The 115,343-nt window shown below is 57.6% G+C and carries 88 protein-coding genes (1 of these 88 running past the window's edge); 44 read left to right on the top strand and 44 right to left on the bottom strand.

Features of this window, described 5'->3' with window-relative positions:
* Together RISK_RS14130 and RISK_RS14120 are read right to left on the bottom strand one after the other, a co-directional pair.
* Positions 1-1,847 carry the 5' portion of an MSCRAMM family protein gene (locus RISK_RS14130; RefSeq protein WP_160311450.1) on the bottom strand. 586 nt of this gene lie to the left of the window's left edge, so only the first 1,847 of its 2,433 coding nucleotides appear in the window; its start codon is at positions 1,845-1,847; its stop codon lies beyond the left edge, outside the window.
* A gap of 268 nt (positions 1,848-2,115) precedes the next feature.
* Positions 2,116-2,688 (bottom strand): helix-turn-helix domain-containing protein, encoded by a 573-nt coding sequence (locus RISK_RS14120; RefSeq protein ID WP_007329551.1) that lies wholly within the window; start codon positions 2,686-2,688, stop codon positions 2,116-2,118.
* A gap of 1,019 nt (positions 2,689-3,707) precedes the next feature.
* On the opposite strand from RISK_RS14120, the gene moaC reads away from it, so the two are divergent.
* Complete coding sequence (gene moaC, locus RISK_RS14115) at positions 3,708-4,262, top strand: cyclic pyranopterin monophosphate synthase MoaC (RefSeq protein WP_047814948.1); 555 nt, start codon at positions 3,708-3,710, stop codon at positions 4,260-4,262.
* A 285-nt stretch (positions 4,263-4,547) separates the two neighbouring features.
* The gene (locus RISK_RS14110; protein WP_047815063.1) at positions 4,548-5,528 is read left to right on the top strand and encodes a polyprenyl synthetase family protein; all 981 of its coding nucleotides are present in this window, start codon (positions 4,548-4,550) and stop codon (positions 5,526-5,528) included.
* A gap of 298 nt (positions 5,529-5,826) precedes the next feature.
* On the opposite strand, the gene RISK_RS14105 is transcribed toward RISK_RS14110, so the two are convergent.
* The 7 genes from RISK_RS14105 to RISK_RS14075 all read right to left on the bottom strand — a co-directional run bounded on the left by RISK_RS14105 (position 5,827) and on the right by RISK_RS14075 (position 12,342).
* On the bottom strand, positions 5,827-7,116 hold the full coding sequence (locus RISK_RS14105) for a beta-ketoacyl-[acyl-carrier-protein] synthase family protein (protein ID WP_047814947.1): 1,290 nt from the start codon (positions 7,114-7,116) through the stop codon (positions 5,827-5,829).
* A 6-nt stretch (positions 7,117-7,122) separates the two neighbouring features.
* Positions 7,123-7,629 carry a 3-hydroxyacyl-ACP dehydratase FabZ family protein gene (locus RISK_RS14100; protein ID WP_047814946.1) on the bottom strand — a complete coding sequence of 169 codons (507 nt, stop codon included), beginning with the start codon at positions 7,627-7,629 and terminating at the stop codon, positions 7,123-7,125.
* 31 nt (positions 7,630-7,660) lie between these two features.
* On the bottom strand, positions 7,661-8,050 hold the full coding sequence (locus RISK_RS14095) for an acyl carrier protein (RefSeq protein ID WP_047814945.1): 390 nt from the start codon (positions 8,048-8,050) through the stop codon (positions 7,661-7,663).
* Positions 8,051-8,076: 26 nt separating this feature from the next.
* Positions 8,077-8,610 (bottom strand): 3-hydroxyacyl-ACP dehydratase FabZ family protein, encoded by a 534-nt coding sequence (locus RISK_RS14090; protein ID WP_047814944.1) that lies wholly within the window; start codon positions 8,608-8,610, stop codon positions 8,077-8,079.
* A gap of 100 nt (positions 8,611-8,710) precedes the next feature.
* A complete protein-coding gene (locus RISK_RS14085) occupies positions 8,711-9,649 on the bottom strand; it encodes an ABC transporter ATP-binding protein (RefSeq protein ID WP_047814943.1) in 939 nt (312 codons plus the stop codon).
* Positions 9,650-9,694: 45 nt separating this feature from the next.
* The gene (locus RISK_RS14080) at positions 9,695-12,025 is read right to left on the bottom strand and encodes a hypothetical protein (RefSeq protein ID WP_047814942.1); all 2,331 of its coding nucleotides are present in this window, start codon (positions 12,023-12,025) and stop codon (positions 9,695-9,697) included.
* Entirely contained in the window at positions 12,022-12,342 is a 321-nt protein-coding gene (locus RISK_RS14075) for a MazG nucleotide pyrophosphohydrolase domain-containing protein (RefSeq protein ID WP_008663028.1), read from the bottom strand. Before RISK_RS14075 ends, RISK_RS14080 begins: the two co-directional genes overlap by 4 nt.
* A gap of 189 nt (positions 12,343-12,531) precedes the next feature.
* Here RISK_RS14075 and RISK_RS14070 point away from each other — a divergent pair, with 189 nt between their 5' ends.
* The 3 genes from RISK_RS14070 to RISK_RS14060 all read left to right on the top strand — a co-directional run bounded on the left by RISK_RS14070 (position 12,532) and on the right by RISK_RS14060 (position 16,423).
* Entirely contained in the window at positions 12,532-13,773 is a 1,242-nt protein-coding gene (locus RISK_RS14070) for a sulfotransferase family protein (protein ID WP_236696297.1), read from the top strand.
* Between the two features lie 32 nt (positions 13,774-13,805).
* Entirely contained in the window at positions 13,806-15,155 is a 1,350-nt protein-coding gene (locus tag RISK_RS14065; protein ID WP_047814940.1) for a 3-keto-disaccharide hydrolase, read from the top strand.
* Between the two features lie 65 nt (positions 15,156-15,220).
* Positions 15,221-16,423 carry a hypothetical protein gene (locus tag RISK_RS14060; protein ID WP_236696296.1) on the top strand — a complete coding sequence of 401 codons (1,203 nt, stop codon included), beginning with the start codon at positions 15,221-15,223 and terminating at the stop codon, positions 16,421-16,423.
* Between the two features lie 32 nt (positions 16,424-16,455).
* Here the strand turns inward: RISK_RS14060 and RISK_RS14055 are convergent, their stop codons facing one another.
* From RISK_RS14055 to RISK_RS14040, 4 genes are read right to left on the bottom strand one after another with little or no spacing between them, the layout of a single operon-like run.
* Positions 16,456-17,382: a hypothetical protein gene (locus tag RISK_RS14055; protein WP_047814939.1), complete on the bottom strand. Its 927-nt coding sequence runs from the start codon at positions 17,380-17,382 to the stop codon at positions 16,456-16,458.
* A gap of 2 nt (positions 17,383-17,384) precedes the next feature.
* On the bottom strand, positions 17,385-17,990 hold the full coding sequence (locus RISK_RS14050; protein ID WP_047814938.1) for a lysophospholipid acyltransferase family protein: 606 nt from the start codon (positions 17,988-17,990) through the stop codon (positions 17,385-17,387).
* A 13-nt stretch (positions 17,991-18,003) separates the two neighbouring features.
* Complete coding sequence (locus RISK_RS14045; protein ID WP_047815061.1) at positions 18,004-19,194, bottom strand: glycosyltransferase family 4 protein; 1,191 nt, start codon at positions 19,192-19,194, stop codon at positions 18,004-18,006.
* 38 nt (positions 19,195-19,232) lie between these two features.
* Complete coding sequence (locus tag RISK_RS14040) at positions 19,233-20,126, bottom strand: polysaccharide deacetylase family protein (RefSeq protein WP_047814937.1); 894 nt, start codon at positions 20,124-20,126, stop codon at positions 19,233-19,235.
* A gap of 300 nt (positions 20,127-20,426) precedes the next feature.
* Between RISK_RS14040 and RISK_RS14035 the strand changes: the two genes are divergently transcribed.
* Positions 20,427-22,235, top strand: a complete 1,809-nt coding sequence (locus RISK_RS14035) for a hypothetical protein (RefSeq protein ID WP_236696295.1) — start codon at positions 20,427-20,429, stop codon at positions 22,233-22,235.
* Positions 22,236-22,686: 451 nt separating this feature from the next.
* Here the strand turns inward: RISK_RS14035 and RISK_RS14030 are convergent, their stop codons facing one another.
* Both RISK_RS14030 and nagA read right to left on the bottom strand, forming a co-directional pair.
* Positions 22,687-23,868 (bottom strand): DUF3500 domain-containing protein, encoded by a 1,182-nt coding sequence (locus RISK_RS14030; RefSeq protein WP_047814936.1) that lies wholly within the window; start codon positions 23,866-23,868, stop codon positions 22,687-22,689.
* A 272-nt stretch (positions 23,869-24,140) separates the two neighbouring features.
* Positions 24,141-25,340, bottom strand: coding sequence for an N-acetylglucosamine-6-phosphate deacetylase (gene nagA / locus RISK_RS14025; protein WP_047814935.1), 1,200 nt, complete (start codon positions 25,338-25,340; stop codon positions 24,141-24,143).
* A 131-nt stretch (positions 25,341-25,471) separates the two neighbouring features.
* On the opposite strand from nagA, the gene RISK_RS14020 reads away from it, so the two are divergent.
* Complete coding sequence (locus RISK_RS14020) at positions 25,472-26,710, top strand: PQQ-binding-like beta-propeller repeat protein (protein ID WP_047814934.1); 1,239 nt, start codon at positions 25,472-25,474, stop codon at positions 26,708-26,710.
* Between the two features lie 147 nt (positions 26,711-26,857).
* Positions 26,858-28,147: a Gfo/Idh/MocA family protein gene (locus RISK_RS14015; protein ID WP_047815059.1), complete on the top strand. Its 1,290-nt coding sequence runs from the start codon at positions 26,858-26,860 to the stop codon at positions 28,145-28,147.
* 11 nt (positions 28,148-28,158) lie between these two features.
* Here the strand turns inward: RISK_RS14015 and RISK_RS14010 are convergent, their stop codons facing one another.
* The 4 genes from RISK_RS14010 to RISK_RS13995 all read right to left on the bottom strand — a co-directional run bounded on the left by RISK_RS14010 (position 28,159) and on the right by RISK_RS13995 (position 36,428).
* Positions 28,159-29,646, bottom strand: coding sequence for a DUF1501 domain-containing protein (locus RISK_RS14010; RefSeq protein ID WP_047814933.1), 1,488 nt, complete (start codon positions 29,644-29,646; stop codon positions 28,159-28,161).
* The gene (locus tag RISK_RS14005; protein WP_047814932.1) at positions 29,643-32,315 is read right to left on the bottom strand and encodes a DUF1553 domain-containing protein; all 2,673 of its coding nucleotides are present in this window, start codon (positions 32,313-32,315) and stop codon (positions 29,643-29,645) included. The genes RISK_RS14010 and RISK_RS14005 overlap by 4 nt, the downstream gene beginning before the upstream one ends.
* A gap of 480 nt (positions 32,316-32,795) precedes the next feature.
* Entirely contained in the window at positions 32,796-33,725 is a 930-nt protein-coding gene (locus RISK_RS14000) for a GGDEF domain-containing protein (RefSeq protein WP_236696294.1), read from the bottom strand.
* A 129-nt stretch (positions 33,726-33,854) separates the two neighbouring features.
* On the bottom strand, positions 33,855-36,428 hold the full coding sequence (locus tag RISK_RS13995; protein WP_047814930.1) for a serine/threonine-protein kinase: 2,574 nt from the start codon (positions 36,426-36,428) through the stop codon (positions 33,855-33,857).
* 306 nt (positions 36,429-36,734) lie between these two features.
* Here RISK_RS13995 and RISK_RS13990 point away from each other — a divergent pair, with 306 nt between their 5' ends.
* On the top strand, positions 36,735-37,298 hold the full coding sequence (locus RISK_RS13990) for an elongation factor P (protein ID WP_047814929.1): 564 nt from the start codon (positions 36,735-36,737) through the stop codon (positions 37,296-37,298).
* Between the two features lie 93 nt (positions 37,299-37,391).
* Here RISK_RS13990 and RISK_RS28145 read toward each other — a convergent pair whose 3' ends face one another.
* The 3 genes from RISK_RS28145 to RISK_RS13975 form a co-directional block, all read right to left on the bottom strand.
* Positions 37,392-37,736, bottom strand: coding sequence for a hypothetical protein (locus RISK_RS28145; RefSeq protein WP_236696293.1), 345 nt, complete (start codon positions 37,734-37,736; stop codon positions 37,392-37,394).
* Between the two features lie 84 nt (positions 37,737-37,820).
* Entirely contained in the window at positions 37,821-39,092 is a 1,272-nt protein-coding gene (locus tag RISK_RS13980; RefSeq protein WP_047814928.1) for a hypothetical protein, read from the bottom strand.
* A 109-nt stretch (positions 39,093-39,201) separates the two neighbouring features.
* Positions 39,202-40,491, bottom strand: a complete 1,290-nt coding sequence (locus RISK_RS13975; RefSeq protein WP_047814927.1) for a glycosyltransferase family 4 protein — start codon at positions 40,489-40,491, stop codon at positions 39,202-39,204.
* Positions 40,492-40,848: 357 nt separating this feature from the next.
* On the opposite strand from RISK_RS13975, the gene leuB reads away from it, so the two are divergent.
* From leuB to RISK_RS13960, 3 genes are read left to right on the top strand one after another with little or no spacing between them, the layout of a single operon-like run.
* Positions 40,849-41,928 (top strand): 3-isopropylmalate dehydrogenase, encoded by a 1,080-nt coding sequence (gene leuB / locus RISK_RS13970; protein WP_047814926.1) that lies wholly within the window; start codon positions 40,849-40,851, stop codon positions 41,926-41,928.
* A gap of 54 nt (positions 41,929-41,982) precedes the next feature.
* Positions 41,983-42,942 (top strand): phosphatidate cytidylyltransferase, encoded by a 960-nt coding sequence (locus RISK_RS13965; protein ID WP_047814925.1) that lies wholly within the window; start codon positions 41,983-41,985, stop codon positions 42,940-42,942.
* Between the two features lie 46 nt (positions 42,943-42,988).
* Positions 42,989-43,522, top strand: coding sequence for an NADPH-dependent FMN reductase (locus tag RISK_RS13960; protein ID WP_047814924.1), 534 nt, complete (start codon positions 42,989-42,991; stop codon positions 43,520-43,522).
* Between the two features lie 51 nt (positions 43,523-43,573).
* Here RISK_RS13960 and RISK_RS13955 read toward each other — a convergent pair whose 3' ends face one another.
* The 5 genes from RISK_RS13955 to RISK_RS13935 form a co-directional block, all read right to left on the bottom strand.
* On the bottom strand, positions 43,574-44,395 hold the full coding sequence (locus RISK_RS13955; RefSeq protein ID WP_047815057.1) for a WecB/TagA/CpsF family glycosyltransferase: 822 nt from the start codon (positions 44,393-44,395) through the stop codon (positions 43,574-43,576).
* A gap of 8 nt (positions 44,396-44,403) precedes the next feature.
* Positions 44,404-45,384: a polysaccharide deacetylase family protein gene (locus tag RISK_RS13950; RefSeq protein ID WP_047814923.1), complete on the bottom strand. Its 981-nt coding sequence runs from the start codon at positions 45,382-45,384 to the stop codon at positions 44,404-44,406.
* Complete coding sequence (locus RISK_RS13945; RefSeq protein ID WP_047814922.1) at positions 45,381-46,742, bottom strand: glycosyltransferase family 4 protein; 1,362 nt, start codon at positions 46,740-46,742, stop codon at positions 45,381-45,383. The genes RISK_RS13950 and RISK_RS13945 overlap by 4 nt, the downstream gene beginning before the upstream one ends.
* Positions 46,743-46,751: 9 nt before the next feature.
* Positions 46,752-47,996, bottom strand: a complete 1,245-nt coding sequence (locus RISK_RS13940) for a sugar transferase (RefSeq protein ID WP_047814921.1) — start codon at positions 47,994-47,996, stop codon at positions 46,752-46,754.
* A 104-nt stretch (positions 47,997-48,100) separates the two neighbouring features.
* Positions 48,101-49,912, bottom strand: coding sequence for a GumC family protein (locus RISK_RS13935; protein ID WP_047815056.1), 1,812 nt, complete (start codon positions 49,910-49,912; stop codon positions 48,101-48,103).
* 374 nt (positions 49,913-50,286) lie between these two features.
* Here RISK_RS13935 and RISK_RS13930 point away from each other — a divergent pair, with 374 nt between their 5' ends.
* The 10 genes from RISK_RS13930 to RISK_RS13880 all read left to right on the top strand — a co-directional run bounded on the left by RISK_RS13930 (position 50,287) and on the right by RISK_RS13880 (position 59,234).
* Positions 50,287-50,940 (top strand): class I SAM-dependent methyltransferase, encoded by a 654-nt coding sequence (locus RISK_RS13930; RefSeq protein WP_236696291.1) that lies wholly within the window; start codon positions 50,287-50,289, stop codon positions 50,938-50,940.
* A gap of 156 nt (positions 50,941-51,096) precedes the next feature.
* Positions 51,097-51,891, top strand: a complete 795-nt coding sequence (locus RISK_RS13925) for a thymidylate synthase (protein ID WP_047815055.1) — start codon at positions 51,097-51,099, stop codon at positions 51,889-51,891.
* Between the two features lie 157 nt (positions 51,892-52,048).
* Positions 52,049-52,606 (top strand): dihydrofolate reductase, encoded by a 558-nt coding sequence (locus RISK_RS13920; RefSeq protein ID WP_236696290.1) that lies wholly within the window; start codon positions 52,049-52,051, stop codon positions 52,604-52,606.
* Between the two features lie 390 nt (positions 52,607-52,996).
* Entirely contained in the window at positions 52,997-53,368 is a 372-nt protein-coding gene (rpsM, locus tag RISK_RS13910; RefSeq protein ID WP_007328402.1) for a 30S ribosomal protein S13, read from the top strand.
* A gap of 66 nt (positions 53,369-53,434) precedes the next feature.
* Positions 53,435-53,818 carry a 30S ribosomal protein S11 gene (gene rpsK / locus RISK_RS13905; RefSeq protein WP_047814917.1) on the top strand — a complete coding sequence of 128 codons (384 nt, stop codon included), beginning with the start codon at positions 53,435-53,437 and terminating at the stop codon, positions 53,816-53,818.
* A gap of 60 nt (positions 53,819-53,878) precedes the next feature.
* Positions 53,879-54,874: a DNA-directed RNA polymerase subunit alpha gene (locus RISK_RS13900; RefSeq protein WP_047814916.1), complete on the top strand. Its 996-nt coding sequence runs from the start codon at positions 53,879-53,881 to the stop codon at positions 54,872-54,874.
* Positions 54,875-54,960: 86 nt separating this feature from the next.
* Positions 54,961-55,593, top strand: a complete 633-nt coding sequence (locus RISK_RS13895) for a bL17 family ribosomal protein (protein WP_047814915.1) — start codon at positions 54,961-54,963, stop codon at positions 55,591-55,593.
* Between the two features lie 135 nt (positions 55,594-55,728).
* The gene (locus RISK_RS13890; RefSeq protein ID WP_236696289.1) at positions 55,729-56,796 is read left to right on the top strand and encodes a sialidase family protein; all 1,068 of its coding nucleotides are present in this window, start codon (positions 55,729-55,731) and stop codon (positions 56,794-56,796) included.
* Positions 56,797-56,927: 131 nt separating this feature from the next.
* Positions 56,928-58,286, top strand: a complete 1,359-nt coding sequence (locus RISK_RS13885; protein ID WP_047815054.1) for an amidohydrolase family protein — start codon at positions 56,928-56,930, stop codon at positions 58,284-58,286.
* An 18-nt stretch (positions 58,287-58,304) separates the two neighbouring features.
* A complete protein-coding gene (locus RISK_RS13880) occupies positions 58,305-59,234 on the top strand; it encodes a cupin-like domain-containing protein (RefSeq protein ID WP_047814913.1) in 930 nt (309 codons plus the stop codon).
* Between the two features lie 55 nt (positions 59,235-59,289).
* Here the strand turns inward: RISK_RS13880 and RISK_RS13875 are convergent, their stop codons facing one another.
* From RISK_RS13875 to RISK_RS13850, 6 genes are all read right to left on the bottom strand, one after another.
* Positions 59,290-59,748 carry a superoxide dismutase, Ni gene (locus tag RISK_RS13875; RefSeq protein ID WP_236696288.1) on the bottom strand — a complete coding sequence of 153 codons (459 nt, stop codon included), beginning with the start codon at positions 59,746-59,748 and terminating at the stop codon, positions 59,290-59,292.
* A 118-nt stretch (positions 59,749-59,866) separates the two neighbouring features.
* Positions 59,867-61,153, bottom strand: a complete 1,287-nt coding sequence (locus RISK_RS13870) for an ATP-grasp domain-containing protein (RefSeq protein WP_047814911.1) — start codon at positions 61,151-61,153, stop codon at positions 59,867-59,869.
* Positions 61,150-62,196 (bottom strand): ketopantoate reductase family protein, encoded by a 1,047-nt coding sequence (locus RISK_RS13865; protein WP_047814910.1) that lies wholly within the window; start codon positions 62,194-62,196, stop codon positions 61,150-61,152. The genes RISK_RS13870 and RISK_RS13865 overlap by 4 nt, the downstream gene beginning before the upstream one ends.
* Before the next feature lie 156 nt (positions 62,197-62,352).
* Positions 62,353-64,032: a GH3 auxin-responsive promoter family protein gene (locus RISK_RS13860; protein WP_047814909.1), complete on the bottom strand. Its 1,680-nt coding sequence runs from the start codon at positions 64,030-64,032 to the stop codon at positions 62,353-62,355.
* 345 nt (positions 64,033-64,377) lie between these two features.
* Complete coding sequence (locus tag RISK_RS13855) at positions 64,378-64,749, bottom strand: DUF3127 domain-containing protein (RefSeq protein ID WP_047814908.1); 372 nt, start codon at positions 64,747-64,749, stop codon at positions 64,378-64,380.
* 171 nt (positions 64,750-64,920) lie between these two features.
* On the bottom strand, positions 64,921-66,402 hold the full coding sequence (locus tag RISK_RS13850) for a sensor histidine kinase (RefSeq protein ID WP_083434973.1): 1,482 nt from the start codon (positions 66,400-66,402) through the stop codon (positions 64,921-64,923).
* 517 nt (positions 66,403-66,919) lie between these two features.
* On the opposite strand from RISK_RS13850, the gene glmS reads away from it, so the two are divergent.
* The 18 genes from glmS (at position 66,920) to RISK_RS13750 (ending at position 89,932) form a co-directional block, all read left to right on the top strand.
* On the top strand, positions 66,920-68,773 hold the full coding sequence (gene glmS, locus RISK_RS13840) for a glutamine--fructose-6-phosphate transaminase (isomerizing) (protein WP_047814907.1): 1,854 nt from the start codon (positions 66,920-66,922) through the stop codon (positions 68,771-68,773).
* 137 nt (positions 68,774-68,910) lie between these two features.
* Positions 68,911-69,108, top strand: a complete 198-nt coding sequence (locus RISK_RS13835) for a hypothetical protein (protein WP_047814906.1) — start codon at positions 68,911-68,913, stop codon at positions 69,106-69,108.
* Positions 69,109-69,291: 183 nt separating this feature from the next.
* Positions 69,292-70,749, top strand: a complete 1,458-nt coding sequence (leuC, locus tag RISK_RS13830) for a 3-isopropylmalate dehydratase large subunit (protein ID WP_047814905.1) — start codon at positions 69,292-69,294, stop codon at positions 70,747-70,749.
* A gap of 174 nt (positions 70,750-70,923) precedes the next feature.
* Positions 70,924-71,514 carry a 3-isopropylmalate dehydratase small subunit gene (leuD, locus tag RISK_RS13825; RefSeq protein ID WP_047814904.1) on the top strand — a complete coding sequence of 197 codons (591 nt, stop codon included), beginning with the start codon at positions 70,924-70,926 and terminating at the stop codon, positions 71,512-71,514.
* Between the two features lie 898 nt (positions 71,515-72,412).
* Positions 72,413-72,952 (top strand): hypothetical protein, encoded by a 540-nt coding sequence (locus RISK_RS13815; protein WP_236696287.1) that lies wholly within the window; start codon positions 72,413-72,415, stop codon positions 72,950-72,952.
* 109 nt (positions 72,953-73,061) lie between these two features.
* A complete protein-coding gene (pyrF, locus tag RISK_RS13810) occupies positions 73,062-73,967 on the top strand; it encodes an orotidine-5'-phosphate decarboxylase (RefSeq protein WP_047814901.1) in 906 nt (301 codons plus the stop codon).
* 353 nt (positions 73,968-74,320) lie between these two features.
* Positions 74,321-75,025 carry a cytochrome c3 family protein gene (locus RISK_RS13805; RefSeq protein ID WP_047814900.1) on the top strand — a complete coding sequence of 235 codons (705 nt, stop codon included), beginning with the start codon at positions 74,321-74,323 and terminating at the stop codon, positions 75,023-75,025.
* 70 nt (positions 75,026-75,095) lie between these two features.
* Positions 75,096-78,479: a TAT-variant-translocated molybdopterin oxidoreductase gene (locus RISK_RS13800; protein WP_047814899.1), complete on the top strand. Its 3,384-nt coding sequence runs from the start codon at positions 75,096-75,098 to the stop codon at positions 78,477-78,479.
* Positions 78,480-78,540: 61 nt separating this feature from the next.
* Positions 78,541-79,962 carry an NrfD/PsrC family molybdoenzyme membrane anchor subunit gene (gene nrfD / locus RISK_RS13795; RefSeq protein ID WP_047814898.1) on the top strand — a complete coding sequence of 474 codons (1,422 nt, stop codon included), beginning with the start codon at positions 78,541-78,543 and terminating at the stop codon, positions 79,960-79,962.
* A gap of 85 nt (positions 79,963-80,047) precedes the next feature.
* Positions 80,048-81,595 carry a quinol:electron acceptor oxidoreductase subunit ActD gene (locus RISK_RS13790; RefSeq protein WP_047814897.1) on the top strand — a complete coding sequence of 516 codons (1,548 nt, stop codon included), beginning with the start codon at positions 80,048-80,050 and terminating at the stop codon, positions 81,593-81,595.
* Between the two features lie 120 nt (positions 81,596-81,715).
* A complete protein-coding gene (locus tag RISK_RS13785; RefSeq protein ID WP_047814896.1) occupies positions 81,716-82,957 on the top strand; it encodes a hypothetical protein in 1,242 nt (413 codons plus the stop codon).
* A 72-nt stretch (positions 82,958-83,029) separates the two neighbouring features.
* A complete protein-coding gene (locus RISK_RS13780) occupies positions 83,030-83,326 on the top strand; it encodes a hypothetical protein (RefSeq protein ID WP_047814895.1) in 297 nt (98 codons plus the stop codon).
* Positions 83,327-83,367: 41 nt separating this feature from the next.
* Positions 83,368-84,384, top strand: a complete 1,017-nt coding sequence (locus RISK_RS13775) for an SCO family protein (RefSeq protein WP_047814894.1) — start codon at positions 83,368-83,370, stop codon at positions 84,382-84,384.
* A gap of 67 nt (positions 84,385-84,451) precedes the next feature.
* The gene (locus tag RISK_RS13770) at positions 84,452-85,633 is read left to right on the top strand and encodes a cytochrome c oxidase subunit II (protein WP_047814893.1); all 1,182 of its coding nucleotides are present in this window, start codon (positions 84,452-84,454) and stop codon (positions 85,631-85,633) included.
* Between the two features lie 99 nt (positions 85,634-85,732).
* Positions 85,733-87,475 carry a cytochrome c oxidase subunit I gene (locus RISK_RS13765; protein WP_047814892.1) on the top strand — a complete coding sequence of 581 codons (1,743 nt, stop codon included), beginning with the start codon at positions 85,733-85,735 and terminating at the stop codon, positions 87,473-87,475.
* Between the two features lie 134 nt (positions 87,476-87,609).
* Positions 87,610-88,881, top strand: coding sequence for a cytochrome c oxidase subunit 3 (locus RISK_RS13760; protein ID WP_047814891.1), 1,272 nt, complete (start codon positions 87,610-87,612; stop codon positions 88,879-88,881).
* Between the two features lie 62 nt (positions 88,882-88,943).
* Entirely contained in the window at positions 88,944-89,342 is a 399-nt protein-coding gene (locus RISK_RS13755; RefSeq protein ID WP_047814890.1) for a cytochrome C oxidase subunit IV family protein, read from the top strand.
* 269 nt (positions 89,343-89,611) lie between these two features.
* Positions 89,612-89,932, top strand: a complete 321-nt coding sequence (locus tag RISK_RS13750) for a hypothetical protein (protein WP_236696285.1) — start codon at positions 89,612-89,614, stop codon at positions 89,930-89,932.
* Between the two features lie 468 nt (positions 89,933-90,400).
* On the opposite strand, the gene kdsB is transcribed toward RISK_RS13750, so the two are convergent.
* Complete coding sequence (gene kdsB / locus RISK_RS13745; RefSeq protein WP_047814889.1) at positions 90,401-91,153, bottom strand: 3-deoxy-manno-octulosonate cytidylyltransferase; 753 nt, start codon at positions 91,151-91,153, stop codon at positions 90,401-90,403.
* 301 nt (positions 91,154-91,454) lie between these two features.
* Between kdsB and RISK_RS13740 the strand changes: the two genes are divergently transcribed.
* A complete protein-coding gene (locus RISK_RS13740) occupies positions 91,455-93,119 on the top strand; it encodes a hypothetical protein (RefSeq protein WP_047815051.1) in 1,665 nt (554 codons plus the stop codon).
* 20 nt (positions 93,120-93,139) lie between these two features.
* Here the strand turns inward: RISK_RS13740 and RISK_RS13735 are convergent, their stop codons facing one another.
* Positions 93,140-94,021: a serine/threonine protein kinase gene (locus RISK_RS13735; RefSeq protein WP_236696284.1), complete on the bottom strand. Its 882-nt coding sequence runs from the start codon at positions 94,019-94,021 to the stop codon at positions 93,140-93,142.
* Positions 94,022-94,429: 408 nt separating this feature from the next.
* Here RISK_RS13735 and RISK_RS13730 point away from each other — a divergent pair, with 408 nt between their 5' ends.
* Positions 94,430-99,544, top strand: a complete 5,115-nt coding sequence (locus RISK_RS13730) for an Ig-like domain-containing protein (protein WP_047814887.1) — start codon at positions 94,430-94,432, stop codon at positions 99,542-99,544.
* A 96-nt stretch (positions 99,545-99,640) separates the two neighbouring features.
* Here the strand turns inward: RISK_RS13730 and RISK_RS13725 are convergent, their stop codons facing one another.
* From RISK_RS13725 to RISK_RS13715, 3 genes are all read right to left on the bottom strand, one after another.
* Positions 99,641-101,032 (bottom strand): DUF11 domain-containing protein, encoded by a 1,392-nt coding sequence (locus tag RISK_RS13725; RefSeq protein WP_047814886.1) that lies wholly within the window; start codon positions 101,030-101,032, stop codon positions 99,641-99,643.
* Positions 101,029-101,814: a hypothetical protein gene (locus RISK_RS13720; protein ID WP_047815050.1), complete on the bottom strand. Its 786-nt coding sequence runs from the start codon at positions 101,812-101,814 to the stop codon at positions 101,029-101,031. Before RISK_RS13720 ends, RISK_RS13725 begins: the two co-directional genes overlap by 4 nt.
* Before the next feature lie 228 nt (positions 101,815-102,042).
* Positions 102,043-103,398 carry a hypothetical protein gene (locus tag RISK_RS13715; RefSeq protein ID WP_047815049.1) on the bottom strand — a complete coding sequence of 452 codons (1,356 nt, stop codon included), beginning with the start codon at positions 103,396-103,398 and terminating at the stop codon, positions 102,043-102,045.
* A 306-nt stretch (positions 103,399-103,704) separates the two neighbouring features.
* Here RISK_RS13715 and RISK_RS13710 point away from each other — a divergent pair, with 306 nt between their 5' ends.
* Together RISK_RS13710 and RISK_RS13705 are read left to right on the top strand one after the other, a co-directional pair.
* Positions 103,705-104,910, top strand: a complete 1,206-nt coding sequence (locus tag RISK_RS13710) for a hypothetical protein (RefSeq protein ID WP_047814885.1) — start codon at positions 103,705-103,707, stop codon at positions 104,908-104,910.
* Positions 104,910-105,977 (top strand): UbiA family prenyltransferase, encoded by a 1,068-nt coding sequence (locus RISK_RS13705; RefSeq protein WP_047814884.1) that lies wholly within the window; start codon positions 104,910-104,912, stop codon positions 105,975-105,977. Before RISK_RS13710 ends, RISK_RS13705 begins: the two co-directional genes overlap by 1 nt.
* 36 nt (positions 105,978-106,013) lie before the next feature.
* On the opposite strand, the gene RISK_RS13700 is transcribed toward RISK_RS13705, so the two are convergent.
* The 6 genes from RISK_RS13700 to RISK_RS13675 form a co-directional block, all read right to left on the bottom strand.
* Positions 106,014-106,610 carry a hypothetical protein gene (locus RISK_RS13700; protein WP_047814883.1) on the bottom strand — a complete coding sequence of 199 codons (597 nt, stop codon included), beginning with the start codon at positions 106,608-106,610 and terminating at the stop codon, positions 106,014-106,016.
* Between the two features lie 753 nt (positions 106,611-107,363).
* The gene (locus tag RISK_RS13695; protein WP_047814882.1) at positions 107,364-109,154 is read right to left on the bottom strand and encodes a DNA methyltransferase; all 1,791 of its coding nucleotides are present in this window, start codon (positions 109,152-109,154) and stop codon (positions 107,364-107,366) included.
* A gap of 35 nt (positions 109,155-109,189) precedes the next feature.
* Positions 109,190-111,190, bottom strand: a complete 2,001-nt coding sequence (locus tag RISK_RS13690) for a hypothetical protein (RefSeq protein WP_047814881.1) — start codon at positions 111,188-111,190, stop codon at positions 109,190-109,192.
* A complete protein-coding gene (locus tag RISK_RS13685; protein WP_047815048.1) occupies positions 111,187-111,708 on the bottom strand; it encodes a sigma-70 family RNA polymerase sigma factor in 522 nt (173 codons plus the stop codon). Before RISK_RS13685 ends, RISK_RS13690 begins: the two co-directional genes overlap by 4 nt.
* A gap of 19 nt (positions 111,709-111,727) precedes the next feature.
* Positions 111,728-112,996: a DUF1501 domain-containing protein gene (locus RISK_RS13680; protein ID WP_047814880.1), complete on the bottom strand. Its 1,269-nt coding sequence runs from the start codon at positions 112,994-112,996 to the stop codon at positions 111,728-111,730.
* A 146-nt stretch (positions 112,997-113,142) separates the two neighbouring features.
* Positions 113,143-114,750 (bottom strand): DUF1549 domain-containing protein, encoded by a 1,608-nt coding sequence (locus tag RISK_RS13675; RefSeq protein ID WP_047815047.1) that lies wholly within the window; start codon positions 114,748-114,750, stop codon positions 113,143-113,145.
* Between the last annotated feature and the right edge of the window lie 593 nt (positions 114,751-115,343).

Below are 115,343 nucleotides of genomic sequence, written 5' to 3'. Positions count from 1 at the left end.
CCGACCAACAATCGTACCGACGCGCCGGCGATCGGATTCCCTTCGGAGTCGAGCAGTTGGCCAGCGACGGCGTGATAATCTTCCGCCCGCAGGCGTTTCAGAGGCACGTCCAGCGTCTCGGCCCCTTCCGCCGATTGGACTTCGGCCCTATCCACGATCTTGGTTTCGTAGCCGTCCGCAGAAACGATCAGTTTGTACGGCGTGCCCGGCGTCTGACCGTTCAGGCGAAACTCCTTTTTGGTGCCCTGAATGTTTTCACCCTGACGTGTCAGACTCGACGAGATTCCGCCTGGACGAGGGTCGCCAGCTCGCCTGTCTTCGCAGAACCCGAGTTTGACATTGAAGCTGGTAATGGGAGCATTCGTGCTCGCGTCCACCGCGCGAGCGATCAGGACGCCAGCGGCTTGCAGTGGAAGTTCAAGCTCTTCGTCGATGACTTGCACGAGAAGTTTTCGAACGGGGGCATACTTCGATGGCGTTGAAAGGGTCAGCGTGGTTTGAGATTCCAGTCCGCGAATTTCGAACTTGCCCTCGGCGTCGGTTTCGACTCGGCCTCCCAGACCGTGGAAGGGGTTCTCGCCGCCATCGTAATAGACGGTCAGTTTGGGCGCTGGGGCACCGCTGGGAAGAATCACTTTGCCGCGAAGCGTCTTGCCAGGTTGAAGGCTGACCGTGAGTTGTGCCGGTGATTCGATGGTTCCCGGTTCGACGTCGTGCTGCACAGCGATGTAGCCATCTGCCTTGACCGTCACCTGGCACCCCGCGTAGCCAGTGTACAAATTTTGCAGCAGGCAGACCCCTTCATCATTGGTCTCGCCGGAAAGAACATCGGCGGTGCTGCTGCCTCGATTGGTCAGCTTTGCCTCCGGCAACGGTTCGCCATTCTCGTCGAGCACGGTGACTCGGACGTCCCCGCCATAGGGACGTTTCAGCATCACAAAGTCGGCTGGAGTCGATCCTTCCGCCGACGTCACCACGCATTCATGGTTGGCGCGGAGGTAACCGTCTTTGCTTGCGAAAAGTCGGAACGTTTTGTCGAGGGGCAAACCGTCGAACGAAAACTCGCCGGCTGCATTCGTGACAGTCGATCCGTAGCCGGGTTCCATCCCGCGTGATGTTGCGGTGATCGAAACCTTGGCATCGGCAATGGGTTGGTCGTTCCCGTCTCGCAAGATGCCGACCAGCTTGCCACCGCGGTCCAAGTCAAACCGAAGCGGGAGGATGGTTCCGAGTTCTTGCTTGGATGTCTTGAGGAACTTGGTGGCGTAGCCATCAGCTTTGGCGATGAAGTACCAATCTGACATCGCCAAGTTTCGTGGCTTCGCGATGCCATCGTCGTCGGTGGCGTATTCGCGAACGATGTCGGTCCAGCCAAACGAGATCCGTGCGTTGGGGATCGGTTGCTCCGTCTCGGCATCGTGCACGACCACGTCGTAACCACAGCCGGGATGCAGATTCAATTCGATGTCGCTGGGTTCGCTCGGCGGTTCTGCTTCGACGTGGATGATGGCGCCTCGCAGTTTCTCAGCCAGCGTCGTGAATTGATCCGTCTCTGCCCACAAGCGATGTCTGCCGACGGGGACGTTGTCGAACTGAAATGTTCCATCCGATTGGGTTTCCGTTCTCAACGGATGCGTGGGCAAACGAAATGAGCGCCCGTTGCTTTCCAACAGGAAGACGGTTGCTCCGCTGGATGGACTGCCGTCGGGCATCACGATGGTGCCGGTGACGGTGGGGCCACTGACATGCGGGGGCGCCTTCGCCGTTGTGTCCTGGGCTTGGATGGGCGGCCAGCAGATGCTCGCGAAGCAAGCGAGGAGGAACCAAGCACTTTTCGTGCAAGGCATTGTCTTTTCGTGGCGCATGGCTGACCTCGATGATTCCAATGGACGAACGCGAACGATCGTCCATGGTTTTATCGATCCCAGAGAGGGGACGCAAATTTGAGTCGCAAGAAAGTTGCGATGCGCCAGGTGTTCTGTTCACACAACCCATTCGCCGAGAAGGGAGATTGGTTGATGAGGGCAGGTGCCAACGAAAAAACGCCCTTCATGCGAGCGGGTTCGCATGAAGGGCGTCGAGGCGGGGTGGCACAGAGGCCCTTCAAAGTCGGTCTTAGACCAACTCCTTCTTTGCTCCGACGAGGGTTCGCAAACGTTCTGCCAACAAGTGGGCGTCGAACGGTTTTTTGAACGTCTCGTTGATGCTACTGCGATCGAAGCTCATTGGTTGACCATCATCTGGCAACAACGCAATCAACACGATATCGGTGAAATCGATGTTCTTTCGCAGGTTTTGACAAATCTGAACCGCTTCGATCTTGCCGATCGAGAAGTCCACGATGATGCAGTCTGGGTTGAAGCTTTCGGCTTGAATTCCCGCTTCAAATCCGCTGGCTGCAACAGCGACTTTGAACGATTTCTCGGGTGGCAATTCACGCTTCAGGTTCTCAATGAGAACTTGGTCCTGGGCGACGATCAGGCACTTTGCCATCGCTTCGTCTTCCAGGTCGCCCAAGGGCATACCATGCTCTTTCAAGAATTTAATCAAATACTCCCGCGGGATCCGGCGATCTTGCGATCCAGGAATGCGGTAGCCTTTCAAACGCCCCGAATCGAACCATTTACTAACAGTTCGTGGGGCAACTTTACAGATCTTAGCGACCTGTCCAGTTGTGAAGACCTTCATACTAGGTGCTCCAAAACGCCTCGTTGATTCTTCCCTTGGAACAATGGTGCGTCGGTAACCATTGCCCCTGTGGCCCTTCTTTCGCTCTCCGTTCTCATCCACACGCTCTCAACGAAAATCTCGTTGGGAACCAATCTGTTCACGGTGGGTCGTGCTTCGATTGATGATGGTTGAGGTTGTCAAACGCTGGGTCTGGGCCTGCCGGCTCGCGTCCTGCTGAACGCTTTCCGATTCGGGATTCTCGCGATGAAAATGTAATGAGTCTGGTCAAACGACCGCATGGGCATGCAATCGGCGGGAAGAACCATAGAAAGCCCGCAAGTGACACTCGGCCCAGCGTTCCGCAACATCGCACTCGTTTCATTCCCCCCAGCGTCATCCTGACGTTGGGTTCATGCAATACGATTTGTTGGTGCGGAACGATCGGCTGAGATCGCCCGTTGGCAGTGCTAGGAATCACCATTGCAATTGTGGACCGTCATCATGACGAACCCTTCCTGCGGCGGTGAGACACCGAAGCACCTTTTCCCAGAATTCCCCCCTGGGTGTCCGGGAGCGTTTCAGCCGAAGCCAAACTGCTCCCTTCCGAGACATAGTGTCGAGTAAATCCGGGTCAACTCTTTAATGTGATTCATCGCGAACAATCACTATCAGCGAATCGACTGCTGGAATCACGTGTTTTGCTTGTCAACATCAATCAACATTGCCAAAAAAACTTTCCCAAATCTTTTTGATTGGATGCCGGGGGTAACGGTTTGGTTCCCCACGCCCACCCGGCTTGGGTGATGCCGCCAGCCTTGTGTGACGGAATCATCGCTGGAATCGCCAGGATCGCTTCTCAGAGCCTGGCAGGCTCACCTGAGAGGGTTTGATTGAGGCCAGTGGATCTGAATGTGCATGCCGCTTTGGTTGTGCTCATGTGGGCGGCAGCTAAAGTTGCCTGGGCCCGAGCCTGGCGTGGTCAACGCGTGTCTTGACCGAGCCCGTTCTACAATTGTCTTCGCCGTTTTGATTCCGCCATGAAACCCGAACCACGCTCGACTCATTTTAATGCTGCCGGGGAAGTCCACATGGTCGACGTGACCAGCAAGGAGACCACGGTCCGCGAAGCGGTCGCGTCGGCGCTGATTCGGCTGTCAGCCGATGCCGCCGAATCAATTCGTCGTGGCGATGCCAAGAAGGGCGATGTCCTGGCAGTGGCGAGGTTGGCGGGAATCGCAGGGGCCAAGTGGACGTCCCACTTGATCCCGTTGTGTCACGCGATTCCGATCGAAGCGGTGTCCATCGACTTTGATTGGGTGACCGATTCCGAGCCGGGCGAGGTTGCTGGGGCTGCTCGCCAATCCCTGCGGTGCATCGCAACGGCTCGGACGACAGGCAAGACCGGAATTGAGATGGAAGCGATGACCGCGGCCACCACCGCGGCCCTGACCGTGTACGACATGCTGAAATCGGTGGATCGATCGATGGAGATTGATCAGGTGCGGTTGGAGTCGAAGTCCGGCGGCAAGAGCGGTGTGTTCCAGCGAACGCCTGATTCGGGAGAAGCAACCGCAGGGGATTCAGCCAATTGAAAAATCGCGAGGGAATTCGAGGTTGTCCTCCGAGCCGGTGTTCGGTTTAAGTCATACGGGGGTATTCATAAACGCCCTGTCGCCGGATGATTGGCGGTTTTCAATTCCCCTTTTTGTTTCTCTGGTCGCGTCATGGATCGGTCTGTGGTCCCTCCATCTTCAAAGTCCGCTGTTTCCAAGCGAGCGGACCGGTCCGATTCGTCCGCTCATGCGTCGGAAGGTGACATCGGTTCATCGTTGGACGCCGGCGATTCCAGTCCTCTGCGGTCGATTTACGCTCCGATTGTGGAGTCATTGGCGGCGGTGGATGCTCGCCTGCACCGTGAACTGCAATCCCGATATGAGGCATTGGTGCCAGTCTTGCGTCACGGGACCCAGCTCGGTGGAAAGCGTTTGCGACCCGCGTTGTTGCTGTTGTCGGGAGCCGCCACGCATGCCGACCGGACCGCCAAAAACCCACTGACAACCGAGGAATCTGCCACCACCGAAGATCATGTGGTGATGGCAACGGTGGTCGAAATGGTCCACACCGCGACACTGATTCACGATGACGTGCTGGACAAGGCCACGACTCGCCGTCACGTTCCAACCATCAATGCTCGGTGGAATGACGACACCAGTATTTTGCTGGGGGACTACCTGTTCGCGCAAAGTTTTTACCTCGCCGCAACGCTTCCATCGACGTTGGCGTGCCGTTTGGTTGGGCAGGCCGCTCAGAAGGTTTGTGAAGGCGAACTGCGTCAGGTGCTCGGCCGTGATTGGTTGGACATCGACGAGGAAACCTATCTCGACATCATTCGTGGCAAGACGGCAGAACTGACTCGCGTGTCCTGTCAGATCGGTGCGGATCTCAGTGGTGGCGATGAGCATCAAGTCGAAGCGTTCGCGCGGTTTGGCAATGATCTGGGGATCGCCTTTCAAATCGCAGATGACTTCCTTGATCTTTGGGGCGACGACGACGATGTCGGCAAAACATTGGGAACGGATCTTCAACAAGGCAAAATCACATTGCCGCTGATCCGGTTGCTTCGCAACGATGACCCAGCCGTCGCGGCGGCCGCATTGGATGCGTTGCGATTGCCGCCGGAGGATCGGTTGGGCGGCGTGATGCCACTGCTGCGGAAGAGCGATGCGGCGGATTACACGCGAAAGGTGGCGGAATCGTATCGCCTCAGTGCCATCGAAGCGATCAGTGGATTCGCACCTTCGTCGGCGCTTGAGTCGCTGAAGACGATTGCTGACTTCGCCGTTGATCGGAAGTTTTAGATCGGGCGTGATGCCGGACCGCGAGAGGTGCATGTCACCTCAGTCCTCAACGACGTTTCAACGCATGGAGGATGGGCACTTTTGCCCGTCAGCGTCGCGCAAGACCACCCATCACAACCCGACGCGTGAGCGAGGGACGCCCCCAACTCCCACGACGGCCCCATCCGGGGCGAAACCCAGACGCCAGCCACCATCTATATTTCGAACGTCCCGTTGGGGCGTGGTGCAGAACCGAAACCAACGCCGCGTTGCCTAGGGTGCGCCGTGTGAAAACGCGTTAAAAAACGGCACTGCCTGCTTAGCCGTCGAAACGGCTCAGGCACAGGGTCACGTTTTGGCCGCCGAAACCGAAGCTGTTGTTCAGCGCGTGTGTGATCTTGGCGGGGCGTGCTTCGTTGGGCACGTAGTCCAGATCGCAATCGGGGTCCGGTGTGTCTTGGTTGATCGTTGGTGGCAACACCGAATCGCGAATCGCCATCAGGCACACGATCATTTCGGTGACACCAGCGGCCGCAATCAAGTGACCCATCATGCTCTTGGTGCTGCTGACGGGGGTTTGATCCGCGTTGTCGCCGAACACTTCCCGGCACGCTTTGGTCTCGACGCGGTCGTTGACTTTGGTGCTGGTTCCGTGAGCGTTGACGTAACCGATGTCGGATGGATTCAGTCCCGCGTCGGCAATTGCCATTCGCATGGACGCGATCCCACCGTGGCCATCGGGTGGAATGTCAGTGATGCGGTAGGCGTCGGCGGTGGTGCCGTAGCCCGCAACTTCACCGTAGATTGTCGCGCCACGTTTCTTGGCAGATTCGAGTTCTTCGAGCACAACCATGGCGGAGCCTTCACCCAGTACAAAGCCGTTGCGGCCTGCGTCGAAGGGGCGGCTGGCTTTGGTGGGATCGTCGTTGCTCTCGCTCAGTGCGGTCAGCAAGTTGAATCCGGTCACGCCGAAGGGGTGAATCATGCTGTGAGTTCCGCCGGCCAGCATGGCATCGGCTTCGCCGCGGCGGATGATTTCGGTGGCTTCGCCGACCGCTTGGCTGCTGGCCGCACAGGCGGTCAAGCAGTTGAAGTTCGGGCCTTGGGCGTTGAAGCGAGCGGCCAGGTGAGCCGCCGGCATGTTGGGTTCTTGCTCCAGTTCTTTGGCTGGATCGAGCAAGCTCAAGCCGGCCGCGATGAACTTGGTTGGGTCGTAGGATCCGTCGGCCAGAGCCGCGACCATCATTTTACTGAACGTGTTGAAGTCCTGGTTGCCTTCACCACTGCCCAGGTAGACGCCCATCCGCGTGGGATCTTTCATCGCTGATAGAACACCGCTGTCGTTCATCGCTTGCGTGGCAGCGGCGATGGCAAACTGGGTATGACGACCGCGTTGGACGTGTTTCTTGCCGTCTTCCACGGCTTGGGTGATGTCCCAGTTCTTGATTTCCGCACTGATTTTCGTGGGGAAACCGCTGGCGTTGAACAGCGTCGTGGGCGCAACGCCGCTGCCGCCTGCTTGCAGACCAGACCAAACGGTGGCGACATCCCAACCCATGGGGTTGATCATGCCGATCCCGGTGACGACGACTCGGCGACGCAACGACATGGATGTTTACAGATTTTCGTGAAAGGGAATCGGTTCTCCGTCAGCCGTGACGGCGACGTGAAAGAAGTTCATCATTCGCATCATGGCCCGCAAATCGCCTGGATTGAAAAGCGGTCCATCGATCAGGTGGCCTTCTTCGAGGAAGGCAAACATCAGGTCGACTTCGGCTTGCAGCACACCATCGCAGTGGCTGGTGCCGGCGACGGTAGCGCCGCTGTCTTGGGTGCGTTCCAGTTTGACATGGTACTGAAGTGAGTCGCCAGGCCGCGCTGGTGCATAGTACTTCGCGCTGCCCACTTTGGCCAAAACGACCCGTTTGGTGAAGCCAAATTTCTCGTGCACCAGGATCCCGCCCAATTGAGCGAGACCCTCGATGATCAAGGTTGGCGGAAGCATCGTGTAGCCGAGGCAGTAATTGTCAACGACCTCTTCGTCCAGCGCGACGTTCTTCACGCCGGACGCATGAGATCCGCTCACAAATTCGGTGAAGCGATCCACCCAAAACCATCGCATGGCAGGCTGCCTTCGGTTGTTACGCGGATGCTTACTGGTTGACTTTACTGTTGACGTAATTGCACAAGTCGCCAACGGTCAGCAGGTTGCCGAAGTCTTGGACCCGTGGGTTTTCTTGGAACTTCGACAGGTCGGCCCAAGGCATCCGTTTCTTCAGTTCGGCCATTCCGTCGGCGGTGACAACACCGTCCTGGACGTATTGGCTGTTTGTCAGAATGTCTTCTGGTGACAGTTCTTCGCGAGGGATTTGGATGTCGAAAGCTTTTTCGAGCTTGAACACGATGTCCAGGAAGTCGATGGATTCGGCGCCGAGATCGCCCACCAAAGTGGCATCGCGAGTGGCTTCGTCGTCGTCGACACCCAAGGCGTCAACGAGAGCTTCTTGGACTTTGGTGAAAATTTCGTCTTCTGAGAGCGCCATCGTGCGTTCCTAATCCTAAGTGTGTTTCAAACAGAGTGAGGGGTCATGGTCGGCGAAATGTTCTCGCCGGGACGGCGCAGGGCCATCGCGGCGGGGGAGTCGCTGAACAGGGAAAAAAATTGCTCGCGAGAGAGTCGTTGAACGTCCGCGTCGGTACCAAGATGTTCCGGGTCGCCACTAGAGCAGCTCTCAAGGATCAAACGGGCTGAAACGGTCGTCCGGTCGCCTTTGCGAGCTTTGGCTTTGACAATCGTCAACGCTCCGTCGCGTTTGAATATCTCAGCTTCCACCGTCAGTGTCTCACCGGGTGACAGAAAATCACCAAATTTGACGCTCTTGGCTTCTCGTAGAAGCACCAAAGCGGAATCAAACTCGGGCGACATTCGGACCAACCACACGGCGGCTTGATGCAATGCTTCGAGCATCATCACGCCGGGCATGACGGGGAATCGGGGGAAATGGTCGGCGAGGTACTCTTCGTCTGCCGCCAAAGTTCGTTCACCGACCAAGCGTTGGCCGGGCGTCAGTTCGGTAATTCGGTCGATTTGGCGGTATTTCATGCCGCGTAACTTAGTACCCCGCCCAAAACGCCTCAACCACAGAATCGGTACAGAATGGCACTCAAACGCCCGATTCGGCCAAATTTGTCTGCTCGGACGCTCACATGCGGGTGCTGGTGCCCTTGGTGAGGGCCATGAAGGCGGATTCCAGGTCCAATTCTTCTTCGGCAAATCGCTTCAAACCGATGCCGTTGTCGATCAGCAACTTGGGCAATTCGGTGTAGTCGTCCGTGTCACTGTTCAAAATCACTCGCACGGCATCGTCGCCCGGCTGAGTCGACTGAACCAAGGGGTGCCCCTCGAAAAGCTCCGCGATCCGGGCCATTTGTTCGCGTTGACTGGGTTGGATGATCAGCACCGTGTGTTCGCGGACCATGCGAATCACCTCGGTCACCCGAGCGTTCTGTTTGAGTTCCCCGCGGTCGATGATTCCCACTTTGTTACACACGTCGGCCAGTTCCGGCAGAATGTGACTGCTGACGATCACCGTTTTGCCCATCTCACCGAGCCTGCGCAGCAGGTTCCGCATCTCAATCCGAGCCCGCGGGTCCAGTCCAGAAAGCGGCTCGTCGAGCAGCAAGACTTGGGGGTCATGCAGCAGTGTTCGCGCAAGTCCCAGACGCTGGGTTTGCCCGCGTGAGAGCGTGTTGGCATAGGCGTCGCGTTTGAAGTCCAGGTCAACAACTTCCAGCATTTCATTGACGCGTTTGCGACGGGCTTCTCCGCCGATCCGGTAAGCCGCGGCGAAAAACTCGAGGTACTCGACCACCGTCATGTCGTCGTACACGCCAAAGAAGTCGGGCATGTAGCCGACCAATCGCCGGATTTCCTTGGGCTGCGTGTGGACGCTGTGGCCGCACACGTAGGCCTCGCCCCAGCTGGGTTCCAACAGTGTGGCGATGATCCGCATCGTCGTCGTTTTGCCAGCCCCATTGGGGCCAATGAAACCGAACAAATCGCCCGCTTCCAGGTCCAAATCAATGGCGCGGATCGCGAACGCGTCGCCGTATTTTTTCGTCAGGTCAACTGTCTTGATCACGAGCCGGCACGATGCAGAACAAGGGAAACAAACGGGGGAATTCAATCAACGTCGGACTTCTTCGACCGGCAAAACCAAACGGACGTAGGAATTGGATTGCTCGGAAGTCGCCAGCGACGCCGCGGTTTGGGAGGTGCTGTCAGAATCGGCCGATTCGGGGGTCACCACCAATTCCGACCATGGCGATCGGCAGCGTCCCACCAAAATGCAGCGGTCCGCGGTCAGCAGTGAACTGAAGTCCAGGTGGCTGAGCACCTCATTGCGAAGCACGGTGTATCGCGGTCCGCCAACGGCGTCGTGGAACATCAACATTTCGGCCAATCGCCGCGGTTGGTCGACGGTGGTCACATCCCAGGATTCGCCTTCCGAATTGCTTTCCAAGGCGCGTTGCCGCGACAATTGCCAGCGGAAGTTCTTCTGGCGAAGCGAGTCAATTTCGTCGATTTGCGAACCGGCGGGGAGTCGTGTCGGAAGCAGGTAAACCCAGTTTTGATAGATCAGCATGCCGTCGAGCAAGTCGACTGGCAGCGTGTTGATGAGTTTGCCGTTGAGGAGTTCGCTGCCACGTCGTCGTTGGAGCGTCTGCTGCGGCATGTCCGTCGAGAACTGCGTCTGCAGTGCGATCGATTTGCTGCTTCGTGGTGCCAAATGCATGCCTGCGATTTGGCTGCTCAGGGGCGACGATGGATCGGTTTGATTCAGCAAAACGCTGCAGGATTTCCCGGAAGACTCAATTTGAATGCCTCCCATCGAGAGGCTCGGCGTTCCAAACGGCGCCAAGACTTGGTGATGGAACTTGTCCGCGACCGCTTGGGTTTCGGCGGTGGTTCGAGTCGCGATCCGAACGCGGCTGGATGGATGCGAGTAGACGAACGCCCAACGAAACAAGCGGCCAAATCCAGATTCGGCATCGATGTCCACGAACTCAATCGAGTTGGTCCGAAGCAACGCGTCGTCCACGGCAGCCGGAGCGGTCTCAGGCACATCTGTGGTGCCGGTTTCCGCAGCGATTCGCGGTTGAGCGGCCATCCAAAGGCCGATCGACAACGCCACCGAAACGACGGGGAATGTCAGCCAACCAATCCAGGCACGCTGGTTGAACTTTCGCATCAACAGGTAATCCAGCGGGCCGACCAAGGCGATCAACAATCCGATGATCACCGCCAGAACCGCAAAGCTGAATGGTCGTTTGAGCTCGAAACGATCCAGAGTGGCGCGAGTTTGACCGGCGAGGTCAGCGAATCCACTGAGCCGAATGCTTTCGCTGACGTTGTCTTCGTCCGCATGCCGAAGGGAGTCGCCAATCAGCAGCATGACCAAGTCCATCCGCTGCGGCCACTCGGCGAAAGCGGGGGACTCCAAGTCGGCGGCGAGCACCGTGATTCGGCCAAAGCCAGACACGTAACGAACCGCGAACGGGAGACTGACCCGGCGGCTGGTGCGGCCTGTGATGAGCATTTCGCCAACGCCATCGCGGCCAAACGTTTTGGGCAGTTGCAGGCCTTCGAATGGAGGCAGCCGAGTTTGGCTGCTGGTGAAAGTTTCCAGGCCAGATGGATCGAGGCGAATGGTTTCAGCGGTGGCCACGGAACTGGGGAGCAAGTCCGCCAACCAGTCAGCGGATTCCAACAGCGATTCGGCTTTCTCGCCCAATGTCAGCAGGACTTCGCCGCCGTTTTGGACCCATTGTGAGATCGCGGTACGCTGCGAGGGACTGAGTTCTTTCAGGATCGGAATTCCGGCCGCATTGACCACCAAGAGGTCGATCCCGTCGAGCGCCAAAGCATGGTCCGGGACCGCCGCGGGGTCTTGGATGCGGGTCACCGCGACGGAAGCTTCCCGACTGAGCAACTCATTCACGCCGACGGTGTCGATGCCCAGGGGGTCGCCAAAGACCATCACCCAGGGCATGCCCAAGGGGATCATCGAGGGGCCGTTGGCCGGGATACCCAATTCGGGCAACCGAGTCCGGGCCAGGATCTGATCGCCGGATCGAACGATGATCGGAGCCGCTTCGCTGCCGGGAATGACGAGTGCAAACGGCGAGTCCTCGGCAAGGCTGGGTTGTTCATAGGTGACCACCGCGCCGTCGCCGTCAACGGTTTCAATCAACAAGTCACTGAGTTGCTCGACCGGAATCGCCTTGCCAAAGGTTGACTCCGCTTCCGAGGGTTTCAAGCGAACCGCGGTCCACTGCCCGGGACGGTAATGCCCTTGGATGCCTGCCCAATTGGCCTGCGTGCTGGGGGAGACGGATTCCTGGGCGCTGCTGTTGGTCGCCAACACGCAGGGCACCAGGACCAGAACGAATGCCAGCAAAGTGGTGCTGGTGGGGCGAGTGGTTCGGGGATGAGACAGTGGATTGCCTTGGGTCATGGTTTTTCACTCAGGCTGCATTCGCACTGAAATCGGCCACAACCAGGGCATCCGTTGCCGTATTTCTTGGACAAGGCGTCTGCCAAGTCGATGTCAGCCACATTCGCGATCGTGAACAGCCAGGCGATGACGTCGGCAAACTCTTCGGCCAGGTTTTCTCGGTCGTCCCCCCGAAGGGCGGAGGCGAGTTCCCCGACCTCTTCCATCAGCCACATGAACGTGCCGTCCACACCGCGCGCGACATCTTTGTCGTAATACATGCGGTGGATGTGCTTTTGCAGATCCGCGATCGAGAGATCTTTGCTGGGAGACGTCATGAAGGAGGTCGGGCGGAGAAGGCGGAATTCGGCGGAGCCGAGCGGAAGATTGAATTCGAAATTGCGGATCAGGCGACTTGGAAGCTCGAAACACGCAAAAAATCTAGGTTCGATCCATTCAGATGATAGGCCAATTCGGCTGGGAGGCGTATTCTAGCGACCCGAATCGGAACCGCGAGGCACCTTGGCATGCCTCCTTCTTGTGTCACGCTGTCCCCTTCCGTTCCACCAAACTTCGGCACACTTGCAACCAGTCGCATGGAATCCAGTTCGAAACCCGAAGTCTCTCCAACGCCTTCCGCCCCCTCGGCGAACCCAAAACCGGCCAAGCTGAACTCGTACCCGTTCTACAGCCCCCGTTTTTGGCATGGGATGCGTCCCGCCGCATGGTGGCGTTTGTTGCGCAGTGGCAACTTCGAAATCAGTCCCTCGCGCGTTCCGATGGTGATCAGCGTTTCGCTGACAACATTCATCAACACGCTGTTGACGTGCCTGCAGAACGTTTTGTTCGCGCGACGGTTGCGAGAAGCGGAATTGCACGGGCCCCCGGTCTTCATCGTGGGGCATTGGCGAAGCGGCACCACGCTGCTGCACGAATTGATGGTTCGCGATGAACGATTCAGCAGCCCCTCGACATTCCAGTGCTTTGCGCCCTCGCACTTTTTGGTGACCCAGTGGTTCTTCCGGAAATTCGCGAGTTGGTTGCTGCCGGGCAAACGGCCGATGGACAACATGGACGCCGGTTGGGACCGTCCCCAAGAAGACGAGTTCGCGCTCATGAATTTGGGTGTCCCGTCACCTTACCGTCGGATCGCGTTTCCACGGCAACAGCAGGTCGACATGGAGTACTTAGACCTGAATGACATCACCGAGGAAGAACGCGAAAACTGGATGTCCACGCTGCGTTCGTTCTTGTTGCGAGTCAGCGTTTCAACGAATCGACCGCTGGTGATCAAGAGTCCCACCCACACTGGCCGCATCGGTCATCTGGCCCGCGCGTTCCCGCAAGCCAAGTTTGTTCATATCACTCGCGATCCCCGGGCGCTGTTTCCGAGCACCTGCCGGTTGTGGCGAAGCTTGGACGAAGTGCAGTCCTTGCAAACCAGCAAAGAAGAAGGCCTGGATGAGTACGTGCTGACTTGTTTGACCAAGATGTACGACTCCTTCCATGCCGATCGTCAAGAAATCGATGAGCATCACATCATCGACATTCGCTATGAGGATTTGATCGCGGAACCGGTCGGCACGCTGAGGAAAATTTACGAATCGTTGCGGCTGAGTGATTTCGATACGGTCAGCGAAGACATTCAAGATTGGGCCGAGAACGAACATCGTCAATACAAAACCAACACGCACCAGTTGGATCCCGAGCAAGAAAAACACTTGCTGGACCGCTGGAGCGATTACTTTGACCGGTACGGCTACCGCTGATCTCTCTTGGCATTCATTGAATCGTTTGGAAAATGATGAACCGAATTTTTGCACGCTCGTCTTGTGTCCTCCCGCTGACCGTTTGTTTGTTGGCAGGAATGATGTTTCCCGGATGCTCCTCGTCCAGGACGGATTCGACCGCCGATCAGGCGGAAGCTAACGAGGCTTCGTCAACGTCCGGCAATGGTGATGCCACGCAAGAGGCTTCCTCGGATTCCACCGAAGCCTCTTTTGAGCCGCCTGTGTTTGAAGCGGATGCAGAAAAGTTGTTGGCCAGTCGTCTGCCGATCGAGCGCACCCAACAGGGCTGGATTCGATTGTTCGATGGGCACACTTTGTTTGGTTGGGCGATTGGTGGCAAAGCCAACTTCCGAGTGGAAGATGAGACCATCGTGGCCGATCAAGGCGAGAACTGTTTGTTGACCACGTCGACGCAGTGGAGTGATTACGAATTGGAACTTCAGTTCCAGTGCGATGAAGACACGAACTCGGGCGTGTTTGTCCGCACGACGCTGGATCCACAAGACGTCACGGCGGATTGCTACGAAGTCAACATCGCACCGCCGTCGAACCCGTTTCCAACCGGTGGCGTGGTCGAGCGAGCAAAGGGCGAGACGTTTGACACCGACCCTGAAAAATGGCACACGATGAACATCTTGTGCGACGGGGCCACGCTCCGAGTCACGATCGACGGAACCGTGACTTGCGAAATCGATGACGCGACGCGGCCCACCACCGGTTACATCGGTTTGCAGCATCGCGACGGCAGAATCGCTTTCAAGAACATTCAGTTGCGTCCGTTGGGACTGAAGAATCTGCTGGCCGATGGCTTGGAAGGTTGGACCGTTCGGGAAGGCATGGAAGGTGAGTACCGAATCGACGACGACGGTCATTTGGTGGTCGATGGCGGCAAGCAACAGCTCGAGACAAACGCTGTGTTCGGTGACTTTGTGATGTTGGCTGAATACAAAATGGACGATCCAAAATCCAATTCGGGGTTGTTCTTTCGTGCCATTCCGGGAGACGAAATGATGGGGTACGAGTGCCAGGTCAGCAACGAGCTGATCGATGGCAACCCGTTGAAGCCCGCGGATTGTGGTGCCGGTGGGATCTTCCGTCGCCAGGACGCTCGCGTGGTTGCGGGGGAACCTGAGCGTTTGAATTCAATCCTGCTGGTCGCCGAAGGCAACCACTTCGCGACGTGGGTCAATGGAATTCAAGTGACCGATATCGTTGACACTCGCAAGGCGGATGAAAACCCACGTCGTGGACTTCGACTGGAGCCAGGATCGATCATCGTGCAAGGTCACGACAAGACGACGCAAGCGACTTATCGTCAGATCGCCGTTGCCGTGCAGACCGCCGCAGAAGGCAGTGAGTAGTGGTGACGACGAGGCGGACACGAGGCAGGTTTGAAGCGTTTTGGGCCATCGCGTTGCTCGCGTTGATGGCCGCAACATTTCGGTTGTGGTTGCCAGCGGGCTGGACGGGGGCGGGGGATTATCCCGCCGTGCCAATGTTCGATCTTGCGAACGTTGGCCTGGCTCAGCAAGCGACCGGCCTGATCTCAACGGTGATCACCGGTGTGATTGTGATCGCGTGTTGGGTCATCGTCGGGCTCGGTCGGGCGCGATGGGCGTGGCCGATCATTGCCGCGTCACTTGCGATCTCGGTGGTGTTGGACCAGCATCGATTGCAGCCTTGGGTTTACCAATCGTTTCTGTATGCGGTCTTGTTCACGCTTGCTCCGCGAAATGAATCGGGGCAGGCCTCGGAGCCAGCCTTTCGTTTGATTCGGTTGTTGACGATCAGCGTGTATGTGTTCAGCGCGGTCGGCAAGTTTGACTTTCAGTTCTTGCACACCGTGGGGCAAGACTTTCTGCGGGCTCCGCTGCAGTGGGTGGGCGTCGATGTCTCGACGTGGCCGGTGCGAACGCGTTTGTTTGCTGCGGCCAGCTTCCCCGCATTTGAGCTGTGTGTTGCGTTCGCTCTGTGCTGGTCCCGAACGCGAATGCTGGGGGTGTGGATGGCAACCGCGATGCACCTTGGTTTGCTCACGGTGTTGTCTCCGTTGGGGCTGGGGCACAGTCCCGGGGTGATGGTTTGGAATGTGGTGATGGCAATCCAGGCGTGGTGGTTGTTTGCTGGGCCGGCACTGGAACCCGACCGGGACGCTGAGTCGGGGCCACGCCCGGTGGGTTGGTTAGCGAGTTGGTTGGCTTGGGCGACCGTGGCGGTGGCTTTGTTGATGCCGGTGTTTGAACGCAGCGGCTACTGGGATCACTGGTTGGCCTGGGCGTTGTATTCACCCCACAGCAGCCGTGTGTCCCTGCAAGTGCATGAATCAGCGCTCGAACGATTGCCAGCAGCCTGGCAAGTAGCGGTTGGCGCTGACGAAGATGCGGATCGTTGGCACGACCTGCGTCTTGGTTCGTTGTCGCTCGCCATTCGCGGTGTGCCCGCGGTTCCGCAGGCCAGGTATCAATGGGCGCTCGCGAATCAACTGATCCAGCAGAGCGGCATCGAGAACCAGGTTCGGGGCAAAGTGCAGTCCGCGTCCGACCGCTGGACGGGCGAACGGGACGAGCAATGGTGGACACGACCGGATGAATTTCAGGCGGCCGGTGAGGCGTATTGGTTCGTCCCGTAGACCATTGGGATTGGCAACCGATTGACTTCCGGTCACTCGGTAACAGCGGCTTCTTCGGCTACGGTTTCTTCGGCAGCGGCTTCCGTTTTCGGGCTCTCGGTTTCAGCAGGTGATTCTTCGTCGTTGGAGTCTTCCGAATCGGTTGTTTCACTCTCGGGTTCTCGCAACTGCAGCACGATGGCATCGTCGACCACTTCGATTTTGTCGAACTTCCGCAGCAGCTCTGCGGTCTCGACATCGTCGTAAGCATCTTTGGCGAGGTTCTGCTGGGAGAATCCTTCCATGAAGGCTTCGGGAATGGGTTCGCCTTTGACGCTGGCGCTGGTCAGGCGAACGACCAACACGCCGTTGTTCATGGAGACTTCGAATTCGGCGTCGGCGTTGAAGAAGCGACCCTTGCCACCGGGGATTTGGTCGGTCGGCAGTGTGACTTGGCCATACAGTCGCCCATCTTCAATGCGAACGAATGCTTTGCCTCGGAGTTCTTCGTTGGACGAGATCAAAGCGTTGATTTCTTCGCTGGTCAGACGCAATTCTCGAGGGAGATCGGCGGGGACCGCTGATTCTTCGACTTCATTCGCGGCATCACCACCGCCGTCGGTTGCAGCCTCGCCATCGGGATCTGCGCCGCTGGAATCTTCCGGCGAGCCCGATTTGACTTGGTCGCTGAAGGCGTCGATCCGGGCCTGCAGTTCATCCAGGCGTGCCTCGTCCCAATCGACCACGGGAACATCGGCGGGGTGCGTGTCGGTGTACTTTTCGACTTGTCCGGTGACAAAGTAGTAGACACCGAACATGCTGGCGATCATCACGACGACCGCGACGGTCAGTGTTCCCAAGCATCCCCAAAGGAAGCATCCCCAACCGGATTTGTTGACGGGCTGCACCGCAGCGTTGGGATCGGCGTTCGGGTGAACTGGGGAGCCGGAATGAAACGGATCGTTGGGGTGTGTCGACATGGTCAGACTTCCTTGAGTTGAAGCACCGCTTGGCGAGCGCGGCGCAAAAAGTCGGCTTTGGGTTCACCGGTTTCCAAGAAGATAGGAGCACCGATCGTGATGCATGAGAGCAAGGGCACCGGCAGCACTTCACCACGCGGTAAGATTCGGTTCAAGTTTTCGATGTAGACGGGAACCAATTCGAGGTCCGGGCGTTTTTTGCCCAGGTAGTACAGGCCGCTTTTGAAGTCGCTCATCTCTTCACCCGCTGAGCGGCTGCCTTCGGGAAAGACGATCAGCGAATAGAGGTCGCCCATTTGCCGGATCATGATGTCGATCGGGCTTTTGTGGACCTTGATTTCCTTGCGGTCGATCAACAGTGCGTTGAAGCTGCGTGCGATGTGTTCTTTGAACCAACTTCCGGTCCAATAATCTTTCGCGGCGACGGGTCGGGTCAGCGAGCGGATTTCGTGCGGCAGCGCCGACCAGAGAACCACTGCATCGAGGTGGCTGGTGTGGTTGGCAAAGTAAATTCGTTGGCAGGTGTCCGGCTGGCAATCCACCCATCGAACGGTGAAGCCGCTGAACATCTTGGCGAGCAGAACGATGATGTGGCTGGTCAGTGTCATGCGACCAGTTTACTCAGCTAACCGGTACCCTCGAAGCACCCTTGATTGCAGCGGATGGAGTTCGAGGAGCGGCTTTGGCGACGAAGGCCGGTTGGCTGGCTCTCGATTTCTCGGCAAAAATTTCATGAATGAGCGTTTGGTAGCCATCGACCATCGATTGCAGCGAACCGGTGGCTTGGACCAATTCACGACCATTTCGGCCCAATTGCGAACGCAAGTCGTCTTTCGTGAGCAACCGGTCGATCGCGGCAACGAATGAATTCACATCCTCGCTGGGGACCAATTCGCCTGTCTTTCCAGGCAGAACGGTTTCGGAAATGGAGCCCACATCGGTCGCGACCACGGGGGTCTCGCAGGCCAGAGCTTCCAGAATCGAAACCGGGGAGGCTTCGTTGAGCGAACAGAGCGTGAACACATCCATCGCGGCGAGCAAGCGAGGCGTGTCGCTGCGGTTGCCCAGCAGATGGACTCGATCGGTGAGCCCGAGTTGTTCGATCAAAGGTTCGATCGTGTCTCGTTCGGGCCCTTCTCCGATGATCAGCGTGTGAAGATCGGGGTGTCGTTCCCGCAGTTTGGCTGCTGCTTGAATCAGCATCGAATGATTCTTTTCACTCCGCAGGGCTGCCACGATTCCGATCAACGGGGTTTCGGGGGCCAAGCCGAGTTCTTTCCGAACGTCGGGTGAAGTGCGGCATTCAGCGGAGGGATGAAAACGCTCGCAATCGATTCCGTTGCGAATGACGCGGACCTTGTTCGCGGGAAATTTTTCGAACGTGCGAAGGAATTCACCGTGTGATTCGGCAACCCCAATGAACGCGTCGGTGATCTGGGTGAGCAAGCGATTCAATCTTCCAACGCCGTCGGGCCAACCCGTGGAATGCAGCGCGGACGCGATCACAGGCACGCCAGCCAGCTTCGCAGCCAAGCGTCCCCAGAACATTTTGTCACCGGCACCCACGGTGATCACTGCGTCGGCGTTTCGCTTCCGCAGCAAGCGTGCCAATCGGGGCAGCACCGCGATGTCGTACTTGCCACCAATGAGGTCACTGTGAACGGGGAACTCGTTTGCAATTTCCGTTCCGAGTGGTCCAGGTTCCTTCAGGCAGATGACCTCCGGTTGGATCACGCTTGGATCCATTCGCCTCATCAAGTTCACCAGCAGCGTTTCGGCGCCGCCGACCGGCATGCTGGTGATGACAAACATGCATTTCAACGGTCGCTGAATGGGTTGAGAAAACGAATTCATGAGAAAGCAAGTTCGGGGTGGCGGATTTTGGCAGCGAGTTCGGGTTCGATGTTCAGCACATCTTGGTCTGGCAGAGTGGGCCGTCGACGATTCTTGCGTTCGTCATAGGTCAACCAATTGCGGAGACGATTGAATTGTGGGTCCCCGTGGAAGCGTCGGATGTGAAAGGAGTCATCGCCGATCAAGTTGTACGCACCGTAGGCACTGCAGATTCCTTTGAGACCGCATTGCCGGGCGGTCTCGATGACAGCTGGACGCATTTGTTGTGGCAAGCCGAATGGAACGGCGAGGTAGCGAACCGGTCGGTCAATCATCTCTTCCAAGTTGTTTTTCGCTTCGACAATTTCTTGGTTCAGCTCTTCGATTGTGTGAACCCGGTTGAAATCAACATGGTTGGCCGTGTGCAGTCCGATCTCGATGCCGCTGTCAGCGGCCGCTTTGATTTGTTCGACCGTGTTGATTGGCAACGGATGACCCAGGCGAAGGTCGTGCTCAAAGGGGTGTCCGTGACGGACGTTTTCAGTGGTCACAAAGTACGTGCAAGGGATCCGGTGCCGGATCATCAGCGGCAATGCGAATTCGCAGTTTTCGGAATAGCCATCGTCGAAGGTGAATGAAACCGCCGGCCGAGGCGAGTGGCCTGTGTCGAGTCGACGCTGCACTTCTTGCAGCGAGATCAATTCAAAATGCTCGCGGCAGTAGTCAACCTGGCGTTCAAAGTCCCGCTTTGAAATCGTCCACGGATTGATCGGTTCGTCGGCGACCCGGTGATAAAACAGCACCGAAATCGGGGCCTGACCCTGGTCTGACATTCGCTTCAATTGTCGACGTCGCCAAGGCGTTTGAATCGCCAGACGTGTGGAGATCGCGAGGGAGCGGAGCAATTGCATGGTGTCTTGGGCGGTGAGCGTGGGGAAGCTTTGGCAAACGCTACGATGCCATGGGGGGTGATGTGAAACCCATGGGAAACAGGATTCCAGGTTCTTCGCGTTCGTTGACCGAATGTTCGGGTTGTGTGGGTGGGACCGCCGTGTGGGGGAAGAACCATTCACCGCAACGCTTACCGAAACAGTCCAAATGCCGAAAGACTCCTGTCGACCTGCTTCGAACGGGTGAATGGCAGGGAGACAGGCCCGTTTGGTGGCGATTTGGCTTGTTCCCTGCGGTGCGGATTTGTTACGTCCAATCCAATGAATCACACTCGACGTCCGATCGAACGCCGCCGCAGGGTTCTCCTGACGACCGCCGGTGGCGACTCCGGGAACGTGACGGCCAAGCAGAAGGCAGTCCAGCAGCAATGGCGAGAAGCTCGCCGGCCTGCTGTCGCCTACGGGTCTCGCGTTCGCCGATGTTTGCGCGGACGTTGGTTCTCTTTGGTTCCCGTGCAGCGGTCCGCGCTGACAGGGGTGGTCGCGGTTGTCGTTTGCTTGGCGATGGCGTTGATCGGTTTGCACTACGCTTCGGTTGCCTGGCCCGCTCTGGCAGAGCGAACCTCGGTCACGGCCGTCACTCGAATTGATGCGGTGGGCAGTCTCGGCCGCTACTGCACCAGCATGTTGATGCTGGGGATCGCGGGCACGTCTTGGTTGATCTATCAACTTCGGCGATACCGCAACGATGACTTCCAGGGGCACTATCGTTTGTGGCGTCTGGTCACTGCGATGGGGGTGCTGGGCAGTGTTGCCACGATGGTTCCGCTGATCGATTTACTGGGCGGGGTCACCGAATGGGCGTTGGGAAAACGCGTGGCACTGTCCGGCAGTGATTGGGTCAAGCTGTTGTTGACCGTGGGTGGCGCGGTGGTGTTGTTGCGAACCACGGCCGAGATGTGGAAGCATCGAAGCGCAGCCGCATGGATGTTCGCCGGATGGTTGGCGGCATCGTTGCCCGTCGCCGAGAACTGGAATCTCTTCACGATTGACACACCGCTTCGTTGGACCGCGTTCACGTCAGCGATGTTGATTGCCGCTTCTTGCTGGTTTTGCGCGACGGTGATGTACTTGCGAACGTTGTACATGGACGTTCGCGGAATCCAGCGTCCTGCGACCTTGGCGGTCCGTTTTCGACAAGCGTTGGCGGAACAGGGGGACAGCATGCGGGAGTGGACCAAACGCGAACCCAAGCCACCCAAACAGGCCCCCGCAGCGAAAGCGGCCCCTGCCGCGAAGCAAGCTTCAGCACCCAAACCAGACCCGGTTTCCAAGTCAGCCCCAGTGTCGACAGCAGCCCCTGCGCGTCAAGCCGCAAAGCCACCGGAGCCGAAAGGCCCCGAGAAGGAAGCCGGTTCAGATACCAAGACGGCTCGCAAGCGACGGTTTTGGCAGCGTGCCGAAGCCGCTCCAACCAGCGATGTGTCCAAGAACACCAACGATCGATCCGCCCAGTCGGACGACGATCGAGGCAGCGATGCTTCTGCCCACGATGAAAACGGCAAGGAAGCGGAATCCAGCAAGCGATCTTCCAAGTGGAAGTTCTGGGGCCGCAAACGCAAATCAGCTGACTCAGAGGATGAGTCCGACGAGGTGGAACTGAACGAATCGTCTGAACCGGATGGCGACACCGAAGACACGGAGCCCAAGGCCAAACGCTCGTGGTTGCCCAAGTGGAAGCGAACGCCCAAAGCCGTTGCCGATGAGGAATCCGAGAACGAAGAGGAGCCCACTCGACCGGCTCCGTCCGCTTCGTCGGATGATGAAGATGTTGAAGAGGCACCCAAGAAGCGGCGATTTGGATTCAAGCTTCCGTCGCTTGGCCGCAAGGCAAAGAGCGATGCGTTGACAGACCCAACTGATTCCGATGATGAGTTCTCAAGTTCGGACTTGGAGGAAGTCGCTGATTCACGCTCGAATGCCCCGTCTTCGCCGAATCGGGATTCCGACGATGATTCCCAGCCCGACTACAGCGAGATGGATGAAGAGGACATCGATTGGTCCGGCATGAACAAAGCGGAACGCCGGCGGGTTCGCAAGCAACTCAAACGCGGTGGGCGGGCGGCTTAGCAATGCCTGGTCCACCACGGCAGCCTGACGCTACCAAGCATTGTCCAGTCCAGCGTTCGTCTGCCCTGCGAAATGTTTGCTATTGGCGTTCCGATCGCGAATGCAATTTTTCTTCCGGCTTCTGTCTTTCTTCATCCCGGTAGGGATTTCAGATGGTAGCCGGGGGTCGCTGCGTCGCAGCGTACCCCCGGAAAACGAGGTTCCATAAAACTCTCCATCCCGCCGTGGCCAATGGCCACGGCGGGATGGAGAGTGGCGGCGTGGGGGGCGTGTCCATCGGTGGCGCTATCGCTTACCGACGGCTACCATCTGAAATCCCTACCGGGATGAAAACTTGCGCAAACGCATGGCCGCCACAGCCCCCAAATTTAGCAGTCCAAGCTAATACTCAAACGGCATCCCTCGGTGATGCCGGATCATTCCTGCCGACTTGCTTCCGCGAATATCGCGTTCAATGGGAATGTGATTCGTAGTGTTGGCGTAGGATGTCTTTGCCGTAGTCGTTGCCGTTGGGAGTCCGGATGACGGTATGAATGTGATCACGCGTCGGTTCGGACGTTCGAAACGGAGCGACGCGGCGTTGGTGGTCGAACTCGATCAAGACGACCGGGCTGTGAACGCGATAGTAGTACACGCTTTGGTCAGTCGTTCCGCCGATCCAGGCAAAGTAGGTTTCGTCGAGGTGCTGCTTCACCTCGGACATTCGCACTTTTGCGTGTCCTTCTCGCATGTTGCCGACGTACTCTTCGATCAATTGCAGCAGAGCACCTTTCTGCGTTTCGTCGAGCTTTGAACCGACAATCCCCGCATAGTCCAGGACGACATTGTCCTTGTAGGCTTCCGTCAGATTGTTGTTGCCATCCTTGCGATTCATGATGATCGCTTCGGAACGCTGCCCTTCGCTCAGCAGCTTGATTAGATTCAAACCCTTGTCCTGTTCGTCTTGCATCACGATCGTTCCCGCGAATTTGCCTTGCTTGGCTTCGACGGGTTCGGAACCCATGAAGACGGGGCTCATCACGACTTGGTCGCCCAAGACGAAGTAATTGATGACGACGTGATGCCCATCGAGTTGCCATCCCCAGGGTTCCGTTTCGGATGGTTTCCCCATCACGGTGATCCAGTAAAGCCATTCGTTGTATTCTTGGGGCTTCTTCGCCAACTCACCGAGCGTGCCGTTCAGCTTCATGATGTCTTTGGTTTTCTTCAGCCCTTTGGCACTGAGGCTTTGCTGAAGCATTTCGAAGGCCAGCGTTCGTTGTGCTTCGGTCATCTCGTCGAAGCCGACTCCTTGGCGTTTGGGGCTGTGTCGGTTGTCCCACTTTCTCCATTCGGTGTCGTCGACCGGGAAGACGGTTCGCTCGCGTTGCTGATCGGTCAGCCCTGCCAGGAAGGCATCGGCTGCGACACGAACGGGTTCCGTGGTGACACCGGTGGACTCGATCGAAAACAGGTCTTTCTGCGGACCGTTCGACGTCGTGATGCCAACAAACGGTTCGTCGACCGTGGGAGCACCTCGTCGTCCGCCCGGTCTTTGAGCATGGACGTTCAAGAGGGCGGTTGAACAGCAAATTAAACCGGTGGCGACTGCGATCCAACGGGGGAGATGTGACGGTCGATTCATGTTTCTCAATTGCGATCGAGGATTCGGGGGACTGTGTTTTCTGAATTTTATACCCAACGCGTCCATCGGAGGGCCAAACACTTTGTAACAATGCGACGGAGCCGTTCCCTGAAGGCTCTGCGGCGGATCGGACTGACGATTCAGTGGGGTGAATCCAGAGTAGAACAGTTGTCCCCAACTGTTCCGTCAGGCAACCCTCAACGGCTAGGCCTCATTGCAACCGAGTCCGCCTTCAACCGCTTTCGTCACCCTGCTCAATGCGTCGGTTAACTCAGATTGTCTTAGCGACTCGGTGACCACCGTTCGCCGTTGATATGGACCTGTTTCACTTTCAAGGTTTTGCTCAGCAAGACGATGTCGGCTTGTTTGCCTGGGGTCAGGCTGCCGACTTGTTGATCGATTCCGGTTCGCTCGGCGGGAGTCAGGGATGCCATGCGAACGGCGTCTTGCAGGGGAACATTTCCGAGCTTGTGCATCGTGCGAACCATGTGGTCCATTCCCATCACGGAACTGGCCAAGGAACCGGGCGATGCCCAGCCGACTTGTCCGTCGCTGGTGAACCAAGAGCCGTCCGCTTCCGGGCCAAATCGATATTTCCCCGGCGGCATGTCGAGGGCTCGGTTGCAGTCGGTGACCAAGCACAAACGCTTGCTGCCTTTCATTCGCCAAGCAAAACTCAGGAGCTCCGGTGCCAGGTGCATCCCATCGGCGATGACCTCGGTGCTCATCTCTGGGTTGGACAACACGTACTCCAGCATGCTGCCTTGCATTGGAACCCCGAGTCGTTTGCGGACCGAGGACACATTGCTCATCGCACACCAAAAGTGGTCGACGTGTCGCATGCCACGTTTGAATCCAGCGTCCATCTCGTTCCAACTGGAATTGGAATGACCGCACGTCACCAAGCAGCCTCGTTTCGTCGCGTGTTGATAGAACGCCGCCGCTCCCGGAAGTTCCGCCGCGCAGGTTGCGATCCCGATGATGCCCGAGTCAAAGTAGCGGCGGTATTCGGCTGCCTTGGGAGCACGGCAAACGGACTCGTCGTGACAGCCTGTTTTTCCCTTGGCGAAGTACGGGCCGTATAGATGCACACCGCCGATCTTGCTTCCGCAATCGGTTTTCCCAGTGTCGCGGACTTCGCCGCAGGCTGCCAACATCGCGTGAATTTGATCGTCGGTTCCAGTGCTGGTGGTTGGGAAGATGGTTGTTGTTCCGTGGCGAGCATGGGACTGGCAAACGGTGTGGACCGCTTCTCGAGTGCCGTCCATCACATCGGCACCGCCGCCACCATGAATGTGGATGTCGACAAAGCCCGGGCAAATGTAGCCACCTTTGGCATCAATGATTTTCGCGGAGGCGGGAACGCGAGAGCGTGCGGTTCCGACGTACGTGATTCGTTCGTCTCGGCAGACGATGACCGCATCGGGAAGCAAGCGGTCGGGCAAGATCGCAGTGCCGTTGAGAAAGCAAAGATGGGACACAAATTGCAGTTGGGTTGGAGGACGGCCGGTGGGAACGAGAAGTATACCGTTGGTGAGATGTGCTCGAGGTGACCAATTGCGCTATCATGTTGGTCGGCTTTTCCTTTTGATCGCTCCGTCCGAGACACAGCATGCGAACCTTGATTCACCGAAGTCTCCACGTTTTGCTGGCAACGATCGTGGGCTGTTCTTGGACGCACGCCGATTGGCCTCAGTTTTTGGGTGAAAAACGTGATGGTGCGTCCAGCGAGACTGCGTTGCTCGACGCGTTTCCCGAAGAAGGCCCCGAGGTTGTTTGGCGAGTACCCGGTGGTGTGGGAATGTCAGCGGTCACGGTTGCGGATGGCTTGGCGATCACCACGATGAATGATTCGGGCAAGCAGTTGCTCGTTGCTTTCGATGCCAAAACCGGTGAGCGTGCTTGGCAAACCGGTTTGGCAGCGGAGTACAAGAACGGTCAAGGCGATGGGCCTCGTGCGACCGCGGCGGTATCGGGTGGCGTCGTCTATGCGTTCACGGGCGATGGTGTCTTGTGCGCGGTCGATCAGAAGACGGGCGAACTGATTTGGCGGACCGATGCCTTGCAGGCGTGCCGCGCCAGAGAATCCGAATACGGGATGTCGTCGTCCCCATTGGTGGTCGGGGATTCGGTCATCGTGCACGTGGGAGGCAGCGGCACGGCAGTGGCGGCGTTTGATATCGCCAACGGTCAACTCCAGTGGTCAGCAGGCAGCGGACCAGCGGGCTACTCATCGCCAACGTTGATGGAAGTCGCTGGTGAACAGCAGGTTGTCAGCTTGACGGGCGACAAAACGCTGGGGATCGACCCGAGCGACGGAGCGGTGTTGTGGACGTATGACTTTCCAACGCCCTACGCCTGCAACACTGCGAATCCGGTTTCGGTGGACGGCGACGTGTTCATCTCGGCTGGCGAGAACCATGGTTGCGTGTTCATTGACGTTGAGCAGGCCAGTGGGAAGTTTGAGGTCAAAGAGCACTGGGCCAGTGTTGATTCCAAGAGCGTGATGCGAAATGAATGGCAAACATCGGTGTTGGTCGATGGTTATCTCTACGGATTCGACAATGTGGGAGCAGCCGGGCCAACCACACACCTGACATGCATTGATGCGGGCACCGGCGAGACAGTTTGGCGGAAGACTCGGTTTGGCAAAGGCAACTTGGTTCTGGCCGACGGAAAGCTTTGGATCACCACGATGGACGGGGAGTTGGTGTTGGTGAAGGTCTCGCCGGATGGATACGAAGAATTGGGCAGATCCAAGCTGTTTGGCAGGACACGTCAATCCCTTTCAATCGCCAATGGTTTGGGATACATCCGCGACAACCAAGAAGTGCTGTGCATCAAGCTGTGATAGTGGCGGGAAGATCTTGACGCACTTGATGGCCATCGGTGTGTTCTCAGTCATTAGAATGAGAGACATGTTGCTGAGATGGCGACTCGTTCCACGATTGCAGTCTCGCTAGCAAATCCCTCCGGCTACGCCTTCCCCACCGAAATCATGACCGATCGACGCAGCTTTCTGTCCACCACACTGGCCGCTGGGGCGGCTCTCGCGACTCCCGCTTTCGTTTCCTCTCAGGCACTTGGGGCTGGCGATTCTGTCGCAGCGTCGGAACGGATCACGCTGGGGGTGATTGGGATCGGGCCTCGGTGCACCTACGATCTGAAAGCGATCTTGAAGCTCAAGGATGTGCAATGTGTCGCCATCGCTGACGTGCAACAGTCGCGGCGTGATGCGGGAAAGAAGTTGGTGGACGACCATTACGGCAATCAAGACTGCACGCTCTATCACGATTTTCGAGAATTGCTGGCGCGGGATGAGATCGATGCGGTCTTGATCGCAACCGGCGATCGTTGGCATGCCGCCGCATCGATCCTGGCCGCTGAGGCTGGCAAGGATGTCTACAGTGAAAAACCGTGTGGGATCACGATTCGTGATTGCCAGCTACTCGATGAGACGTTCCAGCGAACGGGTCGAATCTTCCAGGCGGGCACGCAGCGGCGGAGCGTGCCGAATTTCATTCAAGCCGTGCAAGTGGCTCAGTCTGGAAAGCTCGGCGAGCTAAAGGAATTGCAGGCCACCGCTTACTTGCCGACCTTGGACAACACTTGGTTGCCCGCTCAACCGACACCGGACGAAGCCGTTTGCGATTGGAACATGTGGTTGGGGCCTGCTCCATGGCGTCCATTCAACCAGAAGTACGTCGATGGTCGTTGGCGTGGTCAGTACGACTTTGACAGCGGTGCGCGTTTGCTGGATTGGGGAGCTCACACGCTGGATCTTTGCCAGTGGGCCGCGGGCGCCGATGACACGATGCCTGTGAAGTACGAGCCTTCGCAAACCGCGATCATGTGCACGTATGCCAACGGCGTTCAGTTGAAAGTGGACTTCTTGGAGGAGCCGTTTGGTGATCGCAGCCCGCGTTGGCTGACTCGTTTGGGGACCTGCCCGGTGCGGTTCATCGGTGAGGATGGCTCGATTGAAACGGGCGATGAAGGTGAGATTGTGGCGTCTTCACCTGCCCTGCAAAAAGAGCTTTCCAGCGCTGAGCGTGTGCGTGGTTTGGACGTCACCGCCCACGCACGGAACTTCTTCGATTGCATCAAGACTCGAGAACAGGCGACTTGCAATTCAACCGTGATGCGTCGGTCGCATGTTGCTTGTCACGCCGCCGCGCTGGCTTGGATTTTGAATCGCACGCTCACGATTGATCCCCAAACGGAAACGTTTGTGGACGACGATGAAGCGAACCGTTTGCGCAGCCGTGCGAAACGCGACTGGACTTAGACCGTTCGTTTTCAGGCGAGCACGTCGTGGATGACGTGACCGAAATCTTTTTCCAGTCGTTGTCGACCGGGGACGACCAACTCGTGCGGGTTCAGTCCCAGTTGGTGCAAAATCGTGGCGTGGATGTCGGTCACGTAGTGGCGGTCTTCAACGGCGTGAAATCCAATTTCATCCGTCGCACCGTGCGTCATTCCGCCCTTCACTCCGCCGCCGGCCATCCAAACGCTGAATCCGTAGGGATGATGGTCGCGACCGTTGGATGATTGAGCTCCGGGAGTTCGTCCGAATTCCGTTGCCCAAACGACCAGGGTTTCATCCAGCAGTCCGCGTTGTTTCAAGTCTTTCAACAAGGCACCGATTGGCTGGTCGGTTTGTTTGCACAATTTGCTGTGTCCCGCTTTGAGACCTTTGTGGTTGTCCCACTGCCCTGCCCCGCCGTTGCTGCCGTGGTAAACCTGGACGAACCGAACGCCCTGTTCGACCAATCGGCGAGCCGTCAGCATCTGACGTCCGAAGACTTTGGTCTCAGGTTGGTCCAACCCGTACTCTCGTTGAGTCAACGCGGTTTCGTCTTCCAGTCGGACCACGTCGGGGACCGCGGTCTGCATTCGAAACGCCAATTCGTAGGAGCGGACTCGGGCTCGCAGCGCTTCGTCGCTCGGGAATTGCTCCGACGAGATTTGGTTCAGTTGACGTAGCAGTTCAAACTCGCCGGCTTGTTCCTCTTGGTACACGCCACCGGGTGGTGCCGCGTAAGGGAGCGGGATGTCTGAATCAATGTCCAGCGGAATGCCGTCGAATTGCGGGCCCAAGTAATTTGCACGATGGCATTCACGGCCGCCGCAACAATCGGCGACAGGAGTTCCCATCACAACAAATTGAGGCAGGTTTTCGTTGAGTGAGCCCAGTCCATAGGTCGCCCAGGAGCCGATGGTGGGAAAGAAGCCGTCGACGCGATGGCGTCCGGTATGAAATTGCAGTTGAGCGCCGTGGTTGCTGTCCTCGGTCCACATTGACCGGATCACGCACAGGTCATCGGCACAGCTGCTGACGTGCGGGAACCAATCGCTGATTTCGATCCCGCTTTCGCCTCGCGGTGCGTAGCCGACTTGCAGGGGATAGATTTCGTTGCGAATGAATCCGTTGTTGGGGTCAAACGCGACCACGCGTTCGTTGGCCAAGTAGGGGGACTCGAGGACTTTGGCGTAGGGTGTTTCCTTGATCGTTTTACCAGCCAGTTGGTTCAGTTGTGGCTTCGGATCAAAGGTCTCCATGTGGCTGGCGCCGCCAATCATGAACAGCCAGATCACGCTCTTGGCTTTCGGGGCGATCTTCTTCAGTTCGCTTTCCGCGAGGGCGTCGCCGTGAGCGACCGAGTCACCCTGCAGCAGGCTGGACAGTGCAATGCTTCCAAATCCCAACCCGAGATCCTGCAGGAAGCCACGGCGGTGACGTTCGGAGAATGGATGGGGGCCTTTGTTTCCAAATTGCATGCTCATCGCACCGTTACAAAGTCGTTGTGGTTGAACAGAACGTGAACCAAGTTTTCACGTGCGCGAAGGTTCGCATCGGTCGCTGGCGGAACGGAGGTTTTGGCCGCACCGGTTGAAGGAGAAAGCTGATCAGGATCGGCCAGCAAGGTTGCTTGGTGGGTCAAGAACGATTCGCAGGCGGAGCGTTCACTGTCGGTGGGTTCGCGTCCCAGGATCGCGGCGTAGGCTTCCGAGACGAAGGCGAGGTCGTCCGTGACGTCGGCACTGAGTCGCGCCGCGGTCTGGCGAGATTGATCGACCGCCAGCGGACTGTTCGCGAGCGCCAGTGCTTGTTGGGGGACGATGCTTTCCGATCGTCGATAGCAATCGGTCGGGTTGGCTGCGTCGAAGATGACCAGCATCGGCATCTGTTTCTCGTAAGCATGGCGGAAATAGACGCTTCGTCGCGGCGTCGTTTCGCCCTTTTTGAAATCGATGTCGGGGCCGCCTCTGGATCGGTCCAGCGTCCCAGCAATCGAAAGCAGATTGTCGCGAACCAGTTCGGCCTCCAAGCGGCGCACGTTGGCTCGCCAAAGTTGCAGGTTGTCGGGATCGATCTCGCCGTTCTTGGCAAACGTGGTTTCTGAATCTTGCGACGCCGACGAAGCGAGTCGATAGGTGCGTGACTGGACAATCAGCCGATGGATGTGCTTCATGCTCCAGTCGTTTTCGACCAGTTCCACGGCCAACCAGTCCAGCAGTTCATGGTGGATGGGGTGTGGTGATCGGAGACCAAAGTCGTCGAGGTTGGAAACCAGCGGTTGGCCAAAGTAACGCGTCCAAATGTGGTTGATGGCAACGCGAGCGGTCAGCGGGTTTCTTGGATGGGTGATCCACTCTGCAAGTGCAGTGCGTCGCCCGCTACTGGTCGACGGGTAGCTCTTGCCCACCGGGGTGAACTTGCCGTCGTTGCCAACCAGTTGAACGGAAGCATCGACCAACTTCTTCTCGAGTTCGGCCAGTTTCTTGTTGGCCGAATCGAGGGCAGACTTCTTTTTGGTCTCGTCTGTTTCCTTGGAATCTTTAGCGGTCGCCACCGCGTTGCGCTGCTTCAGCACGTCGAGCAATGCTTGCTGGAAATGCAGCGTTCGTTCGGACTTGGCCGCTTGGACGGCGAGGGCTTCAGCGGGCGTCGGATCGGCAGCCGATTCGTCATGGTTTGAACTTGTGCCGGCGAACTTGGCTCTGGTTGCGGCCCAACGTTGTTGGATGGACTTCAGGTTTGCTTCGGCGACGGTGAGTTGTTGCCGTTTGATCGAGTCCTGTTTGTCATTGGACGATTGCAGTGATTTCTGGGCCGACTGAAGTTTCTGTTGTGCAGTGGCAATTTCCTCGGCTTCGATGTAGTCCCGCAGAAAAGGATTGGATGCGAGATTTGGCAGCGCGACCGGTTCAATCGCAAAGGGGAGTTCGACGATCTCCGGGACGGAGGGGGCGATCGGATGATCCTTGTCAGGATTCTTTTCGTTGCCCTGCACGTACAAGTAGGTCGGGACGTCCAGGTCCGCATCGTAGGCTCGCGGAAGCCCGAGTTTGGCTGTGTCGGGCTCTCCCGGCAAACGTTCGGTGCGGACTTGGTGCGGTTGGAAGATCGCTCGAAACGCGTAGTACTCTTGCTGCGAGATGGGGTCGTACTTGTGGTCATGGCATCGAGCGCAGGCGATCGTCATTCCCAGGAACGCTTTGGCGGTGTGTTCGACGGTTGCGTCCAACCAAATGTCGCGATTGCTTTTGTGGAAGTTCCGAACCAGGAACCCGGTGGCACGCAGCACGTCGAGGTCTTCGGGGGCGACCTCATCGCCGGCCACCATTTCGTGGATCATTTGGTCGTAGCCTTTGTCCACGTTCAGCGATTCGATGATCCAATCTCGCCAATGCCAGATGTGTCGCTGGCTACCACGGAGTTCGTTTCTGTAGCCATCCCAGTCGCTGTATCGCCACACATCCATCCAGTGCCGACCCCATTTTTCTCCATAGGCGGGATCGTCCAGCAATCGATCCACACGCTCTCGCCAAGCCTCGCTCGAAGAATCCGTTGCGAACTCAGTTTGGTCGGCTCGGGTCGGTGGCAATCCCGTCACGTCCAAGTGCAGGCGTCGCAAAGCAATCGCAGGGTCCGCTGGTGGAACGGGATCCAAACCGCTTTGTCGCCACTGGGCGAACATCAAGGTGTCGATGGGGTTCGCCGACCATGGTTCAGGAACGTCGGTCGCAAGCTTGGGTTGGGTGGGAGGCTGGTAGGCCCAGTGCTGGGACGGCGATTCCATGATCACTTCGTCCGGCGGGCTGGGGGCGCCGAGTTCGATCCAGCCGGTCAGTTGATGGATCTGTTGAGTCGACAGTGGCGTTCCTTCGCCTTCGGGCGGCATTCGCACATCGGGATCCGAAGAGGCGACTCGTCGAATCAGTTCGCTTTGGGAAGGGTGTTCCAAATCCAGCAGGCCGTTGGGATCGTGGTCCCCACGGATCAGGGACCCGGCATCGAGCCTGAGTCCGCCCTCTTGCTGGAGGACGCCGTGACAGGAACCGCATTTCTCTTGGAAGAGTGGTTTGATATCGGCGTCGTAATCCACATCAGCTCGCAGGTGGGAGCCAATGAGAACGATCGCCAGGACGGCAAGGATGGGGCGCGACATAGGTGGGACATCTGCTTCGCGGGAGGTGGGAGACCCACAGCGTAACCCCAACCGATGGCCCCAGTCCAGCTTTTTGTTTACTCAGGCAATCCAACAGCGGATGCAGTTTTTCTTCCGGCTTCTGCCTTTCTTCATCCCGGTAGGGATGTCAGATGGTAGCCGGGGGTCGCTGCGTAGCAGCACACCCCCGGAAACCGTGCCTCCCAAAAAACTCTCCATCCCGCCGTGGCCCATGGCCACGGCGGGATGGAGAGTGGCGACGCGGGCTACAGGTCCGTCGGTGGCGCGATCGCTTACCGACGGCTACTCTCTGACATCCCTGCCGGGATGAAAACTTGCGCAAACGAATGCGTTCCATAACACCAAACTTTTAGCAGTCCAGCGTTAGCGAGCAACAACGCTTGCCAAAACAGTTCGGATGCCGAAAGACTCCTGCCGACCTCTTTGGTCGGATTTGCAAAAGTTGGTGGCAGCAAGCCATCAGCCGCGAACTTGATTGCGACCTGAACGCTTTGCTTCGTAGAGTTGTTGGTCGGCTGACCCGATCAAATCTTTGACCGATTGAATTTGCTCGGGATCGAAAACAGAGACGCCAAAGCTGGCGGTGATCGGGAGTGGGCCAATTGAAGTTGCGAAGGGTGTGTCAGCGATCGTTGCTCGGCAGCGTTCGGCAATTTCCATCGCGTCTTTGCGACCTGTCGCGGCGAGCAGCAAGCAGAACTCTTCGCCGCCATAGCGAGCCAACATGTCGTCGGCTCGGCAGAGTGCTTGGATGCGTTGTCCAAAGGTTCGCAAGACATCGTCTCCCACCAAGTGCCCGTGCGTGTCGTTGACGGATTTGAAGTGGTCGATGTCCAACATGATGACGGCCATCTCAAGCTTGGCACGCGACGAACGTGACAGTTCTCGGTCCATGGCTTCGGTCAAAAACCGTTTGTTCATGGCGCCGGTGAGCGCGTCGCGGGTCAATGCGTTGTAGACCGTTTCGTGATACTGCGTCTCGACGCTGTCGGCAGAAAGAAACCGGAAGAGAAAGCTGCCGATGCGGACCGTGTCGCCACTTTCCAAGCTGCGATCGTCCTGGATCACGGTTTCGTTGATCAGGGTTCCGTTGGTGCTGCCTAGGTCGCGGATGAGGTAGCCGTCTTGCCCGCGAATCAGCATGGCGTGCTGGCGAGAAACACTGTTGTCAAAGAGTGGCAGATCGGAATCAGGGGATCGACCGATTTGAAACTCGTCTTGTTCCAAAAGCAGCATGCCTTCGATGACGTCCGGCGGATAGATTTGTACCAAGCAGCACTCGTTGTTCGATTCGCATGTTGGAACGGTTGGCTGTTGTCGCAGCGTCGCTTCTGAAGCATCGAGGCCAGTGGGGATGGTTTGGCTGGCTGGGTGGGCAACGGTTGTCATCTGACCTGCTCCATGCATATTTGAGGGGGACCCGTGGAACGACTGCACGGCGACGGTTGTCACCATTGTTTGGGCTTGCTTGCAACCATGGGTTACGGTGTTCTCATTTGGAACACAGCGTCACGGCATTCAGTCTGACTCGTCGGAATTTGTGTCAACCGCGACGGTGTTGTTGATCGTGCCGATCGGGGTGATCGTTGTGGTTGCGGCTTGAAGACGTCTCAAATCCAGTTGTGTTTGATGCAAACGCTGGGTTTGGTCGGGGGCCATTTCCGTCAGTCGCGAAGCCTTGGCGAGCATCTGGAGCGACGCTTTCAGATCAGCGACTGCTTCGGTTTGCTTGCCTAAACGAGCCCGGCAGTTGCCTCGCTGGTGCAAGGCACGGGCACGGGATTGTAGAAGATCGATGCGGTCCGGGGCCGAATCCAGCCATTCTTGTAGGTCACCAATCAACTGCGACCATCCCTGTTCAGCGAGCGTGAGGGAATCAGCATCCATCAGTTGGAGGCAGTGGTTCGTTTGGATGGTTTCCGATCGTCGGAGGTTTCCGACTGTTCCCTGAAGTTTGGCGAGTCGGCGAGCGACATCGATGGCGTGTTGGAAGCAGGCGGCATCCTTCAGTCCGGGATGGAGGGATGGATCCGACTGGATTTGAATTGCAAGTTCGAGTTGTGCGTAGATGGCTGCCGTTTTCGCCAGGGTCGGATCCATGCGACCCGAGTGTTCAGGTTCGGAGGAAGTGGCGAACGTGCCGAGGCGTTGGAGCAACCATTGTCGGGCCGCCAAGAGACGTTGGGTTGGAATCGAAGTCGATGATGAGTCTTGAAGGAGCAACTGCCCGGTCAATGAATGAATCCGTTCCAGTTCGAATTGAGTTTCGAGTGGATCTTGGCGAGCGGTCGTGGAGACGGGGGTGATCTGCAGTTGGTTGCCAAGATCGGGTTGATTGCTCAGCAGGGACTCCGCAACCGCATACTGCTGCTGTGCTTGCTCGGGGTGGCCAGTGATTCGGTGGAGGTCGGCCAATCGGAGTTGAGTTTTGACGTGTTGCAGCAACGTCAGACGCTCCGTTTGCCGGCTGGATTTCGACAGATCGAAATCGTCCAACTCACCGGTGGAGAGGGGCGAGGCTGAGCCGTTGAGGTTTTGGATTGCGATTTGATCGTATTGTTCAATCGCTCGATCGAGGAGGTTCGAACGGATCGCCGCCATGCCGGGATAAAATTGAAGGGACCCGCTGAGTTCATTCAGCCATGTGTCGGTCGCGTCGATCGCTTCGCCAAGATTGATGATCGCTTCGCGGTGAGCGCGTTGGGCATCCACACGGGCCAAGCGTTCAGTGCGATGAGATTGATGGATGACCAGACCGAAGATGATCGTCGCGATTAGCAACGCACTGGCTGCGACTGTGACGGTGGCGGCGATGCTTTGATGATACCGGCACCATCGCATTCCTTTTTCAATCATGCTTTCGCGGTGGACGGAAACGGAATCGCCGGCGATGAAACGGCGCACCTCACTTGCCAGTTCCTCGGCACTGTCGTAGCGGTCGTGTTGCGACGATGACATCGCTTGGCGAACAATCGCGAGCAGTGGTTTGGGAACCAACGGCTGAGCCGTTCGCAAGTCAGGGAAAGATGATCGGCGGACTTGTTCCAAGATTTGCTTGACAGGTTGGCCATGGTACGGATTTCGGCCAGCGATGATGGTGTAGAGAATCACGCCCAAGGAATACAGATCCGAAGAGGGATTGATCCGGTGGGACTCTCCACGGGCCTGTTCCGGTGACATGTACGCTGGGGTGCCCAGCACGGTACCGTGCGGTTCCAAGGGCAGCGAAAGATCAGCTTGCCGAGTGGGCTGGGATGATTTGGATCGGGCGGGTGCCGAGCCGGTTGGTGATGGGACGAATTGGGCCAATCCCCAATCGAGCACCACCGTCTCGCCGAAGCCACTGATCATCACGTTGCAGGGTTTTAGATCGCGATGAATGATTCCTCGCTGATGTGCGTAGGCGACGGCGTTGCAGATATCAACAAACCGTTGCAGCAACGGTTCGAGTGATTCGCCAAATTGGTGTTGGGTCTTTCGATTGCGGGTTTGATCGCTTTGGTGATGTTGTTGGATGAACTCACTGAGGGTGACGCCATCGAGCAACTTCATGACGTAGAACGCGTCATGCTGATCGCCCATTTCGTGGACGGGGACAATCCCTGGGTGCTGAAGTTGGCTGGTGACTTTGGCTTCGTTCAGAAAACGTTGTCGCTCTTGTTCCGTGACATCATCGGTGTCACTGAATCGTTTCACCGCGACTTCTCGATCGAGTTGTCGGTCGACAGCCTTCTCAACGACTCCCCAGCCGCCTCGCCCTACCTCTTCGAGGCATTCGTACCGGGACACGGGGACGCTGACGGAATCCTTGGACCCAGGGGGGGGGGCAGAAGAAGGCGAACGATCGCCGGAGATCGCACCGATCGTTTCTTCGTGAATGGGATGGGATAGGGAGGCATTCGCTGGTCGACGACGTCGTGAACGCGACCGACTTTTTCGCGAGGAGCCAGCGTTCTGGTTGCCGGGATCGCTCGAGGAGCCATCGCCGCAACGGTCAGTCGGCTCGCGGTTTGAATCGAGGCTGTTGACATCAGACGCCAACGCACCGGGGTTGCCGGTCGATTCGGGATGGGATGCGTCAGGGGCGTTCATGGCGACGGTTGCTTTGGAATCTCACGGTGCCGTGTTGATCTGAATTCGCGACCAACGGGTTCGTTGCTATGGCAACCGTAGGTCGTTCCCGTGAACCGAAAGTCGCCGAAGTTTCTCGAAAGCGAACCCCCGAACCGTCTGCCACTTTCACAGAGAAACGTTGCAACGGTCGCAGGGATCGAGCGAGTTGTAGGGCGGGGAGCGGTGGCACGCCCGCTTGATGAAAAGCCAGGATCCGGGCTTTTCTTTCGTTTGAGCGAGCATTACGTTTCTCAAAAATCCTCTTCTCCCATTTTGATATCAATCATGCTCGCGAAAGAAGTGAAGTCCGGTTCCGTTGTGGTCCACGATGGCAACCCGGTGATGATCGTTGGAATGTCGGTTCAGTCGCCGTCTGCTCGAGGCGCGGCAACGCTGTACAAGTTTCGGGCTCGGAATGTCATGACCCGCAACAAGGTCGACATCACTCTGAAGGGCACCGAAGTCCTTCAAGAAGCGGATTTTTCTCGCCGGGATGTGCAAATGATGTACACCGACACGGAGTTCTTGCACGTGATGGACAAAGAGGATTTTCAGCAGTACGAAATCCCTCTCGAGGATGCGGAAGAGCAGATGCCTTACATCACGGAAGGCCTGGAGGGCATCCGGGCATTGATCTACAACGACGCCTGCGTTGGGATCGAAGTGCCAGCGACCGTGGAGCTGAACATTGCTCAGTGTGATCCAGGTGTGAAGGGCAACTCAGCCACGTCACGCACCAAGCCCGCCACCATGGAAACCGGGTTGGTCATTCAAGTTCCCGAGTACATCAAGGAAGGCGAACGACTGAAGGTTGATTCGCGAACCGGCCAATTTCTTTCGCGAGCGTGACGCGGAAACGTTTCTTCGTCTGTTCTGCTGCTCCCATTGGCAGGTGCCTCGCCAACGGGGGCCCTCGCTGCCAATCCAATGCAGCCTTGGCAGTCAGATGATGTCGACGGTCACTGGGGGAACGGCTGGCGGGGGATCCTGCCGGCCAGCGTCTGCAGGGTTGGTCGCAGTATCCGGGTCGGCTGAATGCGGGCCGTTGGTGGGCTGCTCGATCAAAGAAGGCTCGGTCATCGAGGGGGCGGCCATCGCCTGCTCTTGGTATTGCTCCGCCATTTGTCGCGAGTTTTGATCTTGAGCTTGCATGTAACGTTCGATGGCGTCGTCGCTTTCATGCTCGACCACGTTGTTGGGAACCGGAGTTCCTTCGGGGATGGTTTTCTCGCATCCCACCAGCAAGGAGGCTGCAACGGCAATGCATCCCAACCATTCGACTTGCATTTTGATTGTCATTTTCACGGCGGACAAATTGGTGTCTCTCGTCATCTCTTGCTCGGCAAAGATCAGTATTTTGCCATGCGGTTCCTAACGTTGTCCCTGCTGGGCTTGTTGGATCGCTCGTTGTTGTTGGAGGAGGGCTCGTTCGAACGGTGAGACTCGATCGCTGGGACGGAACTGCTCTTGGATTTGCTCGTCCGAAATCAAAGGTGTCACGGTGCCTTGGTTTTGCATGGCTCTCGCGGATTGAAAAACATCGATGGTTTGGTCGGTGAGTTCGGGGCCCGGTGGCAAGAGGAAGCGACCGATGCCTTTGCCTTGCATGTTGATGTCTTCGATCCGATTGTTGCCCCGCGCGGTGCGATCGATCGCAACGGATTGCACCCGCCATTCATGAACGACGATTTCGTAACGAGGTTGCGGTTGGATTGAGTGTCGGACTTCGCGGGTGATCCACTGGCCGTCCGGTGACAGCAGTTCATAGGTTTCGACCCATTCGTGACCGGCATCGCGTCGCAGTTTCATGTCGTGCGTTTCAGCAGGCCCTAGTCGGAACGTCTTCGACAGGCCCGCTTGGCGAGCGTCCGACAGGGTGACGTTGACGTCTCGTTGGCTGCTGTTGGTGAACCGAATCTTGGCAGGCGGCAAGTCTGGCAACGCGACCCGCCGCGTGTCGATGGGAACAGGACCGGGATTCAGTGGGATGGGGCTGAGTGGCAACGGATTGAGAGGAAAGGGGGCAAACGGCATGGGCCCAAGCGGACCGGCGTTCATGCCCCAACCGAAGGCAGGTGCCGGGGCCAACCAAGGCAATCCGAGCCCACCGCCATAAACCGAGATGTCGTGGGTCATGTAGCCGCCCGCCCAAGGGCCAACGATGGGGCCGCCAATCGGGCCTGCGCCGACGGGGTGCAGCAAACGGTAGGAGGCTTGTGGGAAGGGAGTGAAGTCGTCGAGGTCGGCGTAAAGAAAGTGGCCGAACCCGCTGCGTGGGAATTTCAGGACTCGGGCGAGCAGCGTGTTGTAGTAGCCCAGGAATTGTCCGTCGGGCGTGTCGTAGCGTCCGTTGCGTCGGTAGACGACTTGCCGACCGTCGCCGTGTCGATAGATCAGCTGGTCTCGACGCAAAGAAATTCTCCCGGTCACCGCACCGGTGGGTTCGACCAAGTCAAACTCGCCGGATGGCCCGCCGTGACGACCGTGATCGTGATAGGGACCGCGGCGGCCATCGACGTGAAGTGGCGGTTGGGCCAGCAGGCTGGTCGCCATCATTGCCCACAGCAACCAAGCCGATGCCAAGCTTGCAAGGTGGTTGGTGGACGGGTTGGAAAGGCAGGTCCATCCGGTGAAGCTTCGCATCGTTTTTTCCGCCGATTCAGAAAGCTGTGATCAGAAACGCGGTTCGGTTGCCGCTTGGTTCATCGTACCAAGCAAACGGGCACCTGCGAGGCGGAAATTTGCACCGGGATCAACCGTTGCTGGGGAGGCTCAATGGCTCCAGAACGCGACGATAGACTTTGGCGATGCCGTTGGCCATCGTGTGATCGCTGAAACTTTGGTGATGGCGCGTCACGGCGAAATCCGACATGGATTGCCAATCGTGTTGACCGGAAACCATCGCTTCGATTTGTTCGGCCAAGGAGTCTGCGCTGCGAGGTTCGGCGAGAACGCCTTCGATGCCATGCCGGATGGCTTCGGGTGTCCCTTCGACCGAGGTGGCGATGACCGGGGTTCCGGCGGCCATCGATTCCAGGACGACCATCGGCAAACCTTCGCCGTACAGGCTGGGCAAGACCATCGCATCCAGGCGAGCGAGTTCGGCAGGAACATCTTGGGTGAATCCCACCCATTCGATCAGATGACCAATCCCGAGCTCGGTGATCTGAGCGTCGATTTGTTGTCGGTAAGCTTCGGTTTCAAACGGTCCGATGCACCTCAGCGTGACTTCGATGCCGCGATGCTTCAGAATTGCCAGGGCATCCAGGACGACTTCCAAACCTTTTCGGGATCGCATCAGAGCGATCATGCCGATGGTCCAGTGACTACCGATCGTCGGTTTGCTCTGCCGAGCGGGACGGATGGCGGGCACGCCGTTGTGAACGACGGTGACTTGGTCTGCACGGAAACCTTGTTGAAGCGTGTCTTCGCGAAGGCTGTTGGACACGGTGATCAAATGCGAGCAATTTGCGAGTGAGCGACGCTCAATCCAGGCGTTGATGTGGTTTGCCCAGGCTCGTTCGCAGTCCCGGCCGGCGGGGCTGTGGACATGGTACACCCAAGGTCGGCCCGACCACTTCGAAACCGCCGAGGCGAGCATCGCGGTGCGAGGTGTGTGTGCGTGCAGGAGTTCGTACTCGCCTTCGGCCATCACGCGTGCGAGTCGTTTGACCGCGGTCCAGTCCAAGCGGTGTCGCATGGGGACACGGTGGCATTGTCCCCAGTTTTCACCCGCGACGCCGGTTTGGCGTTCTTCCAGCATCTCGGCGAAGCGTCCGGGTTTGACACACGCGAAATCGGCGGTGACGTGGAAATCCGGCAAGCAGCGTCCCAGGTGAGACTGCACGCGCTCGGCACCCGAAAAGTGCTCGCCGTTGACGACATGCAGCACGCGGACTTCACGAGTCATGCTCAAAGCCGACGGGAGACTGGCCGCAGAAAACGACGCTTCCTTGGCGATATCAACGCTGGCGGACGAAGCAACCGGCGAAATGACGGTCTCGGTGACGGGCGAGAAGTTGGAGTTGGTGGTCGATTGCATATTGGGGCGTGCTGGAGGTGTCGGGTGTGCGGGAGGTGTCGGACAGGAATGCCGAACGGACTCATCCGTCGCGGTGCGGACACGTGACGGAATGGCAGTGGCAAAGTCTGGTTTCGCGTGAAGGAGGCACTCACGTGAGGCGACACTTCTCAAGTTTGGGTTAGAGATCGCCCCCGTGTGTGGAGCACTTCCGCGGCTTTCGACGCATTGCAGGGGAGTTGGACGGTCGTGCTGGTTGTGATGATTGAGTGTCCAGGACCCTGGGGGAAACGCTGCGATTCGGCTAAGTTCTGTGCTCCAAAAATCATGCGTCTTTCCTGTTTTCCCCCACGCCAACTCAGCCCCGCGTCAGACCTTATGAATTCCTCCATCGTTTTGTTGCCCGGAGACGGGATCGGACCTGAAATCGTCGAGCAAGCCCGTTTGGTCCTGGCCAAGGTGGCGGAGCGATTCGGACACACGTTTCAGTTCAGTTCGCACCAGATTGGCGGAATCGCGATTGACGAGACTGGCGACCCACTCCCTCAGGCGACCATCGACGCCTGTCGTGAGTCCGCGGCGATTTTGTTGGGAGCGGTTGGCGGGCCGAAATGGGACGATCCATCGGCGAAGACTCGACCAGAAGCCGGGTTGTTGAAAATCCGCAAGGAGTTGGGTTTGTTCGCCAACTTACGCCCGATCAAGTTGTTCGATGAGTTGGCCGAGGCGTCCCCGTTGCGAGCGGACATCGTCAAAGGCACCGACATCCTGTTTTTTCGAGAACTGACCGGCGGGATTTACTTTGGCGAGTCGGGCACCTCCGGCAGCGGCGACGATGAAACCGCGTTCCAGTCGATGACCTATTCCGCTGGCGAGGTCAAACGGATCGTCCGCATGGCTGCTCAAGCCGCTCGCGGACGTTCGAATCGATTGACCAGCGTCGACAAGGCCAACGTTCTGGAACCGAGTCGATTGTGGCGACGTGTGGCCGCGGAAGTCATGGCCAACGAATTTCCTGACGTGCAGTACGACGTCGTGCTCGTCGACTCGATGGCGATGCACTTGATCAATCGCCCCTCGGAATTTGACGTGGTTGTCACCGGCAACATGTTCGGCGACATCCTGACCGATGAAGCGTCGATGTTGCCCGGGTCGCTTGGCATGCTGCCCAGTGCGTCGCTGGGCGACAGTGGGCCTGGATTGTATGAGCCCATTCACGGATCGGCACCGGACATCGCCGGCAAAGGCATCGCCAACCCGTTGGCGACCATTTTGGCAGCTGCGATGATGCTGCGGCATTCATTGGGGCTGACCGAGGAAGCCGAAGCCATCGAAGCTGCGGTTGCGGCCGTGATCACCGATGGTCTGCGAACCCCTGATTTGGCTCGAGGCGATCAATCCAAAAGCGTGTCGACCGACGAGATGGGCGCAGCTGTGGTTGCGAAATTGACGGTCTAAACCAATGCAGAAACTCTGCTGGTCGAGTCGGTTCCTCTCACTCCGAAGATCACCTTGCCAGATACAACCACCTACATCCTGATCGCGGTCATTCTCGCGGCGCTGGCCATCGCAACGTTGGTCGCGTTCCTGCTTGGCCGCAACGATTCGATCGCGGTGGATGCCGCGGTCGTCAAGCGATTTCGTGCCAAATTGCGAGTGTGGTGGACGATGGTGGCGATCTTTGTGATCGGTTCCTTGATCCATCGGATCGGGTTGGTGGTGTTGTTTTCGATGGTGTCCTTTTGGGCGCTGCGGGAGTTCATATCGATGACTCCGACTCGACGTGGCGACCACCGGACGCTGTTTTGGATCTTCTTCATCTTCACGCCGCTGCAGTACATCCTGATTGGTCTGGGCGATGATTATTATCCGTTTTACAGCATCATGATTCCGGTTTATGCCAGCCTGTTCATTCCGGCTCGGGCTGCAATCGCGGGCGATGCCAAGCGGTTTCTGGAACGTTGTGCGAAGATCCAGGCCGGGCTGCTCGTGTGTGTTTATTCGCTGTCCCACGCCCCGGCGCTTCTGGATCTTCAGTTGGTTCGGACGGGTGGCGAACCTTGGACGGGCAGCAACGTCAACTTGTTGATGTTCTTCGTCTTGATCGCTCAGTTGTCGCTGACCCTGGAAAGAGTGTGGAGCAAGCTGGCCGGGCGTCACGTGATCGCTCCCGATATCAACGCTTCGCGAACCTGGGAAGGCGTGTTGGGGGCGATGATGTCGACCGGTGTGATCGCCGCGCTGCTTCGGTGGGCCACGCCGTTTTTCTGGTGGGAAGCGTTGCTGATGGGCGTGGTCGTGACCGCGATGGCGAGCATGGGCACGCTGACCATGAGTGCGATCAAACGAGACCGTGGTGTGACTGACACGGGGACCTTGGTGCAGGGGCACGCTGGAATTCTGGACCAGATCGACAACATCTGTTTCGCCGCTCCCATCTTCTATCACGTCACACGATTCTTCTTCACTTGAACTCTCAGTCGTCTGAGTTCTTCTTCCAAGCCAACATCACTTTCGATTGAGCCAGGGCATGCATCTCGTCATCAGTTCCAGCCTTCACCCCACCAGTCGCAGCCGAATTCTGGCGAGATCGGTTGCGGAGCGACTGCGTGGGCAGAGCCGCGAAGTGGAAGTGTTCGACCTGTCCGTGCGGACTCTGCCACCCTGCGATGGTGCCACGGCGTACGGCAACGAAGAGGTGATTGCGCTGGGCGAATTGGTGCGTTCGGCAGAAGCGATTTTCATTGCCTCTCCGGTTTACAATTACGACGTCAACGCGGCGATCAAAAACGCGGTGGAGCTCACCGGGAAAGCCTGGACAGACAAAACGGTTGCCTTGTTGTTGGCCGCCGGTGGCCAGGGCAGTTACATGTCCGTGATGGGGTTGGCCAACAGCCTGATGCTGGATTTCCGCTGCTTGATCGTGCCGCGGTTTGTCTACGCAACCGGCGAGTCCTTCGAAGGCGATTCGTTGGCCGATGATGAAATCGCTCGGCGAGTCGACACGCTGGTGGAAGAAACGCTGCGGATCAGCGACGCACTCAACGTGTGAGCATCGTCGCCAGGCGATCCTCGCCTGTCGACTCTGCAATGAATTGGCGGATCAGCCAAACATCAGTTCTTTGCTCGGTGACTGTCCGCCGTCACGTTTGCGACGGTAGATGCCCAGCTTCTGAAGCGTGAGCAAGGAAACGTAGGCGGGGTTCAAGTACAGGTAACGCCGCCACAGACGGCCCGGTTCTCGCGTCAGGCGAAAGAACCATTCCAGCCCGTTCTTTTGCATCCAAGCCGGTGCCTGTTCCAGCATTCCGGCATGGAAGGCGAAGGCGGCGCCGACCGCGATCAGAGGCATCGAGAGGTGTTCTTTCATTTCGTAGGCGAAGATTTCCTGGCGGGGGCAACCCAGTCCTACGAAACACATCTGAGCGCCGCTGGCCCGGATTTCTGCGGCCAGTTCGTCTCGTTCTTCCGGGGTGATTTGTCGAAACGCGGAGGCACGTTTGCCGACGATGCGGAGGCCTTCGAACCGTTCGCACAAACGATCGGCGAACTGCTGGAGCATGTCTTCAGTGGCACCAAACAAAAAGATCGGCACGTCTTCCTTGGCAGCCTGGGCGCACAGGCGAAGCGTCAGTTCCGGGCCGTAAACACGATCGGACAAGGCAGGTCCGTCAAAGGATCTTTGGTGCAATCGATTCAGTGCCCACCGCACCGGTTGCCCATCCGGGCAGACCAGGTCGAATTGGTTGAGTCGATAGTGATGTTCCCGGTCGAGCACACCAGTCATCACGCCGTGAACGGCCAAGGCGGTGACCGCCATCGGGGCATGGTTCTTCGCGGCGGTGAGGATGCGATCCACCGCGGATTCGTAGTCGATCGCATTGACGCCAATGCCCAACACGTTGTGTTGTCCGTAGTCCAACATGGTTTTGATCAAGTGGTTGCAGGTTGAGGCACGGGAGCGTGCGTGGTCGCGAGTGTTTGGGTTTGTTCCAGCATGGTTCGCACATCAAAGTCACGAGCGAATTTGTTGAGAGCCCAGCGCATGAATGAAAGCTTTTTTTCGCGTTTCATTTTCATGCCGGGAAAGTAAGCCATGTCGGAATCGTCTTCGCACCCAAGAAAGTCCGGCGGGTGCAGAAGCAGCGACGGCGAGGTGCCGGTCAGGCGACACAACCGCAACGAGGATGTGAAATACATCTTCGCCGCCATCACGCTGAAACTGGCCAAAAAAGTGACGTAGCTGAAGTGAATGGGAGCACGCAGGAAGGGCAGCGTGGTGACCGGGATCTCTTGCAGTGGACGAACGACGCCGTCCACCTCTTCCTGCCGTACAAAGGGGCGATTGGGGTTTCGCATGGAATCGAACCCACCGTAAAGCTTCTTCGCTTTTTCGCGTTGTTCGCCTTTCAGATTGGTGCGAGCCAAAAAGACAGCTCGTGCGATCGGCGCCACGGATGTTGGAAAGATCGATGCATCGTAGGTGTACTGATTTCGGATCAGCACTCGCAGCACTTCCTTGGGGCAACTGAACCCTGGCCCTCGAAAACCAACCGGGCGGGTGCCGATGGTCGAGATGATTCGATCGTGCGTCGTCATGACCTCGGATTCGATTTCGGGTTCGCTCATCGTGTGCATCCACGGCAAATGATTGAGCGAATGATTCGCGGCTTCCCAGCTGGAAAGTTGGTCGAATGTTTGGATGGCCTGGACGTCGGAATCGACGTTCAGATCTCGTCCAACCAAGAACACGGTCAGAGGCAGGTTCAGCTCGCCGAGCATCTCAACGACGCGTTGCGTGGCCATGGGAAGGTAGCTCGACGTGGACTCCCAGTCCTCTCGCCCGGCAGCGCGGAGGTAGGCCCATTTGTTGTCCAGATCCATCGACAGGCTGCCGATCAACGCTTGGGTCATCGTGCAGCATTCCCCGTCGAATGCGGAGGGAGGTGATGCATGGCTGATTGGATCGCGTGGATGGCACCCATCGCCGATCGTTCCGGGGTGTAACCCTGGATGTCTTGCTGGGCGTTCTTTCGCATTTCAGCGATGGTCGCGTCGTCGCAGTTGAGGTAAGCAGTCAGCGCGCCGGAAAGATCCAGCGTCGATGATGACGGTGCGGTGGCCAGTGGATCGTACTGCCAGCCATTGCGTCCGTTTTGGACCAGTGTGGTGACGGATTGTGCGTAGATGCTGCCGATGATCGGCAGCCCTGCGTGCATCCCTTCGTTGGTGACCAGCAACCATTCGTCAGCCAAGGTCGGCGCGATGATGGCCCCGTGTTCATGCATCCGTTGCGGAAGCTCGGCAGCGGGCTGGTTGCCCAGCACATGGAGGGTCAGGCGGGAATCAATGGCAGCGTTGTCGTGAGTGCAATTCCCCGCTGCCAAGGTTTCGAGTTCGCCACGACAGGGGCCGTCGCCCACGAAGGTGATTTCCAAGGACTCATTGTTGGCGGCGCAAAAATCGCTGGCTTGACGAACCAAGGGCAGGACCCCTTTGCGTTGTGAGAGCTGCCCGATGCAGAGCAGACGCCTGCGAACCTGGGGTTCCGGTGGACGTTCGGCATCGTTGGCGATGGTTCGGTCGTCTGCCGCGTAGGGCAGGTGAAACAACTGTTCTTCCTTGGCACCCAAGACCAGCAACACCTCGCGGCAGGAGGGGCCGTTGTAGGTGATGGCATCGGCTGCCCGGATCAGTCGCCGGCGCGCCCAGGTGCGAAGTCGTCCGCGACCTTGTTCGGTGTGTTCACTCATGAATGTCGCGAGGACCAGACGGGCTCCTGAGCGTCGGCAATAGCGAGCCGCCGCCAATGACCGAGCCCCCAGTTCATGCGAGATGACCACCTCGGGGCGAAGGCGTTTCAGTTGAGCCAAGGTGTCATAGGGGATGTGCACGAACAGCGGGTCGTCAAATCCTGCCTTGGCATGTCGCCATCGCCTGCGCAGCGTGACGGTCTTTTGGACTTGGACGTTCAGTCCTGACCAGTCCAATTCAAAATTGCGATTGGGCTCGATCGGCGTGCTGAGCAGGATCTGAAAATCGCGAATTCGCTTGGTGATCTCTTGCAGCACCCGGACTTGATACAGCGGGATGTAGTGCGTCAGAAAGACGGCTTTGGTGTCCAAGACCGAGTCGGCCGCGAGCGGTTGGCTGAGTGATTTGGCGTCAGCAGAAAATCCCCGTTCCAGCGAATCGTCTCCAAAGAAACCGATCGGCGGGCAGGTGTGCGTTGAGTCGTCGGATTCAGGTTTCGCGGGCAAAACGGCAGACATGTTGAGAGTCTATTCGCCGCCACGCCCCGTCACGGGCACAACGACAGTTTGAGCGATGAGTCGAAGATCTTGAAACAAACCCAATTGGTCGATGTAACGAAGATCCATCCGCATCCAATCATCGAACGTCACGGCTTTTCCCTTGTTGACCTGCCACGTGCAAGTCAGCCCGGGGCGAACGTCGAGGCGTCGACGGTGCCAACGTTCGCAGGCTCGGCTCTCATGCCAGGGGAGTGGTCGAGGACCCACCAGAGACATGTCACCTTTCAATACATTAATCAGTTGTGGGAGTTCGTCCAAACAAGTCGCCCGTAAAAAATGGCCAACTTTGGTCACGCGCGGGTCACGAGAAATCTTGAAAGCGGGCCCGTCGCGATGGCTTTCGGCACGCAATTCCGCTTGGAATTTCTCCGCATCGACGATCATCGTGCGAAGTTTCAGGATGGTGAAAGGGCGACCGTTTTGGCCTTCGCGGGTTTGGCGAAAAAAGGCTGGTCCGCCGTCGGTCCACTTGATCACAGCCACGGCGGCCAGAATCGCGGGACCTGCCAGGATCAACCCAACGCTTGCGCCGGCAAGATCGATGCCGCGTTTGAGCCACAAACCAGCGTGGTTGGATTGTTGGGGAGTGCCGACGAGTGAGAGGTCATCAATCGACGATTGAACGCCGCTGTGCGAGAGCGTTTGGGGGGCCGTCGATGCGGAGGGATCCGGCGAGGATTCTGCCAGACGCACCCAGTTCTCTTGTTTGTCGGCAGGATCGTCTTTGCGGCGTTCGCCGGCGCGCCGATCGCCGGAGGCGTCACCGTCGAGATCGTTGTCTTCGCTGAAGCCATTCGGGTCGTGGACTTGCAGGTGCAATCGCACTTCCAAGCCCGCCGCGGAGGTCAAGCGTGACAGTCGGTCCAGGACCGCGCGACCGCCCATTTCGGGTGTGTCGACCAGGAGGACGCCATATCGGAAGGTTGCCAGAATTCCTTTTTCATCTGTCACGCGAAGATTGCGGAGCAGCAGGTCCACCAGTTGGCGGTTTTGTTTGTTCGTGTTGCGACGTGTCGAGCCTGCTTTGGTCAGCAGTTCAACTGTCAAGAGACAGAAAGGAATGGACCGCCGGGTCGCTCGCAAGCGTTCGCGGTTCAGTTCGCGATCGAACTGTCGCGACGACAGCAGCAGCACGCGTCGGCGGCCGAGGGAAGCCTCGTCCTTCCAACGCAGCAGGCGCTCACGCCGTTCTTTCTTTAAAAATGAAAACAAGTTTGTTGTTCCTAGGTGCGTGTCTGTGCCCACTCGAGCCGGTCTGCTTCATCCATCGTGGTCGAGGCGGGGTCTGTTTTTGCCCGCGTCAAATTCCACTGGGATCAGCGCGGCACGGGAGCGTTGAACGTTCCCGTCGTTTCGTTCATGGCAACGGTGTCGCCATTGGGCAGGCCGGCAGTCACCGGCTTACTGACTTCAATGGTGTCCTGTTCGTGCATCACATCGTCCATGTCCGTGTCAGCCGTGGCTGCGTCGTTGGAGTTGGGGCGGCGCCGAACTTTGTCCGCCTTGTTACGCGAAAACTCAGAGCGAGAACCGCCGGTCGAAGAGACGGGCGAATCTCGCAGGATCGCTTGGAGCAATCCAAGGCTCAGGCCGAGCAGAAGGCCGACAACGGACAACAAGCCACGCATCGGACCGGACTTCTTGAGGTTCAATGTCGCGTCTTGAATCACGCTGACATCGGACATCTGCAATTCGTCCAGTTCTGAATTGACACGGGCTTCTTCCAGTGACCGTGCGTGTTCGCGATAGGTGTCCTCTGCCAATTCCGCTTCCCAGGTCAGTTCGGCCAAGCGGGTGGAGTCGTCGTTCAGGCGTCGCAGGTCCAGCTGAGTGGCGGCCAGGCGTTCGTTCACGGCATCACGGCGGCTCTTCAGTCCGACGGCTTTGGCGCGAATGGTTTGGAACTGGGTTTCGAGTTCCTGGTAGACCGGGTTGATTGCTTCGCGGCGTTCTTCGCGATCTTCGCGTTCCGCGTTGGCGAGCTGTGCGCTCTGCTGCATTTTTTCTTGCAGCAATTTGTAGCGGGGGTGGTTGGGGCTGACGCGGGAGAGTTCCTCGCCGTCCTGGATCTGCACGTCGTACAGTTGGCTTCGCATTTGGTCGCCCGCTACGTTGGCGATGCCCAGGGTGACTTCGACGGGGACCCATTCTTTGGTCCCGTCCAGTTGGCGACGCAGTTCTTCGGCTTGGCTGATCGCTTCGGCGAGTTCGCTGTCCGCGGTGTTCAGCTTCATCTCCAGGTCGATGATTCGTTCACGCAGTGTTTCTTCCGCGGAGGCGGCGCTGAGCCAGCCCATTTCATTGCGTGTTTCTTGCAAGGCTCGGCGTGTCGTCAAGGCTGTCTCGCGACTTTGCTTGGCTCGTTTCTCGAAGAAGGACTCCGATCCGTCCACGCTGTGAGCTTCGACGTGGTAGCGGCCGTATTCATCCATCACGGCTTGGACGACGGATTGGACCAGCAAGGGATCGTCGCCTTTGCCGGCCACCGCGACGGTGTAGCCGTTCTTCGCGATTTGGACGTTGATCGCTTGGGAGACCTTCTTGATCGCGTTTTCACGCTCCAATTGAGCTTGGTATTCTTCGGGGGTCAGTTCGCCGACGGTTTTGCCTTCGGACTTTGGCAACCAGGAGGTCAGCTGATGGTCCGATTTCAAGAACGCTTCAACGTCGTTCAGGCCGCGGTCGATCCAGGTGCGCGGTTGGTTGATTTTCTCAACGCCAATTCGTTTCACCGCGCGTTCCGCGATTTCCCGACTGCCGATCATCTCGCCGATGCTGACGACTTCCGCCGTGCGGCTTTCTTGCATCGAAACCGATTGAGTGGTTTTGGTGGTCGGATCCACGGCCAGTGCACCGCGTCCGAGGCGAACATACATCAAGCCTTCGCTTCGATACTGATTCGGCCAAACAATCAGGACAGCCACGACGGCCAGGGTCACCAAAAGCGTGGTGACGATGATCGACGGCAATCGGCGACGGAAGGACTGCAGGACTTCACTGGGAGTCACCATGGCCCATGATTCGGTGGGTGCGGAGGGCGACCAGGAACCTGCGGAGAACTGAGACGAACGTTTGTTCAGGCGGCTTGCTGAATTGGACGGGGTGGATTCTGGTTGAGATCGGCTCACGGGCAGCTCCAAGCACTTCGGGGGCAAAGGGGCAATCGTTACAATCGGCCCTGTAGTCAAAATGCCCACAACCAGCGCGAAGCCCCGATTCCCTTCAGCACGCGCAATCCATTGCCTTGGTCAGGCATCTTGTTCAAGTTGTAGTTGCCCGCTCAAAAAATGCGGGGGTGAATTTGCCCAGAATCCAGTAATGTCTGGGTGGAAACCACCATTCCAGTGGGTTGGGCGTTTATTCTCACCCAAGTGCATTTCGGTTTTTTCAAGTCGTTTTTACTCGAAAGTGTCCTGAACGCATGTTCTCACGTGTACCGGAGCCTTTACCGGACGATCCTGCCCTGGATGCGGCCGCCTACCAAGCGATGGATCATCGACAGGTGAACACTGCTTTTGTCGAGGATCTTCTCTCAGGGGGGTGTGTTGGCCCGCGGGTCATCGATCTGGGGTGTGGCCCCGCCGGGATCCCCCTGATCTTGAGTGAACGGTATCGCCAGTCCGAGGAGGTGGAGGGTCAGTCCGAGCGACCTTTCGCGGAAGGCCGATTGGAGATCATGGCAGTTGACTTCAGCGTGGACATGCTGGAGTTGGCACAGTTTGAGGTTGAGTTGGCTGGCATGCAGGACTTGGTGTTCTTGCAACAGATTGATCTGACGGATCCCGAAAGCCTGCAAGAGGACCTGGCTCAAACCATCATCAGCAACACGGTGCTGCATCATTTGCCCAACCCGATCACCGCGATTCAGGTCGCGGTGCGAGCCTTGATGCCGGGCGGACGTCTGTTCATTCGGGATCTGTTTCGCCCCGAAAACGAAGCTGAGATTGAACGTTTGGTCGAGTTGCATGCGGGATCGGATGCGAGCGTCGACGTTCCACCGGAATACGCTCCAGCTCAATTGCTGCGGCAATCGTTGTGGGCGGGGCTGACTTTGCAGGAATCTCGGGCGATGGTGGCCAGCGTGGGGATACCAGAGGAAGCCGTGCAGATGACAAGCGACCGACACTGGACGTTGGACTGGACGATGCCGGTTTGAGACTTGCCCGCCGAGTCGCCCGGATTGGAAGAAACAGCTGAGTCGTTCGAGCTGATTTTGTTGGGCAGGGCGGATGCTCCCGAAACGCCTTGGCTGTTACCATTCAAGATTGGGCGAAAGAGATTCGCCGGCAGTTCCAAATCGCACGAGACGCTCATGCAAGGCTATTTGCAACTCCTCGACGAAGTCCTGCACCGCGGGATCGATCGAGATGACCGAACCGGAGTTGGCACCCGCAGTTTGTTCGGGCGTCAAATGCGGTTTGACTTGGCAGACGGTTTTCCCTTGCTGACGACCAAGAAACTGCACATTCGTTCGATTTTGCATGAATTGTTGTGGTTCCTGCGTGGCGATACCAACATCGGTTATCTGAAGGAAAACAAAGTCTCCATCTGGGACGAATGGGCCGACGAGTCTGGCGACCTCGGCCCCGTGTACGGACACCAGTGGCGAAGTTGGGAGGGAGCTGACGGTCAAACGGTCGACCAGATCGGTTGGGTCGAGAACGAAATTCGCACGAATCCGCAGTCTCGTCGGTTGGTGGTTTCCGCTTGGAATGTGGCCGATGTGCCCAAGATGGCTTTGCCGCCCTGTCACTTGTTGTTTCAGTTCTATGTATCTGGTGGTCGGTTGTCGTGCCAGTTGTATCAACGGAGTGCGGATTTGTTTCTGGGCGTGCCGTTCAATATCGCTAGCTACGCGATGTTGACTTCGATGATGGCGCAGGTGACTGGTTTGAAGCCGGGTGAATTCGTCCACACACTGGGGGACGTGCATCTGTACAGCAACCATTTCGACCAAGCTCGTGAGCAGCTCAGCCGGACGCCTCGGTCATTGCCGGCGTTCCACATCAAGCGGGATGTGGCGACGATCACGGAATTCCAGTTTGATGATTTCGAATTGGAGAACTACGACCCGCATCCCCACATCAAGGCTCCGGTGGCAGTTTAACAGCGGTATGTGTGAAGTCAGTTCCCACCCTGATCCCAGGCCGTCGGATTCATCCGCACAGTCACTGGGGCCCGATTCAGCGAGCCAGGCCAACGAAACGGGGCATTCTGGGGGCGCGTCAGCCGAGCCCACCCGTTCGCAGGTCACTCCAGACACGTTGCCCACTGAAAGTGGCCCCGCCGATGGCGGTATGGGCCGCCGTATCACTGCCGTCGTTGCAGCGACCCCGGATGGCGTGATTGGGGATGAGCAAGACATGCCGTGGCGATTGTCCTCCGATTTGAAGAGGTTCAAGCAGACCACCATGGGGGGAGCGTTGATCATGGGCCGAAAGACATTTGAGTCGATCGGTCGGGTTCTGCCGGGGCGGCAAACCATCGTTCTCACTCGTCAGGATGATTGGAAGTTCCCTGGCACCCAGACTGCATCGGGCAAGCGGGACGCGATAGCGCTCGCAGCTCAGCGGCGGATTTTTGTGGTTGGTGGGGGGCAGATTTACCAGCAGTGGTTCCCGTGGTGCACTGATTTGTGGTGGACCAGGGTCTGGGCCAACATTTCCGGCGACACGCGGATCGAATTGCCGTTGGACGAGTTTGAGGTGGTGTCTCAGGCATCATTCCCGGTGACCGCGAAAGACGACTACCCAACCGACTGGTTGCGGATGCGTCGTCGAATTCCGAGCCCCAAGTTTTCCGAGTTGAACACCGCTGAGTAGCCCTCAAAACGGTCGGAATGGGCTCTCAGCGAATCAATCAGATGGCTTTGGGGCACAATTCTGGAGGGTTCTCAAGAAAACTCGGATGAGATTTCAGTGCGGGTGGGGTGCCCGCCGATGCATCCAATTCAACGTGGTTTCGGGGCTCTGCTGGAGGTTTCGGGCAAACGTTGATGTGGGGATGTGCCAAGCTGACGACTTCCCCGAAAAAAAATCCGGATTGCTTTTGTCGCTTCCACTTGAGCAAAAAGGGGGCCGACTGCTATAGTCCGCGATCCGCTGGCGAAGACGCACTTGCGTTTCATCGCCATCCAGCGCTTCTGAAGCGTAACAACGCACAAAATTAACCTCCTTCGCAGCTGCTCTCGGAGTATCGCCATGCCCCGTCTGATGGGCGTCGACATCCCCAACGACAAACAGATTCAATATTCGCTGACGTACCTGTATGGCCTTGGGCTGTACCGGGCTCGTGAGGTGTGTGAAAAATTGGGCATTGACCCAACTTCACCCGCCAGCGACATCAGCGATGAAGATGTAGGTCGCATCGCAGCCCTTCTCGAACGAGATTATCTCGTCGAGGGTCCGCTGCGTCGTCAAGTGACTCAAAACATTAGCCGCATGCGGGAGATCAAATCCTACCGCGGCATCCGGCACCGTGTCAGCTTGCCTGTTCGTGGGCAACGCACCAAGACCAATGCTCGGACCCGCAAAGGGCCTCGTAAGACGGTCGCTGGTAAGAAGGGCGTCAAGGATCTGCGCTAGTCGCAGGTTTGTCTTGATTCCATTTTCCTTCCTTTCCCCATTCATTGATCTGTTTGAGAAGTTTCGGTGGCAAAGACCAACAAGAAAAAACGCATCCGCAGAAATGTAAGCAACGGTGTTGCTCACGTTCACGCGACATTCAACAACACCACGGTGACCATCACGGACTCCAAGGGTGACACGTTGTGCTGGGCCAGTGCCGGAACCAGCGGTTTCAAGGGCAGTCGCAAAAGCACTCCTTTTGCCGGTCAGTGTGCTGCTCAACAGGCTGCTGAAAAAGCAACCAAGTTTGGCATGCGTGACGTCGAAGTTCGCGTCAAAGGGCCAGGGTCTGGTCGCGAAAGTGCCATCACGGCACTGCAAGCCGCTGGTTTGAACGTGAAATTGATCGAGGAAGTGACCCCCATCCCGCACAACGGTTGCCGTCCTCGCAAGAAACGCCGCGTCTAATTCCCGCTGACGCCGCTTCGTTTCTGATCAACCCCATCCCGCATCCATCAAAGGCCCAACATGACCATGCACATCCGCTGGCGCGGAATGGAACTGCCCAGTTCGCTCGAAGTCGATCGTGACTCGCTGACCCAAACCTACGGCAAGTTTTCTGCCGAGCCATTTGAGCGTGGTTTTGGTGCCAGCATCGGTAACAGCATGCGTCGCGTGCTGCTGAGCAGTTTGGTGGGCAGTGCCGTCACCCAAATCAAGATCCGTGGTGCTCAACACGAGTTCACCTCGATTCCAGGTGTTCTTGAAGATGTCACCGACATCGTTTTGAACGTCAAGTCGTTGATCGTCAGCAGCAACACCGACTCAACTCGAGTGATCACCGTGGAACGCAACACCGCTGGTGTTGTCACTGGTGCTGACGTTCAGACGGATGCGGACGTTGAAGTCATCAACAAAGACCACGTCATCTGCACGTTGACCGACGACGTTCCATTCATGATGGAAATGGTTGTTGAAACCGGTCGCGGTTATGTGCCCAGCACGGAACACAGCAGTGTGGATCACGAGATTGGAATCATTCCGATCGACGCGGTCTTCAGTCCTATCGTTCGTGTTCGTTACGAAGTGGAAGCGACTCGTGTCGGTCAAAAGACCAACTACGATCGTTTGATCCTCGAAATTTGGACTGACGGAACGATCAACCCAGAGATGGCGTTGACCGAAGCCGCCAAGATCCTTCGCAAACACCTCAACCCATTCGTGCAATACCGCGAATTGGGACCAAGCATTTTCTCCGCCGCTCGCGGTGGAGCTGGTTCGCCCGAAGCTCAGCTGGAAGCGAAGTTGAACATGACTCTCGCCGACCTGCGATTGTCGGTGCGTGCCAACAACTGCTTGGAAAGCGAAAACATCATGACTGTTCGCGACCTTGTGCAGCGAACCGAAGATTCATTGTTGGAAGTTCGCAATTTTGGCGACACAACTCTCAACGAAGTTCGTGAAAAGCTTTCGCAGTATGGGTTGCACCTCGGCATGCGTGTGCCGAATCAGCCTCTGTTTTAAGTGGAGACGCATCGCGTCTGCGGTGCACTCCCAACGACTTCAATCACCTTTCATTTCACTCCCATTCAATTTGACGGACTCGCGTCATGCGTCACCGCCGCAAAGGCCGCGTTCTCGGCCGCTCTCCAGCTCACCGCAAAGCATTGTTGCGGAACCTGTCTAGCGCCCTGTTCTTGACCGAACGTGACGCCAGCTTGGATGAAAATGCTCCCAAGGTCCCAGGTCGTATCATCACGACTTTGGAAAAGGCCAAGGAAGTTCGTCCTTTGGTTGAGAAATGCATCACGCTCGCAAAGCGTTCGATGGCAGCTCTCGAAGAAGCCAAGAAGTACGAAACGACCGCCGAGCGTGGTTCCGATGAATACAAGAAATGGCGTAAGAGCGAGCAGTGGACCAAGTGGGCCGACGCTCGTGCTCCTTATGTCAACGCTCAGCGTCGCGTTTTGCAATTGATCGGTGATCGCGAAGCCGTTTCGGTTTTGTTCGACACCATTGCAGAGCGTTTCGTCGATCGTCCCGGTGGTTACACTCGGATCATGCGTTTGGCCACACCTCGTTTGGGTGACGGCGGAACACGTGCGATTCTGGAACTGGTCGGCAAGAACGACCGGGTCACCCGTTCAGCTCAACGTCCTGCTTTTGAGCAAGACGCCCCTGAGAACACCTCGGCTCCTGAAGCCGAAGCGAAGTCCGAAGAAGAAACCGCTTCGGCTAGCTGAACCGCGTTCGCAAATCATTGAAAAAGAAAGCAGTCCAATTTGGGCTGCTTTTTTTATGCGCGTTCACTTGGGGGCGAGTGCGTCAGGAACTATTCTCTCCGGGATGGTGTGCTCGTTCTGAGCGAGTGTGCCCTCTTGTTTCTCAGTTCAGTCATTGGTGGTCGGAAGATGGATGCAGTGAAGCGAGTGTCGGTCGGGTTGGGATCGTGGATGCTGTTCTTTCTGGCTGCATTTCAACTGCCTTCCGTGGGTGAGGCGGCTGAGTTGGTGCGAGTGGATCGCATCTGGGATGAGGCGCATCACAACGCGTTCACGGACCTGGCTCGTTTTCAGGGACATTGGTTCTGCGTATTTCGTGAGGGCACGCGGCACGTCTCTGACGATGGTGCGTTGCGGGTGCTGCGGAGTGAAGATGGATTGAAGTGGGAATCTGTTGCGTTGATTGAAAGCGACACCGCCGATCTTCGCGACGCAAAATTGTCCGTGACACCTGATGGAAAGTTGCTGTTGAGCGGGGCTGGGGCGTTGCACGACGCGAGTCATGGAAGTCATCAGTCTTACAATTGGTTTTCGGATGATGGCGTGACCTGGAGTGAGCCAGTTGCCATTGGCAAGATCAGCGATTGGTTGTGGCGAACGTCTTGGTCACATGCCGGCAAGGGGTACAGCATTGGCTATCGGACTGCCGCTCCGGAGGATCGGTTCGTCCGTTTGTACGAGAGTGAGGACGGGCGTCAGTACGACGTGTTGGTCGACAACTTGATGATTGACGGCTATCCAAATGAATCTTCGATCCTGTTTTCGGAAGATGACACGGCGCACTGCTTGTTGCGCCGCGACGCCGGGAGCAAGTCAGGGATGTGGGGCGTTGCCAAGCCGCCTTACACCGATTGGAAATGGCAGGACATGGGAGTCCGGATTGGCGGGCCACACATGATTCGTTTGCCCAATGGCAAACTGGTTGCGGCGGTGCGTCTCTACGACGGGCAGGTTCGTACCTCGTTGTGCTGGATCGATCCAGAGACGGGTGCCTTGGATGAGTTTCTCGCGCTGCCATCCGGTGGCGACACGAGTTACGCCGGGTTGGTGTATCACGACGGTCTGCTGTGGGTGAGCTATTACTCGCAGCACGAGTCACTGGATGCGGAAGTCGAGACTGACTTCACAACGGCGATTTATGTTGCCCAGGTGAAGTTGGATTGATCTTTCGGTGATGGATTGGCGTGAGCTTGGTTGCGTCGTTGCCCTTTCGTTTTCATCGAATCTTCCAATGAATGCGGATGGTGGAACGCTACAATTCGCGACGAACTTCCTTCCCTTTGTTTTTGAGCGATATGACTGTTCGACGTGCGTTGTTGGTGTGGGGTGCTTGGGCCATGGCTGTGGTGTGGTGTTGCCCTACGGCGGCAGCATCGCCGAGTGATCGCGATGTGACATCGCAACGGGGCCACGCCGCAGATGCCACAGCCCACAGCGCCGCGGGTTGCGGGACAAAGAAGGTCGCAGCAGAAGGGGGTGATTCAGAAAGCGTCGAGTCAACCGAAATGGCGGCCGAGACAGCGGAATCCAATGAGCTGGACGGTAGGAATGGGGGTGACCTGTCACTGCATCGATACAACCCCAAGTCGCAGTTGAAGACGAAAGTCACGGAGGTGAGTCGGGCTGCGTTTCCGGTGGTCGACGTGCACACGCACTTCTTCTATCGATTGCGAATGAACCGCGAGGCTCTCGAAGATTTTGTCGCGGCCATGGACTGCAATCGCATCGCTTTGTGCGTTTCTCTGGACGGCAAGCTTGGCTCCCAGTTCCAGGAGCAAAAGGAGTTCTTGTGGAAAACGCATCGCGATCGTTTCGTGTTGTACGCCAACGTGGATTGGCGGTGCGACGGTGCGACGGACGATCCTTCCACCTGGGCGTGTCACCGACCTGGGTTTGCCGAGCGGACTGTCGAGCAATTGCGTGAGGCGGTCAAGCAAGGGGCTTCGGGACTGAAGCTGTTCAAGCGGTTTGGTTTGGGCCATCGCAATCCGGATGGCTCGCTGGTCAAGATTGATGATCCTCGATGGGATCCAATTTGGGCTGCGTGCGGTGAGCTTCAGATTCCGATCATCATTCACACCGCCGATCCGGCTGCCTTCTTCGATCCGGTTGACGAACGCAACGAACGCTGGGAAGAGTTGTCGCGGCATCCTGATTGGAGTTTTCATGGTGAGGAGTTCCCTTCTCGCGAAGAGCTTTTCGAAGCTCGCAATCGGATGATTGGAAAGCATCCCAAGACGCAGTTCATTGGAGCTCACATTGCCAACAGTCCCGAGGACCTGGCGTTGGTGAGCGAGTGGATGGAGCGGTATCCGAATTTGTGGCTTGAGCCTGCGTCACGAATCAACGAGCTTGGGCGTCAGCCTCGCGCAGCACGAGAGTTTTTGATCCGATACCAGGACCGGATTTTGTTTGGGACGGACGGTCCGTGGCCGAAGAAACGCCTGAAGTACTATTGGCGATTCTTTGAAACCAATGATGAGGCGTTTCCCTACAGCGAAAAGGAGCCACCGCCGCAAGGGTTGTGGCAGATCGATGGGGTGGATCTTCCTCCCCAGGTGCTCCGGAAGCTGTATTATGAGAACGCCACCAAGCTGATCCCCGGCGTTCGGGAACGGGTGGAAGCATTTGCCGCGCAGCATTCCTCGGATTGATCTCAACGAGACCGCATCATGACCATGTCCATTCCGGCCGCTCGCGAGATTCCATCGTTGGACGCCACTGATGTCGAAGCTTTTTTTCGCGATCATTACGCGACTGAGCAGCCTGTGATTTTTCGGGGTGTGACGCACGCGGACGGTGGTGCGGAAGAGGTTTGCCGATCTCTGTGTGACAAGATTGCGGTTGATACGTCCGTGACCGAGCGGTTGCTTTGGTATGACGTTCGGCAAGAGATCATTGACGATGCCTGCACCACGCCGCCCGTCGTGACGGAATCAATGAATCCGGACACCGCCTTCTTGCGAGACAACTGCGTTCGCGTTTGGTTCAACTCGGGAGGGCACACCACGCCGTGGCACTATGACGGTCACTCGTTGCACGTTTTTAATTTGCAGCTCAAAGGCAAGAAGCACTGGACGATCGTCGCCCCAGAAACGCCGCTTCCCAACATGCCATTCTCGAAGACTTGTTTGTTCGAGGACAACTCTTTGAAAGGCAAGCGGGTCTACGAGTTTGATTTGAACGAGGGCGACATGGTGTTTTTGCCTCGGTATTGGTTCCACCACGTGCACTCGATTGGCGAACTCAATGTCAACGTGAACTGGGTTCTGATGCCCAAGCAGCAGCCTGCCGCAACCAAGATTGCAGCGCGTGAATCAGAGATCCTGTGGTTGCTTCAGAAGACGAGGGGGGTGATGCCGTCGGGCGTCAAATGGATGCTTGATAATTTCGCAGGTGCGGGCGAACCAGCACTGAACACGTTGACGCAAGAGGTTTCTTTGGGGCGCGGTTTGAGTCGCGTGGCGAAGGAGGTGGTCCGCAGTCCGATGGTGATCTTGGCGATTCCCACCTTGATTCGAAAAGCCAGGACGGTGATGAAAGGAAAGAAGATTCTCAGCGGTCTGCTGCAAACGAGTCAGGCCGCCCAGAAGGCGGCCTGAGGTTGAATTTTAATGCTGAGCTGGGCGGAGCAGGTTTGGCTGCTCGCTCGGTCGATCAATGTTCGTGATCGAAGTCAGGTTTCTTGCCTTCGTAAGCTTCGTAGAAGGCGAAGATCGATTCTTCGAGAGCTTTGGCGGTCGCAGGGTCTGCGGACTGCTTGGCTTTCATGGCGTTGACGATCACCTTGTGAGCGGCCATCAGTTTCTTGCCATAGGCAGGGTCGTCCGTTTTGATCCGCTGAGCCATGAAGTAGGCCGCGATCGTGTTTTGGATGCGAGTGGCGTGGTCTTCTTTGGTGGTGACCCAACGAACGGCTTGGTTGACCGATTGGGCATCGGCCTTGCCAGCCAAGGAATTGATTTCGGTTTGGGCTTTCGAAATCGTGTGCTCGTCTTCCAGCATTTCTTCAAAGCGACGTTGGTCGCCATAGATTCCGCAAGGAACTTGGCAGTGAGCCGAGGCAATGGTGGCAAACACGAGTGTCAGGATGGTCGAGGCAAACAGGCGGTTCATATTGTGGTCCAGTTCGGGGATTGGAGCGAAAGAGCGAGGCTGTCCGGTGGGCGCAAGTTAACTTGCACCGCCTTCCAATTGTACCGACTTCTTCTGCCGGTGCGGCGCAAGCTCCACCTCACCCAAAGATTGCCAAGAGTTCCTGGTCCGGCAGGCTGGCGATGTTTGCCACCGCATCGGCGTTCAGCCCATAGTTGGCGACCGTCGAGCGAACCATTTTGTGTGAGCGTTGGGGCGACAGCAGCAGTTCAAACGCGATGGCGAGTGGTGGGATGCCGCTGAGTGGATCCTGCCTCAGACGCATCATCTCAGGCTGGGAATCGCGATAGCCCTGTCGGTGACGGAGTCGGTTCACGCATTCGTGCCACACCGCCGCTCGCGAGTTGGTCTGCATGGCTTGGTCGAGCAGCGCTGTCAGGAATTGGTGAGATTTGACCCCCGCGACGCCTGTGGCGACCGGCGACGACGGCGGGATCTCTTGGAGCGAAACGTTCACCAGGATTTCGCACAAGTTGACTCCGGCTAGCATCGCATTGACGGTTTCGCCAATTCGCGGGTTGGCCTCGATGAATTGATGACGACGGGATGCTTCGTCGTAGAAATATTCGACGAAGAGGGCTCCGTGCCAGTCCAGTGACTGACCAAGTTGTCGGACGTCATCAGCGACATTTTCACGATGCGTGCTGACCCGAACAATAGGAGCACCGCCGACACCACGTCGAAGTGACATCGCATCGTGCCAGGCAACGAGGCGACCGCGATCAAAAATGGCTTGCAGGATCGACAGTTCGCCGGGGGCTGCTGATTGCAGGACAATTTCTTGGTTGGGAAGAGAGTCGCTGTTGGCCGTTTGCTCGTTTACCCATTCAAGCATCTCCGTGGGGTCGTGAATTGCGATCACGCCTCGTCCGGCGGTTCCATGTGCCGTTTTGAGGAAGCACGGGAAATCGGATTGTGCCAGGCAGCCTTCACGGAGCGTTTCGAGTGACGTGCCGTCAATGATCCGAGTCTTGGGTTGAGGTAGGCCCTGTTCTTTCATCACCCGTGCAAAGTTGGCTTTGTTTTGCAATCGGTCGATCGCTTCAAAGGTTGGCAACGCCACGCCAACATGGTTTTGAAGTTGATCTCGCACGCGACTGAGCAGGTAGGCTTGCTCGTGCGTGGCGATGACCACGTCATAACCGTGAGCGTCGATCAGTTCTTTCAGTCGTCGCAGGTACGCGATCGGATCGACGGAAGACAGCGGGCATCGGTGCCAGTGTCTCACGAACGTGCTGAAACGGCCTTGACTGAGTGCTGCTGAATCCATCACGTCGATCGTGTGTCGGCCGCCTAGGCAGTGCAGTGTTTGGCGAGCCGACGTGCTCGATCCTTCCGTCAACAGGATTCGCCGCGATTTGCTCATCGCGATTGAATCGTTTGAAAACGTTCGATGACTTCTTCGCGGGTGAAAAACTTGCCGGCTCCGCGTTGCTCGATTTCGTGGGCCAGGTCGATCACCATTTGGTTGCAGGGGGCCGTCGTGCCGTGCCGCTCAGCCAAGCGAACGATCTCACCGAGGGTGTGGTCGACTTCGGTGCCTTTGCCTTTGAGCAGATCCTGGTACAGAGAAAACTGAATCGGTCGGCGATTGAAGATCAGCTTGGCACCCGTGCCAACGATCGGGCCGAGCAATCGAGAGTCGAGCTTTCCGAAGAAGCCTCGCAGTTTTCGGATGTCGGGAAGTTTGGGAATGTTGGCAAGTTGGATGCCCGCCGTCTCGAAAACTCGCAAGCATTCATCGGCCAGTGGTTTGCCCACGGCAGTTCGCCAACCGCGATGGCAGACGGCTTCGGTGATGAAGTTGGACTGCGAGAGCGAGGCCGCGTAACCGGGGGAGTTGATCGCCAGTTTGTTGTACCGCACACCTTCGACATTGCGTTCTTCAAAAATGCGAAAGCCAGTCTTCTCAAGCGTCTTGGTCGCGGCGGTCGCGGAGGCCGCGTTGGTGCCTTGGGCATTGGGGCCGAGGACGATTGTGCCTTTGAACTGCAGGCTGGCGGTGCCGGGTTCAGGAACGGTCACATTGGTGGCGGTGATTCCCATGACCAAGTGGTCTTCGTCGACGTGTTGCAGCAAGGCTTCGTCATTGAATCCGTTTTGAACGGACACGACGATGGCTGAACCAAGGTAGGGGGCGACCGTGGCGATGGCTTCGGCGGTGGCTTGCGACTTGACCGTTACCAGGACCAGGTCCGAGTCCGCGATGTCGGCTGGGTTGTCGGTGCCTTGGACTTGGACGTCACGGGTCGGCCAGGGGCCCTGCAGTTGGACGCGTCCGCTATCACGGATGGTCTGAATGTGTGGCCCGCGTCCAAGCAAGACAACTTGGCAAGACGGGTCGTTGTCGCGGATCAAAGCTCCGAGCATGGTGCCGATCGCGCCGGCCCCAAGAACACTGATTTTCATAGCGGGATGTCGGTCATGAGAGATTGAAAAGGGCCGGCGCAAAAAATTCGATGAGTGATGATAACGGGCCAGCGCTGGCTCTTTAAGTGACGCTCGCCGAATTGAAGCACGCGGTGGATGTGCGTTCACGCGAGGCGTCGATCCCGGTTGGCCTGCTCAGTGGGGAGGGGATGGATCCAGTTGCCGGAGGGTTTGCATGAACTCGGGGTCATTCGTCAGGCACGGGTGTTTGTACTCTTCGAAATTGCCTCGTTTCGAGGTCTTGTTGAGTCGCAGCTTTTCCCAGGTGCCGGCGGGAACGCGAGTGACCTGGATTGGCTCGATGCGTCCACTGGCACACTTGTCGGCGTACTCGCAGTTGACTTGCGACAATTGGTGTTGCAGTTCTTTGCCAATCTGTTCGCAGAGATTGGGCAGCGAGGCATCGTCCAGGACCAGGTGGTAACGCGGGCGTTCGCCCAGCGTCGGAGCTAGCGTGAAGGTGCAGGATGGAACGTTGAGGGTTTGCAGGGTTTGCTGCATTGCCTGCATGACTTGATGTTCGCTGAGTTTTTCACCTGTGAAGCTGCAGAAGTTTTTGCCTTTGTTGAGGAACGACAGCATGGGGGTTTGGCCACAGTAACCATCGCATCGCACGAGATCGTGAATGTCGTAGCGATACAGGCCGCTGGCTGTTGTCAGCACGATGAAGTAGTTCTCGCCCTCGGTCAGTTCGGAAGCTTCCAGCACGTTTGGTTGGCTGCTGTCGCGTTCGGATTCAGGGATGAATTCAAAGTGGTGGCTGCTGTAGTCGAGCATGCCTGATGGCGAGCCGTTTTGCAGAGGAACCGTCATCCTGCCTTCGCTGGCCGAGAGCCCGTGGTCACGGATCGCCGCGTCGCCGTAGTACTCGGGCAACTGGTTCAGGTAGATGCCAACGGAGCCACCGGTCCACACGGCCAGCAGTGTGAGGTCAGGCCAGGCGTCTTTGGGGTACAGGTGGCCGGTTCGGTCGACAATTTGTTGCAGTTGCCGTGCTCGGCGAGGGTTGGGCCGCAGGCGAGATCGAAGTCGTTGCCGGATCGTATCGGGAATCGGCTGGTCGCCGGTGAGCGTGCCGTCGTGGATGTCCCGAATCAGCGTGTCCTTCATGGAGTCGGCAAACTTGGCGACTTCGACCAGCGTGCTCGGATTGGCGGTGACGATTTTTCCAACGCGGTCGCATGCGAGGCTGAGTCGCAGTGCGGTGTAGTGTTTGGCCAGGTGTTCCGTGATTTGGATGACGCAAGAGGGCAGGACAAACAGCGACCCGATGTAGAACGGTCGCGTTTCCGCGGCCAGCCCGCTGATGTTTCCGCAGGGGGCACCGGAAGGAGTTTGGGTGACGTTCCAGTGGCTCGAGAACTGAAGCGATTTCATTTGCAGAAGGTGCGGGTAATCGCGGTAGACCCCCGTGCCCCAGTATTGCCAGCCGGCTTTGTAGTGGCGGTAAAAGTCTTCGGTGACCGGGATCATTTTGGGGTGATCGGTGGTTCCCGAAGTCGTCGCGAACATGACGACTTTGGTGTTCTCGGGGAACAGAGCCGTCGTTTCGCCTTGGATCACCCGTTCCACATAGGGGCGAGCTTCGTCGTAGCCGGCAATCGGCACGCGGCGTCGGTAATCTTCGAGCGTGCGGATTTCAGAAAAACCGTGGTCGCGGCCGAAACCGGTGTCCGCATTTTGCTGAATTCGCTGAAGCAGGTTTTCTCGCTGGATCTCGCGCGCACGCTCTGCCGTGGCGAGATACCGTTCCAGGCGGCCGACCTTGTATCGCAGCATCGAACGCCGCAGCAGCGTCATGGGATCGGGGGACATGGTGAGCGGGCTCCCTCGGTCGGAATGGGCCAATCAGCTCAGAATGTTCTCGGCGTCCTTTGTCCGTCGCGAATCCAGGGCGTGGGGCGCGGATGCAATTTGCGTCCGAGGCAGGCCACGGTGGAGGCTGAGATCGGTCCGCTGTGCGCAGCGATGGCGAGGCAATCTGAGTTGTCTGGAGGACCTTTGTAGTCCCCCAGATGGCCGGTGCCAAGTTGAGGGCAGTGTCCTCAAAGCGATTTGCCACCGCTCAGGAGTACGTGTGTTCCTGTTGGTGGCTCCGTGTCACCGTGCCCAATAGGGGCTCTGTTGGGCGGGTTTTCCGGTCTGCCAAGCTGGGATCGGTCAGAAGGGCGCTTCGTCGTCCACTTCGTTGAACGCGTCATTGGCTGCTTCGGTGCCTCCGCCGCCCGTTCCGCCTGATGCACCGACCACTTTGTAGGAAAGGGCCTCGACGCTCACGAAGTATTTGACTTCGCTTTGCGGGTCACGCTGCCATTTCCGGCCGTTCAGACGGTAGGCGACTTCGACTTCGTCGCCCATGTTCATCTCGTCGACGCTGTCGCAAGCGTCGCGAGTGAATTCGATGGGGATGTAGTTGCTGAAGCTGCCTTTGTCTTGTTCGAGAACGACCATCCGTTTGCGAAACCCTTTTTGACCGTAAGTCTTGGTTTCTTCGATCACGTGGACCACGCCTCGAACTGTTGAATCACTCATCTCGCTACTCGCCCGCATGTTTCTCGCAAAATCGTCTGTTCGGTCGAAAACGGACCGAAGCAATCACAGCGGCGAAGTGTAAACGTTGATCGCAAACGACTAAAGGTCCTAAACCCAAACGTCCGGAATCCCAAGTGTCTTTGGGCGGCAGTGTTCCGCGGGGCGCGGTGCTCAGCCTTGCGGCCGGAGGGAAGCGGATTGTTGTTGCAGTCGCTCCGATTGCGTCTTCATTCGCTGGTTCATGCGTCGAAGTTCTTCGTCCAGTCGAGCGGAGGCGACGGGTGAAAAGGTGATCTCGGGCGTTCCGAGTCGAACGGAATCGACGTCGGGGATGATTCCTGGGGCTTCGGCCAGCGATCGGGTGGTCATCGCATCGAGCAGCAGGCACTGAAGGCTGCGCTCGTGAACGGGCACAATCGAAGGTTCGCTCCATTGCAGGTGCATGGCGGGTGTGGCACGGCGAGAGAGCGATTCGATCTGCTGCATTCGGGTGGGCATGCTGTGATGGTCGGCGTCGAACGCACACACCCAACTGCGGCGCGAAGTTCGATAGGCCAGTTCAAACTGGCTGAGGTTGTCCTGCAGCATTTCGTCGAAACGATCCGCCATTTCCATCGAGCACTCCTCGTCAGCGGTCACTCGCCCGAGTGCCAGCCGATCGGGACGGGTGGGGCGGCTGTCATCGCAGTGCAATTGAATCTGATGCCAGGACGATTGGTTCTGAACGGTTTCGATCCGCACGCGTTTGCCGCCCAGGAGTTCGCGTTCCGCCACGTCGGGGCCTGACTTCCACTGCTGGATTGTCTTGGGGCGAGAGCGTCCCCCGCGTTTCAGAGAGCGGAACCGCGCGAAGGTGGTCGCGATTCCGGAAGGGGTGGCCAAAGGGGTTTCGAACATCGCGTCGGTGCCGCTTCCGACTCGGCTCCGCAACGTCAGGCTCGAATAGTGCAGCGACGCCATCTGTCGAGCGATCATCAGCCCCAGCCCCTCGCCGCCCAGGTCTGACTCGATTGAGTTGGTTCCGCTGATTTGCTGCAATCGTTGAGGGGCGATGCCTCGTCCGCGATCGATCACGGACCAAACGGCGACTCCGCGAGGCAGGTCGTCTTCCACCCGAATCAGGATTGGCGAACCGGCTTGGCTGGCGCGTTCGGCGTTGATGATCAGATTGGTCAGCAATCGTGTCAGAATCGTCGGGTCGATCAACACGTCGGCTGAGTTGGGATCCACTCCGTCCCACAGCAAGTCAATTTGCTTGTTGCTGAGAATCGAGCGGGTGGCCAACTCGACCGATTCGCGAATTGCGGAGCGTTTGGTTGCGACTCGGCGAACGCGAGGCGTTCCCGACCTCAGTCGTTCGGCTCGCGCCAATTCACCGATCAGGGAATCGATGTAGCGACACTGGTTCATCGCCCCTCGTAAGAACTCTGCCTGCGAGGGCGTCACGTCGCCGAGGCTGCCGTCGCGGATGACTTCCATGGTGGCCGCGATCCCAGCCAGGGGCGATTTGAGATCGTGCGCGGTTTCGCTGAGCAGTCGCACGGCCGCGCCGAGTGGATCGGGTGCCGTTTCCTTGGTGGGGGAGGCGGTGTTGCGGCGGACGCGGCGGCTGGGACGCACGCTGGTGGTGGATGGGTGGTTGGACGGGGGCATATTGTGGGCTTTCGTTCACGACGGGGCAGGCGTGTCGTTGCCGCCGGGCGGGGCGTCTTTCTCTGAGCGTTGGGGTGAACGCGGACTGAGATTCAATCGACAGGATGCCACTCACGGCCCGGTCGATTTGATCTCACGCTTCAATGTGAAACCAAATGCAGCAACGATTACTCCATCGTCATATGTTGTGCCGTAGAGGGACTTTGCCTTGAAAAATGCTGTTTTGCCAGCAGCATTGGTTCCTCGGATTGGGGGAATTGAACGGGTCGCAGCGGTTTTGAGTGTTCGACGGAATCATCCGAATCCGGTGGCGTCAAAGGGTTGGATCGAATGCAACGCAAACGCCGATAGAACGGTCGTGGGTCACGGATCCGGCTGCCTGGGCGCATTTGATTTCATGCAAACGGGAAGGTTGGCCGGGGTGACCTGGCGGTCGTCTCTTGACGTCGGCCACGCTCGCGTGGGACATAGCAACCATCGCGAACTCATTTTTTGTCATTCGAGAGCGGCGAGAGCCATGTGCGGAATTGTTGGATACGTTGGTGCGGACCAAGCGGCTGAGTTTTTGGTCGATGGGCTTCGGCGATTGGAATACCGCGGCTACGACAGTGCTGGGGTGGCCATTCACGGCGGAAACGAGATCGCCATCACGCGGTCAGTCGGTCGAATTCAGGCCTTGGCCGATCGTCTGGGCACCCCGCCGAAAGGCACGATGGGGCTGGGGCACACTCGCTGGGCCACCCACGGGCCGGCGACCGAAGAGAACGCTCACCCGCATCTTGGTGGGGAGGGCGAGGTCGTTCTGGCTCACAACGGCGTCATCGAGAATTTCCAGGTGCTCAAAGACGAGCTGATCACCAAGGGCTACGCGTTCAAATCCGCGACCGATAGCGAAGTGATTGCGCACTTGGTCGCCGAAGGCCTGAAGAACACACCGGTTGATCCGGCTCAGCCCAACATGCGTTACGTGACGGCGGTGCAATGGGCGATCGCACAGCTTCGCGGCACCTATGGCTTGGCCGTCGCATTTCGAGAGAAGCCCGGGCTGCTGATTGCCGCTCGATTTGGCAGCCCATTGGTGCTGGGCGTCGGTCGCGGCGAGTACTTCATTGCCAGCGACGCCTCTCCCATTGCGGGGCGAACCGATCGCATCGTCTACCTGGCCGACCACCAAATCGCGGTCCTGACAGCCGAGGGGTTCACCGTGCTGCATCGCGACAGCGGCAAGGTGCGAGTCAACATTCAGCCGTTGGCGGAGGACACCGGCGAGGTCAGCCTGAATGGCTATGAGCACTACATGCTCAAGGAAATTCATGAGCAACCCGATTCGCTTCGCAACGCCATGCGGGGCCGGTTGAACGATGAGGACGCAACCGCGGTCTTTGGCGGATTGAACCTGACTCCGCAGCAGCTTCGCGGGGTGGAACGCATCATTTTGACCGGTTGCGGGACCAGTTGGCACTCGGCCTTGGTTGGGGAATACATGATCGAGGAGTTCGCGCGGATTCCCGTTTGTGTGGAATACGCCAGTGAGCTGCGGTATCGAAACCCGCCGATTGAGAACAACACCCTGGTTTTCGGGATCACCCAAAGTGGTGAGACGGCCGACACGCTGGCCGCACTGAACGAGACCAAACGCAAGGGGCACCGCACGCTGGCGCTCTGCAACGTGGTGGGCAGTTCGATCGCACAAGCGGCCGACGGCGGGGTCTACCTTCACGCCGGACCGGAGATCGGTGTGGCCAGCACCAAAGCGTATTCCAGCCAGTGCTGCGTCCTGGCGATGTTGTCGCTGTACTTTGGCCGAATGCGGCACATGAGTTTCGAGTCAGGCGGCCGCATCATCGAAGAACTGCGGCGGTTGCCGGCCGCGGTGGAGCAAGCGTTGACGTGTGACTCGGAAGTCCGCCGGATTGCTGCGAAGTACGCCGACGCGTCCAATTTCTTGTACCTCGGTCGTCGCTACAACTTCCCGACCGCTCTCGAGGGGGCTCTGAAGCTGAAGGAAATCAGCTACATCCATGCGGAGGGCTACCCTGCGGCTGAGATGAAACACGGCCCGATCGCGCTGGTGGACGAGCACACGCCGAGCGTTTTCATCATGCCTCGCGGCACGACTTACGACAAAGTCATGTCGAACATGGAGGAGGTCAAGGCTCGCGGTGGTCCCGTGATTGCGGTCGCCAGCCACGAAGAAGCTCAGATTCGCCGGATCGCCGATGAGGTCATCATGATCCCGGAAGTCCCCGAGTTTCTGCAGCCGATTGTCTCGGCGATCCCCCTGCAATTGCTCTCCTACCATATTGCCGTTTTGAGGGGTTGTGACGTTGATAAGCCTCGCAACTTGGCGAAAAGTGTCACAGTGGAGTGAATTTCACGGCTGGGCGAGCCTGGTCGTCAATTAGGGTCTGTCTTACCTTCTTCGCTTGATCGTCCAAGGTTGGTTGATCAAGCCGACGGGCCTTTTCTGTTTCTTTTCGAATACACCTGCAGTGGAGTTATCCTGAGATGAACGATCGGGGTTTGAGCTACAACTCACGCAAAGCACTCATGGTCCACGTTGGCGAAACGGCAGGAGCCGAGATCGCTGATTTGCTGAACAATCTGTTGGAAGAGGTGGAGGAACTCCGCCGCACCAAGGTCAGCATCACACGGATTGTTCCTGGCCAGCAACCCGTTCACGAATTCATCGAAGAGCCGGTCTGATTGGCAGGTTGGATCGGGTTGGATGAGTCGGTTTGGTGAGAGGATTGGGAGCTCCGCCGATGGCGTTGTCGAGCACAACTTCTGTCACTGCTTTGAGTTGACAGGTTGCCCTAGAGTGTCGACAGTGTCGGGTTCCCGGGATTAAAATCCCAGTTTTCCCCACCTACGCTCGTCTCACGATCCATGTCTGACGCTTCTTCGACTGCCCCCAGCCAAGCGGGGGCCACTCCTCAATCCGCCGGCAAACAAACGTTGCTGGACAAAATCTGGGACCAGCATCTGGTTCACGCTCCCGAGTCCGGGCCTGCGATCATTTACATCGATCTGCACCTGGTTCACGAAGTGACCAGCCCCCAGGCGTTCGAAGGGTTGCGGATCAACAACCGCCCCGTTCGTCGTCCCGAGCGGACCATCGCGACTCCCGATCACAACGTCCCCACGTCCGATCGCAGCCTGCCCATCGCGGACCCGATCAGTTCCAAGCAGATTCAAACGCTGCGTGAGAACTGCAAAGAATTCGGTGTTCAGCTGTTCGACATCGATGATGTGCGACAGGGCATTGTGCACGTGATCGGCCCCGAGAACGGCTACACCCAGCCCGGCATGACGATTGTCTGTGGCGACTCCCACACGGCCACGCACGGTGCGTTCGGCTCGCTCGCGTTTGGAATTGGAACCAGCGAAGTCGAGCACGTTCTGGCAACGCAAACGCTGTTGCAGTTCAAGCCCAAGACGTTCGAGCTTCGCGTCGATGGCGAACTGGCTCGCGGAGTCACGGCGAAGGACATGATCCTGTATCTGATCGGTGAGCTCGGAACCGCAGGCGGAACAGGCTACGTGCTCGAATTCACCGGGGACGCTGTTCGCAACCTGACGATGGAAGAGCGAATGACGGTCTGCAACATGTCGATCGAAGCCGGGGCTCGCGCCGGCATGATCGCGCCCGATCAAACCACGTTCGACTACTTGCGCGGTCGTCCGGAATGCCCGACTGATTTCGATGCTGCCGTGGAAGAGTGGAAGAAATTGCCATCGGATCCCGGTGCGACGTACGACCGAAGCAACGTCTACCAGGGCTCGGACATCCGCCCGCAAGTGACCTGGGGAACCAACCCGGGTCAGGTTTGCAGCATCGATTCGTTGGTGCCTTCGCCCGGTGACAGCACCGACGTGAACGTGCAGAAGTCGACGGCTTCGGCACTGCAGTACATGGATCTGAAGGCCGGCACGCCGATCACTGAGATCGAGATCAATCGCGTCTTCATTGGCTCCTGCACCAATGCACGGATCGAAGATTTGCGAGCCGCTGCGGCCGTGATCAAAGGCCATCATTGCAGTGACAAGGTCAACGCGATGATCGTGCCCGGCAGTGGCAAGGTGAAGTTGCAGGCCGAAGAAGAAGGCCTGGACAAAGTCTTCACCGACGCAGGATTTGATTGGCGAGAAGCCGGTTGCAGCATGTGTTTGGCGATGAACCCGGACAAGTTGGCTCCCGGCGAACGTTGTGCCAGCACCAGCAATCGCAACTTCGAAGGACGCCAAGGCAAGGGTGGCCGAACCCACTTGGTCAGCCCCGCGATGGCTGCTGCGGCCGCGATCAAAGGCCACTTCGTCGACATTCGCGACTGGGATTATCGCTGAGTTGCCTGGCGGCAATTCTGCTCGGCTGCTAGCGGCTAGCCATTGGCTGCTAGCTGCTTTGTTTTCTGTCTTCACGCCGACAACCGGGGCCAGCCCCCATCGGCTAACAAACCACCCCTCCAGAGCTACCAGCCAGACGCGAACAGCGAATGGCTGAAGCCGCAGGCTTTCATCATGCAAAATTTCACCGTACATCAAGGCGTTGTGGCAACGCTGGATCGTGCCAACGTCGACACCGATCAAATCATCCCCAAGCAATTCCTGAAACGCATTGAGCGAACCGGTTTCGGCCAGTTCCTGTTCTTTGACTGGCGTTTCTTGGAAGACGGCGAGACCGAGAACCCAGACTTTGAGCTGAACCGCATCAATGTCAAAGGGGCGTCGATCTTGCTCACGCGTCAGAACTTCGGCAGCGGCAGCAGTCGCGAGCACGCGGTTTGGGCGCTCGACGACTACGGCTTTCGTGCCGTGATCGCGCCCTCGTTCGCCGACATTTTCTTCAACAACTGCTTCAAAAACGGCGTCCTGCCGATCGCGTTGTCAGAAGAAGACGTGGAAGAGTTGTTCCAGCGAGCCGAGAAGGGCAACCCCTATCAGTTGACCGTCGACTTGGAAAACCAGGTCGTCACCGACGGCCAAGGCTTTGAGCGTTCGTTCGAAGTCGATGAGAGTCGCCGGCACAATATGTTGCACGGCCTCGACGACATCGCCCTCACGCTGAAGCACGAAGACAAGATCACCGCGTTCGAAGAAGCTCGCGGCTAAGTTTCGGGGGTCACGGTTCGTGAATGTTGTGCGCGTGAGTGCAGTCCCAACCTTGGGGTGAAACCCAAGGTTCTCCGCGGCTGTTGCCGCGAATGCATCCGACTCACCCAACCGCGGAGCGGTGGCAGTCGTCAGCCTCGGGTTTCAACCCGAGGTCTCGGCCGCAAACCCTCGCCCTGAAGCCGCGGAGCGGCGAAAGGTGCGGTTCCTCGCTCGCGTTTCGGGGGCACGTGTATTCGACGGGCTTGGAAGCCCATCGGAGAAAACGAGCACGAGCACGAGGTAGAAGCAGGGCCTCACTGAGGCTCTTTCCCATTCCTCACGTTCCATCTGACGCTTTGAGGTCGTGCAGCATTTTAAATGCTGTGCTTGCAATGCCTTAAGCAGGTGCGCAGGTGTCATCGGGTATGTGAGCCGCTGGCGTTAGCCACGGTTTTCACGCACAACCGGGGCTAACGCCCAAACGGCTCACATGGTTGTGCTTGATCACTCCTGCCGACCTGCTTAAGAACCCCGCCCGTGCAGCGGGAGGGGGCGGAAAGCGAGCGTTGAGCGAGATTACCCTAGGGAGGGCCATCCGCGCCGCTCCCCATGCTCGGCCCTCATCCTCGCGTACGCCTGAGCGGCGTCGCTCTCCCCAAACTGCGTTTCAGGAGAGGTGCGCCGAGTGAAAACCCGCCAAAATGCAGCACCAAAAAACTGCACGACCTCCTTTGTTGGGGTGGGGCTGATTGCCGTGAGTTTCTTGGCTGGGGCTGGTTTCGCTCTTTCGGCCCTCGGTGCTGCTGGGGTAGACCGGATGGGGTGGGTTTCGAAACGCAGGAGAACGCAAGTGGCTTGGTCAGAGATGGAGTTCGCGCGAGAGGGGTTGTCGCTCTCAGCGTCGTTTTTTGCTGTCGTGTCAACGTTTTATTTTTGGTTGGTACGTGCCAATCGTGAGCGAGCCAAGTTGGCTGCCTGCACGGTCACGGGGTTGCGGGGCACGATGCTGATGGCGATGGAGGACACCGCGACCTACCGGCGGGTGGCGCCAGGCAAAAAACAAATCGTGCTGAAGTATTGGTTGAACCTGGCGATCGTGAACAACAGTTCGTTGCCCAACGCGTTGTTGGGGATCAAGGTTTGGATGAAATTCACCGATGGTCGGTGGCACGCGATGGACGTTGCCTCCGTCGACCCCGAAGCGGACCTGTTTCCGCAGAACATTGATCCTCTGACCACGGCTGGGATGAAGCTCGCGCTCGCGACGGAATGGGAGGGCGATGTCTCGGGCGGTTTTCGTGAACGAGAGTGCGCTGCGGGGGATGCGTTGCCGGAATTGGCGCCAGTGCGAATCGAATTGGAGGCTCTGCAGGGGCAGGTTTTCGTGAGCGAATGGTTGGACGACGGGCGGTTGCTGCAGCGAACGACCGAGCAGTCTGGTTTGGCCGCGGCGTGAGCGGGTTGGTTCGTGGCGGATGAAAAGTCCTGGAGGCTGGGCCGACAATTTGTCTGAGATCCGATAGCATTCCGTCTGTTTCAAACCAGACTTCAACGGGATGTGATTGATGACCTTTGCCACGCGGCTCAATGCGGCAATTTTGCGGACCGGATCAGTGACTTGCGTGGGATTGGACCCGCGATTGGCGCAGTTGCCGAAGCCGCTTCGGGACCTTGTGACGGGGGATCGAAAGGATCTGGCTGCGGCCGCTTACACGCAGTTTTGCTGTGAAATCATCGATGTGGTGGCCGACTTGGTTCCGTGCGTGAAGCCTCAAGCGGCGTTCTTTGAACAGCTTGGGCCGGCTGGCATGGTGTCGCTGGGCGAAGTCATCTCGCACGCCAATCGAGCTGGGTTGATTGTCATCACGGATGGCAAACGCAATGACATCGGCAGCACCGCGACGGCGTACGCGGACGCTTATCTGGGCAGTTCTGAGCCGAATCGTTCGCCTTGGGGCAGTGATTCCTTGACCGTCAGCCCCTACTTGGGGCGAGACAGCCTGGAGCCGTTTGTCGAGGTTTGCGATCTCCGAGCGGCTGGGATCTTTGTGCTGGTGAAGACATCCAATCCAGGTGGCGGGTACCTGCAGGATCTCAGCGTGGACGGCAAAACCATCTATCAATCGGTGGCGGAGTTGGTCACGGAGCTGAATCGGCCGCGACTGGACGCGGACGGATACGGGCCCGTGGGCGCGGTGGTGGGGGCGACATACCCCGAGCAGTTGGTCGAGCTGAGGAAGGCGATGCCGCACAGTATTCTGTTGGTGCCCGGTTTTGGGGCCCAGGGCGGATCGGCCGACGACGTCCGGGCGGCACTGGATGCCAATGGGACGGGGGCGGTGGTGAACAGTTCGCGTCACATCATCTTTGCGCACAAACGAGAAGAGTTTTCAGTCGCTGCGGATGAGAGCAATTGGCAGGATGCTGTGCGAGCCGCGACCCTGCAGATGAACGAGCAGCTCAAGGGCTGAGCCTGGCAAGTTCGTCTGTTTTTTTCGTCGCTCCCGTTTTTTCTGCCCGATTCCTTGGTGCGATTTCCGCTGCGCAGACGCGTAGAGGGGCTCTCTCGCGAGTCAAGAGCCGGTATTGTCGGCCAAGCTTGGTTTTTTTGTGCGACACAATGTCGCTGATCCTCCGCTGGCCTTGCCCTCGCAGGTGTTTCCGACTGATAATCCCGGCCCGCGTCGGCAAGAGTTGCGCGGATGCTCTATTACTTTTTCTTGTCTCGTCAACGTTGCTCGGGCGTGTTGCACATCGAGGTGATCCCTCGGGTGCGAACTGCGGTTGAGATTTGGTTTCCGTTGGCGAGTGATTTGGATCGATCATGAAACGTTTTTTGTTTCCACGTTGGGTCAATCCCTTCTTGGGCGTTCTGGGACTGGCCCTTGTTGGCGGGGGCGTGTACGCCGCTGCCATGGGTGGACTGGTAACGGACCCTCAGACTCTCAACGTGGGCTATCAACCGACGCAACCGGTCCCATTCAGTCACGCGCTTCACGCGGGACAGTTGAAAATGGATTGTCGGTATTGCCACAACACCGTGTTTGATGCGGCTCACGCGGCGGTGCCTCCCACCGCGACTTGCGTGAACTGTCACTCACCTGCTGCCGAGAATGGGCAAACGCCACTGGGTGCGGTTCGAACGGAAAGTGCCAAGTTGGCACCGATCCACGAGAGTTGGAAAACGGGCCGGAGTGTGGCTTGGATGCGAATTCACAACCTGCCGGAGTTCGTTTACTTCAACCACGCCGCGCACGTGAATTCAGGCGTCAGTTGCGTTTCCTGCCACGGGCGCATCGATCAAATGGAAGTCGTGTACCAACACGAGCAGTTGTCGATGGCATGGTGCATCACCTGTCACCGCAACCCAAATGAACACCTTCGCCCCGTCGAGCTGGTGACCAAGCTTGATTGGAAAGCGGATGACCACGATTGGGGTGAATTCGCCAACCAAGAAGAATTCGCGAAGGCCCACCGAGAAGAACACAACATCAATCCACAAGTCCATTGTGCGGTTTGTCACCGATAGTCCATCAAGACCAACCGGCCCGCTGTATTCGGCTGACTCACCGCAAACTGAACTGAGAAGATTCCACTCCATGACCACTTCGACCCAAGACGCCGGTTTCGATTCTTCCGAAACCTCCTCTTCGTCCGCTGCAGGCAAACCGCAGTACTGGCGAAGCTTGTCGGAATTTCGTCAAGACGACGCGTTCGTCAGCGAATTTTTGCACCGTGAATTTCCGGTCGCAGCATCGGAATTCCCCGAGGGCGTTTCGCGTCGTCGATGGATGCAAATCATGGGTGCGTCGCTGGCCATGGCGGGTGCCGCGGGGTGTCGTTACCCCGAGGAGCTGATCGCGCCGTTTGTGCTGCGTCCCGCTGATCGTGTGCCGGGCGAAACTTATCAAGCGGCAACCAACTTTGAACTCGCCGGTGAAGTCCAGCACTTGCTGATCACCTGCGTCGATGGTCGTCCGATCAAAGCCGAGCCCAACACAACCCACCCAGCCGGTGGCGGAGCGGGCACTCATGCCCAGGCCTGCGTGCTGGGGCTTTACGATCCTGATCGGGCTCGCGGCGAAGCCGGTGTGCCGATCCGTTTCGATGACAGCGAAAAACGACGCATTGAGTCCGACTGGGACGCCTTCGCGAATTATGGGCAGGCTTTGCTGCGATCAGTCGGCGATGGCGGATCGGTTGCGGTGATGATGTCGCCGACGACGTCGCCCACCACGTTGCGAATGATCGGCGAACTGCAGAAGAAGCTGCCCGCCGCATCCGTCTGCGTTTACGACCCCATCGATGGCGGGTTGATGAACGAAGCCACCCAGCGTGTCTTCGGCAAACCAGCCACTCAGAAATTTGACTTCACCGAAGCGGAAGTCATCGTTTCGTTCCAGTCAGATTTCCTGGGCAGCGACACGGGCAGCCAAACCAACTCACGCACGTTCGCGGCAAAACGCGATCCAATGCAAGAAGAGACAAAAGGCGAGATGAGTCGTCTGTACGTCGCCGAGGGCGGGTACACGACCACAGGTGCTGCCGCCGACGTTCGCATCGCAATTCGCCCCAGCCAAATGAAGGCCGTCTTGGCCGAGCTTGGACGCCGCGTTGAAAAAGTCAAAGCGGGGGAAACACTTGGCGAAGAGTACGGTTTGGAAAACTTGCCCGGCGAAGGTGCCGCGTACAGCGAAATCGACGCTGCCGCTCGTTTGGACCGATTCTTGAACGCTGCTGCTACTGACTTGGCCGCCGCTGGTGACAAGGGTGTGGTCGTTGTTGGCGAAACGCTCGGTGCCGATGCAATCGTCGCTGGCATCGACATGAACGCCAAACTTGGTTCGCTCAGTTCAATCCAGACCTTCCGCCCCGTCGCTGGCGCGGATTTGAAGAACCAGCTCACGCTCCAAGACGCATTCGATCGAATTGCCAAGGGCGACCTGAGCACCGTGTTGTTCGTTGACACCAACGTGGTCCACACCGCACCGGGCGATCTGAATTTCACCAAGGCTCTCGAACGCGTTGAGCACTCGATCTACTTGGGCATCTACGACGACGAAACGGCTGAAAAATGCAGTTGGTCGCTGCCCATGAGCCACCCGCTCGAATCGTGGGGTGACTGCGTCGGGGTCGATGGTCATTACGGCATTTGCCAGCCGCAAATCATGCCGCTTCTGGGTGGTCGCTCCGCCGCAGAAGTCTTGGCGTTGATGCTGGCCGAAGAAGTCACCGAGGGAGAGAAATTGGTCCGTCGCACCGCGGATTCGGTTTCTGGATCGGCAATCAGCGATCGCCAATGGCGAAAACTACTGCACGATGGTTTCTCGGAAGATGTCGTTGTTTCCGCCGAAGAAGTGGCCGCTGGTGAGACGTCGGTCGAGCTCCCTGCCGAACTACCTGAGATCACTTTGGATGTCGATCAAGACGACATCGAGGTCATCTTCACCGCATCGGAAAGCCTCTACGACGGTCGGTTTGCCAACAACGGTTGGTTGCAAGAATTGCCGCAAGCCCTGACGAAATTGGTCTGGGACAACGCCGCGGTGATGAGCCCCCGCACCGCGGAAGCGTTGGGAATCAAACACGGTTTGATGGTTGCGATTCGTCGCGGCGACACAACCGTTGAATTGCCGGTTTACGAAATGCCCGGTTGTGCACCTGGCGTCATCACCACGCAAATCGGGTACGGCCGAACTCGCGTCGGTGCCGTTGGCGGATCCATTGAAATGGATGTCGATCCGGTGGGCGTCAACGTTTCGCCGATTCGGTTCAGCGATTCGATGTTGTACGCTCATCCCGTCGAAGCTCGCCCGCGATACACCGAATACGATTTGGTCACGACGCAGGATCACTGGGCGATCGATGAACTCGGACGCGACGAAGCTGAGAGCCGCAGTTTCAGCCTGATTCGGGAAGGCACGCTCGAATTGCTGAAGAAGCTGCCTGAGTTCACCGAAGCCAAGGGACCTCACGTCCCATCGGTGGGTGAAGAAGGTTCGCTTTGGAAAGAGCCGATCAACCAAATCGAAGAAAGCAAAGATCACATTCCTCAATGGGGCATGTCGATTGACTTGACCAAGTGCCTGGGCTGCAACGCCTGCGTGGTCGCTTGTCAAAGCGAGAACAACGTGCCGATCGTCGGCAAGGAACAGGTCGGCAACAGCCGTGAAATGCACTGGTTGCGGATTGACCGTTACTTCCAAGGCGATTCCGACGTCGCGGACATCGTTCAAGAGCCGGTTGCTTGCATGCACTGCGAAACGGCACCCTGCGAGCAGGTTTGCCCGGTTGCGGCCACGGTTCACACCGATGAAGGTCTCAACGCGATGACCTACAACCGCTGCATTGGCACACGCTACTGCGGTAACAACTGTCCTTTCAAAGTCCGCCGTTTCAACTACTTCAACTACAACAAAGACGTTGGAGTTGGTTACGGCATCGATGCTTACCCAGGCTCGATCGAAACCGCCAATCGCAAGCTGCAGCAATTGGTGCTCAACCCGGACGTCACCGTTCGCGGACGGGGTGTCATGGAGAAATGCACCTACTGCGTTCAACGCATCGAGCACGCCAAGATTGACGCTCGCAAGGACGGGCGGAACGCGGTTCGCGATGGCGATATCGTCACCGCTTGCCAAGCTGCTTGTCCGACCAACGCGATCGACTTTGGTAACATTGCGGATCCAGAATCGGCTGTTTCAAAGGCCAAGGCAGACATTCGCAGCTATGGCATGTTGGGGCAACTCAACGTCAAGCCACGAACGTCTTACAAGGCTCGTATTCGCAACACGCCGTTCGCCTTGATGACTCGCAAGCAGATCGAGGATCTGTCACTCGAGGCACCTCATCATGGTCACGAGGAACACGGGCACGATGACCATGGTCATGACGAAGGCGACCACGGTCACGACGATCACGCTCATGGTGAAGAAGAGCACACTCGGAACCTGACTCGTCCGTTCCAGTTGCCGATCGTCTAGGGACTCGCGTCCCGCCCCCGCATTCATACTCCGAAATCAACCTCCTTTCTCAGCCCTTTCCATGTCTCTCGCAATCCCAAACGGACTGGATAATTCGAACGATCGGCCCGGTCAGCGCGCACCGCTGGTTCTTGGCGACACGAATTATCACTCGATCACCGAAGCGGTCTGCAAGATCGCCGAGCAACCGCCGTCTCGTGCGTGGGTGATCGGGTTTTTGGTTTCCGTTCACTTGGCGACCATGTTGGGTTTGTGCATCGCTTACCTGATCTACACCGGGGTGGGTGTGTGGGGTAACCGAGCACCGATTTTCTGGGGTTGGCCGATTGTCAACTTCGTGTTCTGGGTCGGGATTGGTCACGCCGGAACGCTGATCAGTGCCATTTTGTATCTGTTCCGCCAAGAGTGGCGAACAAGTATCAACCGGACGGCCGAGGCGATGACGATTTTCGCCGTGGTTTGTGCGGGGACGTTCCCGGGAATTCACGTCGGTCGGGCTTGGCTCGCATTTTGGCTGGCACCCTATCCCAGTTTGAACCTTTGGATGTGGCCACAATTCCGCAGCCCGCTGCTGTGGGACGTGTTCGCGGTTTCGACCTACGCGACCGTCTCGTTGTTGTTCTGGTACATGGGCATGGTTCCCGATTTGGCGACCTTCCGTGACCGCAGCAAGAATCCAATCCGGCGTGCCGCTTATGGCGTCCTGGCACTGGGCTGGAGTGGTTCGTCACGGCACTGGATGCGATACGAAAAGGCTTACGCTCTGTTGGCTGCTTTCGCTGCCCCGCTGGTTTTGTCGGTGCACACGATCGTGTCCTTTGACTTCGCGGTTTCGCAGGTTCCCGGTTGGCACACGACGATCTTCCCGCCTTACTTTGTCGCTGGGGCTATCTTCTCCGGTTTCGCGATGGTGATCACGTTGATGGTCCCCGCTCGGAAGATCTTCAACATTGAAAAACTGATCACGATCCGGCACTTGGAAAACATGTGCAAGATCATCCTGACGACCGGCTTGATCGTCGGTTTGGCGTACGGAACGGAGTTCTTCATCGCTTGGTTCGGCCAAGTCCCCGAAGAGAAATTTGCCTTCATCAACCGGGCCTTTGGTCCTTACTGGTGGGCGTACTGGACGATGATCACCTGCAACGTGGTTTCGCCCAATATCTTCTGGTCGAAGAAAGCTCGGACAACACCCTGGATCATGTTTGTCGTTTCGATCTTTGTGAACATCGGAATGTGGTTTGAACGCTTCGTGATCACGATCACCAGTCTCTCGCGAGATTACTTGCCAAGTGCTTGGGCTTACTTCAGCCCAACGTGGGTCGATTGGTGCATGTTGATTGGTTCGTTCGGATTGTTCTTCACTCTGTTCCTGTTGTTCTGCCGTTTGATGCCGATCGTCAACATGGCGGAGACGAAGGCGACACTCGCCAAAGAATTGCACATGGCTCACGCCAACCATTCGCACGAGGACGATCACTGAGTTTGTTGGTCGCGGCATTCGCGGCCAACGCCTCCTTGACGTGCTGAATCCTGATCACTGAAAACCGTTCATTGAAATCTTTCTCATGACTGAATCCCAACCCAAACCGAAGACAGTCGCGGACGACAAAAAAGTCCACGGTGTCGTCGCCGAATTCACGGATGTCGATTCGCTGCTGGCGGCTTGTCGTCGTGTTCGCGACGCGGGCTACACCAAAGCGGATGCGTTCACGCCATTCCCGGTGCACGGGATCGACACGGCCCTGGGAATCAAACCCACCATTTTGCCATGGATCTCTTTGGCGGCGGGTTTGACTGGTACCACGATCGCACTGTTGATGCAGATCAGCTTGAACGGTCAAACGGAACTGTTCGAAGGCATTCAGTATCCCTACATCATCTCGGGCAAGCCTTTCATCTCCTTGCCGGCGTTCATTCCGGTGACGTTTGAGTTGACGATTTTGCTGGCGTCGTTCGGAACGTTCTTTGGGATGTGGGCCTTGAATGGTCTGCCCCGGTTCAGCAACCCGATGTTCACCAGCCCACGATTCGATCGTGCGACGGACGACACGTTCTTCTTGTTCTTGGATGCCAAGGACTCGCGATTTGACGAAGCCGGTGCGAAGGCCTTGCTGGGCGAACTCGGCGGTGAGTTTGTGGAGCCTGTGCTCGAGGATGACTCGTCCAAAGTCATTCCCAAGGGACTGCTGATCACCCTGGCGACCGTGATTTGCCTGTCTTCGATTCCAGCTCTGGCTGTGTTGCGGATGCGAGTGACCAAAAGTGGTTCGCCGCGTTTCCACATCTTCCCCGACATGGACTTTTCGCCCTCGAAAGACGCTCAGCAAACAACCAGTTTGTTTGCCGATGGCCGCGCGATGCGTCCTGATGTTCCCGGAACCGTTCGCCGCGGCGAAATGGATTGGGATTTGAACTTCAAGACCGGCATCGACATGGACGAATTGGCCAGCATCGATGCCCCACGTGCTGCTCAGTTGGTTGCTCTGCAATCCGATGTTGCCGTGGATGAAGAAGACGAGGTGGCAGCTGAAGAGCCTGCCGTTGAGGAACAGACCGCAGACGAAGCGGCGACGGAGGAACCAGCCCCTGCTGGCGAGACCGGCGAAGCTTCCGAAAACACTTCGGTCGCAGCGACCGCGGACGACACACCTTGGTTGACTGAGAATCCACTCGAGCTGAGCGAAGAAGCTCTGGCCCGTGGTCAACAACAATTCAACATTTACTGCTCCGTCTGCCACGGCATGAACGGGCGCGGAAACGGCTTGGTCAATCGCCGAGCTCAAGAGATTTTGGCGACCACGTGGACGCCACCGTCGAACATGCATGACCCAACGCTGTACTCGGACGTTTACCCCGACGGCAAGTTGTTCAGCACGATCACCAACGGTGTCCGCAAAATGCCAGGTTACGCTTCGCAGATCAAAGCCAAGGATCGCTGGGCGATTGTGGCCTATGTGCGAGCGTTGCAGACCAGCCAGGACGCGACATTGGAAGACGTTCCGGGATCACAGCGATCGAAGATCGAAAAAGAACAGGCCGACGTTCAAGCGAAGTTGAAAGCCGCCGCCGAAGCCGAAGCAGCCAAGGCGGCAGAAGCCGCCGACGCCGAGTAGGTCGCTTTTGTGATCGGCAGGCGGGCAACCGCCCCAGCCGAGAAACGCAAGCGTCCGACGCCGGACCACCCGGCATCAAACCAGTCATCACATCACTTAGTCTCAGCCCTCACATCTCCCATGTCACACAAAGCGGTCGCTATCAAGCCTGCCGATGACCCGGCATTTCAACTTCCCGCCTCTTTGGCTGGGTTGTCGTTGCCCATGATCATCGGGGGCATCGTGGCACTGGTCGGCGGTGCGTTCTTCTCCAACTCGGCCGTCGGCGGTCGATTCGGGATGTCATCGTACTTGGTGGCTTACATGTACTGCCTGACCCTTGCGATTGGGTCGTTGTTCTTCGTTTTGATCCAGCACCTGTCGCGTGCGGGATGGAGCGTCGTGGTACGACGCGTCGCGGAGCTGATGATGATCATGGTCATTCCATTGGCATTGCTGTTCATTCCCATCGCGGTCTCGGCCTACACTGGATCGTTGTATGTGTGGTCCGCCGAGGGTTACCAAGCCGAGCACGGTATCCCGAGTGCGATTTGGGAGCAAAAGGAACGTTGGTTGAACCCCAATTGGTTCGTCGCTCGGTCGCTCATCTACTTGACCGTTTGGTGTGGCATCGCCGCCTGGTATTACCGCGGTAGCCAACGCCAAGACGAGACGGGCGAGATCACGATCACTGAAAAGCTGCAAGCTCGCAGTGGCCCTGCCGTCATCGCGTTTTCGTTCTGCACATCGTTTGCTGCGTTTGATTGGGTGATGAGCCTGGCTCCAATGTGGTTCTCGACCATGTTCGGGGTGTACCTCTTCACCGGCAGCATTCTGTCCGCGCACTGTGCGATCTGCTTGTTCAGCTTTTTGCTGCAGCGAGCCGGTGCGATGCGAGACGAAGTCACGGTCGAGCACTACCACGATTTGGGCAAATTGATCTTCGGGTTCATTTGTTTCTGGGGATACATTTCGTTCAGCCAATACATGCTGATTTGGTACGCCAACATCCCTGAGGAAACTCACTGGTTCTACACACGGTCGACCAACGGGTGGTTCAACGTCTCGTTGGTGCTGATGATCCTGCACTGGGGATTGCCGTTTGCTGGCACGATGAGCCGCCACGTTCGGCGTCGCCCTTGGCTGATTTCCTGCTGGGCGGCTTACATCTTGGTTTTGCACCTCGTTGACCTGTACTGGATCATCATCCCGGAAGCCGGAATGGGCTTGGGCGGTGCAGCCGGAATCATTGCGACACTGGTTTGCGTGATTGGAATGATCGCTCTGATGTTGGGTTTGATGCTCAAATTGGCCGCTGGAACTCGTGTGGTGCCGGTTCGCGACCCTCGCTTGGGTGAGTCGCTGGCATTCGAAAATTTCTAAACCGATCTGCGTTTTGCGGCAATTTGCCGCTGTTCGGACCCCACCCATCTCCTTTCTACTGAATCCTTACTCATGGCAGCCTACGACGACCTCAATGTCAAACGAATCGCGGTCATCAGCGTGATCTCGATCTTGGTCACTGCGGTTACCGTGTTAGCGGTCCAGGTCCTGTACTTCGCGATGGCGGACATTGTCGATGAACGCAAGGTTCAATCGGCTTCGTATTCCCGCCAGAACGCGGTGCTCGCGGACCAATCCGCTGAGATTTCGCGTTACGGCGTGGATCCGGAAACGGGCAATGTGACGATTCCCGTCGAAGACGCGATGAAGAAGATGGTCAAGAAGGCCGGTTCGCAAGACGAAGCCTGAGACCACGACCCTTTCAACCCATCCCTCCCCAGCGATCCACTATGAATACGCTCGTTTCCCGCCGAATGACCAACCGCTTGCCACTGGCAAGTTGGGTGTTCGTGGCCGGAATGTTCGCGTTCGTGGCTGGCGTCGGATCACCTGTGTCGGCTCAGCCCAGCACGGGGGCCATGGAACAGGGAGCACCGGTTCTGCTGAACGATGGTGTGCCAATGGGAGTGGAGAACGTCACCGTGGAGCAGCGTTTGGGCAATCAACTGCCCGGCGACATGAAGCTGATCGATTCGAAGGGCCGCCAATTCACGCTGAGTCATTACCTCGATGGTGAACGTTCGCTGATTTTGACGCTGAACTACAGCAACTGCCCGATGCTTTGCAACGTGCAACTGAATCAGCTCGCTCAATCGCTCGACCAGATGGACGACTTGAAGATTGGTGAAGATTTTCAGTTGCTCAGTGTCAGCATCGACCCGACCGAAACCGATCAACGACTTCGCGACACGAAGAAACGATACGTCGAACAAGTTCCTTCGCATGAGAAGGCAGAAGAGGGATGGTCGTTCACACGAACGACAAAGGCCAACGTGGAACGCTTGGCCAAAGAAGTGGGCTTCTCCTACAAGTACAACCCCCGCACCAAAGAGTACGCTCACCCGGCGATGCTGGCGTTTGTCTCACCCGACGGTGTGATCACGCGTTATTCGCTTGGCGTTGCCTTTCCCCCGGACCAGATGAAGTTGGCGTTGGTCGAGGCTGGTCAAGGCAATGTGGGCGGGATCGTCGATCAGTTTGTGCTGTGGTGTTACAGCTATGACCCAAACGAAAACAGTTACGTTCCGCAGGCTTGGAAGCTGATGCGTTTGGGCGGTGGGATGACGATCACTTTGCTCGGGTTGGCGTTGCTGCCTTATTGGCGAGGCCGCAAAGGTTCGCCAGCCAACGCCACCGACGACGAAACACCTGACGGCAACATCAACTCAACCGCGGGTCCCGATGGCACATCGGAACCGGCACCTTTGAAACCAACGCAGTGGCATTTGCACGGGAATGCCGACTGACGATCGCTTGCGACCTCAGCAAGACCAGACAACCGAATCCACTGCGACCTGAAAATCATTCACTCAAATGTTTCCTGCAATCGAATCGCTCGCCATGACGTTTCCAACTTTGTTGGCTGACAAAAACGCGGACTTTTGGTTTCCCATCCAAGGTTCATCGTTCGCCGAAGAAGTTGATTGGGTTTATGACCTGATCCTGTACATCAGCTTGGCATTCTTCGTGCCGATGATGGTGTTCATGGTTTGGTGCCTGTTCAAGTACATCAAGGCTCGCGGGACCAAGGCTGAAAGCCAACTTTCGCACCACACAACGCTGGAGTTGACCTGGTCAATCGGGCCGTCGGTGTTGTTGGTCTGGATGTTCGTTCAGGGGTCGATTTCGTTCCTCGACATGCGGAGTCCGCCAGAAGGTTCCTACGACATCGGTCTCCAAGCCTTCAAATGGGGTTGGACGATGGATTACGGGAACGGCACGTTCCACCCCGAATTGCACATCGTCAAAGATGAACCCACCAAGCTGTCGATGCGCAGCACCGACGTGATTCACAGTGTGTTCATCCCCGCCTTTCGCGTGAAGAAGGACGTTGTGCCGGGTCGGTACAACTACATGTGGTTCCAACCGACCATTGCCAGCGAACAGATCAGTGACGAGCAACTTGCCAAGCTGAAGAAGCAAAACGAAGGCACCGCCTGGGACTACGACAAAGTCCACACCATCGAAACCGAAGATGGTGAAAAAGAGGTGCAAGTCACGCCCGAGGGCTACACGTTCTTCGACCTGTACTGTGCCGAGTATTGCGGCACGAACCACTCCGAAATGCAAACCGTGGTCGTCGTTCACGAAACGCAAGCGGACCTGGACGCCTGGATCAAGGCGAACAGCAGTCGCGGTGAAGTCTCGATGGAAGAGTGGGGCGAGTTGCTCTACGGCCGTCGTGGTTGTTCCGGTTGCCACTCGGTCGACGGTTCGAAACTGGTTGGCCCGTCCTTCAAGGACGTTTACGGCAGCCAGCACGGATTGACCACCGGTGAGAATCAACTCGTCGATGAAAACTACGTTCGCGAATCGATTCTCGCACCCAAGGCGAAGGTTGTCGCGGGTTATCAACCTGTCATGCCGAGCTACAAAGGGCAGCTCAGCGACGACGACATTGCCTCGATCATCGCTTACTTGAAGTCGATCAGTGCCAACGCATCGTCGCAACCGGCCGCCGCCGAGGCTGAACCGGAAGCAGAATCCGCCGAATAATTCGTTTAGAGATTCAGGCTGATTCGGTAAACTGACTGAAGCCTTTTCAAAGCACACCCATCACCGACACGTTTTACGGTCTCCAGAAGGGACGCCAATATGTCCAATGCAACACTCCCTGCGGGCGCTCGCGACCCCGGTTATCCAACCGAACGCGAAAACTACCTGACCAACTCCTCGGGCATCCTCAGCTGGGTGTTCACGCTGGATCACAAACGCATCGGGATGATGTATTTGATCGGCGTGGTGAGCGCGTTTGCAATCGGTGGTTTGCTAGCCCTTGCCATTCGTTTGCACCTGTTGAAGCCCGATGGATTGTTGTTCACGGGCGCCGAAGGCAACAACATCTACAACCAAGTGTTCACCCTGCACGGGGCGATCATGGTGTTCTTGTTCATCATCCCGAGTATCCCGGCGGCACTGGGGAACTTCCTTGTGCCTGTCATGCTGGGTGCGAAGGACGTTGGTTTTCCGCGGTTGAACCTCAGCAGTTTCTATCTGTGGGTGTTTGGGGCGTTGTTCTTCGTGAGCGCCTTGTTTAGCAGCGGGTTGGACACCGGTTGGACGTTTTACACGCCCTACAGCACAACGACTGACACCTCGGTGATTTTGGCCACCTTGGGTGCCTTCATTCTGGGATTCAGTTCGATCTTCACCGGTCTGAACTTCATTGTCACGATCAACACGATGCGTCCACCGGGCATGACCTGGTTCAAGATGCCTTTGTTCCTGTGGGCGACTTACGCGACCAGCATCATTCAGGTGTTGGCAACGCCCGTCCTCGGGATCACGTTGTTGCTGCTGATCGCAGAACGCACGATGCACATCGGGATCTTTGATCCTGAATTCAACGGCGACCCGGTGACCTACCAGCACTTTTTCTGGTTCTACAGTCACCCCGCTGTGTACATCATGATTCTGCCAGCCTTCGGGATCATCAGCGAATTGATCAGTGTTCACAGTCACAAGCACATCTTTGGCTATCGCTTCATCGCCTACTCCTCGATCGCGATTGCTCTGTTGGGCTTCTTGGTCTGGGGACACCACATGTTCACCGCAGGCATGAGCTCGTTGACCACCATCGTGTTCTCCGCGTTGACGTTCACGGTTTCGGTGCCGTCGGCGATCAAGGTGTTCAACTGGTTGGCGACGATGTACAAGGGCTCGATCAGCTTGACGACGCCGATGTGTTACGCGATCTCGTTCATCTTCTTGTTCACGATCGGCGGTTTGACCGGCTTGTTCCTCGGAACCTTGGCGACGGACCTGCACCTTCACGACACGTACTTTGTGGTCGCTCACTTTCACTACGTGATGGTTGGTGGAACGTTGATCGCTTTCCTCGGTGGTGTGTTCCACTGGTGGCCGAAGATGGTCGGGAAGCTCTACAACGAAACTCACGGGCGAATTGCCTCCCTGTTGGTCTTCCTCGGATTCAATGGCACCTTCTTGCCACAGTTCGTCTTGGGCAGCCGCGGGATGCCTCGTCGTTACGCGACTTACGATCCCGAGTTCGCGTTCTTGCATCAGCTCAGCACGTTTGGTGCTTTGTTGCTCGGAGTTGGTTTGCTGTATGCGTTCATCGTGCTGATGGTTTCGCTGGCCAAAGGCCGTCGTGCCCCTGCCAACCCCTGGGGTGGCGTGACGTTGGAATGGCAATGCACCAGCCCACCGCCGTACTACAACTTTGAACGTCCACCCGTTGTTGGCGATCCATACGATTTCCACAATCTGGAATGGGACGCTGAGAACGAGCGATACGTCATGACGGAGCCAGAACGCAAACTGGTTCCTGAGTCCACGCCTGATGAAGTTCCCGCCCATGCTGGCGGCCAAAAGTAGTTGAGATCTGCCCTGCGTCGAATTGTCCATCTTGATGGATCGTGCGACGTTCGGGGGCACTTGTTATAAATCCCGCGGCATCGGATTGGTGCCGCTTTCCGTTTTGAATCAGTTCACACGTCGGCCCACCGCTCATGGCAACGATCGACTCCGTATCTTCACCAACCGATGCTCACGCGGATGATTCGCATGGGCACGATCACGATCATCCATCTTGGTTGGCGCACCATTTCGAGACCCCCGAACAGCAATTTGACAGCGGCAAGCTGGGCATTTGGTTGTTCCTGGTCACGGAGATTTTGTTCTTCAGTGGAATGTTCTGTGCGTACGCCATCCTCCGAATGCTTCGACCGGAAGTCTTCGAGGGTTGCAGCCAGTTCCTGAACACGAAATTGGGTGCGATCAACACCGGTGTGCTGCTATTCAGTTCGCTGACGATGGCGTGGGCCGTTCGCTGTTCCCAAACGGAAGAGCACAAGAAGTTGGTCGCGTTGATCGCGACCACGCTGTCCTGTGCGATGGTCTTCCTGGGTGTGAAGTCGATTGAATACTCGCACAAATGGGGCATGGGATTGCTGCCGCCGGGAACGTATTTCTACAGTGCTGCCAACGAGCACCCGACCGCCGCTCAGATGGTGGAGTTGCACGGCTTCTCGGAGTCGACGGCGTTCTTCCTGACGAACAGTTTGTATTTCCTGTGTGCTCCGTTTGCGTTGATCGCAGCGGGCGTCTTCATTTGGTTGGTTGTCTCGAAAATCTCGGGCAATGCCTTTCAGTACGCTTGTGCGAAGCCACTGTTGGTCGTCGCTTTGAGCTTCTTCGGGGGCGTTGGACTGGGCACGATTCTGGAGTCCGGTGGCGAGCATCATGGTGATGAGCATGTCGCTGCAGCTGGCGATCATGCCGATGCGGAACACGGCGACGCAGATCATTCGCACGCCGTGGCGACCGTTGATCATGCAGAAGAAGTCGCGGACGAATCCGACGCCAACATGGTCCAAACGCCTTTGGGCGATGACTACGCGGCGGTGAAGCTGCTCGCTGAAAACGAAACCAACACCGGTCTGAAGGACTTGGTGGTCGCGGAACAGACTCAGCAAACCATGGCTGAAGGCAAGATTCTGAAGGATTCATCCACCAGTGACGCGGGGATCTCCACTATCCCAGGTAACGTCAACACACCACGACAAGCCGGTGTGTTCTTTGGGATTTACTACTGCATGACCGGTGTTCACGCGATTCACATTTTGGCTGGGATCGGTGTGCTGGTTTGGCTGTTGATCCGTGCGATCCGCCAAGACTTCAATCGACACTACTTTGGCCCAGTTGATTACGTCGGCCTGTACTGGCACATCGTCGACTTGATCTGGATCTACCTGTTCCCACTGCTGTACCTGATTCGCTAGTTCAGCCGCGGAGCAGTTCATTCGCATTCCTCCTCATTCAACGACCTCTCGAAAGTTGCAATATGTCTGACCACGGACATTCCGCGAACACCGATTCGGCACACTCGCACGACGGCCATGCCGAGGGCGATTTCGCGCACCCCATTCCGTTGCCGCTGCTGTTCGGTGTGTTCATCGCACTTGTTTTTCTGACGATCGTGACCGTCGCTCAGGCCAACTTCGACTTGGGCAGCATTGACATTGCGATTGTGATGTTCATCGCCACCATCAAGGCGGTCTTGGTCGCTTTGTTTTTCATGCACTTGGCGTTCGATAAACCGTTCAACCTGATCGTGTTCCTGTCGTCGTTTGTGTTTGTCGGCTTGTTCGTGACCATCACGTTGAGTGATGCGAAGATGACGTCTCCGGCCAACGAGAACATTGTCGACGAAGTGCCGGTTGCGGTTTCCGTCGATTTGTAGTGAAACCCTGTCCAGCGGATATGAATGCCGCTTGGCGCGGATCTGAAATCAGCCCGGCACTTTGTGACCGGGCTTTTTCGTGTCGAGGCATCTTCAACGCGACCGGCTGCGCGTGATTCCCCCTAACAGACTGGGTGGATTCACCTCCTTTTTCCAAGCTGGTTGGACTGCGAGGTGTTTTTTGGCCGGAAAGGTTGACCGAAATTGCCTAAGCTGTTTTCTTGGCGTATGTTTGCAGGTTCAGACATTTCTTCAGGAGAAAATCAGCGATGCGTTCTTTGTCCGGTTCTGTGTTGGCTTTGTTGGCAGCAGTGAGTTTGGGAACCTCCTTGGCGAGCAGTCCCGCAAGAATTGTTGCGGAAGAATGGAGCCCGGTCGTTGTGCCGACTGGTGAGTACCGAGCTCAAATTCAGGCGACGCCCATTGCCGAACGCCCGGGTCGATTGTTCCATGTGTATGGCAACACTGTTCGCTGGGTGGAGAGCGCTGAGCAAACCCCATTGACCTACCGTCCACTTCGACGCGTCGTGATCGGTACCGATGGGGTGCAATCCGGACGTGGGACCAGTCGCCCATTTGGTCGTCGCTAGTCATTTGGGGCGGCCTGCCGTTCAGATCAAGGGACTCAATGCGGTCCCTCTCTCACCAGGCTGTTGATTCAGTGCGTTTCGCAGATTGAGCAATCAGCCGAGGGACGCTAGCGTGGACTGCGAAATCGTTGCTGTTGGCGTTCTGATCGCGAAAGCAATTTTTCTTCCGGCTTCTGTCTTTCTTCATCCCTACCGGGATAAAAACTTGCGCAAACGCATGACCGCCACAAGCCCAATGATTTAGCAGGCCAGCGCTCGCTCACGAATACCGAAGACGAACCGGACGCTATCGCGTTCCAGCTGACTCAATCAGCAAGCCGTCACGCGGCGGGCTAGGATTGCCAAGCACTTTGGATGGGAACCGCTCAATCAACGAACCGTCGACGAGTTTCTCGACTCGCAAGGGAAGACTGCGGTGGTCTGCCAAGCCGGTCGGCAGGAGTCTTTCGTTGATTGCTCAACGGTTGGTCACACCGATTCGATTCGTGCGGTGAATTCGCGAAAATCTTCGAGGGTGTCGATCCCAGGCGCCGACGACTCGACGGGAGTGACGACGATCGTTTTGCCCGCTTCGATGGCCCGCAGTTGCTCGAGTTTTTCGATTTGCTCGAGCCTTCCTGGCGGTTGCATCGCGAACCACAGCAAAAAGTCTCGGCGGTAGGCGTACAGTCCGATGTGCTGCCAGTAATTCGCTGGTTCCGCATTCAGCAAGGCGTCGGTCAATCCATCGCGAGGATGGGGGACAGCGGCACGGCTGAAAGTGATCGCTCGCTGGTCATCGCCCAGGACCGCTTTGACACAATTGGGGTCTTCCACGCGTTCGCGATCGCGAATGGGGCAGGCAGCGGTGGCAATGTCTGCCTCGGGATGTTGCATCAGCAATTGGGCGACCGCATCGATTGTCTTGGGATCGATCTCCGGTTCGTCGCCTTGAACGTTGATGAAGATATCGATGTCTTCATGCAGCAGGGCGACTTCTGCAATCCGGTCGGTTCCGCTTTGGCACTCGACGCTGGTCAGTCGAGCTTGTCCACCGAAGGAATCGACTTCGGCGGCCAAGCGTGGATCGTCCACTGCGACGATGACTTCCTCGCTGACGGAGCATCTCATTGCGGCTTCGTAGGTGTGCTGCAGCACGGATTTGCCACCCGCTTGCAACAGCAATTTCTGGCTGAGGCGGGACGATGCCAAGCGAGCGGGAATGACGATCATGGACTTCATGGTGGTTCCGATGGCTTGGGGGAAACGAGTCAATGGATCGGTGAAGTGGACTTAGGGCAATCCGGGGTGGCATCAGTGGAATCGAAGCGGATTTGAGATGCAAACGCCGTTGTTCGCAGCACAAGGCTCGTTTTGGAAACGCTCCGGGATGAATCGCGTGTGTTGCCTCCCTGGAGTGTTGAATCCGGTTAGAACTAGAGCACCTCGGATGAGGCAGTGCTGATCGCAACCCGCTCGATTCGTCAACAACAGGTTTTTCATGTCTGGTGCAGAGCAAACAACGGACCAGAAATCTCCGGCGATATGGTGGGCGACGACGGGCGACATCAATGCTTTCTTTGGATTGATGCTCGACAACGTGGCGGGGTTGTTGTTGATGACCGCGTTGTTGGCGGGGTTTGGATTGCCAGCGGAGTTCACGGTCACGCACATGGTTCCCGGCACGGCGCTGGGGGTGATGCTGGGTGACATCGCGTTCTTCTTCATTGCCTTGCGGATGGGACGCCGGCAGAACCGAGACGACGTGACGGCGATGCCGCTGGGTTTGGACACGCCGTCGACGTTTGGGATGATTCTGTTGGTGTTGGGGCCCGCGTTCTTGGCAGCACGGGCGGGTGGAATGACGGAGTTGGAAGCGGCTCGTCACACTTGGCACATCGGGATTTGGTGCACAGTGATGTGCGGGGTGTTGAAGCTCATCTTGGCTCCGTTCGGGCAAGTCGTTCGGGATGCGATTCCGCGCGCTGGCTTGTTGGGTTCGTTGGCTGCGATCGCATTGGTGTTGATCAGCTTTTTTCCTCTGACCCACATTTTGGGTTCGCCCCTGCCAGGTTTGTTGGCGCTGGTGATGGTGCTGGGGACGTTGATCGCTCACCTGCCTTTGCCCGGTCGAACCCCGGGGACGCTGGGGGCGTTGATCGTTGCCGGAAGTGTTTACTACTTGTTGTGTTTGCTTGGAGTGGCCGGGTATGAATTTCCGACGACTCAGCCGACCGTTTGGTTTCCGACCCAGTGGATGGAATCGTGGCAGGGGACATGGTGGGGCGCGTTTCCCGATGCGGTTCCGTTCTTGCCGTTTGTGTTGCCGTTCGCATTGGCCACGGTGGTTGGTGGGATTGATTGCACGGAATCCGCCGCCTCGGCGGGCGATGAATACGATGCACGCACGGTGTTGGGCGTCGAAGCCGTGGCGACCTTTTTGGCCGGGCTGTCGGGCGGTGTGATTCAAACCACACCGTACATCGGTCACCCGGCTTACAAAGCGATGGGTGGCCGGGCGGCGTACACGTTGGCAACCGCGTTGCTGGTCGGGTCAGCGGGAATCGTTGGTTACTTTGCGTTGTTGAATGCTTGGATCCCCGCGCCGGCGGTGTATCCGATTTTGGTGTTCGTTGGGTTGGAGATCACGGCGCAAACCTTCACCGCAACGCCACGCAAGCACTACGCGGCGGTCGTGATCGCTTGCCTGCCCGCGCTGGCGTATTTAGCGATGAGTTTGCCAGATCGAATCTTTGGGGATTCGTTGATGCTCGCAGGTGGGCACACGATGGATTCGCTGGTGGGCGGTCCGTTGAAGCATGACCTGCAGACCTTGCGAATGCTCAGCAACGGTTTCATCGTGACCGGGTTGCTGTGGTCTTGGACACTTGCGTCGATGATTGACCGCAAGCTGATTCGGGCCGGCGTTGTGATGCTGGGGGCCGCGGTGTTGACCTGCTTTGGCGTGATGCATTCGCCGATCGTGGGCAATCGCTTGTTCGTCCCGTTTTTGTTTGGCGAATCAAGCTCGTTGGGATTGCCGGGCGAGCATGTTGCCAAGGTGATGGAATACGTGGCGGGGTACGCGATCACAGGTGGGTTCTTGATCGCATGGTCCTGGTTCCTGCCGAAACCTTCCGCCGCGGACGATTCGGAAAGGAGCAGTCATGAACCGGCCGGCCTATCCGAGGTCAAGCCGTCATCCTGACGGGCACGTCGAAGTCAGCACTAGGCGGCACGCCGAATCGTGCTTCGCTCGGGAACGATGTGACATCCCAGCGTCTCGATTTCGAGTTTGAGCAGTCGGGCGACGACGTTGCTCGTCGAGGGGCGTTCGAGCGGATCGGGGGACACCATTTCTTCGATCAACTCAGCGACGGGTTCGACGCTGCGGGACTGAGTGGGCTCGGTCAACGCCAACGTTTGCAGCAGAATCTGGCCGAGGGAGTGCACATCCATGGCTGGCAGGGCGGCTGTGTTTCCGGCGGCCAGTTCTGGAGCAGCGTATCCCGGGGTTCCACGGAACAGAGGCGGCATCGGCGAATGAATTCTCGCAGCGTGCCCCAGATCGATCAGAGTCACATGTCCCTGGGAATCGACCAGCACGTTGTCGGGGTTGATGTCGCCGTGAATCCAGCCGTTTTGATGCAGGGCCTGCGTGGCTTGTGCGAGTTGCCGGGTCCACCAGAGAGCGACCGGCAGCGCGAATTGAGGGATTTTTGAAATTCGATTCGTCAAATTCATGGCGTCCAAACGAGGCATCACCACGTAGGGGGACGTGCCATGGGCGGATTCGTCCAGGATCGGCATCAGGTTGGGGTGTGTGATCCCTGCGGAGGCGATGATTTGAGCGAAACGTCGAGCCGGTTGGATGGCCGGGACGCTTGCGTTGCCTGTCAAACTGGCCGTTTTCAAGACGTAGTCCCAGCGTGGGCTGTCCGCGGCATCGGCGGGTTGAGCGAGAAACAACTCCGTCCCCTGGCCCTGGGCGATCGATCTGCCGACCCGCCAAATGCCCAGGATTCGTTGGGAAAACGGGCTGTTCATGGAGCAGGTGGGCGTCTCGGCGGCCGAAGTCGATTTTGAAGACGCGCGGGATTTGCCAAACATGAGCGATCCAAACAGGAGGCGAAGAGATCTGGAAGCGGACAAACGGATTGGTCCGGAACCGAGAGTGACATCGACTAGGTCGATGGTTCCGGTCGAATCGACTCCTGGCGACCGGAAAAGTCCGCCAATTCGGCATGATTGCTGTCCCAATCGCTGGTTTCAGCGGGTCCAATGGGGGCTGGTTGTGCGGGTTGTAGGAGGTGGACGATTCATTCGGGGAACTTTGTCGATCGTGTTGACGTCACAAAGTATGCATTTCGTTGACACCGCATCGCCCCTAACTAGACTCGCTGTCGCGGTTTGCTGTTTGTGGCCACTTCCGCATCGTCACGGAAACGCCGTCAGGTGTGTGACAGCACTGCTTCCCCTTTTCTGGTCCCCAGGGGCCCATCCTGCCAGAGACCCTCGATGATTCATCGTCAGCCTTCTCAACCGTCGTCGGATTGGACTTCTCAAACCGCTACGGAGCGAAATCCATCCGATTCCAACGCGGGCAAAGGACGCTCGAAACGCCGCAGCGACCGGCGAAGTAAACGAACCCAGAAACGCCGTCTGATGATGGAAGGGTTGGAAACCCGCCAGCTCTTGGCGGCGGGTGGCATTGTGCCCAGTACCCCTGCCTTGGACGAGTACGACGGTCCTCGCAACGTCGGAACCGTCGCCGCCTTCCCGATGTCGGAATCGGAATCTCGTGGGGAAGTTGGCGAGAACGATTTCTTTCAGGATGCGGAGTTCCTGCCGTTGGGGAACGGTGCAGGGCAGCGTGACACAATCGACCTGAGTGGCACCGCTGGGATTTTCCCGCGTGGCAATTTGGGTGTCACCACCGACATCGACGTGTTCTCGTTCAATCTGGAAGCCGGCGATATCTTGGATGTCGCAACTTTGGGTGGCTCCGCTCAATTCACGGTGATGCTGCCCAGCGGCCAAGTTTGGTTCGCCGTGGACAGCGTCCTCAATGGCTCCACGACCCAGTTCAACACTTACCCCGCTGACTCACCGCTTCAAACTTTGGGCAACCAAGCCTTTGCTCAGATCGTTCCAGAAGACGGAACTTACTATGTGATGGTTTCGGGTGAGTCGACCAGTGTCGATTACACCTTGGGGCTGCGAACGTATCGCCCCGTGACCGAGAGTCTGCCAGTTGGAGAAGGGCAGGTCATCTTCTTGGACTTTGACGGCGGTGTGTTCCCACGGGCGGTTCTGCGAGAAATTTATGCCCCCGCTGGTGATCCAATCCTGGGTGGGGTCGCGTTCATCCCTGGCATCGAACAAACCTTGAGCGGATTGGGAGTGGTCAACCAAGCAGCGGGTGCCATCGAGAATTTGCAACTGTCGATTGCGGCTGAAGTGGAACGCATCTTCGAAGACGTGGGTGCCAAGAACATCAACGGCGACTACGACTCGACGGGCAATCCTGGCGACTATGGGGTCACGATCCTCAATAGTTTGCAGCACGCTGATCCCGGCAGCAATCCAAATGTGTCTCGTGTTTTGGTCACGGGAACCTCAACGAACTATGGCTTCGAAGCCACGGTTGCTGAATCCGTTGACGTCGGCAACTTCAAGCTCGACGAGTACGCCATTGTTCAGTTGGATACTTGGGTTCCGTTCGCTCAAGCGTTTCCCCGTTCGGCGGGATCGAGTGAGTTCGACGTGTTGGCGACTTACTTGGGCGGCATTGCGGCTCACGAAGCAGCCCACATCTTGGGCATTCGGCACACCGACGGCACCAACTTGGTCGCGAATGTCAGCGATGAAGGTGGCGACCCAATCGCCGATGATCAACTGGTCGGCCTTGGCCCTGACGGCATCTATGGCACGGCGGACGACATCCCTTCGTCCTTTGAAACAGACATCTTTTCATTGGTTGAAGGCATCTTCGGTACCAATTACACCGCTCATTCGATCGCCTACGGTTTGTCCACCGGAACGGTTGGCTCCGGTGCGACCGGACGGATTTTCAACGACATCAATGGCGACGGCACGTTCACTGGCGACTCGGGACTCAGTGGCGTCACTGTCTTCTTGGACGTCAACGGCGATGGCCTGTTGAGTTCAGCCGATCCTTCGACGGTCACCGCTGCCGATGGCACCTACAGCTTGTTCGGTGCGTCGGGCAGTTACAACGTCATCGCGATGACGCCTTCCAACTTCGTGGCAACGACCCCCGTCAGTCGTTCGGTGACTCTGGGAAGCAGCAGCACGCTGCCGAGCTTTGGTTTCCGTCAGTTGCTGTCGGATGTGACCGGCCGGAAGTTTGAAGATGTGAACGAAAACGGCGTCTATGATCCAGGCGAACCTGGTGTCGAAGGTGCCTACATCTATGCCGACTTGGACGGCGATGATCGTCCTGACTTGGGTGAGCCATTCGCGCTCACCGATGAGGACGGTTTGTATACGCTCGACTTGTCCGAGGTGGATTATTCCTACGCGATTCGCGAAGTCGCGGAGGCTGGGTTCGAAGCAACCGTTCCGTTGTCCGGCGAATACGTCGTCACGCCCGGTAGCGGACCAGCAGAGGGTTTCAACTTCGGTGGCCGGTCGTCTCGCGATTTTGGTGATGCTCCGGACACGTACGGAACCTTGAGTGCATCCAATGGTGCCAGCCACGGGATCCTCAGTGGTCTGACTCTCGGTGCCACGGTGGATCGTGAGAGCGATGGGCAGCCCACGGCCGATGCCACGGGTGATGGTGCCGACGAAGATGGCATCCTGTTCACGGGCCCCTTGGTTCCCGGAACGACCAGTTCCATCCAGGTGACGGTCAACAACACCACCGGTGGCCAGGCTTACCTGCAAGGTTGGATCGACGTCGACGGCAGCGGAACCTTTGATTCGGATGAACGCTTCATCACGAACCAAGTCCTTGCGACTGGTGTCAGCTCGGTTCCCTTGACTCTGCCCAGCTTCACTTTGCCGGCGAGCGGCCTGCTCGACACGTTTGCTCGGTTCCGTCTGAGCCAAGACACCAACATCTCGGCCACAGGTTTTGTTGATACGGGTGAAGTGGAAGACTATGCCGTTCGACTTCTGAATGACGGCGACTTGGCCAATGACGACAGCGTCTCGGTGCCTCGCAACAGCCAAGGCTTCCCGATCGATGTCCTGGCCAATGACTTCAACTCGGCGTCCAATCCGCTGACGATCACCACGCAGGGCACCGCCGCGACCCAAGGGGTTGTGACCATCAGTGCCGGTGCCGCTGGTCAGCAGCAATTGCTTTACACGCCACCAAACAACTTCGTCGGACAGGACACGATCCAGTACCGAGTCACTGACACGCAAGGCAACGTGGCAACCGCCACGGTCAGCGTCAACGTGACGTTCCAAACCGAAGACCCAATCGCTTTGGATGACATCTATCGCATCCCAGCGAACGCGAACAGCAGCGGCGGATTCCCGCTGAATGTTCTCGACAATGACATTGCGTCGAACGCTCCCGGTGGACTGACCTTGGCGTCTGTCACCAACGGAACCGCGGGTGGAACCGTGGTCTTGACCCAGAACAACCAATCGGTCCGGTACACACCTGCCGCTGGATTCACCGGGTCGGAACAGTTCATGTACACGGTTCAAGACAGCGAGAACAATTTCTCGACTGCGACCGTGACCGTCTCGATCAACCCGGACTCCGATGCCGATGACTTGGCATCGTTCACGTTGGAAATCTTGGACGAAGTCAACGACACGCCACGTCCAACCTTGCAACAAGGCGACATTTTCCGCTTGCGAGTCAGCGTGGATGATTTGCGGGACCTGCCTGGGCAAACGCCACAAGGTCTGGCCTCTGCATTCTTGGACGTGTTGTACTCCAGCGAGTTGGTGACGACCGTTGATACCAACTCCAGCGACGCGTTCCCCTTTGACATCACCTTTGGTCCTAAGTTTGAAACTCCTGGCAGTTTCCAACTCGGCAATTCACTGACACCTGGTCTGCTCGATGAAATCGGTGCGGCTCAGTCCATCTCGAACCTGTCGTCCGTCAATGGACCTGGTGACGACGTCGCTTCGCACACCGGACCGGCGGAACTGTTCACTGTCACGCTGCAGGCAATTGGTTCCGGCATTGCCGTCTTCCAAGCTGACCCATCTGATGCCGCGGTCAGCGAAACGATTTTGATCGAACAGTCCTCTGCTTTGGGCTTTGGCGAAATTCGCTACGGTTCGGTTGAGGTCGCGATTGCACCGGCGGGACCGAACTTCCCTTCGGCGTTGGATGATTCCTTCCCGGAAGGTCTCGATAGCAACGGATCGCTGATCACCAGTGTTTCCGAATCCGAACTGGACGTGCTCGACAATGACTTGTTGGGAACCAGTGGCGAAGTCATCTCCTTCGAGATCAATCAAGGTGCTGCCAATGGCACCGCACTCGTTCGCGACAATGGCACGCCCAACGATCCAACCGATGACTACATCGGGTACACCGCGGACATTGGATTCAGTGGTTTTGATTCGTTCACCTATGTGACCACGGTTTCCAGCCCAACATTCGGAATCGTCACCAGCATCGCGGAAGTGACCTTGGTCGTGGGAGCCAATCAGGACCCCTTGGCTGAGTTCGACTTCGAGTTGGTGGACGAATCGGGCAACCCGATTTCGACCGTCGCGGTTGGCCAACGTTTTGGTGTTCGTATTATCGCGGATGACCTGACGCAACGGGACCCCTATCCTGTCTTCGCTGGCTTCCTCGATGTCCTCTACGACACCGGACGCATCGTCCCGTCCGACACAATTTCTGGCGATGACTTTGGATTTGATGTTGAATTCGCGGACGAATTCAACTCCTCGGCAGCCGTCGGCGTCAACACGCGTGCCGGTTTGATCGACGAATTCGGTTCGCTCCGAAGTGACACTGGTCTCCCTGCAACCGGCGTCAGCCCCTTGTTGGCGACGCTGTACTTCGAAGCGGTTGCACCAGGAACGGCAACGATCACTGGTTCGCCAGCCGACCGGTTCCCATTCCAAGACACGTTGTTGGATGACCGCGACGAACGAGTTGATCCATCGCAGATCGTCTATGATTCACTGTCCTTCACGATCACCGGAAGCGGTGAGCCACTGCAGAACACGAACCTGCCAGCGGATGTGAACGGTGACAATTTGGTCACGGCCATTGACGCCTTGTTGGTCATCAACGAACTCTCACGTTTGGATTCCGCCGTTGCGGGCGAACCCGGATCTGCGAATTCGAGCCTGTACTACCACGATGTCAACGGAGACCGCCGCGTCAGTGCCATTGATGCTCTTCGAGTCATCAACTATCTGAACGAAGTCTCGGCCGGCGAATCAATTGCTGCTGCGGGCGAATCGATCTCAACGGGCATTCAAACGCTCTCCAGCGAAGCCTCGGATCAAGCGATCGGTGACTTGGCAGCAGAGTCAAAGGTCACGGGCGGAGCTGCTTCGGCAACCGATGCATCGTCCACCGGTGCAGTGGTGGTCGATAACTCCACGGCGGATTCGGACGACGACGATCTGCTGGACTTGTTGGCCGACGACGTTGCGGGTCTGTGGGGCTAACCCAGACCGGAAGTTCAACACCCAATCAAAAAGCGTGGCGAAGCAATGGCTTCGTCACGCTTTTTTTGTTGACTGGTCGAACTCAAAGCAGCTTGCTCATCGCACCTTGCATTGGAATTCGATCGAGACGGTTTCACCGACACCGAGTTCCTCGGTCAGCTTCCAAATCAATTGATCCGAGCCAGCTTGGTTCGGTTGGATGCTGAAATCGGCGTCCATGGTCGCGGATTCCGATTCGGCGATGTACTCCAGACGCGTGGTCAGGTTGTCCGTGACGACGACGCCGTTGACCGGCGAGTCACCCACATTCTGCAATCGCAACGCGAAAGTCACGGTGTCGCCGACCGGTGCGTGTTGTTTGTCAGCCAACTTGATCAGGTTGACGCGTCCCGCCTCGGGGAAGTCATACACCACCACGGCGTCGACCTTTTGGTCGCGGGTCAGCGTTGGCGGTTTCAAGTCTTGGATCTCGACTTCGACCGATTCGTCGATTGACCAAGCGATGGCGGCGTTGGCGAAGCGTTCGACCAGTGCCAGTTGGGACTCGTCCAATTCAGACAAGCTGAGTTGGCGGATGTTGGTCAGCAACGCCAGGACATCTTCGGCGACTTCGATTTGTTGAACGTTGTCGACGGGAACGCCACGATTGCGATCTCGCATCGCATCGACGCGTCGCGTCAGTTCGCTGTGAGCAATCTTGGTGGTGTCGGTCATGACCAACCCGGGCTGATCCAAATCAATGCCACGTGGCCCCACAGGTTGAAACGTGCCGCCGACGGTGATCGAACGATCATTCACAATCGCTCCCGTGATCCGACGCACCGATGCAAATCGAGGTGAGTACACGCAGACACGATTGGAGGCGGAGAACTCAATGTCGCCTGCCTCGGTGGTGTAGTGAGTGACGGTGTCTTCGGGCTGCAGGCCGTTGATCATGTCGCCTCGAGTCAACCGAGCTTGTGGATCTTGGTCCCCGCCGTCGCACAGGAACTCTTGTGGGTCGACACCCCACGGAGTGCGCATCATGGGCATGGCAGGCATCGGCTGACAGGCAACGCAATCGCCGGCCATGCCGTTTGTTGAACCGCATTCGCCGCCGCAGGCCGTGCTGCCGCATCCGCATGCGGTTTGATTTCGAAAGCCAACTTGAGCGATCGCTGGTTGACCGATCGTGGCTTCGGCCCCAGGAACGTTGGAGGTCACGGAAGTCGATCCATACAACGATGCCACATCCAACGCAGGTGCAGTGGGAGCTGCCGGAGCCTGAGCGAATGGCTGAGCGGGTTGAGTCGGTTGGACCGGATGCTGGGTGAGCGAGGCGGTCGGAGAGACGATGGGCGAGGCGACCGGCGTGGCGCAACCACTGATCAGCATCGCGGCAGCACCAACAGCCAACCAAGCCAAGCACATCGGTGCACTGTTTGATCGAGTGGCGTTCGTTGGTTGCGACAGGATCGCGATCTCGGAAAGGCGAGCTGGATGCATCATGATTCCGGCTTGAAGATGGGTGCCCAGGTGGGATAGCCAAAGAAAAACTGGGGTGCCAGTTCGTGGGAACGTGGCGGGGCGAGCGAGCCGATTCGCAGGATCGCGACGACTCGGCCGAGGCGATCGGCAACTTGCAGTGGGTCTTGGAACTGCGACACATCGATCGGAGTTTCGCCGCCGGTGTCGCTGCCCGTCGTGGGGGCTTGAGCGAGTGGCACGGCGGTTTGTGGGTCTTCGAGGTAGATCACTCGCGTGACCATCTGGCCATCCAATGCGGCTTGCAAGTCTTCTTCGTCGAGGGTGACGATCACTGGATAACGCGTTGCCAATCCCGGTGGCGGGTAGGTTCGGTCGACCATTTCCAAGGTTGGAAACAACTCCGCGCCTTCAGCACCGCGGATCCCGGTGATTTGAAAGCGGTAGACTTGGCCGACCAACAAACCTGCCATCAACCCCGGTTCGGGATCTACAAAGCTGCCCATTTGAGGCAATGCAAATCGAACGCCTTGTGGGCCTCGGATTTGAACGGGTTGATAGTAGGGAGCTTGCACTCCCATTGCCGCCGTGCCGCCTGGACCAGCCATCTGACGCGTGGCCGCGATCACGCCCGGTGGCATTGCGCCGTTGAACAATCGATGTTGTCCGTTGGACGAGAGGTACTGGGATGGGTCAGCCGCTGAAGAAGAGAGGCTGGTTGCCAACACGCAGGCGATCGCGAGCGACGGCAGAGCCCATCCGGCGTTCAGCAAGTTGCTGGGCGGAGTAATGCGTGCGATTGCCATGAGTCTCAATCCGGTTGCGATGTTCATTCTCGGGCAGCTGCGAAAGTTGCCCTGAGCGGTATTTTGCTCTGAGCGGTTGCTCATTCTTTTCGGGAACGCCACTTGCGCTGGGCAGTGACGATGCGGTGCGTTGCCGAAGCAAAACACCGCGTCGTGGTTCTGAGCAGTCAGGCCCGTGAGCCTGACTGCATTCGGTTGTCACCGGCTTTCCAATTCGGACGTTACTGACTAGTAAACGCCTTGGCTGGCCTTGTCGTAGAGAGGCCGACCGTTTGGAACGCCTGGGTTGATGTTCTGCTCGGTGATCCGAACACGGCTGACCGGGTTGGGGTAGCTCATGCCAGGTTGCTGGCGAACATCGATTCGCATCTTCTCAACCGGTTGTGGAATGTTCATGTGAGTGTGGTTGCGGATCACATGCTTCTTCAAACCGGCTGGAGCACCCAATGGAATGTGAGGTGGTCCAGGCAATCCAATCGGCGTGCCAGTGTGTGGCATCCCATACTGAGGAGCGTTGACACCAGCGATCATGCCGGGCATTCCCATCGGTGTGCCCGATTTGCCAGCACCTGGTCCGCCGCATCCGTCGGTCATTGCCGGAGCGAAAGGAGCGGGCAAGCCAGCGATCGGAGGACCCATCATGCCGCCCATTGCCATGCCACCGTTGCCGCCAGCCATCTCGATGTCTTTGTCACCCAAACGGATGATCGCCAAGATGCTACCGCGACGGTCGGCTTCGACGATTGGGTCGATGCCTGGATCGAGGCGGGTGCTGACAAGCGTGTCGATACCGGCCAAAGCAGGGCCTTGGAACTCGGGATCTGGTAGGTAGATGACTTTGGTGACGAAGTTACCGGTCAAGACTTGGTCGAAGTCTTCTTCGGTGAACTGGATCGGCACCGAGTTGTGAGCCAAGTACGCACCGGTCCGTGGGTTGGCGTAGGCCAATTCAACGGTGGGGTACAATTCCACACCGGGACGGCTAGGAATGTTGGTCAGCTTCAGGCGATACAGACCGCCTTGTGGGAAGTTCTGACGAGCGGGAACCACCATGGGTTCGCTGTCGAACATGCCGGCACCGGATTGGTCATAGCGAACTTGCATGCCATCTGGGTTGCCAAAAGTGACCTGGGCGGTCGAAACCATCCCAGGCATCATGCCGGGTGGTGGCATCATTGCCACGCCGCCGCCAGGAGGAATGTTCGATCCGCCACTGAGACATCCGCCGCCACCACAGCTGCCGCCACATCCGCAATCGCCACCGGCGAGTTGACGGAAACCGACTTGCTGAATTTCGGGGTTGTTCTGTCCTGCCTGGACAATGCTCGAAGGCACTTCGCCGAGGACGCCGTCGATGGCTCCCTCAGTGATCATGCCTTCTGTGCCTGTTGCAGCCGCAGGAGCGTTGGCTCCCATCATGCCGTAGGCCTGTGGGCCTAAGACACCGGGACCGGGGCCTCCGACGCCTGGGCCTGGTTGCATCATCCGCTGTTCTGGAGGCAGGTTGTGGCGAACCGGCACACATCCGGTGGCGAGGATCGCCGTGGCCGCCGCAAGCGCCAAATGAGTGACGATTCGTTTCATCTTTTCCCCCGTCTTGGGTCGCTGGGTTCTTCCCCCAACACTTGCCATGAATCGGACGAGTCGACAAGCGACTCGTTCGGGTTTCACGCAGCGTGGAACAAGAACTGGTTGTGATTCAATCGTTGAATCAAATCAAAATGGAAAGTCAGTGGTGTTCAGTTGTGACCAGATCTGGCTGGACGCGAAGCGGGAAAACGACCTAGGATCGGCCCTTCTTCCCCGCAACTGTTCTGTCAGGATCAGTCACTGCTCAGCTCATCGGCACACGAGAGGGCATTTCTTTGGCAAAATCGTCATAACCTCCCCATGAAGATTCACCCGCACGACTGCTTTGACTGTCTGAACCCGCACAGCGACGGTGCTGCTGACGCCAGTCGACGGAGCTTGGCAAGTCGCCTGATACCCCGGAAAACACTGGGAATACTGGCGGGATGCCTTTTCGCCTGCTTCCTTTTGGGCGGCCTCGCGACGGCGGTTTGCAATGAAATTCAGGCCTGGGGTGCGGATTCGATTGAGCCCAAAACAAATGGTCCTGCCGACCGATTGATCGCTCAGACAGTCCAACGAATCGGTCACGGACCCGCGTTTGATGCAAAAGTTCGCCAACGGGTTTGGGTCAGCGGCCGCGAAATTTTGGGTGTGGGGACTTACGAACAAGCCGGCCAGGGAACCGGCCAGTTCAATTTGCAAGTCACGATGCTCGACGGCGAGGGAAAACACACGCTGCAACAAGTCAGCGACGGGCGATTGGCTTGGACCCGCGAACAGATCGGGGAACAAGTTTCCTTGCGGCGGGTGGATGTGGGACGCTTGGACCAATGGGTCAACGACTCACTCGCATCGCTGATGGGACGTGGCTCGCAAGGGGCAGCGGTTCCGACCACGATGAAACCCAGCGTCCGAGTCGGCGGGTGGACGGAAATGATGGACACCATTGCCTCGGAACATGACCTGACGTTGCAATCCGGCCAGCTCGAAGGCCGTGACGTTTGGATTGTGAAGGGAACGTTGCGTGACGATCTGCGCGCTCAACGCTTGGAAGAGTTCGGCACGACGAGTTGGCCGGAACTCTGCCCCACGCAAGTCGTGGTGTTGATCGCGCGGAACAATGATCCTGAAACCGATTTCGGAAAAGGCCTGCCGCTGCGAATCGAATACTGGGGCGACCCAGCCCATCAGCCAGCTTCCGAAAACGATGACGAGTCTTCAGCGGCGGGACAACAAGACCCAAGCGGCCAACCTTCCAGCCAACAAGATTCTCGAGCGAGCGAAACCAGTGTGGTTGACGATTCCACGTCGGTCCCGCGAACATCCAGCCAACGAATGCAGAATTGCCCTTTGATCAGTTTGATTGAGCTGTATTCGCTGCGTCCGATCTCGCCTCCGCCGATCGGTCGCTTTCGATTTGAAAACCAAGACCTCGACGTCGAATTCACCAACGAAACCGATCGCTACTTGTCCCGTTACGGGATCGCGATCACGGAACGTCAAAGTCGAATGCTCCGGCGCTAATGAATCCCAAGTCATCACGTTCTTCGCTTCCTGCCAACGCCACGCTCCGAACGCGTTTGTTCTCTTGGGCGAAACTCGTTCGACTGCCCAACGGATTCACGGTGGTCGCCGATGTGTCGGCCGCGTTCTTGTTGGTGCTGGGCGCCAGCGGTTGGTTGCGATCGGGTGATGACCGTGCTGGTTCAGTTTGGCCATTCTTGGCGTTGGTCGTTGCCTCAGGAGTCGCCTTGTACTGGGGCGGCATGGTGCTCAACGATGTCTTTGACATCCGCGCTGATCGCCGAGCACGCAGCGAACGGCCGCTCCCGCGCCGCGAGATTCGGTTGGCGGATGCTCGGCGGGTCGGCTGGGCATTGCTCGTTGCGGGAATGGTTTTGGCTGCTTTGATCGGCACCGTCCCAGGTGTGATCGCGTTGCTCTTGAGCATCTGCATTGTCGCTTACGATGGCCCCTTCAAACGCACTCCCATCGCCTCCGTGTTGATGGGTGGGTGCCGCGTGTTGAGCTTCCTGCTGGGATCAACGGCGGCTCATTCTGTGATCCCTGCGGAGCAATGGCAGGGACGTGTGTCCGTCCTCGGCGAGCCCGTTTGGATGCACATCACACCCGTCTCGTTCGCGTTTGCAATCGGCATGGGACTTTACATCACTGGGGTCACCACGTTCGCCCGTCGTGAAGCGATCGGTGATCGCAGCCTGCACCTTCCGTGGGGCTGGTTTGGGATGACATTGGGCGGCCTGGTGCTCGCGCTCGCCCCTCGTGTTGCCAGCCTCTTCCTGGCCGCGAACGTGCCAGTGGATTGGACCCGTGGTTGGCAAATTGACCCCGTGCTGATCTTTCCCGCCACGATTGCCTTGATGATCGTGCCGACGCTTGCGAGAGGCTGGACAGCCTGGCGATCCCCGTCTCCTAAACGCATTCAGCTCACAATCAAGTCCGCGATCATGGCGATCATTCCCTTGATGGCCGCGATCACCATGCTCGGTGCCGGAGCCATCCCCTCGCTCTGCGTCTTCGCCCTCGTGATCCCCTCCACATGGCTCGCCCGCCGCTTCCGAGTGACGTAAAAGGTGTCAGTACGAATGGCAACGACTCCCCGGCAACTATTGAATTTGTTCAAACCCGGTCGGTAAAACCTTGTATTCGACCGGCGTTCCATTCGGTAGATTGCAGCTCACTCGACATTGATAGGGAGAGGGACCTTGTATTAATACCCCACTGAGTATTGATACCCCAGTGAAATTCTTGATCGTCACGTGGTCGACAATCTCAAATGATTTGAAATCAACAACGAACAAAACGGACTTGGCCTCTTCTCGGAGAGCTTGGGATTCCCGAACAGAAATCGGTTTTCCTTCTTCATATTCCCGCTTCTGACTATACCAGAGCAGTTTTGTTTCTGGCGATTCAGGAAAATCAATCACCTTGCAATTCAGTGATCCGACCGGTGTCATGTCAAGAAAATCGAAAACGTCGTTGTTGGTTCCCGACAAAGCCAGTCGACAAAGCACGCTCGTACCGAGCCGGGAATGAGCCAAGTTCTCATTTCGACTTTCAACTAAACATTCGTAGGACTCGACGGTTTCCGCAAATTTAGCAGCCTCCGATTTCAACAAGAGGTTTTCACGATGCGATCGAACAAGAAAAGCGGAGGCAATCGTAGCGATCGCTAGAAGTAAAGCGATTGTGACATTTTTCATTCGTTCGTTATCGCAACCTAAGTGGGCTGAGCTATCAAAGCCGACTGCGCTACGCCGATTGAATTTGAGACACTGCGAACGCTTGCGTTGAAGCAGGTCGGCAGGAGCCTTTCGGCATTTGGACTGTTTCGGTAAGCGTCGTTGCTCCCACGTGCAACCGGGGCTAACGCCCAAACGGCTCACATGACTATGCCCGATCATTCCTGCCGACCTGCTTAGCGGCCTGTTGATTTAATCTTAACCCGAAGCGTTACCGCTTGTCGATTGAGTCGTCAACGAGGTTTTAACGCGTGTAGGAGGGGCACTCTTGCCCGTCAAAGTTGCGGATGTCGGACAAGAGTGGCCACACTACAGCAATATCGACAAGCCGGGTAACGAAGAATCGCGTGCCATTCCAACCAGCGGAGGTTGCATAGCGTGATCGCAAGTTGGAGGAGGCCCGTACGCGTCGTTGTCAGCAAAAGCGAAAACGACACGCTTATGTAAGAAACTGCAAAGGCTTCGGTCGGAGGATAGAGCCCTGCTGCGGAGCAGCCGGAGCGCCGCGCCGAGTGAAAAATCGAAGGGCGGCGGTCTCGAAAGATGCCGTCACTCTTCCCTTCGATTCTCCCATCATGCGAAAAATCTTTCGGGCAGGATGCCCGAATTCACCGGCAGGAAGCCATCACAATGTTCAACTCGCAGAAACGCAAATTCCCGTTCCTTCTGAACCAAGACAATGTCTGAACAATCTCACATCCTGGATCGTTGTCACTAAATTTCGATAAGATCCTTCCACAAGGAAACGAGGTTCCGTGAGGTCGCCGGATTTTCTTGCAGCCATTGGCAAAGAGCGAGTCGACGTTCGGGGCCTTCGTGGTTTTCAAGTTGGGCGGTGCGGACTTTGGGTTGGCCACCGGCCTCGTTTCGCCAAAACCGTTCTGCCGATTCGCTGGCGAGGTGGTCGCCAAACCGAACGGCGAAGTCGGAGGTTTCGCCCACGAACAACACGGAATCGTCTCGGGCGAGCACCTGGTACAGGCCGCCTTTTGCGGAGCCGCTTTTCGAACTCGGCCCGGAGGTGGCAGTCCAGTTTTTGGCTGCTGAGAACTTTGGGGGCGAGTGCTCTGGTGCGTCTTCACTCGGTTGGTTCTCGCGAGCCGCGGTGGCCCATGATCGCAGTTGGGTCGCACACCAACGAAGTGTCATAGGATCGGCGTCAGCCGCATGCAGCAACGCTTCGCGATCAAACTCTTCGAGTAACTTGGGATCGGTGAAGATATCGTCCAAGCTGTGTTCGGGGTAATGCTGCGCGAGTTTGGACCACGCCAATTCAGCGGCGTAGCTGAATCGTTCCAGTGTGGTCGTCGGGATCGTGGTGGGACGCACGGTGTGAATGCCTTCGGCGGTCAGTGCACCGGACGCGCGCAGTTCGATCAGTCGCTGACGTCGGGACGCGGCGGGTTCGCGTTCGGAGATCCGGCGACACGCGGTTTCCAGGCGATCGCTGAGGACCGGATCGAGCAGCACCCGATCGACGGAGTGGCCGTCATGGATGTCTCGGAAGGCGTTGATCAGTTCGCCATCGGTCATCGCACGCATGGTTTCAAATTGGAATTCCATCTGAGGCCCCACCTGTTGGGTTGCCCAGCGTTGGCGTTCTTCTTCCTCGCGAGCTAGCTTTTCCGCCTTGGTTTCGTTCTTCTTGCCGTTGGTGGCGGGGGCGCTGCGAAGAGGGTCTGCGGCACCAGTGAGCGGATCGCCAACACGAATTTGTTCGAGACGTTCGTTTCCGAGCGAAACATATTCTTCGCTCATCTCAAAACTGATGAACTCACGACCGAGCTTTTTTGCAACAGCGACGGTGGTGGCACTGCCGCTGAAGGGATCCAGCACTTTGTCGCCGGGGTCGCTGCAGGCCCGGACGATGCGGCCGAGCAACTGTTCGGGCATTTGACAGCCATGGAACCCAGCACGCTCCTTGAACGTGCCCGCGACTCGAGGGAAGTACCAGATGTCCTCATCGGCTGTGAAGCCGTAGGGCAGGTCCTGGGGCCGCAGGATCCAAGTGTCATCGGGCATCCGGCCTTTGCTGTTGGCGCGGCGGTCGTTGTAGACCAATTGCCGGGCGGAAGGCACTCGCACGGCTGGATCGTCGGCGTTGAATTTGAAGTGCTTTTCGTCTTTGACGAAGTGAAACAAATGGGCGTGTGACCGCGTGAATTTGTATTTGCAGTGCACGCCAAAGGTGTAGTACCAGATGACCCAACTGCGGCACTGGAAGCCGATGTTTTGCGACAGCACCTTCAGTTCGGCCGCGTATTCGTCTCCGATCGCCAGCCAGAAGGCTCCATCATCGGCCAGAACACGGTGCACGCCGCGAATCCAGTTTTCGGACCACTGCAGGTATTCATCGGATTCCAACGAGTCATCGTAGACGTCGTAGGTGTATCCAATGTTGAACGGTGGATCGGCAAAAGCCAGGTCGATGCAGCCGTCTGGCAGCTTCGCCATGCCCTCGACGCAATCTGAAACGTGAATTTGTCCGAAGGCTGGAGAGGTCATACAAACATTCAGATCCGTTCACGGGCCACAATCGATCAACTGTTGGGCCGGATGATCCACCATAACCGTTCGAAGATCAACGCCTCGTCGTCGCCCGATGCCAGGGCCTGGTGTGCCAGTTCGCGTTCGGAGGGGTTGAGTTTCAGTTGACCGGCCAAATGAGCGACGTGGTCCAAGCGGCTGTCGAAATCCGGCAACTGAGAAATCCACGCGGGAACAATCATCGAGGATCGCATGGGATACCCCGTCGCGGCGACCGCGGTTTTGCGATCCCCGTTCTTTTCAGGACGACGCTTTTCCGAGTTTGAGGGCGTGCCATCGGCGGACAATTCGCTGCCCAGGGGCTGAGCCAGCAACGTGTCGCGACCGCTGTCGCCCGGCCAGTTTGGCTTGGCATCGAGCAAAGCGACTTGCAACCGACGCTGAGCGGATCCAGGACGCCGAAACGGAGATCGAGCCGCCATCGCGTGGACGGCGGACACCGCGCTGGACCATTGTTGATCGTCGGCGATCAAAACTCCTTGTGGCGACATCGCATCGGGAACCGAGCGAGTCATCACGGCATCGGACAACAAAATCGACAGGCTGCGAAGCACGTCGAAATCACTGGCGATCAAATCATCCACCAGTGGGCGAAGCGTCTCGGACGGGACGGAGGCAGCCGAAGCGACCGACAGATCAAACGGGCTGGTCGTGGACGGCGAATCGTGAACCATTGCAAACAAGGTCGACACGATGCCCTCCGCCAAGTCCCGTGAGCCAACCAAGTTGTCGGACCAGGCCCGTGATTCTTCTTGGGAGGGGCGCTTCGCCAATTGACGACGTCCGTCCAGGGTGTCGTAGAAGAGATCCTTGTTGGCTCGCGACGGGTTCAGCAGTGGGGCCAGTCCTGCTGCGACGGTCCAGTAATCGGCTTGCGTTGGAACCTCGTCACCGGAGTTGGGAACATCGTGGCAGCGTTGGCAACGCAGATCCTTGTGACTGGTCAAAGCTGCTGTCTTGACCGTGACTTCGTGCAAGTCCGTCGGTTGCAACATTCGAATCCACGGGGTCGCCGCCGATTTCGAGGAGTCCGATTTTTCGTCCGGACTGGGGTTGGAATCGGCCTTCGACGGGAGCATCCAAGCGGCGATCAAGCGATCGGCACCCGATCCGCTCTTCAGCACTTCACTGAGACTTTCAGAGGCATCTTGGTGCTTGGAATTCTTTCCCAAGATCGCGGTCAACAACCGCTTCGAGATCGCTTGGCGATTCGATGGGTTAGCGATCGCTGTTCGAATGGCTTTGGCATCGCCGATCGCATCGACGGGAATCACCAGACCCAAGCGGTCAGCGAGTTCCTGTTGAATCGATTCCTTTTCACGCGAAGGCGTGGGGCTGACGCCCAGGCGTTTCCAGTGTGACTGCCAACGCGAGTTGATGTTCTGCGAAACCAAGGTGATTGACGGAACCGCGGCGGATGGTGAAGCCGATTGGGTGTCTTGCTGACTTGGTAACTCGGGCGAGAGCGAGCCTGGATCGTCATCGAGGGTGGTCGAAGGATCACCAGCCAACTCGATTGGTTGAGCACGTTTTCGGGGAGCAGGCTTGGGTTGTGGGGACGCGTCTTCGCTTTCCACCACAGCAGACGGGGTGGGCACGGATGGCGCGGCGTTGTCGGTCGCCTCCTCGGCGATCGCTTGCAGAGCCACCCCGGATCGGTACTTCACGCCCACGGCGATTCCGACGCACAGCAACAATCCGGCGGCGATGCCGATCAGGATCGTGGCCAGCGAAGGTTGGGAGGAGTGCTCGGCAACGGGAGAAGCGGATTGGTTCTTGGAACCCGCGAGTTTGGATTCTGACCCCGCGTTTTCGTCCGCCAGTCGTCGCAGGATGAGTCCGGTTTGATCGGACGGTGTGGGACCACCGAGAGCTTCCTGGATCAGCAGGTCCAGCATCGCGTCCTCGCGCAACGAGTCCGGTCCCTGGGAGTCAGGGCCAGTGTTCCGAGGGGGATCCTCGTGCGGTTCGGCGGGGGAAGGGTTTGTATTCATGATGGTTGAGTCACAGCGCGGAGTTTTTCTTCCACGCATTCTCGAAGTTGTGCTTTCGCTCGCTGCATCAGGTTTCGGGCTCCGTGGTCGGAAATGCCCAGGTTTTCACCAATTTGCACGCGAGGTGTGTTGTGAACGAAACGCATTGCCAAGGCGTCGCGAGCACGTTCGGTCAGTCCCTCCATGCATTCTCGGAGGGCTTCGACGGTTTCATTGCCCGTCAAATCCTTGCCCGCCCATCGTTGCCAACTTTCGTCCAGCAACTCAGGTGAATCAGAAAGTCGGATCCGTCCGAACTTTCGGTGGTATGAAACGAGGAGGTTGTACGCCGTGCGGCGAAGGTATTCTGAAGTGGCTTCGTCTGAATGTTGAACGAAGTTGTCTCGTCGAAGTACACGCAGAAACGTCTCCTGCGTCAAATCGTCCGCCGTGGCGGAGTCACATCCGAGCAGTCGCAAATACCGCCAAATTCCATCTTGGTGGCGGACAACCAATTCAGCTGGTGAAAGTTCACTCACGCATCCATTGGCCTGGATCTCAGGCCACCAATTCACGAATGAGCTTTCCGCCACCAGCAATTTTCATCGGTCGTCCGTTGTTGCTGGTGAAGGTGGTTTCGGTTGAAATTCCCAGGCCTTTGCAGACCGTCGTCATCAGATCTTCGCTGCTATAGGGTTCCGTCTCAACCGTGGTTCCGTCGGAATTTGTCTCGCCGACGGCCAACCCGCCCTTGATTCCCGCCCCGCCCACGACGCAGGACCACGCCCGAGCGAAGTGATCTCGGCCAGCATTGGCGTTGATTCGAGGCGTTCGGCCGAATTCGCCCATCCACATCACAACGGTGTCCTGCAGCAATTCTCGCTGAGCCAGATCTTCCACCAAAGCACTCATCGCTCGGTCCAAAGTTGGCAATTTGTTGTCTTTGAGTGCTGTGAAGTTGTCGTTGTGCAAATCCCAGCCGCCCAGGTCGACTTCGATGAACGGCACACCGGCTTCCACCAAGCGACGGGCTAGCAAGCAGCCTTGGCCGAAGTTGTCTGTGCCGTAACGTTCTTTGACTTCGTCGGGTTCTTTCTCCACGCGGAACGCCTCCATTTGTTCGCTGGTCATCAGATCCAACGTTTTGCCCAGCACCTTTGCGTGCTCGGCGGCGGGCGTGTCACGCGTGCGTTTGGCGAACCCGCTTTCGATCATGTTGAGGGCCGCCATGCGTTGCAGCAGTCGATCGTCATCCAGGTTCATCTTGAGGTTTCGAACACGGCCGTTGCTGGTCACGGAAAATGGCGACCAAGCCATCCCCAGGAACCCAGGACCGGCACCGGCGCCACCCACCGAAACGAAGGGAGGAATCTCCAATGCGGGACGTTGATCGATCAACTCATGAGCGATCACGCTGCCGTAACTGGGGTGTTCGATGTTGGGGTTGGGAACGTAGCCCGTGTGCATGTAGTAACTGCCGCGGCTGTGGTCGGCCTCTCGTGTCGACATGCTGCGAACGACCGACAGGTGTTTCATCTGTTGGGCGATCATCGGCATGTGCTCACAGATTTGAGCGTTGCCGGTGGTCGAGATCGGGCGGAAGGGACCGCCGGTCGGAGCACCTGGTTTCAGGTCCCACATGTCAATCGTGGGCGGACCGCCACCCATCCAAAGCAAAATCGCGGACTTGCGATTGCGTCGCATTTCGTCGGCTTGCGCAGCGATGTTGCCGCCCAAAGTCCACGCGGCCGCGGCCGCGGCGGATGACCCAGCCAAGTGGCTCATGAAGTGACGACGCGTCATGCCGTTGGGGGTGGAAAGATCCATGGTGAACTCCGGGAAAGAAAAGGTGATCGGTTCGTGGCGGCATGAGAGCCACCCTCGGATTGGGCGATGTCAGATCAGGCGTTTTCAGATTGGGACGCTGGCAGTGATCGCTGCCGGGGTCCTGTCTGAGGGTGAAATCAGGCAGCTCAGTGCTGCATGATGAATTCGTTGCTGTTGAGAATCGCCCACCACATGTCTTGCAACATTTCAGGCTCATCGCCTTTGCGAGCGACCAACAACTTGCTGGCAATCGTGACTTCGTTTTTGGTTGGACGACGTGCCAAACCACTGAGGAACAATCGCGTCACACGGTCTTTGGGCGAACGTCCCGACTGGCTGAGTTGGTCCAGGAACGAACCGGCTTCTAGGCTGATTGCGTTCTTCGTCAAGTCACCGTTGAACAACATCAAGGCTTGTGGGATCGAACCGTTGAAGGTGGTTGTTTCGGTTCCTTCGTCGTTTCCAAAGGCGACGACAAATTGCGACAACCAACGACGACGTTCTGCTTCCTGTTGTTCATAGCTGCCTTTGGACTGCGCGTTGCTGGCGGTGACCATCGACGCGTACAGCTGTTCGGCACTCATTTGACGCAAGTAGAACCGCGAGAATTTGGGGGATTCACCGATCGTTGGGTCGTCGATCTCGTTGCTGGAACTCATCGTCGATGCCAATTGGTAGGGACGGCTGAGGGTGATCCAGGTGATCAGCTTTTTGAGGTCGTAGCTGCTGCTGCGGAATTCCTTGCCGAGGTTGTCGAGCAGCTCGGGATGCGACGAAGGGTTGTGTGGGCCCAGGTCATCGATTGGACGAGTGAAGCCGTAGCCAAGGAACATCGACCACATTCGGTTGACGATCATCTTGTCCAGGTACTCGCTCTGCAGCATCAGACGTCCGAGTTCTTCGCGGCGATTGACGTCTTCGACAAAGCCACTTTTTTCGATCTCGGTGCCATCGGTGAAGACCGGGTAGGCGACCTTTTGCAAACCATTTCGCAGTTCATAAAACACCAGTGCGTCTTCGGGGTCGTTGGCTTCGCCAGCAAAGTCTTGGCTGACCAATTCGGCCGACTCGATATCTCGTGTTCCATCAACGAACCGGCGCAGAGATCGGGTCTGGCGGAAGAACGCATTGAACTCCCAGAACTTCTGTTGTTTCCATTGGTTGAATGGGTGGTTGTGACACTGGGTGCACTGGACCTGTTGTCCCAAGAAAATCCGCGAAACGCTGCTGGTCGCGAGCGTGCCTTTTTCTTGATTGACTTTGTCGACCAAGAAGTTGACCGCGCCATTGAAGTTCGGTTCACCTGGGGTGGTCGATCCTTCGGCGGTGACCAGTTCATACACCAGTTGGTCGTAGGTTTTGTTTCCTGCGAAGCTATCGCGGAGGTACTTCTGCATGCCGGTGCGGTTGGTCAAGTCACGGCGATCGGTGCCACCGCTGCGGCCGATCAACTGGTTCGTCCAAACGGTCGACCAGTGGTTGGCATACTCTTCGGTGTAACGGTCGTCGTTGAGCAAGCGATCGACGAGTGCGGCTCGTTTGTTCGAGTCGCGGTCACCCACGAATTCCGACAGTTCTTCGAATGAGGGGATTCGCCCAATCACGTCCAAGTAAACGCGTCGGCACCAAGTCGCATCGTCGACTTCCGCGGCAGGACGAATCGAAAAGTCTCGCCAGACTTGCTCGATCGCTTCGTTGATCATCACCACCTGAGGTGGAACGGCAGGACCGGCCGCCGAGGCGGTGGAAGCCATGGAAGAACAAGCGAGAGATCCCGCGATCAACAGCCCGGAAAGGGACAGAACGATCGATTTCATGAAAAACGCTCGGCGAAGTTAGACGAGAAGTGCGAAGCAAAAGCCTTGGGCCACTCATCGTCAGAAAAGAATGAGCGGGCGGGCTGGAAGCGACGCGAGACAAGAATAGAACGGCTACCCGCAGGAAATGTACCCGCTGGAGGCTGATTCATCCTCAGACAACCAACCTCCATTTTAGTCCAATCTGGGCCGCTGCCACCAATCCAAGAGGGATTGTGGGAAAGGAGAATTGATCCGGGGGCGTCACAATCGGACTTGGAGCCAGCCGTTTCTGCTGCGCTTTGTTCGCCACAGAGGGGACGACATCGGTAACTCGGGGCGGAAGCCTGGACCGCGGAATGTTTGGTGTTGTGGAGCGTATTCGTTCGCGCAAGTTCTCATCCCGGTAGGGATGTCAGATGGTAGCCGTCGGTAAGCGATAGCGCCACCGATGGACACGCCCCCCCCACGCCGCCACTCTCCATCCCGCCGTGGCCATTGGCCACGGCGGGATGGAGAGTTTTATGGAAACTCGTTTTCCGGGGGTACGC

The organism is Rhodopirellula islandica (genome assembly GCF_001027925.1).
GTDB classification, from domain to species: Bacteria; Planctomycetota; Planctomycetia; order Pirellulales; family Pirellulaceae; genus Rhodopirellula; species Rhodopirellula islandica.
Note: the sequence above shows the minus strand (reverse complement) of the source record. Positions and strands in the feature narration are given on the sequence as shown.

Coding starts and splice junctions, on each gene's coding strand:
- RISK_RS13865 (WP_047814910.1), bottom strand. CDS start 62,196: ATGAAAATCAGTGTTCTTGGGGCCGGCGCGATCGGCACCATGCTCGGA.
- RISK_RS14120 (WP_007329551.1), bottom strand. CDS start 2,688: ATGAAGGTCTTCACAACTGGACAGGTCGCTAAGATCTGTAAAGTTGCC.
- RISK_RS13895 (WP_047814915.1), top strand. CDS start 54,961: ATGCGTCACCGCCGCAAAGGCCGCGTTCTCGGCCGCTCTCCAGCTCAC.
- RISK_RS14070 (WP_236696297.1), top strand. CDS start 12,532: ATGCCTCCTTCTTGTGTCACGCTGTCCCCTTCCGTTCCACCAAACTTC.
- RISK_RS13790 (WP_047814897.1), top strand. CDS start 80,048: ATGACTGAATCCCAACCCAAACCGAAGACAGTCGCGGACGACAAAAAA.
- RISK_RS13850 (WP_083434973.1), bottom strand. CDS start 66,402: ATGCCCCCGTCCAACCACCCATCCACCACCAGCGTGCGTCCCAGCCGC.
- RISK_RS14090 (WP_047814944.1), bottom strand. CDS start 8,610: ATGAAATACCGCCAAATCGACCGAATTACCGAACTGACGCCCGGCCAA.
- RISK_RS14020 (WP_047814934.1), top strand. CDS start 25,472: ATGCGAACCTTGATTCACCGAAGTCTCCACGTTTTGCTGGCAACGATC.
- RISK_RS13695 (WP_047814882.1), bottom strand. CDS start 109,154: ATGACCTCTCCAGCCTTCGGACAAATTCACGTTTCAGATTGCGTCGAG.
- pyrF (WP_047814901.1), top strand. CDS start 73,062: ATGACCTTTGCCACGCGGCTCAATGCGGCAATTTTGCGGACCGGATCA.
- RISK_RS14065 (WP_047814940.1), top strand. CDS start 13,806: ATGATGAACCGAATTTTTGCACGCTCGTCTTGTGTCCTCCCGCTGACC.
- RISK_RS13750 (WP_236696285.1), top strand. CDS start 89,612: ATGCGTTCTTTGTCCGGTTCTGTGTTGGCTTTGTTGGCAGCAGTGAGT.
- RISK_RS14055 (WP_047814939.1), bottom strand. CDS start 17,382: ATGTCGACACACCCCAACGATCCGTTTCATTCCGGCTCCCCAGTTCAC.
- RISK_RS14075 (WP_008663028.1), bottom strand. CDS start 12,342: ATGACGTCTCCCAGCAAAGATCTCTCGATCGCGGATCTGCAAAAGCAC.
- RISK_RS13990 (WP_047814929.1), top strand. CDS start 36,735: ATGCTCGCGAAAGAAGTGAAGTCCGGTTCCGTTGTGGTCCACGATGGC.
- RISK_RS14080 (WP_047814942.1), bottom strand. CDS start 12,025: ATGACCCAAGGCAATCCACTGTCTCATCCCCGAACCACTCGCCCCACC.
- RISK_RS13765 (WP_047814892.1), top strand. CDS start 85,733: ATGTCCAATGCAACACTCCCTGCGGGCGCTCGCGACCCCGGTTATCCA.
- RISK_RS13955 (WP_047815057.1), bottom strand. CDS start 44,395: ATGTTGGACTACGGACAACACAACGTGTTGGGCATTGGCGTCAATGCG.
- RISK_RS14040 (WP_047814937.1), bottom strand. CDS start 20,126: ATGCAATTGCTCCGCTCCCTCGCGATCTCCACACGTCTGGCGATTCAA.
- nrfD (WP_047814898.1), top strand. CDS start 78,541: ATGTCTCTCGCAATCCCAAACGGACTGGATAATTCGAACGATCGGCCC.
- RISK_RS14000 (WP_236696294.1), bottom strand. CDS start 33,725: ATGACAACCGTTGCCCACCCAGCCAGCCAAACCATCCCCACTGGCCTC.
- RISK_RS13715 (WP_047815049.1), bottom strand. CDS start 103,398: ATGAAACGAATCGTCACTCATTTGGCGCTTGCGGCGGCCACGGCGATC.
- RISK_RS13675 (WP_047815047.1), bottom strand. CDS start 114,750: ATGGCTTCCACCGCCTCGGCGGCCGGTCCTGCCGTTCCACCTCAGGTG.
- RISK_RS13800 (WP_047814899.1), top strand. CDS start 75,096: ATGACCACTTCGACCCAAGACGCCGGTTTCGATTCTTCCGAAACCTCC.
- RISK_RS13950 (WP_047814923.1), bottom strand. CDS start 45,384: ATGACCCAAGCGTTGATCGGCAGCCTGTCGATGGATCTGGACAACAAA.
- RISK_RS13730 (WP_047814887.1), top strand. CDS start 94,430: ATGATTCATCGTCAGCCTTCTCAACCGTCGTCGGATTGGACTTCTCAA.
- RISK_RS13690 (WP_047814881.1), bottom strand. CDS start 111,190: ATGAATACAAACCCTTCCCCCGCCGAACCGCACGAGGATCCCCCTCGG.
- RISK_RS14010 (WP_047814933.1), bottom strand. CDS start 29,646: ATGAGCATGCAATTTGGAAACAAAGGCCCCCATCCATTCTCCGAACGT.
- RISK_RS13755 (WP_047814890.1), top strand. CDS start 88,944: ATGTCTGACCACGGACATTCCGCGAACACCGATTCGGCACACTCGCAC.
- kdsB (WP_047814889.1), bottom strand. CDS start 91,153: ATGAAGTCCATGATCGTCATTCCCGCTCGCTTGGCATCGTCCCGCCTC.
- leuB (WP_047814926.1), top strand. CDS start 40,849: ATGAATTCCTCCATCGTTTTGTTGCCCGGAGACGGGATCGGACCTGAA.
- RISK_RS13780 (WP_047814895.1), top strand. CDS start 83,030: ATGGCAGCCTACGACGACCTCAATGTCAAACGAATCGCGGTCATCAGC.
- RISK_RS14015 (WP_047815059.1), top strand. CDS start 26,858: ATGACCGATCGACGCAGCTTTCTGTCCACCACACTGGCCGCTGGGGCG.
- RISK_RS13775 (WP_047814894.1), top strand. CDS start 83,368: ATGAATACGCTCGTTTCCCGCCGAATGACCAACCGCTTGCCACTGGCA.
- RISK_RS13995 (WP_047814930.1), bottom strand. CDS start 36,428: ATGAACGCCCCTGACGCATCCCATCCCGAATCGACCGGCAACCCCGGT.
- RISK_RS13980 (WP_047814928.1), bottom strand. CDS start 39,092: ATGCGAAGCTTCACCGGATGGACCTGCCTTTCCAACCCGTCCACCAAC.
- RISK_RS14005 (WP_047814932.1), bottom strand. CDS start 32,315: ATGTCGCGCCCCATCCTTGCCGTCCTGGCGATCGTTCTCATTGGCTCC.
- RISK_RS13975 (WP_047814927.1), bottom strand. CDS start 40,491: ATGCAATCGACCACCAACTCCAACTTCTCGCCCGTCACCGAGACCGTC.
- RISK_RS13805 (WP_047814900.1), top strand. CDS start 74,321: ATGAAACGTTTTTTGTTTCCACGTTGGGTCAATCCCTTCTTGGGCGTT.
- RISK_RS13760 (WP_047814891.1), top strand. CDS start 87,610: ATGGCAACGATCGACTCCGTATCTTCACCAACCGATGCTCACGCGGAT.
- RISK_RS13900 (WP_047814916.1), top strand. CDS start 53,879: ATGACCATGCACATCCGCTGGCGCGGAATGGAACTGCCCAGTTCGCTC.
- RISK_RS13855 (WP_047814908.1), bottom strand. CDS start 64,749: ATGAGTGATTCAACAGTTCGAGGCGTGGTCCACGTGATCGAAGAAACC.
- RISK_RS28145 (WP_236696293.1), bottom strand. CDS start 37,736: ATGCAAGTCGAATGGTTGGGATGCATTGCCGTTGCAGCCTCCTTGCTG.
- rpsM (WP_007328402.1), top strand. CDS start 52,997: ATGGGCGTCGACATCCCCAACGACAAACAGATTCAATATTCGCTGACG.
- leuC (WP_047814905.1), top strand. CDS start 69,292: ATGTCTGACGCTTCTTCGACTGCCCCCAGCCAAGCGGGGGCCACTCCT.
- leuD (WP_047814904.1), top strand. CDS start 70,924: ATGCAAAATTTCACCGTACATCAAGGCGTTGTGGCAACGCTGGATCGT.
- RISK_RS13860 (WP_047814909.1), bottom strand. CDS start 64,032: ATGTCCCCCGATCCCATGACGCTGCTGCGGCGTTCGATGCTGCGATAC.
- moaC (WP_047814948.1), top strand. CDS start 3,708: ATGAAACCCGAACCACGCTCGACTCATTTTAATGCTGCCGGGGAAGTC.
- RISK_RS14095 (WP_047814945.1), bottom strand. CDS start 8,050: ATGGCGCTCTCAGAAGACGAAATTTTCACCAAAGTCCAAGAAGCTCTC.
- RISK_RS13725 (WP_047814886.1), bottom strand. CDS start 101,032: ATGATGCATCCAGCTCGCCTTTCCGAGATCGCGATCCTGTCGCAACCA.
- RISK_RS13925 (WP_047815055.1), top strand. CDS start 51,097: ATGCAAGGCTATTTGCAACTCCTCGACGAAGTCCTGCACCGCGGGATC.
- RISK_RS13735 (WP_236696284.1), bottom strand. CDS start 94,021: ATGTTTGGCAAATCCCGCGCGTCTTCAAAATCGACTTCGGCCGCCGAG.
- RISK_RS13770 (WP_047814893.1), top strand. CDS start 84,452: ATGTTTCCTGCAATCGAATCGCTCGCCATGACGTTTCCAACTTTGTTG.
- RISK_RS14060 (WP_236696296.1), top strand. CDS start 15,221: ATGGCCGCAACATTTCGGTTGTGGTTGCCAGCGGGCTGGACGGGGGCG.
- RISK_RS13720 (WP_047815050.1), bottom strand. CDS start 101,814: ATGGCAATCGCACGCATTACTCCGCCCAGCAACTTGCTGAACGCCGGA.
- RISK_RS13680 (WP_047814880.1), bottom strand. CDS start 112,996: ATGGATCTTTCCACCCCCAACGGCATGACGCGTCGTCACTTCATGAGC.
- glmS (WP_047814907.1), top strand. CDS start 66,920: ATGTGCGGAATTGTTGGATACGTTGGTGCGGACCAAGCGGCTGAGTTT.
- RISK_RS13880 (WP_047814913.1), top strand. CDS start 58,305: ATGACCATGTCCATTCCGGCCGCTCGCGAGATTCCATCGTTGGACGCC.
- RISK_RS13705 (WP_047814884.1), top strand. CDS start 104,910: ATGAATCCCAAGTCATCACGTTCTTCGCTTCCTGCCAACGCCACGCTC.
- RISK_RS13710 (WP_047814885.1), top strand. CDS start 103,705: ATGAAGATTCACCCGCACGACTGCTTTGACTGTCTGAACCCGCACAGC.
- RISK_RS13885 (WP_047815054.1), top strand. CDS start 56,928: ATGACTGTTCGACGTGCGTTGTTGGTGTGGGGTGCTTGGGCCATGGCT.
- RISK_RS14050 (WP_047814938.1), bottom strand. CDS start 17,990: ATGACACTGACCAGCCACATCATCGTTCTGCTCGCCAAGATGTTCAGC.
- RISK_RS13785 (WP_047814896.1), top strand. CDS start 81,716: ATGTCACACAAAGCGGTCGCTATCAAGCCTGCCGATGACCCGGCATTT.
- RISK_RS13700 (WP_047814883.1), bottom strand. CDS start 106,610: ATGAAAAATGTCACAATCGCTTTACTTCTAGCGATCGCTACGATTGCC.
- RISK_RS14045 (WP_047815061.1), bottom strand. CDS start 19,194: ATGTTTGTCATCACCAGCATGCCGGTCGGCGGCGCCGAAACGCTGCTG.
- RISK_RS13945 (WP_047814922.1), bottom strand. CDS start 46,742: ATGTCTGCCGTTTTGCCCGCGAAACCTGAATCCGACGACTCAACGCAC.
- RISK_RS13875 (WP_236696288.1), bottom strand. CDS start 59,748: ATGAACCGCCTGTTTGCCTCGACCATCCTGACACTCGTGTTTGCCACC.
- RISK_RS13835 (WP_047814906.1), top strand. CDS start 68,911: ATGAACGATCGGGGTTTGAGCTACAACTCACGCAAAGCACTCATGGTC.
- RISK_RS14035 (WP_236696295.1), top strand. CDS start 20,427: ATGAATCACACTCGACGTCCGATCGAACGCCGCCGCAGGGTTCTCCTG.
- RISK_RS13870 (WP_047814911.1), bottom strand. CDS start 61,153: ATGAGCAAATCGCGGCGAATCCTGTTGACGGAAGGATCGAGCACGTCG.
- RISK_RS14105 (WP_047814947.1), bottom strand. CDS start 7,116: ATGTCGTTGCGTCGCCGAGTCGTCGTCACCGGGATCGGCATGATCAAC.
- RISK_RS14100 (WP_047814946.1), bottom strand. CDS start 7,629: ATGCGATGGTTTTGGGTGGATCGCTTCACCGAATTTGTGAGCGGATCT.